Below are 115,343 nucleotides of genomic sequence, written 5' to 3'. Positions count from 1 at the left end.
CCGCCGTGTACAGATGGCGCGACAGCGTCTCTTCCGTCAGCGGACCGGGCGTGCGGCCCTCGCGCAGCGCGGCATGGGCATCGTCCATGTAGGACTGCATGGCGTCGAGCAGCTCTTGCCTGCCCCCGTAGTTCACGGCCACGATCAACGTCATGCCGTCGTTGTCCTTGGTTTTATCCCATGCCTTCGCGAACGCATCGCGCGTTTTCTTGGGAAGCGCATCGGTCTGGCCGATGGTCATGACCCGCACATGCTCCTCATGCAGGCCATCCACCTCGGCCAGCATGGTGGTTGCGAACAGGTTCATCAACCCGATGACCTCGTCTTGGGGCCGGCGCCAGTTCTCGGACGAGAACGAGTAGATGGTCAGATAGCGAACGCCCACGTCAGACGCACAGCGAATAGTCTCGCGCACGGCCTCGATGCCGGCCTTATGGCCGAACAGGCGGTTCTTGCCGCGCTCTTTCGCCCACCGGCCGTTGCCGTCCATGATGACGGCCACATGCTGAGGGACCGACGCAGGATCAAGCTGCGTCGGATCCAGATCCGTCGGCGGATGGGGAAATATGTAGTCCAAAGGCTTGTTCACGCTACCACCTCACAAAAGACGAGAAAGCCGACGATCGTGCGATCGTCGGCTTCGGAGATTTATCCCAGCTTGCGCCGAGCTAAATCTCCATCACCTCGGCTTCTTTCTTCTTGAAGGCCTCGTCCACCTCGGCAACGTACTTGTCGGTAAGCTTCTGGACCTCGGCCTGGGCACGACGCTCGTCGTCTTCGGGGAGATTGTCCTCTTTGACGGAACGCTCGATGGCGGCATTGGCATCCTGGCGCGCCTTGCGCACGCCAACGCGAGCCTCTTCGGCGTAGCCCTTGCACTGCTTCACCAGGTCACGACGACGCTCCTCGGTAAGCGTAGGGAACGGCAAGCGGATGACCGAACCGTCGTTGGAAGGGGTCACGCCCAGATCGCTGGCCAAAATGGCCTGCTCGATGGCGCCCAGCACGCCCTTGTCCCACGGCTCGATGACCAGCATGTGCGCGTCGGGAGCCTTGACGCCCGCCATCTGGTTCACCGGCGTGGGCACGCCGTAATAGTCAACTCGAATGCGGTCGAGCACCATAGCGTTCGCGCGTCCCGTACGAACGGAGGAGAAGTTGTTGCCCAACGAATTGAGCACGCCCTGCATACGCTCCTCAGCCTGCAGCATGATATCGTCGATCATCACTGGTTCCTTTCACCTTGCTTCTTGCAATGCGCCCATCGCAAGAGCGCAGCATTCGTTCGATGGCCTTATTCTACCGTGGTTCCAACGTTTTCGCCCTTCAAAGCCCGTGAAATGTTCCCGTTCACGGTCAGGTCGAACACGATCATGGGCACGTTGTTGTCCATGCACAGCGACGTGGCCGTGGAGTCCATGACGTTGAGCCCCTGCGACAGCACGTCCATGTAGCTGATGCTGTCGTAGCGCTTGGCGTCCGGGTTCTTCTTGGGGTCGCTGTCGTACACGCCATCGACCTTCGTGGCCTTCATGAGCACGTCGACGTCCAGCTCGCACGCGCGCAGGGCGGCCGTGGTGTCGGTGGTGAAGTACGGGTTGCCCGTGCCGGCTGCCAGGATGACCACGCGGCCCTTCTCCATGTGGCGGATGGCGCGGCGGCGAATATAGGGTTCGGAAACTTCTTGCATGTTGATGGCGCTCTGCACGCGCGAGAAAATGCCATGGCGCTCGAACGCGTCCTGCAAAGCCAGCGAGTTCATGACCGTGGCCAGCATGCCGATGTAGTCGGCCTGCGCGCGGTCCATGCCCTCGGCCGATCCGGCCAAGCCGCGGAAGATGTTGCCGCCGCCCACCACCACGGCGAGCTGCACGCCGTCTCGCACGATGTCGGCGATCTGGTCGGCCAGGTCGTCGACCACCTTGGGATCGATACCGTAGCCAACATCCCCCGCCAGCGCTTCGCCGGACAGTTTGAGCAGCACGCGCTTGTACCGATACTCTTCAGACATAGACTCTATCCTCTCGGTGGTCGTTCATTGTTTTGCTTTTAGCCCATCTATAGTACCCGAAAAAGAAACGGCCGCGAAGGCGGTACGATCGTTTTCGGGCATTTCACGCAAAGGACAGACGACGCACCGGCCCTCGCGCGGACGCCTCGCCTCCGATTCGGCCCCGTTCGAGAGGGGAAGCCGCCGCGCATGCGCCCGCAACACACGACGGCCCCCGCATGTGCAGGGGCCGTCGAGAAAGAAGGGCGTCCAGGTTGTTTACGCGGCGTTCTGCTGCGACTCGCCGCTACCGCCGCCGAACAGACGCTCGAGCATGGACTCCTTGGAAGGAGCGCTGTTCTGCTGCGTGGTGGCAGCCTGCGAAGCCTCGTCCGAGCCCAGCGTGACCTCGATCTGCTTGGTCTCGCCTCCGCGGTTCACCTCAAGGGAGATCTTGTCGCCGGGGTTCTTGGCACGAATCCCCAGCATGAGGTCGCTTGCCGAGGCAACGTTCTTGCCGTCAAGCTTGGTGACGATATCGCCAACTTGCAAGCCCGCCTCGGCCGCGCCGGAGCCGGGGTTCACCGCAGCCACGTACGCGCCGCTGTCAACCGCAAGGCCGTAGCGCTGGGCGTTCTGAGCGTTGACCGTGGACAGGGACACGCCAAGCTGTGCATGGGTCGGGGTCTTGCCGTCGATGATCTGCTGGGCGATGTTGACCGCGTAGTTCACCGGGATGGCGAACCCGACGCCGGAGTAGTTGCCGGAGTTCGACGTGATCAGGGTGTTGATGCCGATCAGCTTGCCCTCGGCGTCAACAAGCGCGCCACCCGAGTTGCCGGGGTTGATGGCCGCGTCGGTCTGGATCATGTTCGGATAGATGGTCACTTCGCCCGACCCGCCCTGCTGGGCGTTGCTGTCCATGATCTGAGAGCGGCTGGTGGCCGACACGATGCCCGTGGCGACGGACTGCTCCAAACCGAAGGGGCTGCCGATGGTCATGACCCATTCGCCAATGGTCAGGTTATCGGAGTCGCCAACCTCGACAGGCGTCAGGTTGTTGGCATCCTGGGCCTTGACGACGGCCAGGTCGGAACTGGGGTCGCTTCCCACGACCTTGGCGTCGTAGGTGTCGCCGCCGACGGTCACCTTAAGCGCGTCGGCGCCTTGGACCACATGATAGTTCGTCACGATGTAGCCGTCTTTGGTTAGGACCACGCCGCTGCCCAGCGACGACTGCGTCAAGGTGGACCCGCTTGCGCCGGAGCCGTACATGCCCATGCCGGACTGGTTCGTGTACACGTCGATGGCGGCCACGGAAGGCAGAGCCTTGCTTGCCACGGCCTCGGGCAGCGTCACGCTCTCGCCCTGGGCGTTGATGACGGTGCCGCCCGAGGATCCCAATTGCGCCGGAGCCGACCCGCCGGAAGACGAGCCTGCGCTCGCGGCTTGCCAGATGCCGAACCCGCCCAGCCCGATGACGCAGGCAAGGGCCGCGCCGGCGAATGCCAAGCCGAACGTCCGGCCGCCGTGAGACTTGGCCTGAGGCGTCGACGGCACGGCGGTGTGCTGCGCCGTGGCGTACCCATGACCCGGCTGCTGGTAGTAAGGTTGCTGTCCCGCAGGAGCAACGTGCTGGGCGCGCTCGTCGCCCGGCTTCGGCGGCAAGGGGCTGCCGCTCGGGGTGGTTCCATTGGTTTCGCTCATATGCTTCACGCTCCTTTATTTCGTATCGCGATCACTCGTCTTACGTACTGCTTGTAACGCGGTCACCTTAGCACGCCAAGCTTCTGATCTGGATCGCTTGCACTCAATCGTCATCTTCGCGTCATGGAATTACACCGTTTGGTGTACGTACCGAAACCAAGCCGTACACTGGCAGGTGCAAAGACGCCAACGAAGCGCGAGCCGACCGCACCGCGCCCGCAGCGCAATCGGCAACCGCCCGATCGCACGGTGCGGCGCACCGCGAAAAGCACTCTTCCCTCCGCATCCGGCAACGGCGCGGTATGATACGAGCAACGTAGGCAAACCCCTATCGAAGGAGCGCGTATGGATCAACCCGCCCGCCCGCATCGCACCCTGGCCCAGCGCGCGCAAGAGCTGTATATCCGCATCCTGCTGCGCCTGCTCCCCTTGCTGCTGTCGCTGTTTCGCCATGCATCCAAGCGCATCCAGGCGGAAATAGACTACCTTGAACCTGGCTGCACCTTCATGCTGACGGTCGGCGGGACCGGCCTGTCGTGCGCATGCCGCCGCACCCCCGGCGCATCGTTCAAGCGCGTGCCGCCCGATGCCGTCGCGCAAGACGTGGAGCCGGGAAGCGGCCTTCCCAGCGCCGACGCAAGCGCCGCGACGGTGGATTACGTGATCGCGTTTCGATCGCCCGCCTATGCGTTCGCCTGCTTCTCCGGCGCCATGACGCTGCAGGACGCGCTTGCGCAGCGCGCGTTCTCGACCCGCGGGCCCAACAGCACGGGCGTGGCCCTTACCTACCTGTTCACCGCGCTGCTGAAGATGTTCTTCGGCTGGCGGGCCGCCTATCGCGCGCCGAAGCGCGCAGCCGAAGCGCTCCCCCGCCCGACAGAGCAACGGAAAGGATAGCCCCATGCAAGGTTTCGAATTCAGCTGCCCCACCAAAATAGTCTGCGGCCAGCACGCCCTGGACAAGCTTCCGGTAGAGATCGCCGACCAAGGCATGACGCACCCGCTGGTCATGACCGACGCCGGACTGGTGAAACTGGGCGTTGCCGCGAAGCTCACCGACGTGCTGGATGCCGCCGGCATACCCTACGAGTTGTTCGACCAGGTGCCGCCCGACTCGTCGATGGACGTGGTGAATCAGGTGGCGCAGCTGTACGCGCAGCGCGGATGCGACGGGTTCGTGGCAATCGGCGGCGGATCGGTCATCGACACCACGAAAGGCGCCGCGGCCTCGCTTGCCTGCGAAGGCGTCGACTTCGCCACGCTGCAGGGCGCGGAGATCCTGCAAAACGACATGCCGCCGTTCATAGCCGTGCCCACCACGGCGGGAACCGGCAGCGAGGTTACGCTGGTGGCCGTGGTGGCCGACACGGAAAAGCATGCGAAACTGTCGTTCACGTCCTACAAGCTGGTGCCGCACGTGGCCGTGCTGGATCCCGCGCTGACCGCATCGCTGCCACCGAAACTGACCGCCACCACGGGCATGGACGCGCTCACGCACGCCATCGAGGCGTACACGTCCATTCAGAAAAATCCCGTGTCCGATGCCTTTGCCGTGAAGGCGATCGAGCTGATCGCGCAAAACCTTCCCATAGCGTGCCGCGACGGTCAAAACGAGGAGGCGCGCACCAACCTTGCGCTCGGATCGCTCATGGCCGGCGCCGCGTTCAGCAACGCCATGGTGGGCATCGTGCATGCCATCGGGCATTCGCTGGGCGGGCTGTGCCACATCCCCCACGGGCAAGCCATGATGATGCTGCTTCCCCACTGCGTTGCGTACAACCTGGACACGGGCACGCACGCCGGCCTGTACGGGGAGCTGCTGCCGCACCTAGCGCCGGCCCGCGCCGCGTCTTTAGGCGCAAACGCGTCGGCCGACGCCCGCGACGGGGCTTTCTGCGAGCACCTGTTCGCGCTCAACGACCTGTACCACGACTCCTACGGCGTGCCGCTCAAGCTCTCCGAAATGGGCGTGGAGCACGACCAGCTTGAGGCCGTCGCGCGTCAAGCGCGCTACGACGGCGCCGCGCTGTACAACAAGACCGAGATCACCGTGGATGTTGCGCTGCGCATCCTGGAAGCCGCCTACTGATCGAACCGCGAAGGAGCACCCATGACCACCGCACCCACCTTCGAGAGCATCGCCGACGTCGAGGCGCAGGCGCAGCGCATGCGCGACTTCTTCCAAACAGGCGCCACGTTGCAGGTGGAGTACCGCCGCGAAGCGCTCGTCAAGCTGAAAAGCCACCTCAAGGCGAATGAAGAACGCATTCTGGACGCGCTCCATGCCGACCTGGGAAAAGCCCCGTTCGAGGGCTACGCAACCGAATTGGGCCTGGTCTACGACGAGATCAACACCTGCCTGAAGCACCTGAACTCGTGGGCGCGGCCGCGCCGGGTGCGTACGCCCATCGCGCACTTCCACTCCACGTCGAAGGTGTACCCCAGCCCCCTGGGCACGGTGCTGGTGCTGTCGCCGTGGAACTACCCCGTACAACTGGCGCTTGTGCCGCTGGTGGACGCCATCGCAGCCGGCAACTGCGTAGCGCTCAAGCCTTCCCGCACGTCAAAAGCCACGAGCGAGCTTTTGATCGACCTGTTGGCATGCGTGTTCCCACCCGAGTTCGTGTGCGGGTTCCCCGGTTCGGGTGCTATGAACGACTGGCTTCTGGAAGTGCGCTGGGACCAGATCTTCTTCACCGGCAGCCCCAACGTGGGCCGCACCATCATGGAGGCGGCGGCCAAGCACCTGACGCCCGTGGTGCTGGAGCTGGGCGGCAAGAGCCCCTGCATCGTGGACGAAACGGCCAACGTGAAGCGGGCGGCGCAGCGCATCGCCTGGGGCAAAGGGATCAACAGCGGGCAGACCTGCGTGGCGCCCGACTACTTCCTGGTGCACGAGAACGTGGTGGACGACTTCGTGGCGCAGCTGGACGCAAGCTTTCACCAATACTACGGCAAGAACATCCTCGCATGCGACGAATGGCCGCACATGATATCGCAGCGCCACTTCGAACGCGTCATGGGGCTCATCGAGAATCGCAACCCGGACGCGACGGTGGCGTTCGGCGGCCACGGCGACCCCGAAACGCTGCGCATCGAGCCCACGTGCCTGCGCGGGGTGACGCTCGACGACCCCGTCATGAACGAGGAGATCTTCGGACCCGTGCTGCCCATCCTTACGTACCGCTCGCTCGACCAGGCCTTCGACATCGTGCGCACGTTCGAGAAGCCGCTGGCCTGCTACGTGTTCTCCGACGACCGCGCCGTGCAGGAGCGCGTGGTGCGCGAACTGCCCTTCGGAGGCGCCACCATCAACGACGTGGTCATCCATCTGGCGAACAACCACATGGGCTTCGGCGGCGTGGGAAACTCCGGCATGGGCGCGTATCACGGCAAGACGGGCTTCGACTGCTTCACCCATTACAAGTCGACGCTCAAGAAGGGCACGTGGCTCGAGCTTCCCATCCGCAACCCCCCGTTCGACAGCACGAAGATGAAGCTGCTGAGAATGCTGATGAGGTAAGCCCTCCAAGGCTCCAAGAGGGTACGTCGAAAAACGCGACGGGAGATCAGGAGGCGAGCGCGCCCGGCGGGCGCACGGCATGACGCGAACGGGCGCGGCATGACACGCCCGTTCGCGTCATGCCGTGCGCCCGATCTTTAGGATCGCGCCGTACGCCCGTGCCTTCTGCCAAAAAAGATGAGTTTTACTGGTCCTCAAACAAGGATAATGGCAAGCGACAAGCCTCTGACCAGGCATGATAAAAACCGCCCCTAATCGCATTGCCTCGACAAGGCGAAAAATCGCCGCAAAACTCGATCGTTTTGGCAGAAGGCGCCGATCCTGCGAAGGCGCCGCCGACACGTGACATTGCCGCCGTTAACTTGCCGGCCTTTCCACCAAACAAGCGCAGCGTGCGACCATGCGGCCGATGAGGCCCTACGACGCCCGACACAAACATTCAATGCAAAATCGAAGAGGTTTTGCCGCGGGCGAAACGATTCGGCATCGTGCGACGTGTTCGATATGAAGAGGCCCTGCGAACGCCTGCCGGGCTGCTTTCAACATCGACCGACAAGCTGGCAGCACGCCCAGCTCGAGAGAAAGATGCCGCATGACCGTCGAACAGCCTCGCAGGCGCACATTGCGCGCCCGTTGCGCCCCGCGCCGCCGTCGACCGCTCGTCCGGCAGGCCCTCCCTCGCGCACGATGTGAACGTCCGATATTCAATCGGCAGCGCAACCGCCGGACAGCCGTGCGCCTATGCGCTTTTGCGACGGCGCTGCTGATCGCGGGCGCGGTATCGTTTTCCCTGCTGACCTCTTCGCGCGCAGCCGCCGACGTCCACTCCGAAGAGCGGGCCACGCAGGACGTGGCCGCCTTGCAAGCAGACTCCTCTTCCATGACGAGAGCCGTATCGTTCGACGTGCCCGCGCTCCAGCAGAACCCCGAGCTTCCCACTGGCTGCGAATCGATCGCGCTGACCAACGCGCTGCTGTCGCTTGGGTTCGAACTCGACAAAACCGAGATCGCCGATGCATGGCTGCCCCGTAGCGACAGCGACTTCGTAACCGCGTTCATGGGCGATCCGCATGCAACCGACGGTCACAGCTGCATGGCGCCGGCCATCGTCCGGACCGCCAACGCGTACCTTTCCGCGCAGGGATCCCCTTTGGGGGCATTCGACCTTACCGGATCGACGATCGAAGAGGTGCTTGACGAGGTTGCCGCCGGAAATCCCGTCATCGTCTGGTGCACGATAGGGCTTGAAAGCCCGGGCGACGCCTATCGGGTCGAACAGGCGAACGGCCGCGTCTATCGACTCTATCCGAACAGCCACTGCGTTGTAGCGAGCGGCTACGATCTGCATAAGGGCACGGCGCTGATCAGCGACTCGCTCGTCGGGCAAACGAAGTGCAGCTTGCAGCAGCTGACCGCACGCTACTACGAGCTAGGCGCCCAAGCCGTAGTCATCAAGTAGCAGAATCGCGCCGCCTTGCCCTCCCCTTCGCACGCCGCGAACGGCGTTCGACGCTACAAGCGAGCTGCATCCTCCTTGCGCCTCGCGCGCAGCTTGGCGATCTCTTCGGCGTAGCCCGCCAGATCAGGGTTGGGCGTTTCCAGGTAGAACGGCAGGTCGCGCAGCTTCGGATGGTTCGTCACCGCGGCAAGGGCCTCGAAGCCAATCTGCCCCTCGCCGATGCGCGCATGACGGTCCTTATGCGAACCGCACGGGTTCAAGCTGTCGTTCAGATGGATAGCGCGCAAACGGTCGAGACCGATCACGCGGTCGAACTCCGCCAGCACGCCATCCAGATCTCCCGCAATGTCGTAGCCCGCATCCCATACATGGCACGTGTCAAGACACACGCCCACATGATCTTGCAGTTCGATCTGCGCGATGATGGCGGCCAGCTCCTCGAACGTACCGCCGACCTCGCTTCCCTTGCCCGCCATCGTTTCAAGCAGAAGCGTGGTGGTCTGATGAGGCAGCAACGAGCGGTTGAGCGCGTCGGCTATCTTGCCGACGGCAACCTCAACGGGCTGCCCCACCGCGCTGCCCGGATGCATGTTGTACAGCTGATGCGGCGTCTCTTCCATGCGCACCAGGTCTTCGGCCAAAACCATGAGCGCGAAATCGCGCGTCTGCTGCTTGTCGGATGCCGGGTTCAAAGTGTAGGACGCATGGGCCAGTATGCGCACGATGCCGTGCTCTTCCGCATATGCGGCATAGGCCGCAACGTCCTTCGGGTTGATCTCCTTGGCCTTCCCGCCGCGCGGATTGCGCGTGAAGAACTGGAACGTGTTGGCGTCGATGGATATGGCGGATTCGGCCATTTTGAGATAGCCTTTGGCGCTCGATAGATGGCATCCGATGGTGAACATATATGATTCCTTCCAAGCAGCAATTTCAAATGCCATGGTACCAGAATCCGGAGATCATGCGGGACGCTCCGCAAGATCGCAACGAAACGGAAGCCTTGCCGGGTGCGGCGCTCCCGGATGCATCCCAACCGAACGCATCCGAGAGCGCCGAGCACGCTTGCAAATCGGGCCGGGAGCGCGTCGGTCGAGTCGGCGCATCGGTCGAGCCCATCGAGGGCGCACAGCCCTCACCCTGCACGATTTTCACCGCAATGTTGCGCGCCGATCAGCCCAATTCGACGCTCTGCTCTCACGAACTGGGGAAACGAAACGCCAGCATGACGAAGAGCCGACGAAGAAGCCCATGCAGGCCGAAATACGCAACATTCCTGTAAGAATTGCACAGGAAAGCACGAGCCGACCCACCGCCACCGTTCGAATCCTCCGGTTGCGCAGCGAAAGCCTCCAAAGGCCGCCGATGCCCCGCGATCAGGCTACTGGACGGCTCCCAAGACAAGCGCCGCCGCCACCAGAAGAAGGCATGCGGCAAACGCGACCGCGTCCCGCGCTGCAAAGGGGTACTCCTTGTAGCCGCTGGCCACAGTGCGCAGGTTGAAGCCGCGAACCTCGGCCGCAATGGCCGAGCTGTTCGTCTTGCGCACCGACGACACCAGCAAAGGCACGCACAGCGGCACCATGAGGCGCACCTTGCGCACGATGCCGCCCGCGTCGAACTCCACGCCGCGGGCCGTCTGCGCTTCCATGATGCCCTTCATGTCGTTCATGAACACGGGAATGAAATGAACGGTCGACGTGAACGTGAACGCATAGCGATACGGCACGCGCAGCACCTTGACCACGGCATTCGACAAATCGGTGAGCTTCGTCACGTACAGAACCAGGAACAAGGGAACCGCCGCCGCGATGAGGCGCACGATGGTGGTCAACGCCGCCATCAACCCGCCGGTCCCAACGTAGCCCCACGGCAAAGGCAGCAAGACCGCGCCCGTCGGCGTGGTGAGCACTTGGATGACAGCCAGGATAAGCGAGAAAAAGAACACCGCCTTCGCCAAGCCGAGAGCCTGGCGAACCATGCCGCATGCGGCAGCCAACGCGAAATCGAACGCGAGCACCGCAGCCAAAAACACCAGGTTCCCCGTGCAGAAGCAGGCTACCGACAACAGCAGCGCGCACGCCAGCTTTGCCACGGGATTCATGCGATGCAGGAAGCTGTCGCCCGGCACGTACTCCAAAAAGCCGCCCATCATCGGTCCCCTTTCCGGGTTTCGACGCGGTCCGAAGCGCCTGCCAGCGCCGCCACCGCAGCCTCCATTTCGTCCAACGTATCAGCATGGCCAACGCCTGCGGCGGCCAAGTCCGCACGGCAAGCAGCCAACCCAAGGGACACCGCCGTCACCTGGGGCGGCACAAGCGAAGCCCGCTCAAGCGTAGCCCGATTGCGCAGCACGTCGAACGTACGGCCGTCATCGACCACCCGTCCGTCGTCCATCACGATCACGCGCTCGGCGTAGTCGGCCACCACTTCCATGTCATGGCACACCATGATCACCGTGGCGCCCTGCTCGTGCAGGTCCCGCACGGCCTCCATCACCTTCACGCACTCGCGATAATCCAGCCCCGTCGTGGGCTCGTCCAAAACCAAGACGCGCGGCCCGAGCACGATGACCGACGCAAGCGCCAGCAATTGGCGCGCCCCGCGATTCAGCAAAAACGGGTCGTCGTCAGCGCGAAACCCGAACGAGCGAACCGCCTCGTCCACGCGAGCCTGCGCATCGGGACCGTCTTCGCCGAGCGCCTTGAAGCCGAACAGCAGCTCGTCGCGCACCGTTCCCGAGCAGATCTGCCGATCGGGATTCTGGAACAGGAAGCCCACCGTGCGCGCAAGCTGGCTGGTTTTGAGATCGGTCGTGGGGGCGCCGTCGACCAGAACCTTGCCCGCATCGGGCTTCAACAAGCCGTTCATCAGGCGCATCGTGGTCGATTTCCCCGCACCGTTCGTTCCGGCAAACGCTACGAACTCCCCTTCTCGGATAGAAAAGCTCACCCCTTTGAGGATGGGCAGCGTCTCGTCGTAGGACGCATGCACGTCGCGAAACTCTATCATGCCGTCGCCTCCTTTCCGGCAACCGTTCCCGAATCCGCCTTCGGCAGCAATTCGGCCAACGCCGTCGTCGCTTGTTCCACGTTGCGGCAAAGCGCGCCGCGATACAGGCCGCGCTTGCGCAGCCTGTTCATGAGCGATGTCGAACGCGGGCAGTTGACGCCTATGTCCAACAGCTCGTCGCTGTGCTCGAGCACCTCTGCGGGCGGCGCGGCGAACCGCACCGAACCCTCGTCCATGATGACCAGCAGGTCGGCGTATTCGGACAAAAGGGCGATCTTCTGCTCGACCACCACCACGGTGGTACCGTGCTCGGACGCGTAACGCGCCAGCAAGTCGAACACGGCGAGCGAGCTGGCCGGGTCCAGCTCGGCCGTAGGCTCGTCCAAAACCAGCACGCGCGGACGAAGCGCCAGGATGGACGCGATGGCCACCTTCTGCTTCTGGCCGCCGGAAAGCGTGGCTATCACGCGGTCGCGCAGGTGGGAAATGCCCATCGCATCCAAAGCCTCCGCCATGCGCGGCTCGATCCGATCACGGGGAACGCCGAAGTTCTCCAGCCCGTACAGCATCTCGTCTTCCACCACCGACGACACCATCTGGCTGTCGATGTCCTGGCACACGCTCCCCACCAGGCGCGACAGATCGGTTAGATCGGTGTCCACGGTATCCAGCCCGTCGATGAGCACCTCCCCGTAGAAATCGCCGGGATAGCAGTGCGGGATGATGCCGTTCAGCGCGTACGTAAGCGTGGACTTGCCCGAGCCCGCTGCGCCCGTAATGCCCACGAACGCGCCATCCGGTATGGTCAGATTCACATCCAGCACGGTGGGGGCAACTCCCTCGCGATAACGGAAACTGAAATCTCGTATCTCTATCATGATGGTATTCCTTCATGCTCTCTGCCCGAATCGGGCTACTTCTTCAACACTTTCTGCAAGGGAAGAACCAGTATCTGCACGAGCGCCGCGTTGAACGCCGCCGTTCCGAACACCATGATCGCGTAGCTGACCACGGCCACCACCAGGTCTATGCCGTTCATGGCGGCCAGCAACAGCACGAACGTATAGCCCGACACCACCGTGGACACGAACGCCGCAACGGCGGTGCCCACGTTGAGGCGGCCCACCTTCATGGGGATCAGCACCAGCAAGCCCATGGTCAGAGCGCCGAGCGCCTCGGAGGGGATGTTCAGCCAAGGCGTAGCGCTCAGCAAGGGGATCTGGCAGATCAGGCCAGCCAGCAGACCCACCACCAACGCCTGCGAAGGCTTCGGCCGCGTAAGCGCAATGGCCAGGCAGTACATGGCTATGATGAAGTTGGGCTTCATGCCTGCGAACGTGAGCACGCTGCCCACCGTCAGCTTGAGTACCGCGCCCGCTGCCAGCAGCACGGCTATCAGGATGAGATCCTGGGTGGTGAGGCCCGCCTTCTTCTTTGGGACGGGCATCTCGCGCAGCCGGCCTTTCGGCACCGGTATGGCGGATGCCGCTCCGCTTTCCTGACAACGATCCATGTTCGCTTCCTTCCTCTACGCGTCCGCGCACAAAAAAAAGACCTGTCCTTTACGTATAAAGGACAGGTCTTCAACCTGCGGTGCCACCTTTATTGGCCTCGATTTCGAGGCCCTCTCATGAGCATGCCATCACATGCTCCGCCTTTAACGCAGGCTCACGGTCCGGATACTCGGTCGGCTTGATCGCTTGCGCGCCGCGCCTCCCTTTCCCCTTTCCCTCAGCGATCCATATACCATCCAGCTTACTGCGGGAATCTCAGCTGCGCCCGCTCTCTGTGAGTGCTCATGATGGCTTGTCTTTCGCCTCATCGGTTTCAAGGTATTCAGTTGTGGCGCATACTTTAGCATAACGTTGGGAAAAAATGGCAAGGGATTTTTCGAAATCGGGAACGGGGCAAAACGGGGCAAAACGGGGCGAAACGCGCGAGGGTGCGCGAGGACGGGACGGGACGCCACCTACCTCGGCAGCGTCCCGAAAAAAGCGCCCCGCATCAACAAGCGCCCCGCATCAACCGCCTCCGCCTTTAGCGCCCGACACGGCGTCGTCGCGCGGCAAGCGCCAGAGCGCAGATCAGCCCCGCCGCCGAAAGCGCGACGACCGCCACCGCAGCAAGCGCCCCGTCACCGGTGGACGCGAGCGGCTTCGGGTCGGGCTGCGCCTGCGGCGCCATCGGCGGCGTCGGCTCGGATCCGCCGCCTGGCGCAGGGCCGGGGCCGGGCCCGACGGCGGCGAACCGAGCGGTCAACGTCACATCGGCCGTCACGGGCTGCCGATGAACGGCCTCTTCGTCAACGAGCGAGCCGTCTTGAGCGTACCATCCCTCAAACGAATAACCCTTGTCAGGCGTTGCGGCCCACGTGACCGTATCGCCCAAAACCACGTGCTCTACCTGCGACGACGCGCCCGTCAAGCCATCTTCCGCACGCGTCTTGGGCCCCGCTATCGCATCATAGCTCACCTGCGCCGCGCCGCCTTCCGCAGCCCGCGCAGCGGCCACATGATCGTTCGGCGTCAACTCCACTTGATCGGGCAAACGATACAGCGACGTAGTCGGCCAGCCGCCCTCGTCCTCGCTCGCAGCCAGCACGTAGTAGGACCCTCGGCAGAAACACGCCGAGGAAACGGCGGCTCGCCCCTTGCCGGGAGCCTTCGCGCCCAGTCCGCGCCACTGCCCCGTTCGGGCATCTACGGCGTACACCTCGCCCAAGCCCTTTGCCGACTCGCCCGCAAGCACCAACGAGTCGCCCGTAGCCGCCACGGCCTGCATGGTATAGGCTTGGAATACGTCGAACTCATCGGCGGTGCAACGCGGCGCGTTCTCAGTGGGCTCCAGCAGGCTGAACCGTTCCCCATCGTAGGTGCCGAGCGTCAAGGCATATTCCGCAGCTTGACCATCAGGCCCTGCTTCGGCGATGACGAATCCCGCGAAGCAAACAAGGGGGCCCGCTGCAGCCATAGCCGACGTCTGACCGGTCAGCAACGTAGAGAAAGGATCGTCGGCGGGGCTTTGGCCGGCAGACCACAGCATCGCCACTTCATCCAGCACAGGATCATAGCTCAGAACGGTGCGCCCCTCCCCGCGGCCTTGCGACATCAAAACCGATCCATTGCAGCTGGCAACTCCCACTCTAGGGATATAAGCGCCCAAACCGGACGAAGGCATATACAGACACCCGATGGGCGCATCAGACCACGTATCGGCGGCAATGTCGTAAGAAATCAAACCGACGCATAAGTCATAGGGGAAATCAGGATCTTCGGACGCCGTTTCGTATTGCACCGCGCACCAGATTTTTCCATTCGCGTACGTAGCCGATGTCTCCACTCGGAAATACGGAAGGCCGAACCCCGCCGAACGAGGAGAAGCGCATGCTTCCCATTCGCCCCCGCCATCCGGATCGAACGAATACAGGTACTGCCCCTTCGCATCCAAGCAGAACAAGCGGTCCGCTGCGGCAATCAAGACTCCCGCGTTGGATCCAGCTTCGTCGGGAAGCGCGAAGTCAGGCAAGCTGGAAACGCGCTCGAATGAAATTCGCTGGTCAACCAGGGGAAAGGCATACTTCGCATAATGGGTGGCCTTGCCGTCCGACACCTCCACCATATGGTGCGCGCCGTCGAGCAAGGCTGGCTCACGCACCACCACGCGCGAACCGTCGGCGTCCGCTTGCCACAGAGCATCGTCGACCGCGACGCCGTCGATGAGCAGCGCTGTCGCCCGCTGCAATCCATAGCCTTCCAACACAAGCGTTTTCGCGCCGCCGGCATCCGCGCCTTCGCCTTCGCCGCCGGCTCCCGCGCCTTCGCCGCTACCGTCTTCGACCGCTCGGGCGGCCCAGGTATTGGGATGCACGGCATCTCCTGCGGCGACGGACAGATCGAGCGTCCCGTTCGATGCGGTTCGCTTCGGCCGGCCCGCCGTATCGTAATTGCCCGCATAGGCGGGGAAATCTCCCGATGCCGCATCGTGCAGGCTTTTCGTCCCCCCTACGATGCGCCCGCGTATATCAAGCGCGGAATCGTTCGGGTGCACCGAAGCAAGCAATCCCACAGCGCCAGCCACCAACGGACACGCCATAGACGTGCCGCCTATGTAACCGTACGCCTGGTCGTTGCTGGGAAATCCAATGCCGAAATCGGTTACCGTGACAGAAGCGGTCCGATTGGATTGATCGCTCGGCCATGCCAAAACCGTCACGCCAACTGCAATGCTATCCTGATCGACAATAAGCTCAAACGATTCCTCGTCCCAAAAACCCGCCGACGAAAGACCAGCCCCGTCGATTCCGCCATACGATCCACCCAGGCCCAGTACTTGAGTATGCTCCGGATCGTCCGCATATATGGAAGCGAAGGCAGAGACTTCGCCCGTGCCGTTTTCATACGATTCGCTCAACGAAACGCCGGGCATCACCGCAACGCGAGCCGTACGAGCCCGCTCCCACGACATTCCCTTGAACGGATTGTCAATGCGCCAAGAGACTGAAACGCCCTCGTCCGGAGCCATGCCGTTTTCCACATCGAAGCGCAGCGCATCGCGTCCGTCAAGGCCAATTCCCCGCGATACCTGCAGCCTATCTTGGTCGGCAGGGCTTCCATTGACTCCAAGCAAAACAACTTCCGCATTGGCGGCATCCTGCGCAAAGTCCGCCATGTTGTGATAATACAGCGAGCGCTCGTTCGGCGTCGGGCCTGCGTCATCAAGAAGCTTGGCCGCCGCCGGCAAATACGCTTGAGCGCCCGTGGCAACCGTGGAGAGAATCGCCGATCCCGGCACGGCGATATCGACAATAGCCTTGCCATGATTGCTGTAGGTGGCATACGCGCCATACGGCGAAGTTGCCGCCACGTTCACTATATAGGGGCTATCCGACAGTCCGTACGACACGCTGCCAACCGCATCCGTGCCCGCATCGACGCTATCGTTGCCAGCGCAAAACACCGTCAACACTCCCGCACGGCCAGCCTGATTCATAGCATATTCGATCACCGGCGAGTATAGGCCGATCCAAGAATTGCTGGCCGCAACCACGTTTTCACCCGCCAACTTGGCATGCAGAATATATGCGTACGCGGCTAAAGCAGTGCTGTCGCTGGAATTACCACCGGTTGATTTACCAGCCAGGCGGAATGCCATGATCTTGGTATTCGGCGAAACGCCCGAAATTCCCGTTGCGTTATCGCTGGACGCAGCCACGATGCCCGCACAGTGGGTTCCATGGGAATCATCGAACGTATTGCTATCGGGAAGCGGCTGATCATCGCCGTCGACGAAGTCGAACCCGTGCGTGCCCGCACCACCCGGCGCACCGGGGATGTCGCCGGGGTTCTCCCACATGGCATCTTGCAGGTCGACGTTGCTGCAATCCACGCCGGTATCGAGCACGGCCACGATGTTGGGCTTCCCCGCGGCCGCTGCAGCGCGCACGCCGGCAAGATCCACATCCGAATTCGCAGGCGTGCCGCCGTCCGTGACGATGGCATTGTTAAGCGACCACTGCATGGCAAGCAAAGGATCGTTTGCGACGGGGCTGCCCTGCCCGTAAACCGGGAGCACATCGGTGCCTTCCACAACGGAAGTCGGCCGCGTCGGGACGCCGCTTCGGGCTGGCTGCTGCGCTTGCGCGGCGGCATCGGCGGCGGATGTCGAAGCTGCGGATGCCGAACCGGCTGCGGGCGCGGGTGCGGGTTCGGCCGGGATCGTCGGAGCCGCCGCCGAAGCCATCGCGTCTGCAAGCCCCTGCGGCACCTGAAGCTTAATCGGCTCGGCGACTTTGCGCACATAGTTGGGGGCAACCGCCAACACGCCCCTTGCCGCCTGGAGCTCTTCCAAAAGCTCGGCCGTGCTGGCATTGGACTTGGTTACGCGCGCCACGCGCGCATCCATCTTCGCGTCAAGCGCTGCATTGTCGCCGGAAGAGCCGGATTCGAGCTCGTTTCCAAAACCAAAGGCGCTTCTCGCCATGCCGCCATGCGCCGCCGCAGAGTCTTCCTCCTTTGGCGCAACGGCGTCAACGCCTGAAAAGTCCCACGACTCCTCTACCGAAAACCCCGCAGACGCCAACGGGTCGACCGGCTCGAACCATCGCGAGCGCGGCTGGGAGACGCTGTCGCGGTACACGACAAGAGCCTCGCCTTCCACATACGGTCCCGCGTTGAGCATCTCCTCGACGGTGGGAGCTTCTGCGCCCGCAGGCCCATCGCCGTCCTCGCCGTATGCTGCAACAGGAGCTATGGGCACAAGCCCAACCACCAGAAGAAACGCGCACAGCACCGCGATCAAGCGAGCGAGCGGCCGGGAGCACGTCGGGGCAAAGCGCCACGAAGCGAATGGGGGATTCGAGCGAGACGGCATACGCGGTCCCTTCTTCTCGCAAGCGAACACGCAAGCTTCGGATTCGACGCAGCACGGCAGCGGCGAACCGATTGCAGTCTCCCAGTATACGCGCTCCCGCGCGCACTCCGCCCGGCAAAGCCCAACGCCAAAACCAGCGTCGTCCGCAAACGGCCGAACGCCAGGCCTTGAACGCCGGGCCTTTCAGCTTTTCAAATCCCTTGAGCCCTGGTTGTGCATGAGCCGGCATCGGAGCCTGCCAGCTCATCCCCCGCTAGCAGGTACTCCGCAATCATGCGGCGCGTGTCGGCGGCGGAGAAAGCACTGTCGCCACGCACGTGCAGCATGGCGCGCGTGCGAGCAAGCCCGATTGCGGTTGACGAGGCGACCAGCGCCTCCTCTTCAACCGACCGGCCTGCAAGCATGCGCCGGCCGGGGCACTCCGCCAACAGCAAGCGCAACGCCTGCGCAATGGAATGCTGCACGGCCAGCAGGTCGCGCTGCCCCTGGAAGAACAGCTGCGGCATCGAACGCAAAGCCTCGCGGCGCAGCTCGACGACGCCCTCGTCCACGCCCGAGGACAACCGGGCTCCCACCACGTCGATCAACACATCAAGATAACACGCGTCTGCATGCTCTTTAAGAAGCTCTACCAGGCGATTCTCATCTGGAAACACGTCCATCCGACCCATCACGGCCGATGCCTTGGACGAGAAGTAATTGAAAAACGTCTTCTTGGAAATCTCCGCACGTTCGCAAATATCCTCGACCGTCACTCCGTCGAAGCCGTGTTCGATAACCAATTCAAGCGCAGCACGCTCCACGTTCAAACGAGCTTTTAATTTTTTACGATACCGCAATCCCTCGGATGCAACCTCCGCCACAGTAAACGCAACCTCCCGACGCTGTTGATATGCCGTTTACGTGCAGGGTACCACAACTTTCGCTTTACGGTCTTTCCTTCTATTTGGTAGATATTTATACTAAGTGTAAGTTAATGGATTGCCCAGACGTAGCGCCTCCCAACATGGTTGCTTTGTAACCTGGCCGGAGGCGCTACGTCCTTTGAAACGCCCTCGTATTCGAAAGGAACGGCTCTATGGGCTTGTCGCATAAACAGATCGTCACCTTGGCCCTTCTCATGCTTGGATCGTTCGTCGCCATTTTGAACCAGACCGTCGTCGCCCCCGTTCTGCCCTCCATCATGTCCGAAATGGGCGTCAATGCCGCCGATGCCCAGTGGCTTACCTCGGGCTTCACTCTTATGAACGCCATCATGATTCCCATTACGGCATTTTTGACCGACAGGTTTCCCACGCGCTGCTTGTTCGTTGCGGCAATGGGCATCTTCGCCGTAGGCAGCCTTCTTGCCGGGTGGGGCCCTTCGTTTGCCGTTCTTTTAGGTGGGCGCCTCGTGCAGGCGGCAGGCGCAGGCATTTTGCTGCCGCTGGTAATGACCGTGCTTTTGCGCACCTTCCCCTTTGAAAAACGCGGCTCAGCCATGGGCATATACGCTATCGTGATAGCGTTTGCGCCTGCAATCGGCCCAACGGTTGCGGGCATCATCATCGACCACGCCACGTGGCACGACATCTTCTTCGGCATCGCCGCGCTCTCGAGCGCCGTGGCGATTGCGGCGGCCGTCGTGCTCAAATCAACCGATCACGTGAACAAGGACGTCAAGCTGGACGTGCTGTCCGTAGCGCTTTCCACCTTGGGCTTTGGCGGGCTTTTGTACGGGCTTTCCACCTTGGGGTCGTCGGGGCCCACCCTAAGCGCAGTGGTCGGGACGATGCTGGGCATGGGCTCGTTGGTGCTGTTCTTCCGCCGGCAACTGCGCATGGAGCACCCCATGCTTCAGGTGCGCGTGCTGCAAAACCGTCGTTTTTTGGTAGCCGTGATCATCGTCATGCTGGTGCAAGGAGCGTTGCTGGCCGCCATTATCTTGGTTCCCATTTATCTACAGTCGCTTATGGGCTATTCCGCCACGGTGTCCGGCCTGGTGCTGCTGCCCGGCGCTCTCATCATGGCCGTGATGGGGCCGATTGCGGGGCGCCTGTTCGACAGGCATGGCCCGCGCATGCTGGCGCTCGTGGGCATGGGCATGTTGACGATCACCACCTTCTGCTTTTCGCTTCTAGGGCCGCATTCGGGCATCATCATGGTTGCGGCCCTGTATACTGTAAGGCTGTTCGGCCTATCGCTTGTGAACATGCCCATCACCACCTGGGGGTTGAATGCCCTTCCGACTGAAATCGTGAACCACGGAACCTCGGTCAACAACACCCTGCGCCAAGTTGCCGGATCCCTGGGAACCGCGCTGATCATCTCCGCCTCGACCACCGTGACCAACGCAAGCGCGCCCAGCATGGGCCAAGCTGCCGCAAGCTTCTTTGGGGTGGATGTGTCGTTCGGCCTGTCGGCGACGCTTTGCTTGACGGGTTTCGTGCTGGTAGCCGTTCTGGTGAAAAACAAGCCCGGCACAAGCGTTGGACGCCGCAAGCACCACGCGCATAAGCGCGTTGTCGAAGTTTCCGGTTGACGATGCGCGGCGAAGCGGCGCCGGACGACAGGCGACCCCGCAAATTGACGCCGCATGCCCAGGGAGACAGCCTGACCGAGCGCCCGGCAGGGGCGATCTGGCATAGAGACGATCCTCGACCGCACGATTTTTACAGCAATGTTGCACGCCGCCCGACCCCCTCGAAAGTCGCGCTTCTGCGAACTGGGCTTATAGAGTTGCGCGCATAAAGGAAGGACGGGGAAGGGTTCTGCGGGCTCGAAAAACGCAACATTGAGGGCAAAATCGAGCAGAATCGCTTTGGCGAACGAAGGAGCCGGCTCTTCCCGCAATGCGAACCCGACTCGCCCGCTCTCCCCGACCAGCAGAGCGAACCATGCGCTTTGCGGTTATGATGGGTGCAAAGTTCAAAAAGAAGAAGGATGAGGAGCATCCGTCATGCAAACCATGTATTTCGCCGGCGGCTGCCTATGGGGCGTTCAGGCCTATATGAAAACCCTGCCGGGCGTCGTCGAAACCGAAGCGGGCCGCGCCAACGGCAGCACCGACGCGCTTGACGGGCCCTACGACGGTTATGCGGAATGCGTCAGAACCGTCTTCGACGAACATGCTGTGTCCGTCGCTCAACTTGCGGAGTACTTCTTCGAAATCATCGACCCCTACAGCTTGAACAAACAGGGAATCGACGTTGGGGAGAAATACCGTACCGGCATGTACAGCGAAGACCCCCGTCATCTTGATGAAGCAAGGGCCTTCATCGAAGCGCGCAACGATGCGAAGAGGATCGTCGTCGAAGTGAAGCCCTTGTCAAGATACGTCAGGAGCGCTGACGAGCACCAGGACAGGCTCGATAGATGTCCGGGCGATTACTGCCACGTTCCCGCCGAGCTGCTGGCCAAACACAAGCGAACCGTCTTCTAAGGTTCGCGGGCGCCCCGATCGTACCCTTCCCCGCTTTCCCAATGTGCCGTTTCCGTGCAGAGGCCGATCGCTTCGCCCCAGCCGCTTTCCATTCCTCAATCAAATATTTATACTTAGTGTAACATTTCACCAATGCGTGAAGGCGCCTTCGGATCCGGATCAAAAGTCCCCGCCCCGAAGGCGCCTTCGTTCGCGTTGGAGCATAGGACGCAAACGAAAAGCACATCGGAAGGAACGGCTCTATGGGTTTATCGCGCAAGCAGATCGTTATGTTGGCAGTGTTGGTGTTCGGCACCTTCGTCACCGTTTTGAACCAGACCGTCGTGGCTCCGGCCCTACCCTCGGTCATGGTCGAAATGAACGTGGACGCTGCCACCGCACAATGGCTGACCACGGGTTTCACCCTGGTCAACGCCATCATGATTCCCATTACGGCGTTTTTGACCGACCGCTTCACCACCCGGCGCTTGTTTTTGATATCCATGGTCATCTTCACTGCCGGCAGCGCCTTGGCAGGCTGGGGCCCCAGCTTTTTCGTACTGCTGCTCGGCCGCCTGGTGCAAGCCGCGGGCGCCGGCATCCTCATGCCGCTTGTGATGACCGTGCTCATGTGGACCTTCCCCCTTGAGAAGCGCGGCACGGCCATGGGGCTGTTCGGCATCGTCATCGCCTTCGGCCCGGCCATCGGCCCCACGGCAGCCGGCATCATCATCGACCGCTACACCTGGCACGACATGTTCTACATCATCGCGGTGCTGTCGGCGTTGGTCGTCGTCATCGCGGCATTCGTCCTGCAAAAAGGCGGCAGCACGAAGAAGGACGTCACGCTGGACGTGCCTTCGGTAGTGTTGTCGAGCGTGGGATTCGGCGGATTGCTCTACGGCTTGTCGACCATCGGGTCGTACGGCGTGAGCGTGGGCGCCGCCGTGGGAACGCTGGCCGGCGCGGTTGCGCTCGTGCTGTTCTTCCGCCGGCAGCTGAGCATGGAGCATCCCATGCTGGAAGTGCGCGTGCTGGCCAACCGCAAGTTCTTGGTCGCCACCGTCATCGGCATGTTGGTGCAAGGAGCGCTGCTGGCCGCGGGCATCCTGGTGCCCATCTACCTGCAATCGCTCATGGGCTATTCGGCCACCGTATCCGGCTTGGTGCTGCTGCCCGGCGCCATCATCATGGGAGCCATGGGTCCCATCGCCGGCCGCCTGTTCGACAAGCACGGCCCGCGCGCGCTCAGCCTGGTGGGCATGGGGATCCTTACGGCAACCTCGTTCTGCTTCGTGTTTCTGGGCCCCGACATGGGCATCATCACGCTCACGCTCATATACACCGTGCGCATGTTCTCGCTTGCGCTTGTGAACATGCCCATCACCACGTGGGGCATGAACGCGCTCGACAACAGCCTGGTGAACCACGGCACGTCGGTGAACAACACGCTGCGCCAAGTGGCGGGCTCGCTGGGAACGGCCATCATCGTGTCCGCCTCCACCATCGCAACGAATGCGAGCGCGCCCGCCATGGGAGAGCCCGCCGCCAGCTTCTTCGGCATCAACGTGGCGTTCGGCGTGGCCACGCTCATGTGCCTGGCCGGCTTCATCATGGTGGTGGGCCTGGTGAAGAACAAGCCCGGCGAAGCCGCCGCGAAAGACAAGGGAAACGTGCGCCGAACCGTGCTCGAGTCCATCATGAAGCGCGAAGTCTACACGCTTCCCGAAACCGCGACCGTCGCCGAGGCGATGCAGCTGCTGGTGGACAAGCATATCAGCGCGGTGCCGCTGGTGGACGAACGCGGGAAGGCCGTCGGGTTCGTCTCCGACGGCGACATCATGCGCTTTCTGGCCAAGCGCTCGCAAATGCTCATGGATCCCGTGGTCATGATCATTCAGACCATCCGTTCGGATTCGGACGATTTCAAGCAGAAGCTCGACGACCTCATGGCCATGCCCGCTCGCAGCATCGGGGCGAAGGGCATCATCGGAGTGGATGCGCACGACGATCTGACCGAAGTGTGCCGCGTGCTGGGCGAAAACCACCTCAAGAAAGTGCCCGTGCTGGACGATGGCCAGGTGGTGGGCGTTATCAACCGTTCCGACATCACGCAGCACACCATGAGCATGTACTTGGCCGAACGCGGGGAAGAAGCCGCCAAGCAAGAGCAGACCGACAAGACAGCCTGATTGCTTTGAGCAGCGGGAGCCGTTGTCGATCCAAAAACACGTTTTTTGGCGCTGAAACGTGTTTTTGGATCGACAACGGCTCCCTGCAGGCGCAATGACGGCGATGCCGTTCGCTCCGTAGCGTTACGCAAGCGCCATAGAGCACCGCAAGATAGCGCAAATGCCCCCGGCACCGTCATAGTTCCAACTCCTTCGTGCTACCATGAAACGATCAGCGCATCCGAAAGGGGTCCTTATGAGAAAACGCCTGCTCGCTATGATGGCCACCATAGCCTTGATTTGCTCGATGATACCCGGCGCAGCCTCGGCGATCGAAAGCAACTACGGCGCTATTCCCGTGGTTATCGAGATTGGATCCAATGGTACGCCGATCGAATCGTCAGGAGAGGGCTGGACGTACGCGCCCAATGAGGACGGCAGGCTTATACTCACTCTAAACGAAGGGCGCGCGTTCACACTGACAGGCAACCCGCTTGACATCCCTCACGAACGAGCTCTTGTTGTAAACCACGGCACCATTGTAGATGGCGAATTCAACACGGGCGTAAACAACTTCGGCAATATTGAAGGCGGCACGTTCCGATATTTTGTAGGGAATTGGCAGATGATTTCCGGCGGCACATTCAATCGCTACGTAACCAACGACACTAACGCTGTAATTGCAGGTGGAGTGTTCAACGTCGGCACCCATAACAACAGGGTAGACAACTATGGAATAATCCGCAGCGGCACTTTCAACTGCCCCATCAACAATTCTGGAACCATTGAAGGCAATGGCATCTTCAACTCCTATATACAAAACGGATATTATCGGTTTGACGCAGACAGAAACAAGGCCTGCTCCATCCTGGGCGGCACATTCAATTCGGAAACGATTGAAAACTTCGGAACCATCGCGGGAGGAACGTTCGACGGCGAAGTCCTTAGCGGGGGCATTATTGCCGGAGGCACGTTTTCTTCTGCCAGCTCCGTTTCGAACAACGACGAAGGGATTACCACCGATGGTGGCACCATATCTGGTGGCACATTCGCCGGCTCCGTTGTCAACGGCAGTCCCGATCCTAACGAAAACGCAGCTATCGTCACTGGCGGAACGTTCGAGAACGTGGTAGAAAACCACGACGCCATTTCGGGCGGCTCGTTCATCCGTTCGAGCATCGTACAGAACTACGGCACCATCGCTGCCGGCACGTTCGACGGCACGGTGCGCAACAAGCAAACCGGAACCGTCAAGGACGGCCAAGCAAGCAGCCCGACCTTCAACAACAAGGTGGAAAACGATGGCATCATCGAAGGCGGCTTCTTCGCTCACTCCATCATTACCGGCGGAAAAGGGACGCTGAACTCGTGCACCTTCCCCGCGAACATGAACCTGGCCCGGCTCTCCCTTGCGGGAACCGGCACCGAGCAGCCGGTCGCAACGTACGAGAAGAACAGCTCCGAGAACAACCGGTACACGCTTGCAGCGGACGCCGGCTACATGCTGCCCGCCTCAGTGAGCGTGCGCCTGGGGAGCGAGAGCGGCCAAGAGCTGGCCGCAGGCGCGGACTACGCTTACGACGCGGCAACCGGCATCGTGACCGTCAAGAAGAGCGCCGTCGTCGGCCCGCTCTACCTTGCGGCAAGCGGCGTTCCCGCACCCACGCCTCCAACGCCCGCACCCGCGCCCACGACTCCCGAAACCCCGACAACCCCCACCCCGTTGCCCGAACCGCCGTCGAGCGCGAAGGCGCTGGCATCAACCGGCGACAGCCCGCTTCCCATCATCGCGCTGAGCGTCGCCCTTGTCGCCGGGGCAACAGCGGCGGCATGCGCAGCGGCTCGCCGCAGGAAGCGCTTGGACCAGCGCTAGCGCTTCGAAACAAGGGGCCCGGAAGCAGACGGATACTCCATGCCGTCTTCGTACCGGGCCCCGCAGTTCTTGCCGTGCGTCTTTGCCCAGTACAGCGCTATATCGGCCCGGCGGTACACTTCCTCGAACGAGGGAACGTCGCGCACCACCACTTCGCCCACGCTCAAGCTAACCCCCGACGGAGCGCCGCGACCGCGGGCGAACTCGCCAAAACGCTCGATGAGCGCAGCGGATTTCTCGTCCACAATAGCCGGATCGTAAACATCGGGCATGAACACCATGAACTCGTCACCGCCCAATCGAGCGACAACGTCGGACTCGCGAAAGAGCGAGCGCGCCAAGCGAACAAGCCCCCTCAGCAGCTCATCGCCCATAAGATGCCCCAGCTGGTCATTGACGGCCTTGAAGCAGTCGACGTCTACCAAAAGGAACGCGAAGAGCACGTCCGGCTGCTTCGCGCGCGCCAAGTCGGCAAGTCGCAACGACAGGTACGTTCTATTGTAAGCCCCGGTCAATGCATCGGTCTGCGACTGCTGCACCAACTGAACCTCTTCGGTGACGTCCACGATCTTGCCAACATACCGCACGGGATTGCGCTCCGCATCGCATAGCCGGCGGCCGATTATCCGACGATGCACGTACGAATCGGTCCGCCCGAAAAAATCGGCGCAGCCGCCGCGAAAGCGCAAGCGGTATTCAAGCAAGTACGGGCGCTCTTCCCAGCCGGGCGCATCGCCCTGCAGTTCGAGCGCGCGCCGATCGGCCCGATAGCGTTCCAGGTCAGCGGGGTGCACGAAATCTCTTTCCTCAAACGTTCGACGGTACTGCTCGATGACGAAGCACTCGCGCACCATACCGCGCTCTTCGCTGAAGCGAGCGATCGTCAACGTGACCTTGTCGGCCAGGATATCGTGGTCGAACACCACGTCGTCGGCAAGCTCAGCCACTATTTTGTAGCGCTCCCATTCGGAAACCCTGTCCGACCCGGGAAAAGCGGTATGCGATTGCAGGAAAGCCAACCCCGCCGCGGGACCTTGCATCCCTTCGCACATCGAAACATGAGCGTGCTCTATGAGCCACGAATCATCAATCAGGGAAAACACTAAGGAGAGCCTGCATTCGCTCTCTTGAAAGCGCCCGTCGGGACGAGCGCGTCCGCGCATGCTCAAACGGATCCGAGAAACCGTAACCGCACGGGCATCGCGCCGTTGGGCAACGTGGCACTCATGATGAACCATATGGATGCCGAACGCGTCAACCTGCCGGCACAGGGCCTCCAGAACGGGTCGGGCTTGCCCGTCACCCAGCGAGAACAACCCCTCGCAACCGCACATCGAAAAGGCGCTCTGATCCACGAACGCGCACATGGCCGCCCCGTCGCGACGTTCGAAACAGGCCTCTACGAATCCCTTCGCCCCCGCAAGCAGATCAATCGCCCGATCAACCATTGCATCAACCCTCGAATCACCAGCCTGGAAAATCACAGCGCGCCGGACAGGCGCAAGAAGGCGCGGCTGGCTCGCCCTCGTCGATTACGTCAGCCCTGCCCTGAGCAAGCCTCTTCGGCATCGTATCACAGAGAAAAGAGGTAATACCCCCCCCCCCCCGAAAAATTCCATGATCGGAGCCGGGTTTTCCCAGGAAAGGCACGCCGCAAAAGGGGACGGCGCGCCGTCCCCTTCAAAAAGCAATAGGTGAATCGCAGCGGGTCGAGCCGGTTTTCAAGATCGTTCTTGAACGGCCTCGATCATCTCGCGCGCATGGGCAAGCGACGCTTCCGTAGCATCGCCCGACAGCATGCGGGCCACTTCGGCAGGACGCTCGTCGTCAGCCAGACGGCGCAGGTCGGTTTCCGGCATGCCGTCCGCTCCTTCGACCTTGCGAACCACGTAGTGGACCCGGCCGCGCACGGCAACCTGGGCAAGATGGGTCACCACGATCACTTGGTGCGTACGCGCCAGATCAGCCAGCACGTCAGCCAACGCGACGGCGGTCGAACCGCCTACGCCGGCGTCCACTTCGTCGAACACGAGCGTGTCCACTTCGTCGGATTCTCCCAGCACCACCTTGATCGCCAGCATCACACGGCTCACTTCGCCGCCCGAGGCAATGCGCGCGAGCGGTCGCGCCTGCATGCCCGCACCGGGGCGAAACAGAAACTCGACGGCCGAAGGACCCGTTTTCGTCCACGCCGAGCGATCGAGCGCCTGAATCGAGCAAACCAGCTGCGCTCCGCCCATCTCCAAGCGCCCCATCTGCTGCGTCACGGCATCCGCAAAGCAAGGCGCCGCAGCGGCCCGAGCGGCATCAAGGGCGGACGAAGCTTCCTTAAGAGCGCATTCTGCCTGATCAGCGGCTTTCTGCGCCGCTCGTTCGCGTTCGACGGCATCATCCACAAGCGACACCAGATCGGCAGCTTCTTCACGATGCTGCAGCACATCCTCCATACGCGGCCCGTACGCGCGCAGCAAACCCTGCAACGCGGCCATGCGCTCTTGCTGCTGAGCGAGCGTCTCGGGATCGAACTCCACGCTGTCGCGATAGTCGCGCGCCTCTCGGGCGATGTCTTCCAGGACGTAGCCCGCCTCCCGCAAGGCATCGGCGTACTCGCCCAGCTTGGCATCGTGGCGAGCCGCGCCGTCGAGGGCGCTCGCGGCAGCGCCCAACGCGTCAAGCGCCCCGTCCTCCCCCGCAAGCGCCGCATGCGCCGCGTTGGCCGCAGTGGCCAGAGACTCCGCATGCTCCACTTTGGCCAGATCAGCCGCCAGGCGATCGTACTCGCCCTCCTGAGGATCCACAGCATCTATGCGCTGCAAAACGAAACGAGCCTCGTCGAGCTTCGCAGACGACGACGCACCCGCCTCTCGAACGTGCGCAAGCGCAGCCTGCGCCGCAACCGCCTGCGCGAACGCCTGCTCGTATTCGGCAAGCGCCTTCGCCACGGCTTCGCCCGCCCACGCATCGAGCATGCGCACGTGTGCAGCCGGCTTCATGAGCCGCTGGTGCTCATGCTGCCCGCACAGGTCGATGGTGGGCGCCACGGCGCGCGCAAGCTCCCCGACGCTGGCCATGCGGCCATCGATGCCCACGCGCGAGCGACCGTCGGACGCAACGCGACGCGTGACGACCAGCTCGTCGGCGATCACGTCATCTTGAACGCCGGCCGAAACGGGCGCTCCGAAGAACCGACCCGACACGACCAGCGCACCCTCTCCGTCGCGCACGGCCTCTTTGTCGGCGCGCGCGCCCATGAGCAGCTTCAACGCAGAAAGCAAGGCCGTTTTCCCCGCGCCCGTCTCGCCCGTGAGCACGGTCAGCCCGCGCGACGGCTCAAGCGTGGCTTCGCGTATCAACGCAAGGTTCTCAACCTGTATCTCATCGATCATCGCGCACCTCTTGCAGCGTCGGCTCTAGGTTCCATTCAGCCCCCCAGTATACCAGTGAGACAAAGGGACGGGGTCAATGTCTCATTTCGAATCCGGAGCGTCAAACGCTGTTCAAGGTGGACGAAATGAGACATTGACCCCGTCCCTTTGTCTCATTTACAGCGCGAATCGATCCTGCAGGGAGGAGGGTGCGGCGCATTGCCCGCGATGCCATTCCATCAGATACGCCACGCAGTCGGTACGGTTGCACGAACGCAAAAGCTCGATCTGCCGATCGAACGAGGCCTCGTCGATGAACCCGGCTTCCACCAACGCCTCGACCATGTCCCGATCGCCCTCGCGCGCCACGCGCTCCTGAGCCTCTTTACCGTATCCTCGCAGATGAGAGACGAGAACGGATCGCGTCTCTTCAGACAGGCGAAACGGCGTGGCAAGCCGGTGAAGCAGCGCGCCCAAACGATCCGGCAGATTCTTCCCCGATCTCAGCAGCTCGTCGTAGCGCGCGAAATCGAACGGGATGCCATCGGGCGCATCCGTCAAAAAGCAGCTGAGCAGCTGGTCGGCCGACACATGCACGATAGCCCCCGTATGCGACAGGCGGCATACCGAGTACTCGAAGCTGCCCTCGCCCACCGAGCGGCAGCTTGCCGGCAGGGGGACGGGTCCTTCCAGCTTGCGCGACCAAAAACAATGCGCGCCGATAGCCTGCAGGCCCTCGGGCAAAACCAGCCGCTTCGTTCCGCGGCACGCATTGTCCCGCTCGACGACGCGCACGGTGTCGGGAACCACCACCGAAGCCGGAGCGAACGGCAGCGCCCTCACGCCGATGCGCACAAGAGGCCGCCCGTCAACCTGCCGCGGAAGCGCAAGGATGTCGCTCGCGCTCGCGGAGACGTAGTCCACGGTCGAGCCGGCCTCCCCCGATGCCGCGAACTCCGTAGCCGCCTCGGCCGCCGCGGCCGATGGCGAAAGCCCGCACGCAGCAGCCGCAGCGGCCTCGTCCTTGCCCCGCACGGCCACGGCGCGCACGGCGGCCTGTTCCGCAAAGCGGCGCGACACCGAGACCGGCTTCGGCGGACCCGCCACCAGCACGGCCCCTTCGTCGTCGAAATCGTACCAGCATCCGTCAAGCTCAACGGCCGAGGGGCCTGCCAAGCGGACGCCGCGTTTGCGAAGCGCACGGTACGCGGGCGCTTTCGCCGGGCACCGCCACACAGCGTCGTCCCAGCCGCGCGCGTCCACGCGTGCGAGCGCGGGCGAAGAGTCCACCACGGCAGGCGGCTCGCACCCGTCCGCGAACGCCGCGGCGACCACGCGCTCGACGCCATCGGGCAGGCTCACGCGCTCGCCGTAGGGAGATGCAAGAAACACCAGCTCCTTGCCATCATGGGAAAACAAGCTCCCCTCGCGCGCGCAATAACGGGCATTGGCGGCATCGACCGAGTACTCCCGTCGTGCCAGGCGCGGGGAAACCCCCGCAAGATCGCACCGCTGCTCGCCCAGCTGGCTCACGTTGCGTCCGATGTGGATCCGCTGGGCAGACATCGCCGCGAACGCATTCGCCGCGACATGCTTCACCGTATCGGGCACCACGAGCAACCGCACGCCCACCCCCTGGACGAAACGCCGCGCGAAAGCCTCCACGGCTACGCGCACCACGGGGACCCCGTCCACGAATGCGGGCAGCATGACCACCAGGTCTTCGCTTTCCCCAACCGCGGCAGCGAAGCGGTGCAGGTCGAACGCGGTCAAAGCATAACCGCCTGGAACCTGCCGCACGCCAACGGCCCCGCGAAGCCCCTCGTCCATGCGAGCGCGCAGCGATGCCGAAGCGCAGCCAGCGTCCTGTCCGGCATCCGCCGCTTGGGCCAGCAGCTCGTCGAATTCGCCCATCCACAGCGCACCCGCCGAGAACAGATCCCCTTCGCGGCCCGAACCCGAGGGCACATCGTCGGGCTCGGGCCCCGCCACCCATGCACGATACGCCGGAAGCTGAGGCGACCACACTTCGCCCTCCGCCGCCCGAGCGGCCTCGATCACGTCCACATCGCGCACATCAAGTTGCGCTGGATTTTTGATCGCTTGATCAAGAAGATCATCAATCGGCGCATCTGCACCATGATAGACCAGGGTGTTCTCCATCATAGTATTGTGCTACCTCCCAAAACTTCTTGACAACAGGTCTGTTTACCCTTTGCTTTCCCCATGCTACACTGCGGGAAGCGACGAAGGCAAGAGCCGCCGCGAAGCAAGCACGCGCTTCGCGCACGCACATCCGTTCAAAGGAGCATCATGGCCGTCGAAGCCGCTGGTCCGCTTGCCCGACAAGCCCTCGACCTCGCGAGAACCGAGCTGCTCGTGAACTTGAGGTTCATGAACGCCGCATTCGCGCGTCTCGCGTATCTCCCCGTACCCGGATCCACGCTCGCCACCGACGGCAGCCACATCCGGTACAGCCCCGCCGCCATCGCGCGCGCCTACGCAAGCGAACCGGCCTCGGTGGCTCGCGCCTACCTGCACATCGTGCTGCATAACGTGTTCCTGCACCCTTATCCGTCAGCCCAAGTGAACGCGGCATGCTGGGACGCCGCATGCGACATCGTAGTGGAGCGCGCCATCAACGAGCTCGATCTGCCGGCAACGCGCACCGCGCGCGCGGACCGACAGCGAGCGACCCTCGCACGCATCGACGCCGACGTCCCCCTGGCAACCGCCGAAACCGTCTATCGCTACCTGATCGAGCAGCAGCTCCAAGACGACGATCTTGAGGCCCTGCGCGCGCCCTTTCATGTGGACGACCACGAACCTTGGCATCGCATGGCCGCCCAAGAAGCCGTGCGCAAGACGGATGCGGAAGAGGGCCGGCGCGACGAAGACCAAAGCGCGCAGAACGGCGCAGCCTCCTCGCAAGCCGCTAAAAACGGCACGGACATGGAGATGCCGGCCGATGCTGACCAGGCGAAACACAACCACAAGTCCCACCAGGCCGTCAGCCAGAACGACATCGTCCAAAAAGAAGCGCCCGAACAAGCGGGGCGGTCCATCGACGACCGATTCGCCGACACGGTGAACCTGGATCGATCGAAAGAGCAATGGAAGAGCGCGGCATACGAAATGGGCGTGCAGCTGGACGCGTACGCGAAACTCTGGGGCATCGAGGGCGCGAACCTCGCCATGAACCTGAAAGCGGTTACGCGCGAACGCCAGGACTACCGCGAGTTCCTGCGCAAGTTCGCGCGCATGGGCGAGCAGATTCGCGTGAACGACGACGAATTCGATTACGTGTACTATTGCTACGGGCTGGAGCGCTACGGAAACCTGCCCCTGATCGAGCCGCTCGAGTATGTGGAAGAACGCCGCATCCGGGACTTCGTCATAGCCATCGACACCTCGGCCTCCACGAAAGACGGCCTGGTGCGGCGCTTCATCGAGAAAACCTACGCCATCCTGTCGAACGAAACCAGCTTCTTCGCCGACATGAACGTGCTTATTGTGCAATGCGACGCAGCCGTCACCAGCGCCGTGCGCATCGGATCGCTGCCGGAGCTGGACGATTATCTGGCGAACCTGGAGATCAAAGGGCTGGGAGGCACCGACTTCAGGCCCGTGTTCGCCCTCGTGGACAGCGAAACGGAACGCGGCGACCTTGCCAACTTGGGCGGGCTCATCTACTTCACCGACGGGCAGGGCACCTATCCTGCCCGCAAGCCCGATTACGACGTCGCCTTCGTGTTCGCAGACGACATATCCGCCGCAGCCGCCCCGCCCGTTCCCGCATGGGCCATGAAAGTAGTACTGGACGAAACCTTCGTTTTGGAAGATGGAGAGGAAGCCCGATGAACATCCGGCAAGCAAAAGACCAGATCAAAAACGCAATGATAGCCTACTTCGCAAAGGACGCGTTCGGCAACTACCGACTGCCCACCGAACGTCAGCGCCCGGTGTTCTTGCTAGGCGCGCCCGGCATCGGCAAGACGGCCATCATGGAGCAGATAGCGCAGGAGCTCGACGTAGGCTTCGTGTCCTACTCGATGACGCACCACACGCGCCAAAGCGCGCTCGGCCTGCCGTTCATCACGAAAAAGACCTACGACGGCGTTGAGTACGACGTGTCCGAGTACACGATGAGCGAGATCATCGCCGCCGTGTACGATGCCATGGAAGCGACCGGGCGGCGCGAAGGCATCCTGTTCCTCGACGAGATCAACTGCGTGTCCGAAACGCTGACGCCCGCCATGCTGCAATTCTTGCAGTACAAGGTGTTCGGCCGGCATCGCGTGCCCGACGGCTGGATCGTGGTCACGGCCGGAAACCCGACCGAATACAACCGCACCGCGCACGATTTCGACATTGCCACCTGGGACCGCCTCAAGCGCATCGACGTGGACCCCGATTTCGCGGTTTGGCGCGACTACGCCGTCGAACAGGGAGTTCACCCTGCCGTATTGACGTATCTGGACATCGAGCGCAACCATTTCTACCACATGGAAACCACGGTGGACGGCAAGTCGTTCGTCACCGCGCGCGGATGGGACGACCTCTCTTCCATGATGAAGCTTTACGAGGAGCAGGGCATTCCCGTGGACGAACTGCTGGTAAGCCAGTACGTGCAGAACGCCGAAATATCGAAACGCTTCTCCGTGTACTATGACTTGTTCACCAAATACCGCGCCGACTACCAGATCGACCGCATTTTGACGGGCGACGAGGACGAAACCGTGCTCGAACGCGCGCGGGAGGCTGCTTTCGACGAGCGCGTTTCCCTCATGGGGCTGATCACCGACGCATTGGGCGGACGCGTGCGCGATGCCGTTCTGGAGGAACGCGCAGTTGCGTTCGCGCATCGCGAACTTGCGGCCATCCGCGACGCGGCGGGCGCGAATGAGGGAGATGCGGACGCATGCGACGTGCTGCCGTTGCTACGCGACCGATCTGCGGCCTTGCAGCGCCAGCTGGAAACGGAGCGCAAGAACGGCTTGCTGTCGGACGAGAAGTACGTGGCCTACGAGCGCACGCTGGCACTGTTCGACCGAGCCATGCGCCACACGGGCGGGTCGGTACCGTTCTCCCAGGTGAAGCAGTTGTTCGGCGAATCAGTCAGCGCGCTTGACCAGCATGTGGGCGCCGCCGGGCAAGCGCTCGACAACGCGTTTGCGTTCGTAGAGCGCGCATTCGGGGAAAGCCAGGAGATGTTGCTGCTGGTCACCGACCTATCGGTCAACCGCTACAGCATGGCCTTCATTAACGACCACGGCTGCGAGCAGTACTTCGAACACAACAAGAGCCTGCTGTTCTACGAGCGCGGAGCCGACCTGGCCGACCGCATCAACCGGCTTGATTTGACGGAAGAAAACGCTTGATACACGAACTTTTGTTCTATATAATGAACCACGTAATATACGTTGGTTGGGTGCTACCCTAACTTTCTTGCAAAGGACAGCCGCCTTCTTGAAAGGGGGCTGTCCATGGAACAGCTTTACGATTCCGCCTCGGATGAAACGGTTTACCAATCCGTTCGCTCCACGCTCGCGTCAGCGCGCATGAAAGCCGCTGCCGCCGTGAACGACGCGATGGTTTCCGCCTATTGAGAAATCGGGCGACAAATCGCCGAGGCGCAGGGAGACCGTGCCGAATACGGAAAGCGCCTCATGAAATACCTGTCCGAGCGGCTGACCGCCGAGTTCGGCAAGGGGTTCACGGAACGAAACCTCCGCGCCATGCGCCAGCTGTATCTTGCGTACCCAATTCGGCACACAGTGTGTGCCGAATTGAGCTGGTCGCACTATCGCCTGATCATCCGTGTAGAAGACCCCGTTCGGCGCGACTTCTACGTCCGCTCCGCCATCGAGGAGCGTTGGACGGTGCGACAGCTTGATCGACAAATCCACTCGTTCTACTACGAACGCCTGCTGGCCACCCGTGCGGAGGGAAAAGACAAGGTCCGGCAAGAGATCCAGCAGCTTGAGCCTCCGACCAAGGCGGACGACGTCCTCAAAGACCCGTACGTTCTTGACTTCCTCGATCTGAACGGAAATTCAGACTTCCTGGAAACGGATTTGGAGCAAGCGCTCCTGAACAAGCTTCAGCAATTCCTGCTGGAACTGGGAAAGGGATTCTCGTTTGTCGCTCGTCAACAACGCATCAGTGCCGACGGCGACCATTACTACATCGATCTTGTGTTTTACCATTACATCCTCAAGTGCTTCGTATTGATCGATTTGAAAACAGGGAAGCTCACGCCGCAGGACATCGGCCAGATGGACTTCTGCGTTCGCCTGTTCGACGATCAATGCACCCGAGCCGACGATAACCCCACGATCGGGATCGTCCTCTGCGCCAATCGTAGCAAAACGGTGGCCAAGTACTCCGCACTCGCCGATGGGAGGGGAATATTCGCCTCGCAGTACGTGCTCTGCCTGCCGACCGAAGAAGAGTTGTCGCAAGCCCTCGAAACAACCTGCCTGCTCGCGAGCGAAGAGAACGATCACCCCAGCCCCACGGCAAAAGAGCGATAACCGAGGAGCATGCCAACCGTGCGCGAGTTTCGGCTGGACGCCGCTCCCATAGCGTCCAGCCGAAGCGGCCACCCGTTCCCGACGCAACTACGAGCAGTACGCCTTGATGGAGTCGCGCAGAAACGCAGTCGCACCGGGGGCCCATGCTTCGTAATACGCCTTGAAGCGTTCGTCGGCTACATAGCCCTCGGCCAAGCAAGCATGCGCCTTCTTCGAGTACGTGCCGTCCTTCCAGAATGCGCACAGCCATTGCCGGTGCAGGTCGGCTGCGCGACGGGCATCCTCGCCCGCCGGATCGCCCGTAGCCATGCCGGCCAGCAGCGAGTCCTTGATCTGGGCTTCAAGCGCCTGCACGGCAAGGTAGCGCTCCTCGCTCATGCCCATAAGCTTCGCATTGCTGGCGTCGGCGGCTTCATCGCCCCAACGTTCGCGCACCTCCGCGCCGTACTTCTTCTCGTTTTCCTCGACGAGGCCCTTCTTGAACGCCTCGAACTTCTCCTTATCCTTCATGGTTTCTTGTCCTTCCAAGCTGGCGAGCGTTCTCTGAACGCTCGCGATCAATCCATCAATGCGAGCACGACGAGACCGCAACTCGCGCAAATGCCCGGCCAAAGCCTCCCGCGCATCGAACGCCGGATCGTCGAGCAGCCGCTTTATGTCGCCAAGCGACATGTCGGCTTCGCGATACAGCAGAACCTGCTGCAGCCGATCCACCTCCGCAGGGCCGTACAGCCGATATCCGTTCGCAGCGCGCTGCGCCCGGACCAGCCCCGTTTCGTCGTAATGATGCAGCGCGCGCACGGTCACGCCCGACAAGTCGGCAAGTTGGTGAACCGTATAGGTTTTCTCATGCGGCATGCTGGCCTCCTTCACCTCGGGCACTCGTCGATCGCCCGAGCACCGGAATACAGCATAAGCCCTCCCGTAACGAGAGGGTCAAGCAAGAATATCCGAATATCCCGTCTTCTTTCATATGCTTTATTTCAGATAGCATTGTGTACTTGATAAAGCACATTGAAAGGAGTGCTATGCCCTCCCCGATTGCACCGCTTCCCATCATCAGGCCTATAGCCGATCTGCGCACGCCGCTCAACGACGTATGCACGCAAGCAGCCGCACGGCGCAACCGGGTATACCCGGCTCTACGCGAAGCGGAAATCGAGGAGCATACCACCCCGAAACCCTGTCCGCCGAAGAGTCCGCCGCGAGGTTGCGCGAGATATTCGCACCCCGGAAGCTCGACTACGCGCCGGAATGAATCCTCCCACAGCGCGGGCGCCGCATCGGCAGCCCCGGCTACTCCGCGCGCAGCAGATCACGCGGCTTCAGGCCGTTCTTTTTCGCCTGCTCGTTCCAAGAGCGATGCCCCGCCATCCGGTAGAACAGGCGGGGGAAGTTAGGTTCCACGAACATCGTCTCGCCCGATCGCCCCTGCCCGATATCGTTCGCCAGCTCGTCCAAAGCGCGTCCCAGGTTCTTAAGCGGACCGGCGCCCATCTTCGCAACCTGCGACATCTCGCCCGCTCCGACCGCCAAAGCCCGACCGCGGCGCATGCCGCAAGCAGCGCACCAGTTCCACAACATCTCGATGGCCAATTCGTTCTGACGCGCCTCGTAGAATCCGCTGTTGACGATCAGGTAGAGCATCGGCGCCGTCTGCGCCCTTGAAACATGCTCGCGGATTCGATCGAGCGCCTCGTACAAAGCGGAAGGTATCGCATCCGCGCACAACGGCAAGGCGATCACCAAAACATCGCTTGCAGCCACCGATTCGGCAAGGCGCTCGTTCGCGTCCGAGATCGCGGCTGCAGCTTGGCGCACCTCCGCAAGCGCATCCTTTTCCATGCGATCCCTCAACTGCTCAAGCAAGTACGCCGAATTGCTTTTCTTGGCTCGCGGGCTTCCGCACAACAGCACTGCATTCATAGCGCAGCCTCCTTCGCTTGCTCCACGCCCTCGTGAAAATGCACATCGACCTCTGAAACGTTGAAGTTGACCGCGTTCGCCCGAACGAAGCGACGCGCCAGATCACGTTCCTCGTGCGTGCTGGGCCCATAGAAATGAACCTCCTGGCGATACGCATGATCGTAGCGCATGGCATGATGCATCTGACCATCGACCATGCGGAAGTACGGCAGCAGGTACCCGATAGACCGATCGAACACAGCCTTGACGGAGCAGGAATAGCCCCCGTACACCAAGGGGCTCACAACCACCACCGCATCGCTTTGCCGCAAAAGCTGCGGCATCTGCTGACACCGGTCGCGCAGCACGCACGTACCCGGGGTTTTGACCCAGCATCCGAAGCATCCGATGCACATCCGCACTTCGGGCGTTGCCGAGAACATCGTGTCTTGATCGGAAAATCCTCGTTCGAACGCCTCTTCCCCCAGATCACCCGCGTCGTATATCACCAATCGCCCGCTCATACCGCACGCTCCTTTCCATCGACTGCCGCACCAGAGCCGTCGCCATGCTCCGCCAAAGCCAGAAAACTCCTGAAGGCCTCGTCCATCCGCGCATGCAGTTCTTCATCGGTGAAACGCGCGCCCGAAGCGAGCATGGTCGCCATACCGTGGGTGTACACGATCATGTGCAGGTACAGCGCATGCGCCGCCGATGGCCGCAAGCCGCTCGATTCCACCACGCACCGCTCCACGTTCGGCAGGGCCACGCTTCGGTACACGTCTTCGAAACTGGCCGCATCCATATGAGCCGACAAGTACAAGAACCGGAACAAGTTGCCCTCCGTGCGGGCAAGGCGCAGATGAGAGAACCCGTTCGCCTCGAAAACGTTCGAAGCTCTGTGCTCATGCTCGCGATTGTATGCCGCAACCCAAGCTCGCGCATGGTCGTACAGGGCCTTCACCAAGCTTTTCATGTCGCCGAACAGACTGTAAATAGGCTGCACTGAGCAACCCGCCCGCTCGGCTATCGCCCGAGCGCTCAAAGCGCTCTCGCCGCGCTCCCTCACAAGGGAAAGAGCCGCGTCCAGCACCGCCTCGCGAACAACCTTCTGCTCGGGCATTTCGCACCTCCAAATTACAAGCGTTATATAACAGTTGTAATATATAGGTGGGCCGCCTTCTCCGTCAAACAAAAGCCTCTCATGCAAGGGAAAACCCCTACGAATGAGACAAAGGGACGGGGTCAATGACTCATTTTCGGCCGCAGGCTAGAAAATGAGTCATTGACCTCGTCCCTTTGTCTCATTCAACGCTTCGTTATCGGTGGGGGCACGGCTCGGTCGCATCTTCTCGCCGCCCGGGACGCGAAAACCGGGCCGTCCTACAATCTGCGCGAATCGTATCCGCAACGAAAGGACCCTCATGAAGAACATCGAAGAGCGCCGCAACCGCACCATCGCCCGCACCCCCGACCTCCACGCAACCATGCGTGCACCGCACATCGACAAGACCGCCATCAGCCCGTACGACGACTACTGCGACGGCTACGGCATGCCGGGCGCGTACGGCAACGGATACGTATCGGTGCTCAAGGTGTCCGCCGGCACGGTCGAGAAAACCAACGACATGCTGATCGACGGCATCGTCACCTACGACAAAGCCGAGACGGCCGATGCCTACGTCGGCCAGATCAACATGCTGACCGCCTCGTCGTTCTGCGGCATGGCCGGACAGGTTTGGGGCTACGACCTGGCCCGACATGACGACATCGCATCAGGTGCAAGCACGCCTTTGTTCACCGAGAAGCAGTTCGACGGCAGCGAGCTCAAGGTGTTCGACGCGCAGCCTTTGCTCAACGCCGGCATCGAACTGTTCGGAACGGCCGAGAACCGCCGCTACCACCCCATCCCCGGCGCGCACACCATCTGCGCCAACAAGGGGATCACGGCGTACCGCCCCAAGGAAGACCGCCCGCTCAAGGAAGGCGAAGCGTACGGCGTGTGGTCGTTCATCGCTATCTCGCTTTCCGCCGACCGCGATTTCGCAGCCGACCTCTTCATCGAAGACGCCGGCGTCTGGACCGAAAACGACAACGAGCAGGACATGCTGGCTTACCTGGAGCAGCATCGCAAAGAGATCGTCTGGTCCGTGGTCGAATGCGGGCGCGACTCAAGCGTGCTGTTCGACCGCACGTACGTGAGCTTCGCCTACCGCATGATGAAGCCCAACGAGATCGGCAACGCCATCACCGTAGGACCCTACGTCACGCTCGCGCGCAACGCCGTGCCCGCAACCGGCTTCGCATCCCTCAACAGCCTGCACCTGTCCGACTGGCTCAAGCAGATGGACTTCGAACCGCTTACGGACCTGGCAAACTAGCGCCTCGCGCACCCCATTCGCACCCCGGCGCGTCCGCCCTGGCGGGCGCGCCCTCATTCGACAAGGATTGGAATCATGGCAGACAACACCGCACCCGGTTCCAACGGAAGCGGCGCACCGGCGCAGGACAGCTCCAAAAAAGTTGGCCTGATCGGCCTGGTGGGCATCGTCATCAGCGCGATGATCGGCGGAGGCATCTACAACCTCCCCCAGAACATGGCGCAGGACGCTTCCGCCGGAGCCATCATCATCGCCTGGGTGGTCACGGGCATCGGCATCTGGTTCATCGCGAACACGTTCCGCATCCTGTCGGCCGCGCGCCCCGAGTTGACGAACGGCCTGTACACGTACGCCGAAAAGGGCTTCGGCAAGCTCATCGGCTTTTTCGTGGCGTACGGATACTGGATATGCAACTGCTTCGCGTTGGTGGCCTACTCCGTTTTGGTCATGGCCACGCTCAACTACTTCGTGCCCGACTTCGCCGGCGGCAACAACATCCCGTCCATCATCGGCGGCTCCGTCATCACCTGGGCAATGTATTTGCTTGCGCTGCAGGGCGCGAAGCAAACCAGCTTCCTGAACATCATCGGCACGATCGGCAAGCTGCTGCCGGTTGCCATCTTCATTTTGGCCGTTGCCACCGTGTTCAAGTTCTCGGTGTTCATGGAGGGCTTCTGGGGCATGAAAGGCGGCATCGACCTTAGTTTCACCTGGGACAACGTCATGCCGCAGGTGCAGGCGACCATGCTGGTGACCCTTTGGCTGTTCCTGGGAATCGAAGGCGCCGTGGTCGTGTCGGGCAAGGCCAAATCGCAAACGGCAGTGCGCAAGGCCACGACCATCGGCTTTTTGGTCACCCTGCTGCTCTACATCATCGTGTCGCTTCTGCCCTTGGGCGTATATTCCCAGGCCGACATCGGCAACATGGCCGACCCGTCCATGGCCGCCATCATGTTGGACAAGTTCGGCAAATGGGGCGAGATCCTCATCAACGCCGGCGTTATCATATCGGTCCTCAGCTCTTGGCTGGTATGGATGCTCATGCTGGGCGAGATGCCGCTGGCCGCCTCCAAAAGCGGCATTTTCCCGAAGGCGTTCGTCAAGGAAAACAAGAAGGGATCGCTTTCGACTTCGCTTTTGTGGACCACCATCGTCGTGCAGATCGTGCTGATCATCTCCTACTTCATAGGGAACAACGCCTGGACCACCATGATCAGCATCACCAGCGTCATGGCGCTGCCATGCTACCTGTTCTGCACGCTGTTCCTGTTCAAGATCGCGCTCGACAAAAGCTATCCGAAAGGGATCTTCGCAAGCCGCGGAATGGCCCTGTTCACGGGCGCGGCGGGATCGCTGTACGGGCTATGGCTCATCTACGCAGCCGGCTTGAACTACCTCATGGTCGCGTGCATCGTGTACGCCATCGGCCTGCCGCTCTACATCGTGGGCATCCGGCAGCACGACCCGAAGGCGAAGATATTCGAGAAAGCCTCGGACAAGGTCATCGTCGCCGTGGTGATAGCCTTAGGGATAGCGGGGCTGGTCTACTCCATCATCACGTTCGGGCACGTAACGCTGTAAGCGCAGAGTGCGCGTTGCGCAAACGCGGGCAAGCACCCATCCGCCGCATCCCGAAACGCCCGGAACCGCACTCGCAGGTCCGGGCGTTCCCGCTTCACCGAACGCCGATGCGCCCGATCAAGAATCTGTATATCTTGCAGGAACAACGGGAAACGCTGGACGTTTGCAAGATCGTGAGCCATGCTATACGTTCTGACGATGCGCGCCGAAGAGGGTCGGCTGCGCACAAGCGATGCGGGAGGTTCCCCTACTATGTCCATTGCCGGCATTATCATCAACTTCGTGCGCGGATTCTGCATGGCCCTTGCCGACAGCGTCCCCGGCGTTTCAGGCGGCACCATCGCCTTTCTGCTGGGATTCTACGACCGGTTCATCGGCTCGCTCGACGACTTGTTCCACGGTCCGAAAGCCGCCAAGATCGATGCCGTCAAGTTTTTGCTCAAGCTGGGATTCGGCTGGATAGTTGGATTCGGGCTTTCGGCGCTCGTGCTGACCAGCTTCTTCGATTCGCATATCTACCAGGTCAGTTCGCTGTTCATGGGATTCATCGTATTCGCCATCCCCATCGTGGCATGGGAAGAGCGGAGCACGCTGAAAGGGCATGCGAGCAGCCTGGCGTTCGTCGCGGCAGGCGCCGTCGCCGTTGTTGCGGTGACCCTGCTCAGCCCGGCTTCGGGCGAAGGCGTGAACGTAGCGGCCGGCAACTTGAACTTCGGCCTGGTCGCCTACGTGTTCTTCGCCGCCATGGTGGCCATTTCCGCCATGGTGCTGCCCGGCATCTCCGGCTCCACCCTGCTGCTGATCTTCGGCCTGTACGTGCCCATCATGGGAGCCGTGCGCGCGGTCATGGGGCTGGACTTGGCCTATCTACCCATCTTGCTGGTGTTCATCGCGGGCATCGCCTGCGGCGTTCTGTTGTTCGTACGCCTGATCAGAATGTGCCTGAAGAAGTTCAGGCCCCAAACCATCTACGCCATCGTGGGCATGATGCTGGGGTCGCTGTTCTCCATCACGCAAGGGCCGCTCACGCTGACCGATCCCTTGCCCGCCATGAGCCTGGATACGTTCAGCCTGCTGTTCTTCGTGATCGGCGGCGTCGTGGTCGGCGGCTTGCAGCTGCTGAAAACGCGCCTGGAAGACCCTGCGGAAGCGCAGAAGGACAAGGAAGCCTAGCAACCTGCAGGCATGCGGACGACGTTGCGGGGACCCGACGTCGTCCGCCCCCCCCCCGCAAAACCGCTAGGCCTTTTTCACGGCCGCTTGCAAGTGTGCAACGTCGACATCGTCCGGATGCCCCACCGCCGCGTCGAAGTTCTCGATAAGCTGCTGCATGCGCGCGGCCTGAGCGGGTTGCGCCTGCGCCGTTCGCTCGTAACGGGTGCGCACGCTTTCCGGCATTTGCCCTTGGCACATGAACGACCCCACCAGCTGCGCGGATTCGGGAACATGTCGCGCAACGCGCGCCATAACGCCCGCAAAGTACGTCTGATCAGCACCGAAACCCGCGGTCCCGAACAGGAACACCTCTTTGCCCTCCAATTGGGACAGAACTTCGGCCATCTGGTCGGTGCAGTCGCCCCGGTTCGTCCAGAACCCCGCGTACACGCGATCCGCCGCGACCAATGCAGCCGGGTCAACGTCCCCCACGCGCCCGAACGCCACCACCTCTTCCGCAGGCAACGCCTCTTTCACCGCGCAAGCCAATCGTTGCGTGTTCCCCGTGCTGCTGTCGTACACGATTGCGTAGCTCATGGAAGTCCTTTCGCCAACGCGCGATTGCGCTTCAACATCCGATCGTCTTATGCCCGATACGTTATAACGCCCGATAGCGTTTTTCAAACGCGCGGCCGGCAGCCCCACGAAAGCCACGCATAAACCTCTCGCGCGCATCCTTGCCCCCGAAGCCCTTCTTGCCGTAGGATTCTCGCAACAAGCAAATCTTGCAAACAAAGGAGCCTCCATGAGGGCAGTCGTTCAACGCGTAAGCCGTGCGCAGGTGGAAATCGACGGCAACACGGTAGGATCCATCGGAAAAGGCCTGGTCATCCTTTTGGGCGTAGGCCACGAAGACACCGAAGAGCAAGCGGAGCGCCTCTGGAGCAAAATCAGCCGCCTGCGCATATTCGAGGACGAGGACGGCAAAACGAACCTGTCGCTTGCCGACGTGCACGGAGATGTTCTGGTCGTTTCGCAGTTCACGCTGTTCGCGAACTGCAAGAAGGGCAACCGCCCCTCTTTCACGCAAGCGGGCGCGCCCGACGAAGCGAACCGCCTCTACGAATGGTTCGTCGAACGGGCGCGCCGCGACGTGCCGCGGGTGGAAACGGGACGCTTCGGGGCCTACATGGACGTGAGCCTGACGAACGACGGCCCGTTCACCCTCTGGCTCGACACCGACGCGCTCTAAATCGTTACAGAAGAGCCCGCTCCCACTCGGCCTCCCTGAAGCCCACCAGCACGAAATCCTCGCCCACCACAAGCGGGCGCTTCACCAGCATGCCGTTCTCGGCGAGCAAAGCGTAGGCGTCCGCATCGCTCAATCCCGCATCAAGAAGAGCCTTGATGTTGCGCTCGCGATAGACCATGCCGCTCGTATTGAAGAAGCGGCGCAGGGGCAGTCCGCTTCTTTCATGCCAGGTGGCAAGCTCCGCAGCCGTCGGGTTGTCTTCTACGATATGGCGGTCGTCATAGCTTATACCGTGCTCGTCAAGCCAGGCCTTCGCCCTTTTGCACGTGGTGCACTTCGGGTATTCCAAAAACAACACGTTTGCCATGGTTGCTCCCATCATCGAAACGCTCTATCGGCTACTTGTTGCGCTCATGATACCAAAGGCCCCCCATGAGGATGAGCCTTCCTTGCTATACTGAAATCAAGCACGCGACCTCATGACAGGGCAAACCGAAAGGCGGCTGCTATGATCTTCTATTTCACCGGAACCGGCAACTCTCTTGCAGCCGCGAAGATCATAGCCGAAGCAACCGACGATCTGCTGGTCGACATGGGCAAAGCCTACAAGTACAAGGATTTCGATTTCACGCTTGAGCAGGGAGAGCCGCTCGGCTTCGTCTTCCCCACCTATGCCTGGACCACGCCTCCCCTCGTGGACGAGTTCATTCGCCGAGCAAACTTCCGCACGGGAAACAAGGACGTGTTCGACCCATGCTACTGCTACGCCGTCGTCAGCTGCGGAGCATTCGTGGGAAACACTGCGCGCATCTTCGCAAGCAGGCTGCTGCGCAAGCAGGGAATCAACCTGGACGCTTCGTTCAGCGTGAAATCGGTGGGCAACTGCACCTACCTGTACGCGCCCGCCCAAGGAGAGAAGCGCGAGCGGATCCTGGCTCACGCCGACGAGGATGCGCATCGCGTTGCCCTGCGCATCAAGGCGCGCGAATGCGTGCACGCCGAACAGCGAAACCCTTTGGGCATCTTGCTTTCCCAGGTCACCGAACAAGACCAGAAACCGCGCTCGACCAAAGAGTTCCACACGCTTCCCACCTGCATCAGCTGCGGCCGCTGCGCCGATATATGCCCGACGAACACCATCACGCTTATCGACGGCACGCCACGCTGGGCCGAACTGGGCTGCACACAATGCTTGGCCTGCCTGCATCGATGCCCCGTCAACGCCATCCAATACGGCAGCAGAACCGAAGCGCGAGGACGCTACGTCAACCCGATACTCGGCCCCATCAAGCGCGCCTGACGCCCCGCGGCCCAAGCCGGCCGCCGCAAACAAGCAAAGCCGACCAACGGGAAGAAGAACAACTCGAATCAAAACGAAAGATACCGTTTCCGCATCTTGACGCGTCTTCGTCGACTGATTATAGTGTGCATATCGGGTATATACACACTGTACAGTTTGACACGCATGACATCGACCGCACAGGAGCAAAGCCCGTCGGAGCCAGCAAGGAACGTGCTTGCGAACTCCCGGCGCGCAGCAGGACGCTGCGACGCGCCACCCGGATGCTCGGGGACGCCCGCGCATCCGCGCACCACTTCGCCGTAGGCAAACCCCACGGCGAATACGAACTGGAACAGGAGCGATGTTGGACATCATCATCTCAAACGCAAGCGATAAGCCCATCTACGAGCAGATCACCAGCCAGCTGAAAAACCTCATCCTGGCAGGCGAGCTCGCGGAGGGCCAGCAGCTTCCCTCCATTCGCGCGCTGGCGAACGACCTGCACATCAGCGTCATCACCACGAAGCGCGCCTATGCCGACCTCGAATCGCAAGGGTTCGTCGAAACGGTGCAGGGCAAGGGCAGTTTCGTAGCCGGCGGCAACATGGAGCTGCTGCGCGAAGAGCGTCTTCGCCATATCGAAGATCTGCTGGCAAAGGCTGCAAGCGAGGCGCAGGCCTCGGGCGTGACCCTTGCGGAACTGCACGACATGCTTGACCTGGTGGCAAGCGACAACATCTAGACGCACCTGAAACGAGAAAACATCGCACGCAACCGAAAGTGACGACTGATGAACGATCTTTTGAACATACGAAACCTCTCGAAGCATTACGACGGCTTCAACCTGCAGGACGTGGCGTTGCGCGTGCCTTCGGGCAGCGTAGTGGGATTCGTTGGCAGCAACGGAGCCGGCAAAACCACCACTATCAAATCCATCCTTGGCTTGAACAGGCCCGACAGCGGGCAGATTGCCCTGTTCGGCGAAGAGATCATCGGAGCGCCCTCCAAACGCCTTGCAGAGCTGAAGCAGCGCATCGGCGTGGTGTTCGACACCTGCTCCTTCCCCGAGGAACTGACGGTCGAAGCCGTGGGCAAGCTTATGTCCGTAAGCTACCGCGCATGGGATGCCGCGGGCTTTCGCGAGCGCATCGAGCAGTTCGCGCTCCCCTCGAACAAGACGGTGAAGGACCTCTCGCGCGGCATGAGCATGAAGCTGTCTTTGGCATGCGCGCTCTCCCACGACGCCGACCTGCTCATCCTGGACGAAGCAACCGCCGGCCTGGACCCGATGGCGCGCGACGAAGCGCTCGACACCCTGCGCGCCTTCATGACCGATGAGCGCCACGGCATCCTGATGTCCAGCCATATCACCAGCGACCTGGAGAAAATCGCCGATTACATCGTGTGCATCGACGAAGGACGCATCGTGTTCTCCATCGAGAAGGACGCCATCGTCCATCAGGCGGGTATCGCCCAGTGCCGCGCGTCCGAGTTCGCCGCCATTGCGGACAGCGGACTGTACGCACCGGGATGCCTGCGCTACATCCGCAACGCGTACGGCACCTCGGTGCTGGTGCCCGATCGGTTCGTTTTCGCCGAGAATTTCCGCGGCATTGCGATGGAGCGCGCCGACATCGACGCGTACATGAGCCTTATGCTGAAAGGAGAAGCGCTGTGAACGCCATGTTCCTGTCCGATCTTCTGATCGCGAAGAAATACTTGATGCCGCAGGTGGGGCTTGGCATCGTCGTGGGCATATTCATGTGCATCATGATGGAGAACATCTACGTGATCGCGCCCGCCATCGCGGCAATGACCCCGTTTTCCGTAGCGTTCACCATACTGGCCTTCGACGAGCGCGGGGGCTGGGAGCAGTTTAGGCTGGCGCTGCCGCTATCCCGCAAGCACGTCATCACCGGGCGCTACACGAGCTTCGCGGTGATCGCGATAGTCGGATTCATGACGGGAATCGTCGCCACGGGCCTGGTCATTATTGCAGCAACGCTGCTCCCGAACGTGCCGCAGCTAGCCGCGCTCATGGTGAACTTCTCGTGGCAGGCTATCGTCTTGGCAAGCATCGCGGGCGTTGCGGTCATCGTGGTCATGCTGTCCGTCGTGCTGCCGATGGTCGCGCGTTTCGGCATGACGAAAGCGGTCCGCTTCGCGCCCCTGATCATTTTCTTCGGCCTGTTCTTCCTGTTCACGGCAGGCGGCAACAGCGAGACTCCCCAATTCCTCGCCAACCTTGCAAGCTGGGTGCAAACGCCCGAAGGAACGCTGGGGATGGCCGGCATCGCGCTCGCCGCCGCAGCAGCCCTCTATGCGGCATCGTGCGCGCTGTCCATCAAGCTGTACGAACGACGCGAATGGTAAAAGCGAGCAAGAACACCGCACGGAAAACGTTTCGCAGCATCTGATCGGAACTGCAAAAGTGCGCCGCCTTCAACAGGCGGCGCACAACCACGCAAGAGCAGCGCAACCTCTGACGACCGTGCAGGTTTACGGACGTTTCACCAGGTCGGAAAGCTTCACGCTGTCAGCGTACGACTCGATGGCCTTATCGAGCCCAACCCAGAATTCACGCGCCGAGCAGCCTTCGCTGCGCTGGCACTTTTCCGCATCTTCAACGCACGCCACCGGAGCCGAACTCCCTTCCGTAGCGCGCAGAATGTCCCCGACCGTGATCTCGTCCGCCGGTCGAGCAAGCAGATAGCCGCCGCTCACGCCGCGAATGCTCTTGAGCACCTCCGCCTTCACCAACGCGCCGCCCAATTGCTCCAAGTACTTGACGGACAGATCCTCTCGCTCGGCAGCCTGCCTCATAGTGACAAGCGAGCCGGCCTCCCCTTGCTTGGCAATGTCGATCATAAGACGCAGAGCGTAGCGTCCCTTCGTCGAAACCATCATGTTCGCTCCACCGTCCTTTACTCGAGCCCCCCGATGCACCGTCGCCAAGGACCAGCCGGCGCATCGCCTCCATAAATACACGCAATAAGGTAAGTATAGCCTATGGCTTCATGTTTCGAGCGGGCCTCCCCTTGCAGGAATGTAAGGGAGGGGCAAGCGGTCGGTAAGAAAACCTTAAGAGTTGGCTGGTATAAAGAATAGAGCCCCAGCCAACGCATCGAAAGGAGCCGGGCATGACCGCTGGAACGCTTTTCAAACGACTGCTCGCCCTCATGCTCATCCTGGGCATGCTCGCAACCGCATTCTTCGTCGCACGAGGGTTCAACCTGTACCGAAACGCGCTCGAATCCCAAAGCCTCGACGACATGGCGGCAGCCATTGAGAGCGAGCAGGGATTCACCTCCCTCGATAAACTGCCCGATCTGTATCTGCAGGCCGTTGTTGCAGTAGAGGATCATCGTTTTTACGCGCATCCCGGCTTCGACGCCATAGCCACCGGACGGGCACTGGTCAACAACATCAAGGCGCGATCCGTAGTGGAAGGCGGCAGCACCATCACGCAGCAACTGGCTAAAAACCAGTACTTCACGCAGGAGCAAACGCTCGAGCGCAAGCTGGCCGAAGCGCTCATGGCCTTCACCATGGAAAACCACTTCTCCAAGCGCCAGATCCTGGAGCTGTACGTGAACTCGATTTACTTCGGCAACGGCTACGAGGGAATCGGCAACGCAAGCATCGGCTACTTCGGCAAGCAACCCGCCCAGCTGACCGAAGACGAATGCGCCATGCTGGCAGGCGTTCCGAACGCCCCCTCCGTCTACTCCCCCGCCGTAAATCCCGATCTTGCGCGCCAGCGCCAGCAAGAAGTGCTGCGCAAGCTGGTCAGGTACGACTATCTGGACCGAACGCGCGCCCAGCATCTGTCCACGCGCCCCACGTTGACGGCCGTCACGTCGAAAACGGTGACGATACCCGCATAACCAGGCACGCCGCCGCAGCAGCGATCGCGCGAGTTTTGTAGTCGTCGCGCGATCGCTGCCGTGCGCGCGACGCCCGGAGCAACCTCTGGTAGGATACCCGCATGAAATCTCAAACCAACAAGCGCCGCAGCCACGGCAAGCCTCGTCACGCCGCAGCGTACGCGCCTGCACCCCGCAGCTCTTCTCAACATGCAAGAAAAAGCCCTCTGGTCGGCGTCCTGCTCGTCATGCTTGCTGGGCTTCTGTTCGTAGGGATGCTCGTGGGCCTAGGACAATGCGCGGCTCCAGAAAGCGCCCCGAAAAACGCGGAGTACGTGAGTCCCTACGACTGGAGCAGCCTGGAACGAACCGGCGACCGACTGGCCTACCGGCCGGGAGGAATCCTGAAATCCCAGGTTGGCGTGGATGTTTCCGACCATCAAGGCTTCATAGATTGGAATGCGGTAGCCGCAGACGGCATCGACTTCGCGTTCGTGCGCGTAGGCAATCGCGGATACACCGAAGGAGGCTTGTCCGTCGATGCCCGGTTCGACGACAACATCAGCGGCGCGCAAGCGGCGGGCTTGCAAGCGGGCGCGTATTTCTTCTCGCAGGCAACGAACGTCCAGGAGGCCGTCGAGGAAGCGGAATTCGTGATCTCCCACCTGGGCGGGCGCGCTTTGGAGCTGCCCGTGGCGTTCGATCACGAACCCGTAGCCGACCCCAACGGCCGCGCGAACAACGTGGATCGCGACACGCTCACCGCATGCGCTCTCGCATTTTGCGAGCGCCTTGAAAAAGCCGGCTATGCAACCATGGTCTACGGCAACAACGGCGACATGGCCCGCTACGACCGATCGGCGCTCGGAAACCGTCCGATATGGTTCGCGGAATACGATGCCCCCACGCCGCGCGCCCGGTTCGATTTCGCCATCTGGCAGTACACGAACGGCGGCACCGTCACGGGAATCAACACGTCGGTCGACCTCAACCTGCGCATGACCGAAGCGCTGTAGCCTCGGGCGCGCCAGCTGGGCGCGGGCAAACCGGGAAAGGCGGGCCTGTTCGCCGCCCCTTGCCCGCAAACGCCCCTCTTGGCCGATCGCGCCCGGCATGCTACACTGAGCGCCGCGATTCTGATCGAACCTTGAGGAGCTCTGTTTTGATGGCGGGACAAATCTACTAGCAAATCGCCTTGCGATTTCTGCATCTTCTTCACGATGCGCACGAGCGCAACTCGTTGTTGCGCTATTTTAGTCTCGATTCCATGCAAACTTGGTAGCGCAACCACGCGCGCTACCGCATCATCAACTCAGCACACCGCTATCAAGGAGCATCCCTATGACCGAACCAACCGCGCTCATGAGCGCAGGCGGGCAGCCGCTTCCCAAACGATGGCTTGCCATCATCGCCACCATCTGGGCCGGACAAGCCGCCTCGATGATCACCAGCTACGCCGCAGGATACGCGGTGATCTGGTACATTACCGAAACCACCGGCAGCGCCATCATGCTGTCCGCCGCAGCCATCTGCGCCTACCTGCCGCAAGGGCTTCTTTCGCCTTTCGGCGGAGTGATCGCGGACAAGTACAACCGAAAAACCATCATGATCGCAGCCGATCTGGGCATCGGCGTCATATCGCTTGGCCTGGGTTTCGCCATCCTGTTCGGCCAGGTTTCGTTCGGCCTGCTCATGGTGCTGGTCATCGCGCGCAGCGTGGGACAAGCGTTCCATGGCCCGGCCATGATGGCAGCCATGCCGCTGCTCGTGCCGGAGAAGCACCTGCTGCGCATCAACACGCTCGACCAGCTGCTCATTTCAGTAGCGTCCATCGGCGCGCCCGCATTCGGCATCTTCCTGTACACCACGTTCGGGTTCCACTCGGTCATGTTCCTGGACTTCCTGGGAGCGCTTTTGGCCGTTGCCGGATTAGCCCTGGTGAAGATACCCACGATTGTCGACGAATCCGCGAAAGACCAGCATGTGCTGGCGAACATGCGCGACGGATGGAAGGCTTTGTCGGCCAACCGAGGCCTGGTCATCTTGATTGCCGGCGTCACGATCGGCATGGTCGCCTTCGCCCCGCTCGGCGCCATTTTCCCGCTTATGACGTTCGACCATTTCGGGGGCGACGGCTACGCGGCGTCCATCGTAGAGGCATCGTTCGGCGTGGGCATGATCATAGGATCGGCCATCCTCATGATCTGGGGCGGCGGCAAGCGGCTTGCCCTCTTGATCGGCATTGCGGCCTTCATCGTGGGCGCGACCACCATGGCATGCGGGTTCCTTGCACCCACCATGTTCTGGGCGTTCGTCGTGCTGTGCGCCGCAATGGCGGTGGCCTGCGCCTGGTTCAACGGCCCACTCATCACGCTCATCCAGCGCAACACCCCTGAAGAGAAAACCGGCCGCGTGCTGGGGTTGGCCATGGCGGCCATGGGCCTGGCCTCTCCTGTGGGAATCGCGTTCGGCGGCGTGTTGGCCGAATCCATCGGCGTTGCACCGTTCTTCGTCGTGGACGGCCTGATCTGCCTGGTTCTGGGTCTGGCGATCTACCTGCCCAAAAGCGTGCGAGCGCTCGATGACGGCAAGCCTGCCATCGTGCGCGACAGCAGCGCCGCGCAGAACGCGGAAGCCGCCGAGTAACGCGTTGCCTCGACCGCAGGCGAAGGCAATCCCTCGCCTGCGGTCGACAACCCGCGCCGAATGCGCGGCCCGCTACGACCTTCGGCTTGAACCGTAGGCCGCATTCTTTCGGTTGCCGAATGCGCTTCCCTTGCGCGCGCTTTTCTTGAGGTCCTTGAGCACGTCCTCCTCGCTCGACCCCTCAACCTGCGCGCGCAGCTTCACCACCTGGTCGCGCAAGCGAGCGGCCTCTTCGAAGTCCATGCTCTTGGACGCCGCCGCCATGTCGTCTTCCATGGACGATATGATGCGCAGCACCTCCTCGCGCGACAGCTCGGCCAGCTCCTTGTTGACCTGCTCCGCCGTGGTGTTGCCCATCTCGTCGGTCACGTAGCTCATGATGTCGTTGATGGCCTTGCGGATGGTCTGCGGCTCGATGCCGTGATCCTCGTTGTACTGCATCTGGATGGCCCGGCGGCGCTTGGTTTCGTCGATGGCGCGCGCCATGGAGTCGGTGATCTTGTCGGCGTACATGATCACCTGGCCCGACACGTTGCGAGCAGCGCGTCCGATGGTCTGGATCAGGGAGCGATGGTTGCGCAAGAACCCTTCCTTGTCGGCATCCAGGATGGCGACAAGCGACACTTCCGGCAGGTCCAAGCCCTCGCGCAGCAAGTTGATGCCCACCAGCACGTCGAACTCGCCGCGCCGCAGGTCGCGCAGGATTTCCACGCGCTCGAGCGTAGCGATGTCCGAATGCATGTACCGCGTGTTCACGCCCTGGTCAAGCAAGTGATCGGTCAGGTCTTCCGCCATCTTCTTCGTGAGCGTGGTAATGAGCACGCGCTCGTCGCGGGCGGCGCGCTCCTTCGCCTCGTCGATGATGTCGTCGATCTGCGAAGCCGATCCGCGCACGATGATCTCGGGATCGAGCAGCCCCGTCGGCCGGATGATCTGCTCGACCTGCTGCTGCGTGACTTTCTCCTCGTAGTCGCCCGGCGTGGCCGACACGTACACGAACTGGGGAACGCGATCCTCGAACTCGTCGAATCGCAAAGGACGGTTGTCCAGGCAGCTGGGCAGACGGAACCCGTGCTCGGTCAAGGTGATCTTGCGCGAGCGGTCGCCTTCGTGCATGCCGCGAATCTGAGGCACGGTCACATGGCTCTCGTCGATGATGCAGAGGAAGTCTTTGGGAAAGTAGTCGATCAGGGTGTACGGCGGCTCGCCCGGCTGACGGCCGTCCATATGCCGCGAGTAGTTCTCGATGCCCGAGCAGAACCCCATGGTTTCAAGCATCTCCAAATCGTATGCCACGCGCATCTCCAAGCGCTGGGCCTCCAGCAGCTTGCCCTCCTCCTTGAACTGCTGCAAGCGCTCGCGAAGCTCGTCGCGGATCGTGCCCAATGCGCGATCCATCTTCGGACGCGCGGTCACGTAATGGGACGCCGGCCAGATGGGCAGCGCCTCGAATTCGTTGACCACCTCGCCCGTCACGTTGTCGATTTCGGCAATGGCCTCGATCTCGTCGCCCCAGAATTCGATGCGGACGGGATTGTCCGCATACGGCGGGAACACGTCGAGGGCGTCGCCGCGCACGCGGAACGTGCCGCGCTTCAGGTCGTAATCGTTGCGATCGTACTGGATGTCGATCAGCTCGTGGATCATCTGGTCGCGGTCCATGTCCTTCTGTTTGTCCACGAACACGGCCATTCCCGCATAATCCATCGGGCTGCCGATGCCGTAGATGCACGACACCGAAGCCACCACGATGCAATCGCGGCGCGACAGCAGCGCCGACGTAGCCGCATGCCGCAGCTTCTCCACCTCTTCGTTGATGGAGGCGTCTTTTTCGATGAACGTGTCGGACGAGGGAACGTACGCCTCCGGCTGGTAGTAATCGTAGTAGCTGACGAAGTACACCACAGAGTTGTTGGGGAAGAACTCCTTGAGCTCGCTTGCCAGCTGGGCGGCCAGCGTCTTGTTCGGAGCCATGACCAACGTGGGCTTCTGCACGGCCTCGATGGTCTTGGCCATGGTGAACGTCTTGCCCGATCCGGTTACGCCCAGAAGCGTTTGATAGCGCAGCCCGCGCTCTATGCCTTCGGCCAGCTTCTCGATGGCCTGGGGCTGATCGCCCGACGGCTCGAACGGGGACACCACCTCGAACGGAGTGGTCGACAGCCGAACCTCCGGCAGCTTGCCTTCCATTTCGATGCCTTCGATATTCGTAAGATGCGCCATCTAAGATCCCTTCGAACAAACAGGTGGGGTGGAAAGCCGGTGAGCCATCAACCTCGCTGCCTCACCGTCTTTCCACCCCACCCTCCGATCCGCTTCAGCCAAAAGCTTACAGCCCCTTGGAGTACTCCCCCCACCATGCAAGCACCTTGTTGCGCATTTCCTCGGGGGTGCCGTCGTTGTTGAACACCACGTCGGCGGCCTCGATGCGATCCGCATCGGTGATCTGCTGCGCGATGCGACGACGCACGTCGGCCTCGTCCCAGCCGCTCTTCACCGCGCGCTCGATGCGCAGATCGATGGGAGCCAGCACGGCCATCACCACGTCGGCGTCGTACGCAAGCGAAGTCTGACGGTTCTTGAACACGGAGTATTCGACCACGACCGCTTTGTGGCCTTCTTTCTCCAGCTCGGCAACGCGATCGGTGAACGCCTCTTCGATGCGCGGCAGCGTGATGCGGTTGAGCTTGCGCGTCTCGGCCGGGCTGACGAACGCCTTGGCCGCCAAAGCAGGGCGATCCACTTCCCCTGCGGCATCCAGGATATCGGCGCCGAACGTTTCCACCAATTCGGCCTTCACCGTATCCCACAAAAGGACGTCATGCCCAACCTGGTCAAGATCGATGTTCGGAAGACCCTGCTCGACAAGCGCTTTGCGCGCCGTCGACTTCCCCGCGCCCATTCCTCCGATAATGAACAGCTTCTTCATGCTTGCTCTACCTCCTCGATCATGCCGCCTCCCAGCACGGTATCGCCTTCGTAGAGAACGGCGTACTGCCCCGGCGCCGTGGTCGGTTGCGGGCTTCGCAGCTCGATCCGAACGCCTCCGCTGCCTTCGGGTTCCATGATACACGGTACGGCACGGCTTCGATAGCGCAGTTTGACCATCGCGCCGCACGGCTCGTCGAGGGATTCGAAAGCCTGCCAGTTCATCGCGCGAACGCGAACGGCGCGTATGAGCGTGTCTTCCGCGAACCCCACCACCAGCTGGCCGGTTCCGGCGCGCTTCTCCACCACGTAGTACGGCTCCTCCGCCGCAATGCCGATGCCCTTGCGCTGCCCAACCGTGTAGTTCGCCAGCCCCCCATGACGGCCCAGCACCGCTCCCGTTCGGTCGACGATGTCGCCCGGTTCGTCCCGAACGCCGCGTTCGCGCAAAAAATCCCGGTAATCGCCCTCCACGAAGCAGTTGTCCTGGCTTTCGGGCTTTTCCGCCACGTGAAGGCCCAGATCGGCCGCAATCAGCCGCACGTCGGTCTTCGTCATGGCCCCCAACGGAAGCACGAGGCGCGAAAGCTGCTCCTGGGAGAGCAGCGAGAGCATGTAGCTTTGATCCTTGCGCGCGTCGAGCGCCGTCTTCACCACGAAGCGGCCGTTGCGCGTCAAGCGCGCGATGCGGGCGTAATGCCCGGTGGCGACGTTGTCGCATCCATGTTCGCTCGCAGCCTCCAAAAGCGAGGGCATCTTGCAGCATGCGTTGCAGCTCACGCACGGACTGGGCGTGAGGCCCTGCGCATACGCATCCACGAACGGCTGCACCACGCAGCGCTCGAACGACGCAGCGCTCTCGCACACAACATGGGGGATGCCCAGCAGCGCGCACACCGCAGCCGCATCGGCCTCGGCCTGCACGCTGGCCTCGTCATCGTGGAACCGGCACGTCACGCCCAACACCCGGCATCCCGCCCTTAGCAGCAACGCCGCCGAAACCGCGCTGTCCACGCCGCCGCTCATTCCCAGCGCAACGCTCGCACCTGCCTGCATGAAACCGCCCTTCGAACCAACGGTACGCATAGGTAACCGTATTCTGGAACCTTCTAGTCCAGCCATTATAGGACAAGCTCGCTGCTATACTAAGAAGTCACGCTGCACACCAAGAAAGACCAGGAGGGTGCCGGACATGCCGGCTGAAAAATCTACCACTAAATCGCGCTACATTCCTGCTCTCGACGGCTTGCGGGCCTTCGCCGTCCTCGCGGTTATCGCCTACCACATGGGCATGTTCTGGGCACCGGGCGGCCTTCTGGGCGTCACGGTGTTCTTCGTGCTTTCAGGCTACCTCATCACCAGCCTGCTGCTTATCGAATGGGACAACACCCATCGCATCGACCTCCCGCAATTCTGGCTCCGGCGCGTACGCCGCCTTATGCCGGCTATCGTGTTCGTCATCCTTTGCTCGGCAGTGCTTTTCACTGCATTCGACCACAGCCTGCTCACCAAACTACGAGACGACATGTGGGCGGCGCTGCTTTGGGTGACGAACTGGTGGTACATCTTCCACGACGTGTCGTATTTCGATGCGCTCGGCGCGCCGTCGCCCCTGACCCACTTCTGGTCGCTGGCCATCGAAGAACAGTTCTACCTTATATGGCCGCTCCTTCTGTTCGGCGCCCATAAAGCAGGCCTCAAGCGCACCGCCATGCGCAACGTCACGCTGGCGCTGGCGCTGCTCTCCGCTGCCGAGATGGCCCTGCTCTACAGCCCCGACGTCGACCCCAGCCGCGTGTACTACGGAACGGATACGCGGGCGTTCTCGCTGCTCATAGGCGCCTGGCTTGCATTCGTATGGCCTTCGCACCTGCTCGGCGCGCACGGAGAGGTGCATTTGACCAAACAGGTGCGCAACGTTCTTGACGGCGTGGGCATCGCCGCGTTCGTCGGGCTGCTGGCCATGGCCGTGTTCGTGAACGGGTTCTCGCCTTTCTGGTATTACGGAGGCACGCTGCTGGCATCGGTGCTCACGGCCATCCTTATCGCCGTCATGGTGCATCCCGCCAGCCTGCTGGGACGAGCCGCGAGCGCGAAACCACTTGTATGGGTGGGTTTGCGCTCGTACGGCATCTATTTGTGGCATTACCCGCTGTTGCTGCTCATGAACCCGCGCAACTTCACCGGGGAAACGCCATGGTGGATGTACCTGGTTCAACTGGCCGTCGTCTTCGCGTGCGCCGCGTTCTCGTACCGGTTCGTGGAAAACCCCATCCGCCGAGGCGCCATCGGCTCGTTCGTCAAGAGCGTCCGCTCGAAACAGCTCGACACGCCCGCCTGGCTGCGCACGCACGCCGTGCCGACCATAGCCGCCCTGGGCGTGACCACCGTGGCCATAGGCGGCCTGATCTTCGTACCGCCCACGTCGGCGCTCGAAGGCGCGAACCTGCTCAAGGACGAAAGCGCGCAGACTTCCGGCATTCCTCAGGCCCTTCCCGAGGGCGAGGCCGCCGCTGCCGAGCAGCCGAAGCTCGACATCATGATGATAGGCGACTCCGTTTCCGTGCGCGCCATCCCCTACTTCAAGGAGAAGTTCCCCTACGGAGCCATCGATGCCGCCGTGAACCGCCAGCTTCCCATCGGTCGCGACGTGTACCTGGCATACGACCAACAAGGCATCATCGGCAAGGTGGTGGTGTTCGCGCTCGGCACCAACGGCGTGGCCACCGACGAGCAGCTTGACCAGCTTGTCAACGCCGTCGAACCCGACAAGCAGGTGTTCTTCGTGAACACGCGCAGTCCGCAATCGTGGGTCGGCGACACCAACGCCGCGCTCGCCCGGGCCGCCGAACGCTACGGCAACGTGCACGTGATCGATTGGCACGGCGCGAGCGCCGGGCAAGACGGCTACTTCGACGGCGACGGAACGCACCTTTCCGAGGAAGGCGTCCGAGCCTACATCGACCTTGTCTACGACGCCGTCGCCTCGCTTCTGCCCGCGCACGAGGAAGGGGCTGAGGCGGCAAAGGTCGAAACGCCGCTCGAAGCAGCCACCGAAAAGGCGAAGGCAACCGTATCCGACACCGTGCATGGCTTGGCGCACGCGATGACGCAAGGCATGGCGCAGCAGAAGTAACCGCTCGATGCTTTTCGAGCGGTCGGAGCGCAAGGGACAGCCGCGCCTCCGACCGCCCCTTGCGAAAGCCCGCCCGCATCGAATCAGCCGACCCCCCCTCCCCCCGCCTTCCCACTGCCGGGCGCGCTAGGGACTTTCACCCATGAGAAACGTGCGTATGCTCGGCACACCAAAAAAAGGACCCCATCGCTGGGGTCCTTTCGCAAACTATGTGCTGAGAAGTTACTCGGCAGCTTCGGGAGCAGCAGCTTCCTCGGCAGGAGCGTCCTTCTTCTCGGCCTTCTTCTTGGCCGGCTTCTCCTCGACGACGATGGACTCGTCCACTTCGATCTCGAAGCCCAGGTCGGCCGCAGCGGCCTTCATGGACAGGGAGATGCGACGACGCTCGGGGTTGATCTCCATGACCTTGACCTTGACCTCGTCGCCGGCCTTGACGACCTGCGCCGGGGTGTCGATGTGACGCTGAGCCATCTCGGAGATGTGCACCAGGCCCTCGATGGACTGGCCAAGCTCGATGAACGCGCCGAACGGCACGATCTTCGTCACCTTGCCGTCGACGATGGAACCGACCGGATAGCTCTCGACGAGCTTGATCCAGGGATCCTCCGTCGTCTGCTTGAGGCCGAGCGAGATGCGCTCGCGCTGCAGATCGACGTCCAGAACCTCGACCTCGACCTCGTCGCCAACCTTGACGACCTCGGACGGATGGTTGACGTGGTTCCAAGAAAGCTCGGAGATGTGCACCAGACCGTCGATGCCGCCCAGGTCGACGAACGCGCCGAAGTCGACGATCGAGGAAACGGTGCCCTTGAGGCGCATGCCCTTGCTGAGCTTCGCGAGGATCTCGGCACGCTCGTTCTTGCGGCCTTCCTCAAGCAGCACGCGGCGGGACAGCACGACGTTGTTGCGGTTGCGATCCATCTCGATGACGCGGGCTTCGATCTCGGTGCCCAGGTACATGTCCAGATCCTTGACGCGACGAAGGTCGACCAGCGACGCCGGCAGGAAGCCGCGCAGGCCGATATCCAGGATGAGGCCGCCCTTGACCACTTCGATGACCTCGCCCGTGACCACTTCGCCGGCCTTGAACTTCTCTTCGACGCGGATCCAAGCACGCTCGTACTCGGCACGCTTCTTGGACAGGATCAGACGGCCGTCCTTGTCCTCCTTCTGGAGAACCAGAGCCTCGATCTTCTCGCCCAGCTCCACGATGTCGGACGGATCGGCGTCCTTGCGGATGGAGAGCTCGCGGGACGGGATGACGCCCTCGCTCTTGAAGCCGATGTCGACGAGCACTTCGTCGTGCTCGATCTTGACGACCGTGCCGTCGACCAGGTCGCCCTCGTCGAACTCGGTCAGCGTGCCGTCGATCATCTCGTTCATGAGTTCGTCGGAGATGTCTTCGAAGTCGATGACGGACGTGTTCTTGATGTCGGTCAAAACGGACCCCTTTCAATTCTTCTAATCGGGGACCCTTCGTCATGATTGATTGCTACGTGCACCATGTCCGCTCTGCACGAAAACGCATGTGCCGAGCTGTGTAACAAAACATGTCTCGGGGGCCTACATTGCTGTGCGCTTACAGGACTGCCCTATAAGCTGAATTAGTATAGCATAGGGCCATGAACGCTATGGGTTCTTTTTAGCGTCTTGTGCGATTTTTCCGAGTAAAATGCGCTTCTTGGACGCGTACGGCATGCTCAGTTCCCTTGCGCCGCCTGACAGGTTGCGCACACGCCGTCGAAGATGATCTCGTGGCCCTCGATGGCGAAGCCGTGCGCATCCTCCACCTGAGCGACCAGATCGTCAAGGTGCGGCATCTCGATGTCGAACACGCCGCCGCACACGCGGCACTTCGCATGGTAGTGGGGCCTGTTGCGAAAATCATAGCGGTCGGCCCCGTTGGGGACCTCCACCCGCAGCACTTCGCCCCGATTCGCCAGAACGCCCAGATTGCGGTACACCGTGGCGCGCGAGATGTTGGGGTGCTTCTCGCGCACGACTTCGTACACATCGGCGGACGTGGGGTGATCGCACAGCGATTGCACCGCTTCCAAAACAAGCGCTCGTTGAATGGTGTTGCGCGTGGTTGCGCGCTCCTGCTTTTCCACAGAGGAGGAGGTCATGATATGCACCTGCCGTTCATGATAACTATACGTTTGATTAAATAGGATTATATATCGTTAGCATGAAAAGGCAAGCGTCCAGCCGGAATGGCGCGCTCCCTCCGGCGAACGTCCATATCTTCATCAACGAGGCCACGCGATAAGCAACGCCGCCAAAGCCGCAATGGAGCCCAGCGTCACCGCAGCGCTCACCGCCATCCCCTTCCTTGCCGACTTGATCGAGAACGTCTGCAGCCTCTCGAAATCGACCGAACGCGCCGCGCGAACCAACTCCTCTTCGGTTGCGTGGCCGCTTGCATGCCCGGGGCTGTCGGAAAGAACATGCTGCGCGAAGGGGAAGCACGCCAGGCGAACGGGCTGCGCGGCCAGCAGGTCCGCATGCCACGCAGCGCATTCCATAGCCAGGTTCCCCAAAGGAACGTCCAGCGCTTCGGTCATCTCCTCGGGAAAGAAGGTCAGGGAAAACGTATCCGCAGATCCGTCCGACAGTTGCCGACCGTACCCTACCGACAAGTTTCCCTCGATCCACAATCGCCAATCAAGCTTGGCCATGCGCGCGCCGGCGAGCGATGCCGAAAACGCCATCCGCCGCCCATCGTCGGCAGCCTGCATGTCAACCAGGACGCGACCATCGCTTGATGTAGTGACCACCGAGTGCGGCGCAGACGGCGCGCGCAGGCCATGCGCGCCGTCGTAGCTGATAGTGTCGCTCATGTAATCGACGATAATCCAGCTGAGCAGACCCGTTCGCTCATCCTCGGCAATCAGGTAAAGCTCGGCCCGCGCGCCCCAGAACGCGCTCGTATGAACGCGAAAGAAACTCGCTATAGCACAGCAAACAGGCTCGTCGCCCTCGAAAACGGCCGTTCTCGCCAATTTGAAACCGGAAGGAAGCAGAGCGCTTGCCCGCACCTCGTCGGTCACCTCGTAGAACAGGAAGAACGCATACGGCTCCACCACGAACCCCATGTACGGCGTGGTTTCCGATGCACTTGCGAGCATCTTGCGCTGCACCGCAGATGGCAGCATGCCGTAAAACTGCTGGAAGAAATGGATGGAGCCCACGGTAACGGGATCCACCATGCGCTCGACGCCTTTCGCGAACTCTTCGTTTCTCACAGCGACTCCTTTTCCGGGGGCCTCGACGCAAACGACTATAGGCCGAAGGCCGCCATCGCACGAAGCGAACCCGAAATCGGCACGCGGCCGTCATCGACTTGATGAGGATTCGAAGGCAAGGGGAAGCATCAGCGTTACAATGCAGAAACAACCTGCAGGAGCATCGCGGGGATCCGCGTGCAGAAAGGAGCATCATGGGAACAGCGAACGTCGCATTCGCTCCGGTGTCGTCAGACGAGGACCGTGCTCGGCTTGCGGACTTGGCCGATGAAATCTGGCACGAGTATTGGCCCGCCCTCATCGGTCCCGAGCAGACCGACTATATGGTGGAGAACTTCCAAAGCCTTGAGGCCATCGAACGGGACATGGCAGAGCATGCCTACGAGTACTGGTTTCTGCGCGCCGAAGACGACGGTCGCATCGTGGGATACACGGGCGGTCATGCGGAACCCGAAACGAACCGCTACTTCATATCGAAGATATACCTGCGCGCCGAGGAGCGCGGCAAGGGCTTCGCATCGCAAGCAATCGCGTTCTACGATCAGCTGGCGCGCGAACGCGGATTGGACGCATTGTACTTGACGGTCAACAAGCATAACGAGTTAGGCGTCCGCGCCTACCTGGGCAAAGGCTTCGAAATTATCGACGCCGTGGAAACCGACATCGGCAACGGCTTTGTCATGGACGACTACATCATGGAGCTGGCAGTACCCTCGGCCTAGCATCGTTTCGGACTGGGATGAGACAAAGGGACGGGGTCAATGACTCATTTTCGGCCGCAGGCCAGAAAATGAGTCATTGACCCCGTCCCTTTGTCTCACCTTTGTCTCATCCCCTCGTCTTACCTGCTGCTTAGAAGAACATCAGGAACAGATGGGTGAACCCGAAGGCGAGCAGGCCGCAGCCGGGGAACGTGAGCACCCAGGTGAGCACCATCTTGCCGGCAAGGCCCCACTTCACCGTACGCAGGCTTTTCTCGGCGCCGACGCCCATGATGGCCGTGGTCTTGGTGTGCGTGGTGGATACGGGCAAACCGGTGAACGTAGCCAGCCCAATGCAGAAACAGGCGGACAGGCAAGCCGAAAAGCCCTGGTACTGTTCCATCTTCACCATGTTCATGCCAACCGACTTGATGATCTTCTTGCCCCCTACGGCCGTTCCGAGAGCCATGGTCATGGAAACAAGAAGAATGAGCCACATGGGGAATTCCACATTGGAGTACGCCACGCCGTCCATCGCCAGCATGATGCCGAGCATGCACAGCGACAAGAACTTCTGCCCGTCCTGAGCGCCATGCAAAACAGCCACGCCCGCGCCAGAAACAATCTGGGCCCACTTAAAGAACGAATTCGCCTTGGTACGTTCGGCACCCCTGCAAGCCACTTTTATCAAGCGCGTGAACAGCCAACCGGTTCCAAAACCCAAAACGGTGGATATGACCAGGCCGTACACCACCTTCATCCACTCGTCGCCGTTCACGCCCGCCAAACCGCCCTGCAAGGCGATGGCGGCACCGGTAATGCCGGCGATAAGCGAATGGCTCTGCGACGTAGGTATGCCGAAGTACCACGCAGCTACGCCCCAGACGATAATGGCCACCATGGCGGCCGCAAGCGCAACGAGCGCCGCATGGTTGTTGCCTCCGAAGTCGACCATTTTGAAGATGGTCATGGCAACCGCAGAGGAAATCATCGTGATGGCGGCCAAGCCGATGAAGTTGCATACGGCGGCCATCGCGATAGCCGGAGTCGGCTTCATCGCCTTCGTTCCCACGACCGTGGCGATGGCGTTCGGCGCGTCGGTCGCACCGTTGACCACCGTGGCACCCAACGTCAGAAGCACGATGAGCGCAAGGACGGGATCGCTGCAAAACGCGGCGACGAACGCCCCGAAATCGTAGTTCATGAAAAGCCCTTTCACCTGAAAACGCCATGCAGAAACGCCACAAGAACGATATCAGGACTTTGCAAAGAAAAGATCAAATGCAGGTAAAGTTTCCCTACCCCTGCAAACGCTTCTCGATAGAGTCCGCGATACCTTCGGGGTCCAAGCCCAAATCGTGCAGGAGAGCATTGGATCCGCCTTGCTGGATATAGCGATCGGGGATGCCCAGGTTAAGGGTGGGGGCGATGCAGCCCATGCGCGCCATCTCGCCCAGCACGCCTTCGCCGACGCCGCCCGCGAGCACGCCGCCCTCAACCGTGACCACGAGCTTCGTGTCTGCAGCGCGCGCGATCTCGTCGGCATCGAGCGGCTTGGCCCAGCGCATGTCCACTACGCGCGCATCGATGCCGCGCTCCGCCAGCAGATCGGCGGCGCCGAGAGCGCGGGACACCATGCGCCCGAACGCAAGGATGGCCACGTCGCTGCCTTCGCGAATAACGCGGGCCTTGCCCTCTTCGAGCATCAGAGGCTCTTCGGGAAGCTCGACGCCCTCGGCTGCGCCGCGAGGATAGCGAATGGCGAAGGGACCGCCCATCGCCAGCGCCGTATGGAGCGCATGGACCAACTCGGCCTCGTCCGAAGGCGCAAGCACCCTCATGTTGGGGACCATGCGGGTATATACCAGATCGAACATGCCGTGGTGCGTGGGGCCATCCTCCCCCACCACGCCGGCGCGGTCGATGGCGAACACCACATCGAGGTTCGGCAGGGCGTTGTTGATGATCATCTGGTCGATTGCACGCTGCAGAAAAGTCGAGTACACGGCGATAACGGGCTTCTGGCCGCCAAGCGCCAAACCGCTGGCCAAACCAACCGCATGCTCTTCGGCTATGCCGGCGTCCACGAAACGATCGGGGAACTCCTTGGCGAAGGCATCAAGTCCGGTGCCGCCCTGCATGGCCGCCGTGATGGCCACGATGCGCTCGTCATGACGGGCTTCCTCCAGAAGGGCCTTGCCGAACACGCTCGTGTACGACGGCGAAGCCGCCGAGGGCTTCTTCTTCACTTCGCCCGTGGCAATGTCGAACGGCGCGATGCCGTGGAACTTCTCAGGGTTGCGAACCGCAGGCTCGTAGCCCGCGCCCTTGCGCGTGACCACGTGAATGAGCGCCGGACCGTCGGTGGCGAGCACCGCGGCCAGCGTTTCCTTGAGCAGCCCGATGTCGTGCCCGTCGATGGGAGCGGTGCACAAGATGCCCAGCTGCTCGAACATCATCGAACGAGGGATGATGAACTGTTTCATGGACTCTTTCATGTTGCGGCCGAACTTGGCCAAGGCGTTGCTGAACGGGCCGCCGCTTTCCAGCACTTCCTGCACGCTGTCGCGCGTCTGACGATACTGCGTCGATGCACGCATGTACCCCAGATGCTTCATAAGCGCGCCAACGTTGCGAGAAATGGACATCTCGTTGTCGTTCAAGATGATGACCAGGGGCGTTTGCGCCTGACCGATGTTGTTGAGTGCCTCGAAGGCCATGCCGCCGGCAAGCGCTGCATCGCCGATGACCGCCACGATCTTCTCGGTGCCGCCCGCCAGATCGCGTGCCTCGGCCAAGCCCAACGCTACGGAAAGCGAGTCGGAAGCATGACCGGACGGATGCACGTCGTACGGGCTTTCACCCGGCTTCGGGAAGCCGGACAGGCCCCCGTACGTACGCAGGGTACCGAATTCCTCAAGACGGCCCGTCACCAATTTGTGCGCATACGCCTGATGTCCCACATCGAAAATCAGCTTGTCACGAGGGCAGTCCAACATGCTGTGCGCCGCCAAAATGATCTCCACCGCGCCCAACGATGAAGCCACGTGACCGCCGGTATCCGACGTCACCGTGATGATCTCCTCGCGGATTTCCTGCGCAAGAATAGAAAGCTCCTCGTTACTCAGGAGCTTCAAATCTGCAGGAGACGATACTATGTCCAGAATACGCTTCTCGTTCATGCAGCGTGCCTTTCAAGCATCAAGCCGTAGCAGGATCGCTCGGACTTGCGTCAGAGGGATCGGCGACAGGTTCGGCGGGAGCGGCTGCTCCCGCCGTTTCGGCTGCATCGCCTTCGGCCTGGTCGGCCGCGCGCTGCGCCTCTATATTCTCTTCAAGCAAGTCGCTTGCGCGCAAGCCCAAGCCCACTGCTTCTTCGTACAGGGCCAGAGCTTCGTCAAGCGGCAGCGACTCATCGCTCACCGCATCGACGATCTGATCAAGGCGAGATTTCACGTCCTCGAACGTCTGGTAGCCTTCGTTAGGCATTCGAAGCCTCCGAAGCAACGCACGGTGCCGCCGCCTCTTCGACAGGAGCTTCGAAAACGGGGGCCGGCGCGGCTTCCGCATCAGCGGGGGCCGCTACGGAAGCCTCCGAGGCCGGCTCATCCTCAGCAGACTCGTCTGCGGAATCGTCCACCGCATCCTCCACGCCGTCAAGACGCTTTGCAATGCGGCCGAGCACACCGTTGACGAAACGCGGAGATTCGTCTTCGCCGCCGAAGTCTTTAGCCAGCTCAACGGCTTCGTTGATGCTGACCGAAGTCGGCACGTCTTCCACGTACATCATTTCGTACGTCGCAAGACGCAGAATGGAGCGGTCGACGATGGGCATGCGATTGAGCGACCAGTTCTCGGACGTTGCCACCAGATGGTCGTCGATTGCACAACGATGCGCTTCCACCCCCCTGATAAGGGACAGCGCATAATCGGGCAAGAACCCGTCGTCGGACAAGCGCGCATCACCTTCGGCGATAGCCGCCGGCGACTCGTCGGTAATTTCGCTTGTGTAGAGCACCTGCAGCGCAACGCGACGCGCGTGCGTTCGTTCATGTCGTTTGGCAGCCATAAATGTACCTAAAACCTCCGCTGCTTAGCGAGCGAACTGAATGCCGTCGATGTACACGTCAACGGAAGCCACGCTTGCCCCCACCTGGCTGGACACCGCATCAGCAATGGCCTTGCGCAAGTTGGCGGCAAGATCGGGCAGCACGTAGCCGTAGTACACGTCGACACGCACGGAAACCTGCAGTTTGTCGTCTTCGTCGATCGCGACCTCGATGCCTTGCGTCGAGGGCTTGCCCGCGAACACCGAGCGAAGGCTGCTCGTTGCCGAAGGGCCGACCGAGGCAACGCCGTCAACCTCGTTGGCGGCTATGGACACGATGGTCTCGACGACGCCCGGCGCAAGCGCCATGCCATCAAGATTCAATTCCGTCATAGCACATCTCCCATCTGGGTTTCGATAAAATCGGTTGTCGCATCGCCCGCGCAGAACACAGCGTTCTCCAAAACGCGGCGATGGAACGGAATGGTGGTCTGGATGCCCTCGATGACGAACTCGTCAAGGGCACGACGCCCGCGGGCGAGCGCCTCTTCGCGATCCTGCCCATGCACGATGAGCTTGGCCACAAGCGAATCGTAATACGGGGAGATGCGAGAGCCCGTGCGCACGTAGCTTTCCACGCGCACGCCAGGGCCCGACGGAGCCTCGAACTTCGTCACGTTGCCCGGGCACGGACGGAAGCCGTGCTCAGGATCCTCGGCGTTGATGCGGAACTCGATGGCATGCCCCTGCGGCGTGAACGGCGCGCGGGAGGCGCAGCTCATAGGCTCGCCGGCGGCAATGCGCAGCTGTTCCTTGATGATATCGGTGCCGGTGATCTCCTCCGTGACGGGGTGCTCCACCTGCACGCGGGTGTTCATCTCCATGAAGTAGAAGCGGCCATCGGTGTCCAGCAAAAACTCGATGGTTCCGGCGTTGCGGTAGTCCACGGCACGCACGGCCTTGATGGCCGCGACGCCCATGGCGCGACGCAGGTCCTCGGTCAGCGCCGGAGAGGGCGCTTCCTCGATGAGCTTCTGATGGCGACGCTGCACGGAGCAGTCGCGCTCGCACAGCGCGATATGGTTGCCGAAATCGTCAGCGAGCACCTGCACCTCGACATGGCGCGGACGCAGCACGAGCTTCTCCAAGTACACGCCGTCGTTGCCGAAGGCGGCTCCCGCCTCGGTGCGAGCCGCCTGGTACTGGGATTCCAGCTCGGCAGGGTCGTGCACCTCGCGCATGCCCTTGCCGCCGCCGCCGGCCGTCGCCTTGATGAGCACGGGATAGCCTACGGAATCGGCGAACGCCTTGGCCTCGGCCGCCGTGTCGATGCAGCCGTCCGAACCGGGAACGGTGGGCACGCCGCACGACTTCATGGTCTCGCGCGCAGAGCTCTTGTCGCCCATGCGCTCGATGCAATCGGCTGCGGGGCCGATGAACACCAGGTCGTTGTCCGCGCAAGCGCGCGCGAAATCGGCGTTCTCGGCCAGGAAGCCATAGCCCGGATGGATGGCTTCGGCACCGGTGTTTTTGGCAGCGGCGATGATGCTGGGCATCACCAGGTAGCTCTTGTTCGCCTGAGCAGGGCCGATGCATACGGCTTCGTCAGCGTACTGCACGGGGTAGGTGTCGGCGTCCTCGGTCGAGTAGACCGCGACCGTCTTCACCCCCAGCTCCTTGCAGGCGCGCATGACGCGCAGCGCCACCTCGCCGCGATTGGCTATGAGGATCTTCTTGAACATTACACGGTCTCCGGAATCTTGGACTGCTCGCTGACGGGCTCGACGTAGAACAGCACCGTGCCGAACTCGACCGGCGAGGCATCTTCAAGGCAAATCTCGCGAACGGTGCCCATTTCCTCGGCCGTGATCTCGTTCATGAGCTTCATGGCCTCGACGATGCACAGCGTCTGGTTGGCGGTCACCTCGTCGCCTACCTGGACGAAGGGCGGCTCGCCCGGAGCCGGAGACGTGTAGAACGTGCCCACCATGGGAGCCGTGACGGCATACCAATCGGCCGGGCGGCTGTTCTCGGCAGGAGCCTCGGCCGGAGCGGCTGCGGGCGCGGCCGGAGCGGCGGCAACCTGCGGCACGGCCTGGGGCTGCGCGGCCACGGCGGACATGGCGCTGGGCATGCGCACGGCAATGCGGGCGCCCTCTTCTTCCACTATGATCTCGCCGACGCCGCTTTCCTCGGCAACGCGAACCAGCTCGCGAATCTGATTGATATCCACGTAATCGTCCTCCTTGGTCTGGCTCGACTCCTGCTCCATGAGGAAATCGACCTTCTCCGATGTGCGGTGCTTGCTCAGGAACGTGCGCGCCTCGTTCGGGAACAGGGCGTACATGAGCACGTCCTCCTCCGTCTTCGCAAGGTCGCCGATCTCGGCGGCAACCTCGTCGAACGTGGTGGTCACCAGAGAGCCGGGCGCCACGTCGGGCGGCAACATCTCGGAGTTGCCGACGACCTTCGCCACGATGTCCTTGTCCATGCGACCCGGCGCCTTGCCGTAATAACCGCAGATGTAATCCTTCATCTCCTTGGAAACCACGCCCCAGCGCTTGCCGGTCAGCACGTTGAACACGGCTTGCGTGCCCACGATCTGCGACATCGGGGTAACCAGCGGCGGATAGCCCACCTCGGCGCGAACCTTCGGGATCTCGCGCATGACTTCCGGCAGGCGGTCGCTGGCGTTTTGCACCTCAAGCTGCGAGAGCAGGTTCGACATCATGCCGCCGGGCACCTGGTGCGAGTACACCTGCATGTGGATGAGCGAGGAGACGCCGCGCTTGTAGTGACCGCGCTTGCGCACCTCTTCCCAGTATTCGGCGATCTCGAACAGCAGGTCAAGATCAAGACCCGTGTCGTAGCGGCTCTCCTGCAACGCGGCGGCGATCATCTCGACCGCCGGGTGGCTGTTGCCGAACGCAAGCGGCGCATGCGCGGTGTCCGCGATGGCGGCGCCGGCTTCGGCGGCCTTGAGGATGTTGGCGGGAGCCATGCCGCCGACGTAATGGCAGTGAATATGCACCGGCAAACCGATTTCAGCGTTGAACGCCTTGACCATGCGCTCGGTGCGATACGGCGTGAGCATGCCCGCCATGTCCTTGATGCAGATGGAATCCGCGCCCAGGTCCTTGAGCTGCTGGCCGTAGTCAAGGAAGCTGTCAAGGGTGTGGACCGGCGACATCGTATAGGAGATGGCTCCCTCGAAATGCGCGCCGCATTCCTTGATGGCCTCGGCATTGTCGATCACGTTGCGAATGTCATTCAGGGCGTCGAACACACGGAACACATGGATGCCGTTGCGATTGGCGGCCTTGATGAAACGGTTGACGATCTCACGCGAGTAATGCTTGTAGCCCACCAGGTTCTGACCACGGGAAAGCATCGCGAGCGGCGTGTTCGGCGTGTTGGCCTTGATGGAGCGCAGGCGATCCCATGGGTTCTCGTCGAGGAAGCGCAGGCACGTATCGAACGTCGCACCGCCCCAGGACTCGATAGCCCAGTATCCGACACGGTCCATTTTAGGCAGAATCGGCAGCATGTCGCCAATCTGCATACGCGTGGCCCACAGGCTTTGCTGGCCGTCACGGATGGTGGTATCCATGATTTGAAGCCTTGGCATGAACTCACACCCCCTTCGGTTTGCAGTTAGTCAAAGATCGAATTAAGCATTATAGAAGAAGGTTACACCCTCCGGGCTGCCGGGAGGAAAATTCACCGGTAAGCAACAGAATACCAAGGCAGGAGGAGACGCGCGAGGGTTCGAAGGACGAAACGAGCGCGTCAATCGAGCCTTTTTCACAATGCCGTTGTTTCGAAGGGAAATAGCAAAATGTAATCAACCGATTACAACACTATGTAATTGCGTGATTACGCTGTGCCCATGAGCCGCCTGGAGAAACACGAGCACCTGAGGAGCAAGGACCCCCTTGCCTGTTGCCACGCCTGCGAATTGGGAGAGAACGTGCGCAGCCTGCGCAAAGCGCAGCGGCTCTCGCAGGATCGCCTGGCGCAGATGATAGGAACGAAGCATCCGCGCATCAGCGACATCGAGTACGGCTTGGCCGATCTGCGCATTTCGGAAATCGACCAGATCGCCCGCGCCCTCGACGTACGTCCGAGCGAGCTTCTGGATCTTGAGGCGCACCACCCTCGCGACTTCCCACTGCCCCCTGACGGACACGCGCCGCTCTAGCACGCACCACGCTTCGACAGTCGCCGGTGAGACGAAGGGACGCCCATGCAGGCGCCCCCTCGGAGTTTCCAATCAAGAACAAGCTTAGGTTAGACGCGCTTAATGAAGCGGCCGTCGCGCGTGTCGATCTGCAGGATGTCGCCAGGCTCGACGAACATGGGAACCTGCACCGTAGCGCCGGTTTCGAGCGTAGCGGGCTTAGAGCCGCCCTGCACGGTGTCGCCCTTGAAGCCGGGATCGGTTTCGGCCACTTCAAGCTCCACGAACATCTGCGGCTCAATGCTGATCAGCTCGTCGCCGGCATACAGCAGGCTAGCCTCGTCGTTTTCCTTGAGCCACTGCGCCGCATCGCCCACGGTCTCGGCCGGGATGGCCAATTGCTCGAACGTGTCGTTGTCCATGAAGTTGAAGTCTGCACCATCGTTGTACAGGTACTGCAGCTTCTTCGTCTCCAGGCGCACGGACTCAACCTTGACGCCGGCGTTGAAGGTGTTGTCGATAACGCGTCCGGTCTTGATGTCGCGCAGCTTCGTGCGGACGAAGGCGCCGCCCTTGCCGGGCTTCACGTGCTGGAATTCAACGATCGTGCACAGCTTGCCGTTGTACTCGATGCACATGCCGTTCTTGAAGTCGGCGGTAGAGATAGCCATTCTGGGTATTCCTTTCGTTCACGGGTCTCCGCTGCGTGCCGCGGGGCCCGATCAGCGTTCAAACTGGTTCATTATACTCATAGCATGCGTTCTTGACATGGCGCGCATCGCTCCCGTCAGAAAAAAATCAGGAGTTGCGCTGCAACGAGACCGGCATGAGCATCGGAACGTTGCACGGCCTTCGCACGGCGCCTCCCCTGTCAAAACGAGCGAGTTTTACTGGTCCTTAACCAAGGATAAAGCGAACCTCCAGGCTTGTGACCTGGGATTTTAAAAAATGCCTCGAGGGAAGTTCGCCTCAAAAGGCCTTTTACACCCGCAAAACTCGTTCGTTTTGGCAAGTTGGCGCCCGGCCCGCCAAAACAGGAGGCTGCGTCGACGCCCAAGCGCACGCTCGTACCCGACTCCAACAATCCGGCTAGAGCACCACCGGATCGTGCGGAGAGCACGTGAACACCTCGAACCCGGATTCGGTGATCACGCCGAAATCCTCCAAACGCATGCCGAACTCGCCCGGCAGGTACACGCCCGGCTCCACCGTGACCACGTTGCCCGCCGCGAGCGGACGATCGTTGCGGGGAGACAGCACGGGCTCTTCATGCACGTCGATGCCCACGCCATGGCCCAAGCCGTGACCCATCTTGCCAGCGAAGCCAGCTTCCGCCAAAACGCGCTCGGCAAGCTCGTGCGCCTCCTTGCCGGTAACGCCCGGCCCGAGAAGCGCCTCCACCTGCTCGTTCGCAGCGCGAATAGCCTCGTAAGCGCTGCGCATGCGGGCATCCGGCTGCCCCAGGAACACCGTGCGCGTCATGTCGGAGCAGTACCCGTAAGCCCGGGCACCGAAGTCGAGCACCACGCACTGGCCCGCCTCGAGGCGCGTTGCTCCCGGTATCGCGTGGGGGCTGGCGCCGTTCGGGCCCGCGGCGACGATCGACGAGAACGCCAAGCCGTCGGCACCGCGGCGGCGCATGAAATCCTCCAGCTCGATTTGAACCTCTCGCTCGGTCATGCCCACGCGCATGAACCCGACGATATGCGCAAACGCCGCATCGGTGACGGCCTGCGCGGCCTTCATGCGGGCAATCTCGGAAGCGTCCTTCACGGCGCGCAAGCCCAACACGAAGTTGGACGTTTCGCGCAGCTTGACCGCGCTTCCCGCGAACGCCGACTCGAGTGCGCGGTAATTCGAGAGAGCCAGGGAATCTTCGATGCCCAGATGGAAACGAGGCGCTTGCTCGCACGCGCCTTCCTGCGATGCCCGGCCGCAACCCTGCTCTTGCAAAGCAGCTACGGATTTCACCGCGAACTCGGCATGCGTCGCACGCTGGGCGTCCACGACAATCGAGCCCTCGGGCGAAGCGGCGGCACGGGCAGCTTCACTGTAGCGCGAATCGGTATGAAGAACCGCGGCCTGCGGATCGACCAGCAGCGCATGGGCGCTCTCGTCGTCGAAAACGCCGTCGAACGCCGTCAACCACGCGATATTGGACGTGTCGCGAACCAGAAACGCCCCCATGCACTCGTCGGCACAGGCGGCGCGCAGGCGGTCGAGGCGGCGCGCAGCGGCCCCTGGCTGCATCGGCGCGGCCGCGTCGGAAGCAGCCTGATCAGCCGCAGCCCGCTCCATCCGGCCGCCTACGATCACCTGCCCGGCACCGCAGCGATCCTGATACCCTTCGCCCAGACGCTCGCACGCGCCTTCAAGCAGCACGTCGATGGCGTCGCAGTACCCTTTGAAGCCGCGACCCTTCACCTGAGCAACGCAAACGGGAGCGATCACCGACACGCGGCGAAACGGCTCGCGCGCATCCACGTCCGAGATATGCACCTCGACGCATGGAACGTCGATGCCGCCAACGGCATCGCGCAGCGCGTAGGAATAATGGGTATGCGCACCGGGGTTGTACACGATGCCGTCGTACACGTCACGGGCCGCGTGAATCTTGCGAATGAGCTTGCCTTCGCTGTTCGACTGGAAGCAAGCAACCTCCACGTTGCGCTTCTTGCCGTACGCTTTCACTTCGCGCTCCAGGTCGTTGAGGGTATCGCGCCCGTACACCGACGGCTCGCGCACCCCCAGCATATCCAGGTTCGGCCCGTTAACCACCAGTATCTTCTTCATGGTCTACCCCTTGCTTTTCGCCCAGGCGCTCAAATGCTCCAAGATCACGTTATCGGAAACGTCCATCAGCTCCCACGAGCCCACGTCACGAGGAAGCACGAAGCGAACCTGTCCATGGCGCGCTTTCTTGTCCCGTTTCATAGCGGCCAGCATATCGCCGGGTTCGGCCGACCACGCAAGAGCCGGCAATCCCAACGCGTCAAGCAGATCGTCTTGAGCTTGCACGAATTCCAAAGAAGCGCCCGCTAGATCCACCGCCAGGCGCGCGGCGAACCGCATGCCCTCCGCCACGGCCGCACCGTGCGAATACGTGCCGTACCCGGCTAAAGCCTCCACGGCATGACCCAACGTGTGCCCGTAGTTCAAGCACTCGCGCACGCCCTTGCTCTCCTGCTTGTCCGCAGCCACCACGTTGGCCTTGAACACCACCGATCGAGCGATAGCCTCTTCAACCGCGGCTTGATCGCGTGCAGCCAGCGCCTGCGCCGATTCGACCAGCCAGAAAAAGAACTCGTCGGACTCGATGACGGCCGATTTTGCGATCTCGGCGCATCCGCACGCCCATTCGCGATCGTCGAGCGTGGACAGCACGGCGGTGTCCGCGCACACGTACGCAGGCTGGTTGAACGTGCCGACCAGATTCTTGCCCGCCGCAAGGTTGACGCCGGTCTTGCCGCCCACAGAAGAATCCACCATGGAGAGCAACGTCGTGGGAACCTGCACCACCGACACGCCGCGCATGTAGGTCGAGCCGACGAAGCCGGCCAGATCGCCCACCACGCCGCCGCCAAGGGCAACCACCAGGCAATCGCGCCCCAAGGACAGCTGAGCCATGGCTTCCCAGATTTCAGCGGCCACCTCGACGGACTTCGAACCCTCGCCCGCCGCAACCGTCACGTCGCTCACGCGAAAACCCGCTTGGGCGAGAGCAGCCTTCGCATCGACAAGGTAGAGCGGAGCCACGTTGTCGTCGGTGACGACGAGCACGCGCTCCACGCGCTCAAGCGCCGGATGCTTCCGTACATGGGCGCCCAGCTTGGCAAGCACCCCCGCACCGATGCGAACGTCGTACGGGTTTTCATCCGCAAGGTTGACCACTACTTTCGTTGCAGGCACAAGACGCCCTCCTTCTCGAGCGCAGCCTGCACCTCGCGGGCGATAGCTGCAACGCTTTTTCCAGCAGTGTCGATGGTAATGTCGGCAACTTCAGCGTACAGGGGCACGCGCTCCTCCGCCGTTTGGCGAGCGGACTCGATGTTTTGAAACAGCGGGCGGGTGGACGTGTCGCTAATGCGCGATTTCGCCTCGTCGGCCGTCACCTTGAGGTACACGACAAACCCTGCGTCGTGCAAGATGGCACGATTCTCCGAGCGCTTCACCACCCCGCCGCCGCATGAAACCAGCAGGGGGTCTTTGGCAGCAAGCTCGCGAAGCACATCGGTCTCGATGTCGCGGAAGCCGTCCTCGCCCGATTCGGCGAAGATCTCCTTGACGCGCTTTCCTTCCCGACGCTCGAGGTACGTGTCCATATCCACCGACGCGACGCCGCAGGTTCGCGCAAGGCGCCGTGCCACCGACGTTTTGCCCGCGCCCATGAACCCCACGAAAAACACCGGGCGGTCAAGCTGCCCCGCAACCCGGGGCCGCGAAGCAGCCGGACGCGAGCAGCTGGACGCGACGCGGGCATGCTCCCTATTGGTGCTCGATCCCCCGCCGGTCATCGGGACATCGTCCTCAGTCGCTGCCGATACGCCTTCACGGCAGCCTTGATGTCGGCCATGTTGTCGCAGCCGAACTTTTGCAGGTAGGCGTCGGCCAGCACGAACGACACCTCGCTTTCAGCCACCACCGCGCAAGCGGGAACGGCACAGGTATCGCTGCGCTCTTTCGACGCCTCCTCAACCTCGAGCGTGTCCAGGTTCACCGTTTCAAGCGGGGTCATGAGCGTAGGGATGGGCTTCATGGCGGCCGTCACGATAAGCGGCATTCCCGTGGTCATGCCGCCTTCCAAACCGCCTGCGTTGTTCGAGGTTCGCACGAATCCCGCTTTGCCGTCCAGAGCGATAGGATCGTGCACCTGCGATCCAACGCGGCGCGCCGCCTCGAAGCCCAAGCCGAATTCGACGCCCTTGATGGCGGGGATCGAGAACAGCGAAGCGCCCAAGCGCGAGGTCAGGCGATCCCCCGCCGTAGCGTAGCCCCCTACGCCGGGGAGCAACCCGCGAACCACCACGCGAAACGTTCCGCCCAGGCTTTCGCCCGCGCCTTTCGCGCGATCTATTTCGGCTTTCATGGCCTGGGTGGCCGCCTCGTCAGGGCAGCGAACCTCGCTGGTCTCGATGGAGAGCGGCTTGTAGTCCGCTGCGCTCATGAGCGGGTCCTGCTCTTCGAAAACAGCGGATCCAATAGAGGTGACGTACGAGAACACCTCCACGCCCAAATCGGCCAAGAACTCGCGTGCAATGCCGGCGGCGGCCACGCGAGCCGCCGTCTCGCGCGCACTTGCACGCTCCAAGATATTGCGACAGTCGTCGGTGTTGGTTTTGAGAGCGCCCACCAAATCCGCATGTCCGGGGCGTGGGCACACTTCGCGCACCAGGTCAGATGGGGTATCGCCGAACGCAGCCATGCGGTCGGTCCAATTTTGCCAGTCGCGGTTGCGCACCACGAGCGCAATGGGGGTTCCCAGCGTGCGCCCGAAGCGCACGCCCGACGTCACCTCGACGGTGTCGGTTTCGATCTTCTGACGCCCGCCGCGGCCGTAGCCCGCCTGGCGCCGCGCCAAGTCGATGTTGATCTGCTTCTCGGAAATCTTAAGGCCGGCCGGCACGCCCTCCACGATAGCCGTGAGGCACGGCCCGTGGCTTTCGCCTGCTGTGAGGTATCTCATGGTGGTTCGCTTTCCGCGTTATTCTAAGTACGTTCATAGAATATTGTAGCGCACCAGTTCAGCAAGGCCGACGAAAAGCGGGCGCACGTCGAGAAACGCCACGGCAAGGGAGCGAGCCTTTTACGAAAGCCACCTTCTCAGCCAAACGCTCGCTAGCAGTCAAACCCCGCAGCCTGCGCCATGGTGTCGAACAGCTCGGCTTCTTCCAGCTTCACCTCGACGTCTGCAAGATCGCACACGGTCAGCACCGTAGCCACCGCCTGGGCCACCAGCATGCCCGACCCGTCGAACACCGTGCATCCCGCTTCGCGCGCCGCAGCTACGAGCGCGGTTTCACCGTGTCCGTACACGGCGTCGAACACGGTTTGGGAAGGGCGCAGCAATGCGGTGTCGAGCGGTGCCGCATCGCCCGCTTTCATACCCAAGGGCGTGGCGTTCACTATCAAATCAGCCGACGCAAGCGCCTTTTCCGACGTAGCGTAGCTACCGAACTTGAACGTAGTTCGCTCGTACGCGGTGCGAAAACTACGATGATGCGGACGCGCGGGCGGCAGGTCGATCGTTGCCGTGGCCATAAGGCCGAACCGCTCGACGTACGCTTCGAGAGCCCGGCGCGTGCGCTCTTTGTCGCGACCGACCAGCAGCGCCACGTCCGCACCGGCCAACGAACTTGCATGCAGGATCGACAATGCCGTAGGACCGGTGCCGCACACGGCCACGCGTTTGCCCGCAAAGCTGAAACCCGTGCGCTCCAGATAGGACACGCAGCCTTGACCATCGGTGTTGAAGCCGATCAGGGCGTCGCCTTTGCGCACCAGCACGTTGGCGCCCAGCGCCAGCTTGGCCGTTGCCGCCTGAGCCGTTGCCGCCTGGAACGCAAGGGGCTTGTAGGGCGTGGTGATATTGACGGAAAGAAAATCGCGCGCATCCAGGAACGACCGCGCTTCGTCGTCGGTTGCGCAGTCTTTCGGGGAGTACGTCCACGGCAAACCCAGCCGTTCGTAGACGGCGTTGTACATGACCGGCGATTTCGAATGCGCGATAGGATGTCCCAACAGGTACAAGCTTTGCGGTTTCGTGGCCTCGGTCATGGCTATCCTTCCTTGTTCGCCGATTCTATGTTCGTTTGAACGTGCGACCCGTTCGTCTTTCCGGCGGGATGCGCAGTTGAAGCCGAGGGGGTAACGGCACCCTCGGGCTTGCGATCCCCCATAACCAGACGCTCGAAATTGCGCAGCATAAGCGTGTGCGGCAGATCTTGCTCCACCAAAGGAGCCAGCAAATACGCTTTCATGCCCATGAAGTGAGCCCCCAGCACGTCGGTGACCAGCTGATCTCCGATCACCACGGTTTCCGCGCGCTTGGCTCCCAGCTTCGAGAGGGCGATCATGAACGCCGGTGGCAAAGGCTTGACCGCCTTCGCCACGATGGGCAGCGACAACCGCTGTGCCAGGTGGTACACGCCCTCATGCCAATTGTTCGAAACCAGGCAAAACGAGATGCCCGCGTCGCGCGCCTGGCCAAGCCACAGCCCCACATCGCGCGGAACCTCGTGCGTATCGCGCGTGAGGATGGTGTTGTCGACGTCCAAAAAGACGTTGCGGTATCCCAACGCCAAAAGATCGCGATCGATATCGACCTTCGAAAGGCGCGAGAAGTATCTGTCAGGTTTCAAAAACGGCATGGCGGCGAATTCGTTTCAGCGGGCCGCAGCCTACGAGAACGTCTTTATGTGCTCGTCGTAGGTTTTGCTGAAGAAGTAGTTGCCGTCCTTGTCGAAGTAGAAGAAGAAATAGGTGCCCAACGCCTCCTTGTCAGGAGCCGTCACTGCCGTAAGGCAATCAAGGCCCGGAGAGCAGATGGGCGTAGGCGGCAAGCCCTTGTTGGCGTACGTGCTATACGGCGTTTGGGCATGCACTTCTTCGCCCGTGGGATCGTGGCCCACCTCGTACGCGGTAGTGGCATCGGACTGAAGGAAGCCGTAGCTGGGGTCCCCCTGCGTGGCCAGGCGGTTGTAGAACACGGCGGCAACCTGGGCGCGCACATGCTCGTCTCCGCTGGATTCCTTCTCTACGATAGAGGCCAGCTTGACCGCATCGTAGATGGACAAGCCCTGCGACTGAGGATAGGACCAGTCGAGGTTGGCCGTTTCGGTTTGGAATTGGGTGAGCATCGTACGAACGATAGAATCGGCCGTAGCATCATCTCCCAAGCTGTACGTCTTGGGGAACAAGAAGCCCTCCAAGCTGTTCGTTCCCGCATCGGCCAAGAAACTGTAATCGGCAGCGTAAACGCTTGCGTTGGATGCAGCCGCCGTGAAGTCTTCCGCCGAAACGCGGCCTTCGGTTGCCGTCGCAACAGCGTTGGCGATGTCGGCAAGCTTAAAGCCTTCGGGAATGGTCAAGCCGCCGGTCATGACGGGTCCGGTTTCCAGGGCCTTGATGATGCTGTCAAGCGATGCGCCTCCCGCGAACGTGTACGTGCCCGGCTTAAGCTGGGACGCCGCGTTCAACTCGTTCACGCGCTTGGTGAACTCGCTCGCACTCGACACCAAGCGAGCCTCAACCAGCTGGTCGGCAATAGCGGAAGCGCCGGATCCGTCGGCAACGGTGATCGTAGCTTCTTCGCCTTCGGCCAGCAGCTCGACCTGCGGACCCGAGCAGCTGTTGAACAGGGTGAGCACGCCCCATCCCAAACCGCCGAGCACGATGATAGCGAGAATGATCGCAAAGACAATGGGCGCTTTGCTTTTCTTCGGTCGGATATAACTGGTATCGTACGTTCTAAATTGACGTTCGCCGCGAGCATGCGCAGAGCGAGCTGCATGGTTCGGTCGCTGCGAATACGTGACTTGCCTTTTCCGTGAGGGCATGGGCTGTCCTTCACCTTTCCCCGTTGCGGCGAGCATCGAGCCACGCCTGCAAGAACAAACTCGCGGCTATCATATCTATTTTGCCGCGCATGTCGCGTTCGCTCAAGCCCTTTTCACGCAAACTCCGTTTGGCTTCCTGGGAGCTAAGACGTTCGTCGGCGAACTCAACGGGAATATCGCACGCCCTTCCGATACGACCGGCCGTCTCGCGAATACGCGCCGCCTGCGGCCCCTCTGCCCCCGCCATCGTGTAGGGAAGCCCGCACAGCAACAGCTCCGGCTCCCAGTCCTCAAGCACGCGTTTGAACGACTTCGCTCCGCCAAGCACCTCGCTTGCCGGAAGCACGCACACCGGCGACGCAACCCGCTCCCCCGGATCGCACACGGCAATCCCGATACGCGTCTCGCCAATATCCAAGCCCATGATGCGCACAAGCGCTCCTATCCGTCGTTGAAAAGCCTTCGACTACGCGCCTGCGGCGCCCGCCTACGAGGGCGCCCCAAGCCGCAGCTCGCACGCAAGATGAAAAGGGCTTCTCCGGCTTGGAAAGCGCCCCGCCGCCGCGTCCCTCGCTCCGAGCTGCAGACAAGACGCCTCGGACATAGGCGGAAAGAACCGAGGCGAGTTCCGCACGAGCACGGGCGCCCCTGCAAGAGCGCCCGTGCGAGCCAGGACTGTCTGAGCATCGGGCCCTTCCGCCCGCGCCCAGACAGAAAACGTCTTACAGCAGCATTTCGCGCGCGGCATCGAGGGCCGCGTCGATACCGGAAGCGTCCTTGCCGCCGGCCTGAGCCATGGCGGCCTTTCCGCCGCCGCCACCCTTGATGTTCGATGAGATGGCCTTGATCACGGCCCCGGCGTCGAACCCGGCCTCCACGGCTTCGGGCGCACCGGCAGCCAGCAAAATGGGAGAGCCGTCTTTTTCGCCCGCAAGCACAACCGCGCCCGGCGCGCTCATGCGGGCGCGCATGACGTCCCACATGTTGCGCATCTGACCGGCATCGGCTTCGCCCAAACGACCGATGACAACCGGGAAGCCTCCCTTGGCCTGGACGGCGGACTCCAGCAAGGACGAGTAAGCGTCATCGGCCAAGCCCTGGCGATTGCGCTTCATTTTGGCCTGAAGCTCCTTCACCTGTTTGGCATTCGCGGCAACGCGTTCGCTCACATCGAAGATGGGCACGCGCAGCTCCTCGGCCGTTTCCTTGAGCTCGGCTTCTACGCGATTCATGTAAGCAAGGGCATCGAAGCTGGTTACCGCTTCGATGCGGCGCAGGTTCGCACCCACGCTCGATTCGCTGGTCACCTTGACGAAGCCGATCTCGCTGGTAGCAGACACATGCGTGCCGCCGCACAGCTCCTGGGAGAAGCCCTCGATATCGAGCACGCGCACGAATTCACCGTACTTCTCGCCGAACAGCGCCATAACGCCCGCTTCGCGAGCCGAAGCCAGCGACGTCTCGTACGCGCGTACAGCGTGGTTCTCCATGATCTTCTGGTTAGCCAGACGCTCGACTTCGGCAATCTGCTCGGCCGTCATGGCCTCGAAGTGCGTGAAGTCGAAGCGCAGACGGTTTTCGGCCACCAGGCTGCCGGCCTGCTTGACGTGATCGCCCAGCACCTCGCGCAACGCCCAGTGCAGGATATGCGTAGCCGTATGGTTACGACGGATGCGCTCGCGGCGCGGCGCGTCGATAGCGGCGCGAACGGTGTCGCCCACCTGGATGCGACCCTCCGGCATATCCTCCATCATTTTCACCGCATGCGCGATCAAGCCCTTTTCGGGTTCCTTCGTATCGAGGACCGCAGCCACGGCGTCGTCTTTCGCCAACGCGCCCACGTCGCCGATCTGACCGCCCTTTTCAGCGTAGAACGGCGTCACGTCCAGCACCACGCGGCCTTCTTCACCTGCGGCGAGCGCGTCAACCTGCTGCCCGTCCTTCACGATGGCCAAAACGCGCGCATCGCTCTCGTTCTTGGCGTAGCCCACGAATTCCGTGGGGCCGACGGCCTCCAGGATCTCGGCCATCACGCCGCCGTACGTGGACCATGCGGCCTCGGCGTCTTTCGTGTTGGCGGCACGAGCGCGGTTGCGCTGCTCTTCCATGCACACGCCGAACCCGTCCATGTCAACCTGAATGCCGCGCTCTTCGCACAGCTCGCGCGTGACCTCCACCGGGAAGCCGTACGTGTCATGCAGCGTAAATGCCTGATCGCCCGGCAAAACCGTGCCCTCAAGCTCAGCAAGGGCGTCATCAAGGAAGGCGCGGCCTTGGCGCAGGTTCGCGCCGAAGCGCTCCTCTTCGGAAAGAATGATACGACCCATGAGCTGGCGGTTCTCGACGATTTCCGGATACACGTGACCCATGAGGCTCACGATCTCGTCCACGTACTCGTTGAGGAACGGCTTGTCCAGGCCCAGCAGGTGGCCCTTCATGACGGCGCGGCGCAGCAAACGGCGCAAAACGTAGCCGCGGCCCTCGTTGGAAGGCAGGATGCCATCGGCGATCATGAACGCCACGGCGCGGCTATGGTCGGCCATGATGCGCAAAGACAGATCCGCCGCCGGATCGTCGCCGTACACGGTTCCGGTCAGCTTCTCGCCCACGCCCACCAGGCTGCGCAGCACATCGGTTTCGTAGTTGGACTGGACGCCCTGCATGATGGCGGCCATGCGCTCAAGGCCCATGCCGGTATCGATGTTCTTCTTGGGCAGCGGCTTGAGCGTGCCGTCTTCCTGACCGTCGTACTGGGTGAACACGCAGTTCCAGTACTCAAGGAAGCGATCGCAATCGCAACCCGGCGCACAATCGGGGCTGCCGCAGCCGAACTCCTCGCCCTGGTCGAAGTAAATCTCCGAGCACGGACCGCACGGGCCGGTAGGCCCGGCGCGCCAGAAGTTGTCGTCTTCGCCCAAGCGCGAGATATGATCGTCGGGAACGCCCAGCTTCTTCCAGATTTCGATGGTCTCGTCATCGTCCAGGAACACGGTGAAGTACAGGCGCTCGGCGGGAAGGCCCAGAACCTCGGTCGAGAACTCGTAGGCCCAGGCGCACATCTCTTCTTTGAAGTACTCGCCGAAGCTGAAGTTGCCCAGCATCTCGAAGAAGCTCTGATGGCGGCCCGTGGTGCCGATGATCTCGATGTCGTTGGTGCGGACGCACTTCTGCACCGTAGTGGTGCCGATGTAAGGCGCCTCCAGATGCTTCTGCTGCAGGAAGTAGGGCTTGAACTGCACCATACCGGCGCTCGTCAGCAAAAGCGACGGGTCGTCCGGGATAAGGGACGACGAGGGCCAGCGCTTGCAGCCCTTTTCCTCGAAAAAGCTCAGGTACTTCTCGCGAATCTCCGCGCTGGTCATGTACTTCATATGGTTGTCTGTCTTTCTATCTCTGCCTGTCTTAAAAGCTCGGCGTCGCCTACGGACGACGCTCAGCGTTTCTTACGATGGCGAGCCCGCTTGGCCTCTGCCTTGCGCTGTTCGACGCGGTCGAACGCCGCCGACACGTCGGGATGCGGCGAAATCGCATCGGCCATGGGATCCAGCTTGCCGTCCGACGCCGGCGTTCCCTGGAAGAACACCCCGTCTTCGCTCACCAACTGGCGTCCCGTGCGCTTCTCGAAATAATACACGAAAACGGACTTCGCAACAGCCACGGCGGGGATGGAAGCCAGCATGCCCACGAGAGATCCCATGAATCCGCTCATCGCGCCGCCGATGGCGGAACCGGCCATCAAGGCGATCAGGGTGAGGGCCGGGTGCACGTCCACGGAGTTCGCCATGATCTTCGGGGATATGAACGTGTACACGACCTGCTGGATGACGATGGTGGCCAGCAGGGCGAACAGCGCGATCCACGGGCTCACGAACACTCCGACGATGGCGGCAAGAGCGCCGCCCAGCCACGGGCCCACGATGGGAATGATGTTGAGCAGGCCGGTGATGCCGCCCAGAGCCGCGTAGTTGGGAATGCCCAGCATGCCGAACACCACGCCGCAGCCCACGCCGATGATGGCGCACTGCAAAAGGGTTCCTTTGATGTAGCCGCCCATGACGCGCGTGAACGTGACATGCAGCATCTCGATGGTTTCGGCATGCTTCGGGCCCGCCAAGCGCATGCTCTCGCGTCCGATGGCCGGCAGCTCCATGAGGATCCAAAACGCGACCACCAGCGAAAAGCCCACGGCCACCAAGCTGTTGACCACGCCCGCGCCGATAGCCACGACGCCCGTGGCGCTGGTTTTCGCAAAGTCGGACGCCCATGCGCCGAAGGCCTCGAGCGCATCGTTGAGGTACTTCTGGACATCAGCGTTCGCAAGGATGTCGGAATACTGGGAGTACACGGCATTGCCCCAAACGATGATGTCGTTAACATACGTGGGGATGCTCTCGATAAGGTTCACGAACTGGTCGCCCACGCCGAAAACGGGCGAGAACATGAGCAGGCACACCACGGCAAGAACGGCGAACATGAGGACGTAGGCTATCGCGGTTCCCCACATGCGCGGCACGCCCAGCTTCTCCAGCTTGGACACCGGCCCGCGCAGGCAGAACACGATGATGACGGACCAGAGAACGATTCCGACCGGTACGCTTAGGATATTGAACAGGTATACGGCCACGCCGGTTAGCAGGATGGCGCCGACCGCCGTCCACACCATGAGAAAGCTTCGTTTCGCCTTCTCGGTTTTCACGGCGGAATCAGCCGATTCCAGCTCGATCTTGGGTATATCCACAGGGCATGCTCCTTCGCGCGTCGGGCGATCCTAGCGATCCTGGGCGGACGCACCTCGGGAATCCGCAGACTGAGGGGCGCCGTCATAAGTGAAGTACTTGGGAGCAGTTGCAGCGTCCTCGTCAACGGAAGCGGTCACCGCATCGGCCATGGTGGCGGCGGTTTCGGCCGTCTTCTCGGCAACAGCCCTCTTGGCAGCCGCCTTCTCCTCACGCTGGACGCGCTGTTCAGCCCGCTGTTCGCGCTGCTCGGCAACCGCTTCCTGCGTGGCTTTAGCAGCCGTGACGGCCGCTTCCTTGACCACCTGGGTTGCAGCGGCGGCAGTTTGCGTCACGGACGCATTCGACGCCTGCTCGAACCGCGCCTCTTGCTCAGCCTTCGCCTGACCGAGCGCAACGGATTCGTCGCTGGCGCGGCGCGGCTTGAAGGCGCTGCGCACGCGATTGGTAACGGAGCTCACCAGTTCCATAGGGGCGTTCGTCACCGTATCGACGGCCTCGACGGCAGAGGACACGGTGTCGGTGATCTCGTTTACGTCTTCGAGAATCTGATCGACCCGCATAAGCTCAAGGTTTGCGGCGTCCACCGTCAGCGACACGCGGTCAACCAGCGGATCGACCTTCGCCGCCACCGGCTCCAAAGACGCGGTTATGCGCTCGACGCTTGCAAGGGTGGGCTCGACCTGCTTGTGCAGGTCCTCGACCGTCTGGCGCGCTTTGCGCACCGTCATGATCAACTCGACGGCCAGCCATACGAGAACCGCTCCGACGATCACGTAGACAACCGGCAACGCCACGCTGATAAGTTCGCTGAATTCCACGAGAAGCCTCCTGTTTCCGAAGCCTACACTATAGCACGATCGGTTTTGATTCTAACGAGATCGCTCCGCCTTTCCACCCCTCGTTCACAGGAGTTGGAAATCGGTTACCTTTCGCGCGACGTGGGGTTTTCTCCTGAAGAAAGGCGATCCCGAGCAGCGGCTTCGCTGCGATACGCCTCCCATCCACGGTCGCTAGAGCGATAGAAGCACCCCCGCTCCAAGCCGTCGGGCAGGTAGCGCTGGGCAACCCACCCGCTTGGATAGCTGTGCGGGTACTTGTACACGCCGTACTGCTCCGATCCCGGACGGTGCCGGTCGCGCAAGTGGTCCGGTACGTTGCGCAAAGGACCGTTGCGCACTTCGGCCAACGCGGCATCGATGCCGGCCTCGGCCGCATTGCTTTTCGGGGCAAGGGCCAAGTAGATTGCCGCCTGAGCCAGGTTGATGCGGCATTCGGGATAGCCGATCACCTCGGCCGATTTGAACGCTGCCTCGGCAATAAGCAGCGCTTGAGGATCGGCGTTTCCAATGTCTTCGGAAGCGGCGATGAACATGCGACGCGCAATGAACTTGGGGTCTTCTCCTCCGTCGATCATGCGAGCAAGCCAATACAGGGCGGCATCGGGGTCGCTTCCTCGCATGGATTTGATGAACGCGGAAATAACGTCGTAGTGCATGTCCTTGTTCTTATCGTAAGGAAGAGCACGATGCGGCGTGGCGGCGCGCACGGCTTCCTCCGAAACGGTGGCCGGATCCTTCGAGGTTCCCGGCTCCACCATGCCCGCCGCAAGCTCGAGCGTGGTGAGCGCGGTACGCCCATCCCCTCCCGCCAGGAGCACGATGGCCTGCAGCGCCTTGGCATCGAGCTGGTAAAGACCCGCCAGGCCCCGTTCGTCCACAACGGCGCGATTCACCAGGCGAACGATCTCCTCGTCGGACAGACCGTGCAGCTCGACCACCCGGGAGCGGCTGATCAGCGCCGAGTTCACCTCGAAAAACGGGTTTTCCGTGGTAGCGCCCACCAGCACCACCACACGATCTTCCACCGCGTGCAGCAAGGTGTCTTGCTGGCTGCGGTTGAAACGATGGATCTCGTCGACGAAGAGAATAGTGCGCAAACCGCTCATGGACAGGCGCTTTTCAGCCGCGTCGATCTCGCGCCTGAGGTCCGAAACGGTGCCCCCGATGGCCGACACCTCCACAAACGTTGCCTTCGTGGTTTCCGCGATGACGTGAGCCAAGGACGTTTTGCCCGTTCCGGCGGGGCCGAACAGTATGACCGAGCTCAGGCGGTCCTGCTCGATCGCGTTGCGCAGCCAGCTTCCCGGACCGACGGCCTCTTCTTGCCCGACGACTTCTTCGAGCGTGCGCGGACGCATGCGCACCGCCAGAGGCGCCACTTGAGACTTCCGTTCGTTCTCCATTGCTGTAAATAAGGTATCCATGGGTCGTATGGTACCATGCGAACGCTTGTTTGCCTAGAAGCTGCTTTTCGAATCAGGCTTTGCTGTTTTCGAGATCCTTTTCATGAAAATATATGTCAAGACTTTATTTTGCCTTCGATGCCCATATACTCAAATACAGGTCCTGCCCTCGAAGCCATACTTTGCGATGGACCGATGCTAATACACGAGGGAGCTCAAGATAGTGCGTGGAATGGAGATTCGCATCTGTTGATACGAAAGCCAGGAAGCGAACTGCGAGCACCCACCTTTTGAGGTGGGTTCATCCTTCTGGCCGGGGGCAGGGCTTTCTTCTTGCAAGATCGCTGACTCAGCAATCTTTTCGAGCGCAGAACTACGCTGCATCCTCATGCGCCCCGCACGAGGATGCAGTTCGGCTTCCCCGCCCCGATGCCAACCCCTTCAGCGCCGACGCCGGCCGCCCTCAGCGCTATTCCGCCGGGAACCGAAGCACGAAGGTGGTTCCCTTGCCTTCGGCGCTTTCCACCGTGATCGTTCCGCCGTGATGGATGACCGCGTGCTTGACGATGGCAAGGCCCAGGCCCGTGCCGCCCGTCTCCTTCGAACGGCTTTTATCAACCCGGAAGAAGCGCTCGAATATCTTGTCGTGCATCTCCTCGGGAATGCCCGGCCCCGTATCGCTCACGCGCACCACGGCCTGCTTCTGCACCGACGGCTGCCCCTCCCCCGCCGCGCAACGCTGCGAAGGGCTCTCGGCACGCGAAGCCCGCTCCGCACAACGGGAGGCCTTCGTCATCTCCAGCCCAACCGACATGGTCACCTTTCCGCCGTCGTGATTGTAGCGGATTCCGTTCTCGATCAGGTTGTAGAGCATCTCTTCCGCAAGGGTCTCGCTGCCGGCAATGCAGGCGCGACCGCCTTCGACGCGTACGCTCACGTTCTGATCGGCGGCGAAGCTGGACAAGCGTCCCGCCACGCGCTGGGCCACGCCGTGCAGATCGATCACGGACGCGCCCTCTTTGCCGAACGCCGATTCGTCAAGCTTCGACAAGGTCAGCACGTCGTTGATGAGCGAGCGCATAGCCTGGGCCTCGTCGTAGATGAGCGCGGCGAACTTCTGGCGATCAGCCGGCTGCACCATGTCGTTCTTCATGAGCTCGGCGTAGCCGGAGATAACCTGCAAGGGAGTTTTCATCTCATGGCTCACGTTACTTGAAAAGTCGCGGCGCATGTTCTCCGCTTCGGCAAGCTCGCGGTTCTGCTGCTTGAGCTGGCGCTGCTGCTCGTCGATGCGAATGAGCAGCGGATCCATCTCTTCGTAGATCTCGTTTTCAAGCGGACTGGAAAAATCGAGCGCATCGATGGGCTTCATGATGCGCTTCGTAAGCTCCTTGGACAGCAAGAACACCAAGGCCACGGCGATGACGAGCGCCACCAGAACCGGCATGAGCATGTCGCCCAGAAACGACAGCAGCGAATGGCGCGTTTCGGACAGGCGCACGAACGTACCGTCGTCAAGCTTCACGGCCGCGTACACGGTGTCGGTTCCAAGCGTTTCTGAATAGCGCATGGTCACGGCCTCGCCCGACTTCGCAGCCTCCTGCACCTCGGGACGGTCGGCATGGTTGTCCATGTGCGCCGTGTCGGCGGCGCTGTCGAAGAGCACCGTTCCATCCGCGCCGATCAGCGTGTAACGGGTCAGACCCGAGAACTGCTCCTTGAGCGCGGGCAAGTTGGCCGACGTGGGCGTAGCGTTCAGGTACGTGGCGGCATTCTGCGCGTTCGCGGCGATCTCCGCTTCGGCATCGTGCTCGTAGGACAGGTAGTAGATGGTGGTCATGACCACGGCCAGCACCAAGATAATGCCCAACGTGAACGCAAGGACGCTCGAGAAGATTTTTCCCGAAAGGCTCTTCACCGTAAAATGCGTGGGACTCATAGTTTAAGAAGGCTGCTTGATGCAATAGCCAACGCCACGCACCGTTTTAATGCAGGAATCGGCGCCTTCGCGAACCGCCGAGAGCTTCTGACGCAGCGTTTGGATATGGACGTCCACCGTGCGCGTCTCGCCCACGTACGTCATGCCCCACACATCCTCAAGCAGCTGCCGACGCGACAGCACGTGCCCTGCGTTCTTCATGAGCGTATGCAGCAAGTCGAACTCCTTGAGCGTAAGCGTGACCGGCTGACCGTCCACCGACACCGTATGGGCTGAAACGCACAGCTCGATCGGACCGCACGCCATGTCGTCATCGGGAATGACCGCCGGCGCGGAGGCGCGGCGCATGAGCGCGTTCACACGCGACACCAGCTCCATCATGCCGAAGGGCTTCGCCAGGTAATCGTCGGCGCCGGCATCGAGACCGCACACGGTGTCGAACTCCGTTCCCTTGGCAGTAAGCATCATAACGGGCAGGTGCTTCGTGCTGGCGTCCTCGCGCAGCATGTGCAGGATTTCCAACCCGTCGATTTCGGGCAGCATGATGTCCAAAAGGACCAGCTCCGGCACGCGCTCTCGGCAGGCCGCGAAGAACTCGCCAGCCGCAGCGAACCCCTCGGCCTCGAATCCCGCCTGCTTGAGCGCGTACACCGTAAGGTCGCGGATATTGGTATCGTCTTCTACGTAGTAAATCATTGATGGCTCCCGGGTGGCAGCTTCGGTCGTTTCGGCCCATTGTAAAGCAGCGCGCTTGCCAACGGGACAACGAGCGAGTCAAATTTGCGTAAAGTGGTGCGGAGGTCATGCCCTCGGCAGCCGGCCGAACCCCAAGGGCGCCCCGCAGCGTCCGTGCAGCCGACCGGAACGAGGCCTGCGAACGGACAGGAGGATTTTCTGGCGGCGAAAATCTCCGAACTTGGCACGGGATTGCGGGTCTGCGCTCTTGAACAAACGCCTCCAGCAACCGCCGAATCCGTCAAGCTTCAATGACCTGGCCTGTTGATGCAAGCGCTCAAAACAACCGCAAGTAATGGGCTGATCAAGGAGCGCAGGCCCGTGATTCTGTACCAAGCTTTGCGGCATCCGCTGTCGAAACGACCGAACAGCCTGAAGGTCCCGGCGCAAAAAGCTCGCGCGCGTCCACGGCAGAGCCCACGCCGGGACCCACGCAGGCGAGACGGTCCTTGCGATCGAAAGCGTGGTAGCCGCACGGGGCGCCCCGCAAGGGCAGCCCCTCCGCACGGGGCGCCCCGCCCTCGCGCGGGCGTCTCGCCCCCACGCGAAAGGCGGCCGGAACGCCCCACCGCCAGCAGCCTCGCGTGCCGCTCGGACTAGCCGAACCGTCCGGCGACGTAGTCGGCGGTGCGAGGATCGTTCGGATTGGTGAAGATGTCGTCGGTATCGCCAGCCTCCACCATCTCGCCCAACAGGAAGAACGCCGTTTTGTCGGACACGCGCAACGCTTGCAGCATATTGTGCGTAACCATGATGACGGTGTACTTGCTTTTGAGCTCGCCCACCAAGTCCTCGATCTTGGCCGTGGAGATGGGGTCGAGCGCACTGGTGGACTCGTCCATGAGCAGCACCTCGGGACGAACGGCAAGCGCACGGGCGATGCACAGACGCTGCTGCTGTCCGCCGGACAAGCCCAGCGCGTTCTTCTTCAGGCGATCTTTGAGCTCGTCCCAAATGGCAGCGTCGCGCAGGCTCTGCTCGACGATCTCGTCCAAATCGGCGCGGTTTTTGACGCCGTGCGTACGCGGGCCGAACGCCACGTTGTCGTACACGCTCATGGGAAACGGATTGGGCTGCTGGAACACCATGCCCACGCGGCGGCGCAGGTTGTTCACGTCCAGGGAGCGATAGGCATCCTCTCCGTCGAGGGCGATCTCACCTTCAACGCGGCAGCCCTCCACCAGATCGTTCATGCGATTGAGCGACTTGAGCAGCGTGGACTTACCGCAGCCAGACGGTCCGATGAGGGCTGTCACCTGGTTCTTGGGAAAATCAAGGTTGATGTTTTTCAGCGCATGGAAATCCTTGTAGTACAGGTCAAGGTCGCGCACGCTCATTTTGGCGGGAGCGTTGGACGGCGCCTTGGCCTTCGCGCGGCGATCCGCGGCCTGGCCCTGAGCGGTGGGCATGTAGGTAGGGCTGACGATCACCTGATCGGCAGCCTTCTCGAGCGTGGCATTAGTCATCTTTGCCTCCCTTGTTCATCTTTTTCGCGGCGAAGGTGGCCATCAAGTTGAGCAACACCACCATGATCAGCAAGACCACCGCCGTAGCGTACGTCTCGTTCACGTGCAGGCCCTCGCTGGCAAGCACGTACATATGCACGGCCAGCGTGCGCGCTGAATCGAACACGGCCATGGCGCCCGCATCCAAGAAATTGGGAATCTGAGCGATGGAACCCGCGGTGAAGATAAGGGCTGCCACCTCGCCGACGCACCGACCGAGCGCCAGAATAACGCCGCCCAGAATACCCGGAACGGCCGTGGGCAGCACGCAGCGAAACACCGTGCGCAAGCGACCGGCCCCCAAGCCGAAACCGCCTTCGCGATAGGCATCGGGAACGGCCAGCAGCGCCTCTTCGGTGGTGCGCATGACCACGGGAAGCACCATGATGGCCAGCGTGCATGCGCCCGCCATAAGGGACAGCCCCCATTGCAGGGCCGTCACGAAGAACAGCATGCCGAACAGGCCGTATATAATGGAGGGAATGCCCTGCAGCGTTTCGGTGGTCGTGCGCACGATCTGCACGAACTTGCTGCCGCGCTTCGCGTATTCAACCAGATAGATCGCGGAGCCAACGCCCACAGGCACCGCCATGATCAGGGAAAGGCCCGCCATGACCAGGGTGTTCACCAGCGCAGGCATAAGCGACACGTTGTCGGACGTGTACTCCCAGGCGAACAGGCTGGGCGTGAGGTACGGCACGCCGTTCACCAGGATGTATCCCACTATGAACAAGAGCACCGCAGCCGTGACCAAGGCGCCCAGGTACACGACCCAGCGCAGAAGGGCGGATACGATGCGGCGGGTTTTGCCGTGACGGGCTTCCGCGGCTGCGAACAAGGCGTCGATGCGGTCGCTTGGATTGGACGGCGCAACGGGGCCCGCGTCGGCGGATTCGTAGGCAATAGTCAGTTTCGGCGCCATTATTTCATCTCACCCCGTTTCTTGATGACGTTGAACAACATGGTGATGAGCAAGACGAACACGAACAGCACCACGCCGGTTGCCACCAGCGCACCGCGGTGCAGGTCGGCGGCGTAGCCCATCTCCAGCACGATGTTCGCCGTCATGGTGCGCACGCCGCTGAATATGCTCTCGGGAATGAGCGTTTGGTTGCCGGCGACCATGATGACGGCCATGGTCTCGCCGATGGCGCGCCCCACTCCCAGCACCACCGCGGCCATGATGCCGGACACGGCGGCAGGCACGATAACGCGAAACACCGTACGTTCGTGATCCGCGCCTAGGGCAAGCGCCCCTTCGTAGTACTTCTTGGGAACGGCGTCAAGCGCGCTTTGCGCGACGGTGATAATGGTGGGCAGGATCATGATGCCCAGAAGCACGGCAGCCGCCAGCAAGGACAAGCCGTTGCCCGGAGCGTCGGCCGGGGCGTTGGCGCGAATGAACGGCACGATGATCACCAGGCCGAAGAAACCGTACACGACCGACGGAATGCCCGCCAAAAGCTCCACGCCCGGCTTGAGCACCGCCGCGATCTTGCCGCTGGCGAACCGGGACAGGAAGATAGCGCACAGAAGCCCCGTGGGAACGCCCACCACCATAGCGCCCGCCGTTACGTATACGCTGCCCACGATCATGGGGAAGATACCGTAGATATCGTTGGCCGGACGCCACGTTGTACCGAAGAGAAATTCCGGAAGGCCGATCTGCGCGATAGCCGGTACGCCGTTCGCGAAAAGGAAGACGCAGATAAGGGCCACCGCGAGGATCGAGATCCCCGCGGCAGCTACGAACAGCGCCTTCGCAATGCCTTCTTTGATGTGTACGCGAGACATGCGAGTCCTACTCGATTACGTCGCTCGCCCTTAGGCCAGCGCGTCTTCCCACGTGGTCAGCTGGCCGGTGTATATGCCCTTCACCTGATCGGACGTAAGGCCGTCCACCGCAGAGCCGTTGTTCACGATGATGGCGATGCCGTCCTGCGCGATAACCGTCGCCTTGACGCCGGTCTCGGAGTCTTTCAGCTCGCGGGAAACCATGCCGATGTCGCAGGTGCCTTCCGTAGCCATGTTGACGCCCGTGGTGGAATCGGACTGGTTCACCTCGATGGTCACGCCGGAGTTGAGCGCTTTGTAAGCCTCGGCCAGCTTCTCCATAACCGGAGTCACCGAAGAGGAACCCGCGATGACGATCTTGCCGGACTTGCCGGAAGCCTTGTAGGCAGAAGCACCGTCGGCAACCGAGATAAAGCCGTTCTCTTCGACAACCTTCTGGCCGTCAGCGCTCATGATGTAAGCCACGAAATCCTGAGCCACGTCGGACAGGCCGTCCTTCGTCACGATGTTGAAGGGACGAGCAACCTTGTACTCGCCGCTCTTCACGTTTTCGGCCGTCGGCTGAGCGCCATCGATGGCAAGGGCCTTCACCGTGTCGTTCAGAGAGCCCAGGGAAATGTATCCGATGCCGTTCTTGTCGCCGGACACGGACGTCATCATGACGGACGTGGAGTTCGTGATGGCCGCCGAAGGCGTGGTCATGTCGACTTTCTTGCCGTTGGCGTCCTTCTCCTCGATGCCGAGCAGCTCGACGAACGCGCCGCGCGTGCCAGAGCCGTCTTCGCGCGAATACACGGAAACCGCGCCCGACGGCGACGAGGACGCGCCCTCGTCGCCAGCCGACCCGCCGTTGCCTGACGCGCACCCGAACAGCCCGAACAGACCCAGCGCCAGCGCTGCCGCGCTCACCGCCATAACCAAACGCTTCTTCATGCTCTTCCTTCCTTCGATGCGCCCCCGTTGGCGCAATACTGGCTGCAGTAGTACGGGCCTTCCGGCCCGTTGCAAAGAACATGATGAAGTTGAAGCATCAAAGGAATGTCGGATACGGGTTAAAACTCTGTAAAGTTTACCGTTTTCCCAGTTCAGAATTACAATTACTTAATTACGAACCAAAGTTGGCACCTGGAAGGACCGGCACGCTCACCCGTCAGCCAGAAGGCCGACGAGCACGGCGCGCACCCGGATACGCTGGCAACGCCGCGTACCAAAACAAGCTAACGACGCACGATACGCAAGATTCTGGGCTGCGTCTCGATCAGGCGAAGCATGCAATCGACCACGGAAGGATCGAACTGGGTGCCCGCGCCGTCGCGCAGCTGTTGCACTGCGTCTTCGAACGAAAGATGCGCCCGGTACTGGCGATCCGAGGTCATGGCATCGAACGCGTCCGCCACCGCGATAATGCGCGCATTCAGCTCGATGTCTTGACCGGCGATGCCGTCAGGGTAGCCCCGTCCGTCGTAACGCTCGTGGTGATGCCTGATCACGGGCACAATGCTCTCGAACATCGACACCGCCGACAAGATCATGGCTCCCTTCATGGGATGACGCTTGATCTCTTCGTATTCGACATCGTCGAGCGTGTCGGTTTTGAGCAGAATGTCATCGGCGGTCCCAATCTTGCCGATGTCGTGGAACAGACCGGCCACCCGCAGTTCTTCGAGCGCATCGGCATCGAACCCGTACGCTCGACCGATCTCCACCGCCAAGGCCGCCACGCGATCGGAGTGGCCGCGCGTGTACTCGTCTTTCGCGTCGACCGCCAGGCGCAGCACCTCGACCGTATCCATGTATCGCTGCTTGAGCTGCGCGTACGTGTCATGCAGTTCCTCGTTTTTGATATTGACGAGCGAATGCAGAAACGCGTTGCTGATAGACGACGCAGCTTGATGGGCGTAAATCTCCAAAAGCTTGATGCCGTACTCGCTCGACACGTTGCGCGCGTAAATCACCCCGAGCGAACGCTTCTGTTCGTCGCACAGCGGCAGCACCACGCCCTCGGGGGCATGTAAGAGCGCACAATCCGTGCGCGCGCGACCGACGGCCTCCATGAGGTCGTGATCCAAAAGGTTGGTGAACGAGTCCACTGAGCCGCGGTATGCGCCGATGCCGCAGAAGATGCTCTTGCGCTCTTGAGAGCCCGCGCCTGCCGCAGGATCGAACGATTCAGGCAGCTCGTCTATGAGAATGAACGCGTCCTCGCCGTTTACCAGGGGCAGAATCTGACGAAGAATCTCCTCGAGTATGTTGCCGATGGGCTGAAGCTGGTAGATTTTGGGGACGGCGCCCAAAATGCTGTTGAGTCCTTCCTGGAACTGCTTTATGGTGCGCATCTGGCTGATGGACTTGACGCCGGATTCCACCAGCAACTGCAGCTGATCGGTACGGTCGCTTTTCTCGCAATACGCCTGAATAGCCAAAGACTTGAGCGTGCTCACCGGCGGCGCAAGCTCTTTATGCCCGGTCAGAAGAAGTATGTACAGCTCGTAATCGGTCTTGCGAATGCGCTCGACCACCTCGTCGCCGTGAATGGATTGCATAAAATAGTCAAGGATGAGCAGGTCGTAGTGCTCGCGCTCAAGCTCCTCGAGCGCTTCAAGCGGATTGGTGAACCCCTTGCACCAGTATCCGCTGCGATTCACCATGGCAACAACGGTGTCGATGATCCCCTCTTCGTCATCAACGACCATAATACGGTATTCCTCGGAAACCTCCCGACTACGCCGCTTGCGCATACAATGCTACCCTCGCTTTCCTGCCAAAGGAATTTGAATGAAGAACGTGGTGCCCGCGCCCGGCTGCGTTTCGAACCACATGCTGCCGCGGAACATGCCTTTTACCGTGCTGTAGGACATGTACAGGCCAAGTCCGGTCCCGTGCTTGCCCCTTGTTGTCGTCATCTCTTTGAACAGGAGCTTTTGAACATCGGGTGCAATGCCCGCCCCTTGATCGGAAACGGAGAAACGCACGCTGTCCTCGACCGGCTCCACGTTCAGCTTGATCGTGCCACCGTCCCCATTATACGCATGGATGGCATTGTCGATGACGTTATCTAGAATCTGAACAAGACTATTCACATCGCCGAACACCACCTGCTCACGACTGATGTTCACCTCGGTTTCCAGCGTGCATCCGCCCTTCACGAGCGAATGCTGCATGAGTATCTGCGTTCGCTTCAGCACCTCGCCAACGGTGAACGGATGGGATGAGTCCTCGCTGAACTGGGCTGCCTGTCCCTTGACGGTGGATATGATGTCGGACATGTACGAAAGCTGGATCTTCATCTTCGCAAGCCACTCATCCATATCGCGGGCGATCTCGCGATGATCGTCATCGGTAACCTCTTGGTCCCCTACCGAGTCGCGATACTCCGACACCAGCCATTGCACCTGGTCGATGCCTCCCGAAATAGCCAAGATGGGACTTTTGAGATTGTGCGCGATCCCGCCGATCATCTGCCCGAGCGAAGCCAAGCGCTCCCGCTCAAGCAGAATGTCTTGATTGTCGCGCAACGCCTGCAGGTCAAGCACGTGTTGCGTGACGTCCTTGAACAACAGCACGAGCGCCGGATACGACAAGCTCTCCGACAAAGGCGTGTACTCGACCGTGTAGAACAGAGGACCTTCGCCCGCCTCGACGGCAAGGTCAGCCGTTTGCAAACGGCCGGACTCGAAGGCGACCGCAATGTTCCAGCGAATGGAAGCAACCTGGTCGGCAGACAATCCCATACCGACCAGCAGATCGTCGAGCTTCGTTTTTTTCTGGGCGTTCGATCGATCATAGAACCGACGGGTGAACGATTCGTTGCAATCGAGCATGCGAAGCTCGCGATCGATAACCACGAAACAATCCGAAATGCGATTGATGACGGTTTGCGTGGCAATGGGAACGGTTTTAAGGAAGCCGAATCGAAACAGCGACACAATGTAGAGCAGTACGGTAATGGTGAACGCAACCGGCGTAGTGTACACGTAGAAGCCGGGAACGTGCAGCGTGTAGCAGATGTTCGTGACCGTGGGAATAAGCGCGGCCGCAACGTTGAGCAGCGCCTGCAGCGAAAGCACGCCCGAGGTTTTGATGGCGGTATAGCATAGCAGCCCCATGCCGGTGAACAGGCACGCATACGAATACAAGGCGTAGAACACAAAGTACGGCCCCTGTACGTACCCTACGCCCGGCGTATACGAAAGGTAGAAAAGATGATGGAAGTCGTTCGTGAATATCACAACCATCGTGATAATGGGGAACGCGAACAGCAGCCCGTATGCCTTCGAAAAGCCTTTGAAGCTTTTCTGGTACGCCAAACCCAGCAACAGCATAGTGACCGGCACAAATGCGGCCCCAAAGTAGGCGAAGTTGTCAACGAACACGGAAAGCTCCGGATCGGCGGCAACGTACTTGCCGCCGAGCACCGCCGTGTTCCACACGATCAGCTCGACGATGATGGTGATGAACAGGTAGTGAAGCGTTTTCTTCTCTTTGGCAAACGCCACGTAGCACAGCATGGCGACCAACGCGATGAGAACCACCGTCAACACGATTACGGAAGCAGCGTCCACGTTAACTCCTTTCTCGAACGGGGCCCGAAGCCTCGACGGCAGCTTGGATCTGAGCGAAGTAGGGGGCAAAGTACGCCGCATCGGGGTCCGGCCAGGAAAAGCCCTTCTCCTGCAGCGCGGCGCACGTAGCCGCCGCCGACGCCTCGGTAGGCTGGGCGGCGGGGCGCTCGACAACATCCCGAACAATGCCGAACAAACTTTTGAACTCGTTGTTCAGGCGCCCGGAAACGCACCGGGCAAACGCCTCGTCCGACACCGGCTCAACAGGATGGCCGCAACGCCGCAAAAGCGCCGCAAGCGCCTTGACGTCGATCCGCCGATCGCTGCACACGTGCGCGACGCAATGCGAATCATGCGTTGCCAACAGCACGATGGAACGCGCGCATGAGTCGACGGGCGTCATCTCGAACCGTTCGACCAGGCTTTCAGGATAGCATCCCAAGCGGGCGTAAGCGGCAAGGCGCATCGCGAAGGCGTTGCGATGGACATCGCGCTGAAACACCCCGTCACGAGCGCGGCCCGTCAGATTCCCCACGCGAAACACGCGGCCCGCAACGCCCTTCGCGAAAGCGTCGAGCACGACGGCCTCAGCCCGGTACTTGCTTCGAGCGTACTCGTTGAAATCAACGTCTTGCCCGACGTCGAACGATCGCTCGTCGAACAGCGCACCGCCCCTGCCGGCCACGCTCATCGTGGACACATGCATGAACTGCGCTTCCAGCATAGCGGCCAGTTCCAGCATGCGACGCGTGCCCTCGACGTTGACGCGCTCGTACTCCTCGCGCCGGCCAACGTGGTCGGTGATGGCCGCGCAGTGGAACACCGCGTCGATCGAACCAAGCGACGCGGCCAAACCGCGAGCGTCATGGGACACGTCGCCGCGCACGGCGCGAACCGCGGGGGCAAAGTCCATCCCGTAAGCTGCCAGCGCATGATCGAGGCGCACCTGCGCCTCGACGTCGTCGGCGGCGCGCACCAGGCAAAGCACCTCCCCCGCGCCCGCAGCCAAAAGCTCCGCCACCACATGGGCGCCCAGAAATCCCGTTGCTCCCGTTACGAGCACACGGTCAAGGGAGCATGCGGCAACGGGCTTTTCGCAAGCCGCTGCCGCATTGCGCGCAACCGATGCCGCCGCTTCGCTTCGATCGGCCAAACGACGATCCGATGCGCTTCCGCCCGTTTTCTGCTGGCGCTTGGAAACACCCTTCGCGCCGGGCATGTGCGCACGTGCGAGCAGATCCCCGATGGTCGCGGCATCGTAGAAATCCTGCGTGCGCAGCGTCCACCCGTGCGGGGCGAGCCGCGCTTGGATGGAGATGACCGCCAAGGAGTCGCCTCCCAAATCGAACACGTTGTCGGCCAGGCCGATGCCCCGCACTCCCAAGACGTGCTCGATCGCGCGCAGAAGCCGTCGCTCCTCGGCCGAGCATGCCCGCTTCGCAGGCGTGCCGGAAGGCGCGGACGTCGTCGCGCAGCCGCTGGCATCTGGATCGGGAAGGCGCCCGCGGTCCACCTTGCCGTTTGCCGTTTCGGGGAGCGCCTCAAGGCAAACGAAGCGCGCGGGCACCAAAAACGAAGGGAGCTGCGCCGCAAGCGCAGACCGCAGCTGCGAAACCTCATGCGGCTCGGACGCCGTGTAGTACGCAACCAGCTGCTTGCGCTCGCCCGCCCCGCGCGCCACCACCACCGCTTCGGCAATGCCGTCAAGAGCGCAGAGAGCCGCCTCGATCTCACCGGGTTCGATGCGCAAACCGCGCACCTTCACCTGGTGATCGACGCGACCCGCAATGAACAGCTCGCCGTGCTCGTCGAACCGGCACACGTCTCCCGACCGGTACATAACGCCTCCCTCGTGAAACGGATCGGGAAGAAAGCGCGACTCGTTCAGATCGGGACGGCCGATGTAGCCCGGCGACACCCCTGCTCCGGCAATGTAGGCTTCCCCGTACGTTCCCACGGGAACGGGGCGCAGCGCCTCGTCGAGCACGTAGACGCGCGTGTTCGCGATAGGTCGCCCGATGCTCACGTACGAGCAGTCGGTCATATCCTGAAACGAGGTGTACACGGTCACCTCGGTCGGGCCGTACCCGTTCTTGAGACGCGCGCCGGGCATGATGCGCTTGCACGTTCGAACCAACGGAAGCGGCGGCTTCTCTCCCGCCAGAACCACGGTCGAAAGCCGTGAAGCGGCTTGGACGAATGCTTGGTCACGCACCATGATTTGCATGCGCGAGGGCGTCGCCTGCAGAAAATCGACCCGTTCGCGCTCGATGAGGCCGGCAAGCAGCCGAGGCTGCCGAAGCTCCTCTTCGTCGGCGAGCACGGTACGGCAGCCGTACGTCAAGGGAAGCAGCGCATCCGCAACGAAAATGTCGAACGACATCGTAGTCACCGAAACTGCGGTCCATGCAGGACGGTAGCCGATGCACGAAGCCATAGCGTCCCGCAGGTTCGCCACGCCCGCGCGCGTGAGGAGGCTCCCCTTCGGCACGCCGGTCGAACCGCTTGTGTAGATGACGTACGCAGGATCGTCCGGCTTCGCCCCGGAGCACCTGCGCATACGCTCGCCGCGAGCCCGCGCCGAGTCCAGCGATGCCCGCGCAAGAAGCGCGTCCTCGACGATTACCGTTGCAACGCCGGTCGGGATTTCCGGGCAGTCGTCACGCGTCTGGCCATCGACCAGCACAAGGCGCGCCCCGCTATCGGCCAGCATGAGCGCCTTGCGGTCGGCCGGATACGTCGGGTCGACGGGAACGTAAGCAGCGCCCGCCTTCATGACGCCGAACAGAGCCGGGAGCAACGCCGCGCTGCGCCGCATCATGACGGCCACCAAGGATCCGGGTCCCGCTCCTGCTTCGGCAAGAGCGCATGCGATGCAATCGGCCTGCCGATCCAGCTCGGAAAACGTCAACCGACCGTCCACGGCCACAACGGCTTCGTCGCACGGCCGCCGATCGGCAAGGTCTTCCACCCACGCGCAGAGCGGCCGGTTGCGAACAGGCATCTCGTCTCCCGCAAACCCGCTTGTCACCAGCTGATACTCTTCCACGGGCAGCACGCTTGCGCGCGCGATGCCCTCGTCGGGAGCTTCGAACAGCGTTGCTGCGGTATGAGTGAAGCGATCGAGCATGCGCCGCGCTGCCGCAGCGGAAAACAGATTTCGATCGTACTCCAATCTGCATGTCAGGCCGTCCGCTGCTTCGTAGACGAACAGCGTCACATCGAGCTTCGCCGTTGCAACGTCCACGAACCGAGGCGTTGCGGATACGCCTTCAAGCGTCAAGCTCACCTGGTCTTTCCCGAACACGAGCATCGCGTCGAACAAGGGGTTGCGACCGCGCTGGCGCGCAGCGCCCACGTCGGCCACGATGCGCTCGAACGGATAATCCTGATGGGAAAGGGCTTCGCTCAAAGCGCGATGCACCGCGTCGAAGCATGCACGGACGGTCTGTCCGTCCGAAAACGCGCACCGCACCGGAACCGTGTTGATGAAAGCGCCCGCCGTATGCTGCATCGCAGGTTGCATCCTGTTTTCTACGGGCATGCCGATCACCACCTCGTCTTGCAAGGCAGTACGGGAAAGCACCAGCCCGAACACGGTCATGAGCGCCGTGGCCACCGTAGCCTTCCGAGACCGCACAAGGGCGTGCAGCGGCGCGAGCGCGCTCGCGGCAATGCGCGCCTCGCATGCTGCGCCCTTCCGTTCGTTCGTCCGAGGGCGCTCGGTGGGCAGCGACAGTACGGGGAGGTTGCCGGAAAGCCGTTCGCGCCAATACGCCGCATGCCGCTCCGAAGCGTCCGAAGCAAGGCGCCCCTCCAACCAAACGGCGCAGTCCTTGTAATCGACGGCAAGCGGAGGCAATGCGTCTTCATGGTACAAAGCGGCGAAGTCGTCGAGCACGATTCGAAGCCCCGCCTGGTCGCAAACGGCATGATGGAAGTCGAACAGCAGCGCATGCCGCCGAGGCGTTCGAATGGAGACAAGCCGCATGAGCGGAGCGCTTGAGACGTCGAAGGGCCGAACGCGCCGCTTCGCGCATGCCGCGATGCGGGAATCGGCGCACGCAACCGACTCGTACGGCACCTCGACCGAACGGTGAACCCGCTGCACGATCGCGCCGTCGCGCACATGCAGCGACGTGCGCAGAACAGCATGCCGAGCGAGCAGCCTCTCCAAGGCAACCTTGAGCCGGTCCTCATCGAGCAAGCCTTCGAACACGAACAGCGCCGGCACGTTGTAAGCAACGGAGTCAGGAGCCTCGTTCGCCGCCAAAACCATGCGCTGCTGCGTTGACGTGGCCGGATAGTAACGGCGCGCCGCCACGGGCTTCACCGGCTTGCAGTAGCTGGCCTCCGCCCGGTCAACAAGCGCAGCGCAGGCGGCAAGCGTCGGGTCGCGGTACACGTCCGCCAAATCGATGTTCGCATCGAAGACCTCGGCCACTTCGGCTATCATGCGCACGATGGACAGCGAGTCCCCGCCGATTTCGAAAAAGTGATCGTCGGGGCGAACGCAACGCACCCCCAAGACGCTCTCCCACAACTCCGCGAGCTTGCGCTGGGTGTCGGTTTCAAACGAGCACGTACCCACCGTTTCCCGATGAGGCTCGGGGAGGCGACGTACGTCAAGCTTTTCGCTTGCCGTAAGAGGAAGCTCGTCAAGCTCCATGAAGCATGAAGGAACCATGTAAAACGGCAGCGATTCGGACAGGTGCGCCTTCATCCGTGCAGCAGGCGGCACGCAATCCCCCGCCACGTACGCGCACAGCGACTTGCGCCCGTCCGGCTCATCGTGCGCCACCACCGCCGCCGAGCGGATCCCCTCCAACTGCAACAACCTGTTCTGGATCTCTCCCAGCTCAACGCGGTATCCGCGAATCTTCACCTGACGGTCGATGCGTCCGAGAAACTGAATTTCGCCAAGCGGATACCAGCGGCCCACGTCGCCCGTGCGGTAAAGACGCTCCCCCTTCACGAAGGGAGACGGCACGAAGCGCTCGGCCGTCAACTCGGCACGCGCAACGTATCCCCTGCTCACGCCAGCGCCTCCAACGTACAGCTCGCCTGGAACGCCAATCGGAACCGGATTGAGGTGCGGGTCCAGAATGTAAACGCGCACGCCGTTCATGGGGCGGCCGATGTTGACGTCGGCACGGCCGGTCACGTCGCAGCACGTGGCCGCGATGGTCACCTCGGTAGGACCGTAGAAGTTCGTGATGCACGACGACGTAACCTGCTGGATGCGCCGCAGCAGCTCGGGCGGGAGCACGTCGGCCCCCAATCCGATTTCCCGGACCCCTCGCAGCGCATGAGCGCCCGCTTGGGCCGAAAGAATCATCTCCATGCGCCCCGGCGTGACCATCATAAGGTCCACGCGCTCCTTTCCCATCAGCGCGCACAGATCGTCGGGGTAATCGGCCTGTCGGTCGTCGGCAACCACAAGCGTACGGTTCGAGAACAGGCCGATAGCCGCTTCCATGATGTTGATGTCGAACGACACCGGGCCCACGCACAGCATCCTGCCGCCGGGAGTGCGACCCCACACCGCGCGCATCGACAACACGAAATGGGCTATCTGCGCATGCTCGACCACCACGCCCTTCGGCGTGCCGGTCGAACCCGACGTGTAGATAAGGTAGGCTGCCTGGCCGGGATCGGGAAAGCGCCGTGCAGCGCAGATCCCCTCTGCGGCAGCGCTTTCCGAACAACGGTCCTTCCCCGCAGCCGCCTCCGATCGCACGCAGGAAACGCGCCGCACAAGCTCCTCGGCGCGCAACGAGGCGACCGGGACCGACAGGAGCGCCCCCTTCTGCCGCTCCTCCAAATCCCCTGGTCCGACCAGCGCAAACCGCGCGCCCGACTCGTTCAGCATGTAACGGACGCGCTCCTCGGGAAGCGAGGGGTCGATGGGCATGAACGCCGCACCCGCCTTGAGGGCGCCCAGCATGGCCGCATAGTAGACGTCGCTTCGCGGCAAGGCAAGCGCAACCACATCGCCCGGCGCAACCCCCGCATTCGCCAGCACGTCGCCAACCTCGTCGGAGGCCCGATCCAGCTCGGCCGCCGTCCAGCTTCGGTCGCGATAGGTCAACGCCGATTCGCAAGGACCCTCGGCAACGCGGCGCTTCCACAAGCTGACCAGGTCGGTTCGCTCGAAGCCGTCATCGGTGTCGTTGAACCGGTACAGCACCTTGTCTCGCTCTTCTGCAGAAACCATGGCAAGTTCGAAGAGCCGCTTTTCGGGATGAGCAACGGCATCGGCTACGATGTTGCACAAATGCTCGTGGATGAAATCAACTTCCTTTGCCGCGAACAGGGGCGAGAGGTAATCGTAATCCAGCACGAAACGCCCGTTGTTCTCGCGATCGTTCCAGTGAACGTTGAGCGAGGACGCCTGATGCCCGCTGAAATGCCAACGGCCTTCGTAGGAGAAGCGGCGCTTCTTCGTTTCGAACGTCCCCACCTGGTACGACAAAGAGATATCGTACAGCTGATCGACGTCGGGGCGGTTTTCGCGGATCTTCTCAATGAGCACGTCGTACGGATACCGCTGATGCTTGAGAACGGAGAACCATTCGTTGGACACTCCTTCGGCGAAATTAAGAAACGTCCGTTCGTTGTCGACCGCCACCCGCACGGGCACCGTGCTCACGTACATGCCGAAGCGCTCGCTGGACCCCGCAAAGGTGCGATTCGATACGGGAGCGCTTATGACCAGGTCTTCTTTCCCCAACACGCGATTCAAGTACACGGAAAACGCAGACAGCAGCAACGCGAACACCGACACGCGATGCTCTTTGCAAAAGTCCCGCACCGCCGTGGAAAGCTCGGCCGAAAGCACGCACGCCTTGCGCTTCGCTTTCGTTGCGAAGCAGTCCGACGTTCGCGGCTTGAGCAACGTGGCATCTGGAAAGTCCGAAAACCGTCTGAGCCAGTACGCCTCGTCGTAAGCGAATCGCTTGGACTCCCGATAGAGACGCTCCTCCTCGACGTAATCGAGGTACGAGATTGCGGGCCGAGGCACGGGGTCCTCCCCGCACAAAAGCATGTCGTACCAATCCATGACCTCGTTTGCGAACACCACGAACGACACGCCGTCGGAAATGATGTGGTGCATTTTCGCGTACAGGTACCCCTCGTCAGGAGCGGTTTTCGCCAAAGCGAAGTAATAGAGGGGGCTGTCGATCAGCGACATGGGAGCCTGCGTTTGACGAACATCCCACTCGTACAGCCCCTTCACGCCCGCAGAGCTGAAATCAAGTCGGTCGACATGCACGGGCCGATACGCGGCCACGTACTGCATGGGCTGGCCGTCGACAAGGCAAATGCGCAGGCGAAGAGACTCGTTCGCCTCCAGAAACAGCTGAATGGCCTTATCCAGCAAATCGAAATCAAGGTGCCCGCGAATCTTGAGCGTACCGGCGTTGTTCCACATGCTGGTTCCCGGATGCGATTGCTCGACATGCCAAATGCGGCTTTGCGGATGAGTCAACGGATACCGACCTGCCATAAGGGACGCTCCTTCGTTTTCGCTTGCGCGCACCGTCGCATCGGGCGACGGCAATGCACTCTGGGTATCCTCGTTTTGCTTCACGATTGCAGCCCTTCCCTTTCGGCAAAAGCAAGCAGCTCCTCGATCTGCACGATTCGGGGAAACGCCCGCACCGGGGCGGGCTTGGGCAGCGCAGCGCACACGGAAGCCGAATACCCTGCAGGAACATCGACCGCGCAGGCCGACACGCCCTCCGGAAGAACAAGGTCGGCCCTTCCAAGACCCGCAATCCCAACCCCCCACCACTTCAACTCGCTTTCCATGCGAGCCCAGTAATCGCAGAACAGCGTTGTTCCGTCGGAAGACCCCAACCACGTTTCGAACGAGGCCGCGTCCATGACCTTGCGCGCAAGCCGCTCGTCCGCCTGACGCTGCTGCTGGATATCCACGCCGATGGGAGCATCATCGATCCCAACCAGGGCGTATGATCCGGAATGGCTCACGCTGAATTCGACCGAGCCGCCAACGTAACGTACGAAGGGCTTGCCGTTGTCGTCCTCGAAACGGTCGACGGCGCGCAAGTCTACACCGCGCTTTTCGCACAGCGCCCATGCGAGCAGAACCTCGACGAGCGCCATGCCCGCGCGCTGCTGCGCAACGCGGCAGCGCTCCATGCGGACGCGCTTCGCTGGCGTCGCGAAGGGAAGCGCCGCTTCGACGAGCGATCGCTCGTCAGCGGCGGGCACGGATGCAAGGTACAGGTCCACGGCGCTTCGGCCTACGCCTCGATCGCTTCCAGATAGCGCACGATGTCCTCGACCGTCACGAACTGGCGAATGTCTTTTTCCGGTATCTCCCGATCGAATTCCATCTCGAACGCGCACACCAGCTCCACCAACTCAAGCGAGTTGATGCCCAGGTCGCTCAGCACATCGGTATCAAGCGTGATCTCCAGGTCATCGCGCTGGATGTAGCCTTGGATAATGCTTCGAACACGATCAAACATGCGTCATTCCCTTCGTATCGTCAACAAGCAGAAACCGCTTGACCTTGCGCGTTGTCGTTTTCTCGAACGGTTCGGTGCGCACCGCGAACGTTGCTATGCGCTTGTAAAACGCCAGTCCCCTGTTGACGCGCCTGATATCGGCGCGCACCCGATCCCGGGCAGCCGCCGCAGCTTCCGGAGATTTCGCATCCAGCCCGATAGCTTCGAAGTCCGGGTAGACGTGCGCCGCCAAGTACTCGGAACCGTTGCCCCTTCCAGGCGCGCCGACGACCACCGCTTCGGCTACGGAATCGCACGCCGTCAAAGCGCGTTCGATCTCCTGGGGCATAACGTTCTTGCCGTTGTTCAGCACGATAACGTCTTTGCACCGCCCTGTAATATGCAGAAACCCATCCGCATCCAAATGACCCAGATCGCCCGTTGGGAACCAGCCATCGACCAGCGTTTCAGCTTCTTCATCCAAGTACCCTGCCATAACCGACGGCCCGTTGACCCAAATTTGCCCGTCCTCGTCGAACCGCACGCGCGCGCACGAGACCACGCGGCCAACGGAATCGTCTTTGAACTCGTTGTTGCGGTTGACCGAAACAATGGGGGAACATTCGGAAATGCCGTACCCTTGAATGAGGTTGATGCCAAGAGAGCGGTAAAACGGCGCATAAGCCGGATCGAGCGGCGCGCCTCCGCAGATAACGAGCCGCAGGCGGCCGCCGAACGCCCCCCGGGGCTGCGCGAGCAGCTTGTCCGAAACATCGACGCCAACACGCCGAAGCAGCGAGCTTGCTTTGCAGGCGAAGGCAAGCTGCCGTTCGCGGCCTCCCTCTTTTGCAGCACGAAGGATCTTGCTCCTGAACGTTTCGACGTACAGGGGAACCAGGCACAAAATGGTGGGCTTGAACGCATCGAGGCATTTCGGCAACATTTTCAAACCGGAGCAGAACCCCACGGTGCACCCATAGTACAACGGGCAGAAGATGCCCGCCATGTCCTCGTAAGCGTGATGGACGGGAAGAACGGAGACCAGCGTATCCTGCGGGCCGAAAAGCACCAGCTCGCATGCTCCTTTTATATTGGATGCAAAGTTTCGATGACTCAGCAAAACGCCCTTGCTCACGCCGGTGGTCCCCGACGTGAACAGAATGGAGCACACGGCATCCGGGTCCAGCTCGACCCGCGCGTACCGATCGTTGCCGAGCGCGATCTGCTCTCGCCCGCAAGAAAGCAGTTCGCACGCCAATTCGCCCGCAGCCAGCGACCCCATGTCAAAAAGCTCCACCTCAAGCCCGCAGCGCTCCTTCAACGCATCGGCCGCGCGGCGCGCCTCGGGTGCGTACGATGCGGTATGGCACAGCGCATCAACGTTCGCCCTTGCCATTTGATCGACGACCTCGGAACAGGACAGTTCTTTGTCGAAAGGAACCACCGTCATCCCGCTATTGACCACGGCGAAGTACGCCAAAACCCATGCGTAAGAGTTTTCCCCGATGAGCGCGATGCGCTTGCCGGCGTACCCCCGTTCCAAAAACGCGGTTCCCAGAACGCGCACATCTTCCAAAAGGCGAGCATAGCTCACTTCGTGCAGTTCCGAAGAACGCGACAACTCGGCACATGCGGTTTTATCCGAAAAGAGCCGCGCGCTGCGTTCGAGCAGATGACGCAGATCGGAAAGTTCCTCGATGTCGTTAAGCCGATAGCTCCTCATGCGCGAATCACAACCATTCTACTTGCAATTAAACATTCAAAAGCCTGCCAGGCCCTGCAAGCAAGAGAGGCGTCGACCCAACTTGCACCGCAGGACTCACGCGGTCGAACCATGATCAAACGACGATGTCGCGTAAGCTAAGAAACAGCCCCTCCAGAAACTTTGCCGGAAGGGCTGTCGATGCGAGCGCGACCAGAAGGGCGGCTTTAAGCCGCAGCTTCGAACGTGGTCAAAATAGCGGCCAATTCTTCGGGCGTTTCAAACGGCTTTTCCTCGCCGGTGGCCGCAACGACCACCTCGCCCGACCATATCCGTTGAACAGACGCGGAGGAGCCCGGTGAAGTCTGAGCAGATTCCGTCGGTTGGTCCTTTACGGCCTCGGGGCTTTCTTCCGTCTTGAAATCCTTCGTACGGACGAAGTACTTTGCTTGGAACTTGTCCTGGTCGGGAAAATCCTCCCGCGTGAAGTCGTATTTCAGGTTCTCGACGATGGAGGCGATCGCATCCTGCATGGATGCGCCCTCCATGAAGCTCATGAGCCCTTTTTCGCTGTTGAACGTAGAGCCGTCGCCCACGTACACCGTGCGAATGCGCTGGCGACGAACCTGCTCCATCTTCACGATAACGAGGATAGCCGCTGCGATAACCACCCACCACACGATGGAAAGCACCAGGTCGAGCGGATCGTCGACCCTGTTGAAGCCTAAGAAATACCACAGCCACAACAAGAACGCCGAGATTGCCGCAAGCAGGGCGAAGATGATGACGTTGCTCTTTTTCATGCTGATCCTTCCTTCCCTATTCGCTCAGTCCGGCGGCCATGGCGGCACCCGCAGGGGCGCCCTTGGGGATGTTCACCTGCGCGGCGCCGTCGTCGGAATTCGAAGGGGCGCCGGGAGCGGGGTTGCCGCCCCCGGTCAGGTTGTCTTCGTACTGCTTGAGCTTGCGCGAGAACAAGCCGCGGCGCAGCGCCACGCAAGCGGAGTAGATAGCCGTCACGATGATGCCCAGGATGATGTAGAAATGCACCCAGCACGAAGCGTGATCGTGGTTTGCAAGAGGAGTCTGGTTGTCGGAGATCTCCGCTTCACGTTGGGCAAGGGGCGTCTCGTTGTCGCCGATCACGGCCTCCGCGGCACTTTGCAGCGCATCAACGATGGGCGCGACAATGGGTGCCAGGGGGCTATCCGGCGGAACCGTGCCCGGGTCGGGCAGCGGCGTAGGCGTGGGGGTGGGCTCGACCGGCGTCGGAGGCGTGGGCGGAACCGGCGGTGCGGTGATGGTGAAGGTGCCGTTGACCACGGAAACCGCGTAGTTCGGATTCTGCGTGAACAGAGCGGTCAGAGCGCCTTGGTACACGCCCACAGCCTCTTCGCCACCGGGGCGGACGTAGGTCACGTCGCCCAGGTCGCCCTCGGCCACCAAACCCGCGACCGTGCCGGTGAAGGTCGGGTCGGCGGCACCCGCAACCTTGGAAGCGTCGGCAACCGTGATGGTAACGGGCGCGGGGGTGATGACAACGGTCGCGCTCACCGGAGCCGTTTCCTGGTACCCCGGATGCGTGGCCTTCACGTACACCGTGTACGTTCCAGCATCCGTGAACGACGGGTTGCTCTCGGACCAGGTTGCCCCGTTGTCCACCGAATACAGCAGCGTAGAGCCTTCGACGTCAGCCGCGGCCGCAACGGACACGGGCTGCGCGTCGTAGACCTTCGTCAAGCCCTCGGCATCGGAGGTAATGCGAACGATGTTGCCCTCTGCAGGCTCGATGGAGAAGTTGCCCGGCTCCACCGTATAGGTGTAGTTGCCGTTGAGGTTATCGACCGTAGCGGTAAGGACGCCCGCATAGGATCCGACGGCTTCGTCGTTGTTGGTACGGCTGTAGACCACATCGCCCAGCGAATCGGAACCGATCAGCCCTTCAACCGCGCCCGTGAAGGCGGGATCGAGCTCCCCGTACTTCTTGGACGAGTCGTTGACCTTGATAGTGGCGGGTGCGGGGGCGATCCTGGCGGTCACGGGATCGCTGGTCCACGCCTGGGTCCCGCGGATCACCTTCACGGTAACTTCAGCGGAATCCGCCACATTGACGAACTCGTTGGCGGCAAGCTGCGTGTCGCCAACCCAGTATTCGATTGCGTCCCCAGGCAAGACAACACCATGCAGCAACACCTTATGCGGAACTCCGTCGTAGGTGACGTCGAAACCGCTTGCACTGAGGGACGAGAAGTCAGGGACGTAGTTGACGGTATAAATCGACCCGGACTCAACTCGCACGCCGGCCTCAGGATAGACAGGGTTGGCCTCGTCGAGCTTGTAGCCCTTGTACTTGTCGGCCGGGGCGGGGATGCCGCCTTCAGCGACGACGATCATCGCCGGGTCGTCGTTGACCCATGCGGTGCCGTCGATTTTGATGGTATCGCTGCTTTGCAGCTGGCCCTCAATGGTGTACTGAACGGTGTAGGAGGTGGGCTGGGTCTGGGCGTCGTCCTTGACGTACTTGACCTGGATGACGGTGCCCGAGTTCACCTTGTCCCCCGCCTGGGGCAGCGCCTCGGGGCTCGTGGAGGCGAGCCTGTAGCCCCGGTACTTGTCGCCCGCGGCGTCGATGGTCGCCTTGATCGCGATCTGCGCCGGGTCGTCGTTGACCCATGCGGTCGCGTGCTCGGTGTACGAGTCGGCCTCCACCTTCACGCCGTCCTTGAAGTACTCGACCGTGTAGAGGGTGTCCTGGGTCTGCCCGTCGTCCTTGACGTAGGCGAGCGTGATGGTGGTGCCGCTCGCGACGGAGGCCCCGCCCTCGATGGCGGGCGTGATCGAGGCGAACTTGTAGCCCTCGTAGGTCTTGGGCGCGATGGTGTCCCCCGCCACCACGATGCTGGGATGCTCGTCGTTGACCCAGGCGGTCCCCGCGTAGGTGGCGCTATCCTGGGCCTGCTCCACGCCCTCGACGACGTGCTTGACGGTGTAGGAGGTGGGCTGGGTCTGGGCGTCGTCCTTGACGTACTTGACCTGGATGACGGTGCCCGAGTTCACCTTGTCCCCCGCCTGGGGCAGCGCCTCGGGGCTCGTGGAGGCGAGCCTGTAGCCCCGGTACTTGTCGCCCGCGGCGTCGATGGTCGCCTTGATCGCGATCTGCGCCGGGTCGTCGTTGACCCATGCGGTCGCGTGCTCGGTGTACGAGTCGGCCTCCACCTTCACGCCGTCCTTGAAGTACTCGACCGTGTAGAGGGTGTCCTGGGTCTGCCCGTCGTCCTTGACGTAGGCGAGCGTGATGGTGGTGCCGCTCGCGACGGAGGCCCCGCCCTCGATGGCGGGCGTGATCGAGGCGAACTTGTAGCCCTCGTAGGTCTTGGGCGCGATGGTGTCCCCCGCCACCACGATGCTGGGATGCTCGTCGTTGACCCAGGCGGTCCCCGCGTAGGTGGCGCTATCCTGGGCCTGCTCCACGCCCTCGACGACGTGCTTGACGGTGTAGGAGGTGGGCTGGGTCTGGGCGTCGTCCTTGACGCATACAGCCGTGAAGGTCACATTTTCCTGGCCCATCGTGTATTCATCGCCAGCCTGGTATGTTTTACCGTCGGAAAGTTTCCAATGATCGAAACGATAACCGATATCGGGAGTCACGGAAACATCCTGAACCTGCTTCACGGTAAAGCCGTCTCCGTTGTAATACAGCTGACTGTCAGTCCAGCCGGAGCCCGTGCTGTGCGCGCCCGCCTGGTAGGTAACCTTATGGGCTGCTTCGGCGCTCACGTGGTAGCGAATTTCGTCCCCAGCTTGAATGACGTAGGACGCCCAGCTGTTCTCGTTATCAAACGAGATCCAGCCGCCTTGCCCATCTTTGTGCGAGAGCCAAACTTCAAAACCTGCATACCGATCGGTCCCGCCATCCTGACGCATGAGCTCGTAAGCTCTTTCGGCGTACTCCTTGATCTGTTCGGCAGTATAGCCCTTTTCGTCAGACAAGGTTATTTCCTTTTCGTGCACGTTCTTGCCAGTTTGCGCCAAGCCCTCATCGGTCATCATGTAAGGGTTGGTATCGCCCTCGGCTTTGTAGAACCAAACAGAAACCTTGGCAGCGGCAACGAACTTGGCAACAAAGGTTGTGTCACCATAGATGTTATCGGCGTTCTTCTTTATATTGGCGGCAGCAACTTCAGAAGCAAGTCCGGCTTCGGCGCCATCTATCTTCCTATCGCCCTCATCATCGCGAACGTACCAGCCGTCGAACTTGTAACCAGACTCAGCCGTAGCCGTCGAGCCGGTCACGCCGGAGGTGCCGAGCACCTGAATGCCCTGGTTGCCAGCGGGATCGACCACGCCGTTCTCGGCAACGTAGCTCACCGTGTACGTCTGGGCTTCATCAACAGCGAAGCGAGCCCAGTAGCTTCCTCCGACATAAACGCCGTCCACTTTAGAGGGAACGAACTGCGCGTCGCGAGAAATCGGATTCCCCGACGCCTCCGCGTTGTCGTACCAGCCGTCGAACTTATACCCGGGATCAGGCGAAGCCGTCGAGCCAGAAGCAGCACCCGTCGCAGGAGCAATCGTTTCGGAAGCATTGCTTACCGACCCGCCCGTCAAAGCGGTATACGTGTAAGTTACCGGCTTGCTTTCCTTCCATTGAGCGTACAGCGTGGTGTTGCCCGTCAGCGAAAGAACTTCGCTGACGGAGTAAGACCTGCCCGAACCATCAGGTTTCGTGTTCCAAACCGCGAAAGAATACCCTGCCCTGTCAAACATACTGTCAGGCAGCGTTACATAATCGTTCTTTTCAGCCGTCCATGTTTCCGTAGCAGGGTTGCTCCCGTAGTTAGCATTGAAGACAAGGCTCACCGCCAAACTAGGATTCACGTAACGAGCAACGAGCTTTGTATCGCCGTTCATCTTGATAGTGTTCCCCGGATAGTACGTGCGACCAGATCCGTCAACCTGCCAACCGACGAATGTCTTGCCGGACGCAGAAAGCAGAGCGTCTTTTACAGGAGCCTTTACGCCAAGCGCGTAGCTGTTAGTATCGACAGGCACGCTTCCGAAACCGATCCCCTTGTCGTACGTCAAAGAAAACCCATCGGTTTTCCAGCGCCCGTACAAGGTCACATCACCGGATACAGGCGTCTCCCAGCTATAGGCAACCAGGCGATCGGTTCCCGGAAGATACCAGTACCATCCAAGAAACTCGCCCAGACCCTCATAGCCCTGACCCACAATGTACACCCCAGGATCTTTGATGTACTCGCCCTGAGCAATACCCTGCGTCTTTACCGGGGTCCCATCTCCCTCGTGCGTGTAGAACTTGGCGGAGTATTGGGAAGACTCCCATTTCGCATATAATTGGACGTTGCTGCCCGGCATAGTGGCTGTACCGAAATCGTAGGGCAGCATATAGTCGCTATCCAGATACCATCCCTTGAATACGTAATGTTCGCGAGTGGGGCCGTCAGGTTCGTGCTGAGCCATAGGAGCTTCGTACAAGACCGTTTCAGGGGAAACAAAGCTTCCGCCCATGGAGTTGAAAGACAAGGTGTATGCGTTGCGATCGTAATAGAAGTTATAAGTGTATATTGCTTGGGATCCAGAACCAACCCAACCGGATTGATCATAGCTCGAATGCTTGGAAAACCCGCCGATGGTCTTCGCGCTTAGGCTTCCGCTGTGAAGCAGCTCTTGCGTATATTCGTTAAGAGCGCTGTAGTATTTGCCGTTCGGCATTTGTTTCGCATCCGCAGGAAGATTAGAGGGATCCGCCACCTCAAGCCAGTAGTTTACCTGGCTTCGCGACACCGTGTTCCACGACGCTGTCGCCGTTATCACCTTATCGTTGTTGGCGCTCGCTATGATATCTTCGGTCATAGTAAAACGATGGCTCACGAACGTGCTGTAGCCGAAGCCGGTCCACCCGGCAAAGCCCTGATTCCGGTTGCTCCAAAACGTCGCATTCTTAGATGACACCCAAAGGCTTCCGATAGACTGCTCGTATTTTGCTGCAAACGAATACTTGCTGGAGTTCCAGCCTCCACTGTACAGAACACCGTCAAAGCTCATCCAACGAGAACTGCTACTGCCCAGATCGAATTGCACCGTATACAGCGTACGCTTGTAATACACGTTTATTACCGTGGAGCCCGTGCCGGAAATCTGGGTCGTATCGCCGAACGCGTAGTATCCGTACTTAGCCAGGTCGCTGTATTGATTGGGATTCAAAAGACCTGAAGCCCGCAAGCTATCGCCCGACACCGTGCTCCCCGCTTGAGCGCGCATGGTAACTTGCTGGCTAAACGAGTAATTGCTCGTATTCGTGCCGGCATCGCCGGCAATATTCGCATGCTCGAAGTTGTACACAAGCGTGTAATCGACGGTCGCGCCCTTCCATACGCCGTACAAGACCGTATCGGCCTTGATCTGCGTATCGAAGTTGAACGCCCCCGAGCTTCCATCCTCGCTCGTCGACCAATACTGGAAGTCGTACCCCTCGCGAGTCGGATCGTTGGGCTTGGGGACGGTGCCGCCATCGCGCACGATCGCAGAAGGCACAGCCGACCCCTTGGAAACGAAGTGCACATAGTGCGTATCGGCGAAGTGCGGAACGAGCGTGATATTGCCCGTCACCGGGGTATTGAAGTTGTAAGGCTTCCCGTCAAGATACCAGGCATCGAACTCCTGCCCAGAAGGGGCAACGGGAGTATGCTCGGGCTGCTTTGCCTTTTGATTGTTCGAGACCTCTTGCGTCTCGACAACCTTGCCCGCAGCATCCTGGAACAGAACGACCCATTTGTCGCTGAATTTGGCAACAAGCTCGATATCGGTCACAACGGGCGAGGCGAAATCAAAGCGATTGGAAGACAGCGAACCGTCCTCCATCTTTTGATACCAACCGAGAAACGCAACGTAACCTGCAGGAATGACAGGCGTCGCAGGCTCGGGGCACATTTCGCCCTCTACCACGTTTTTCGAAATGGGATCGTTTCCTTCAGCAGTGAACGTGACCGTATGCAACGCAGCGCTCACCGCATCGACGGCAAGAACGGGCGACAAATGGCTCAACGTCGCCCGAGTTCCATCGGAAACCTTCTCAACGTCTACTTTTTCAGACCCGAAATCCTACCGTTGAACTTAAATATATCTTCACCGAGTGGCGTCGTGCTCGCGCGTCCATTTGAAAAACGTGCTCCGAGCAACTCCAAGCCGACTCGCCGCCTCTTTGCTTCCAATCGCGCCCTCCCTCCACATCGAGTACACGTACCCGAAATCGCAAGGCAGCTGCTTCGGCGGCCTGCCGAAGCGCACGCCGCGAGCTCGAGCTGACGCTATCCCTTCCGCTTGGCGCTGCCTGATATTCTCGCGTTCGACTTGCGCCACGTACGAAAGGATCTGCAAAACGATGTCCGCGATAAACGTGCCCGTGACGTTTCGCTCGCTCGTTCGCGTATCGAGCAGCGGCATATCCATCACCACAACGTCCACATTCAGCTGCTTGGTCAAGAATCGCCATTGCTCGATGATCTCGTCATAGTTGCGACCCAAGCGATCGATGCTTTTGATCACCAGCGTATCGCCCGGCGCAAGAACGCCCGTCAAAGCCTGATAACCAGGCCGGTCGAAGTTCTTGCCGCTCATGCGGTCGGTGTACACGTTGGCGATAGGAACGGAGAAATCCGCCAACGCGTCAAGCTGCCTATCCAAATTCTGATCCTTGCTGGAAACTCTTGCATACCCATACATCACCACAACTGGTCTCCTTTCCGTTCGGAGAACGGCCGGCCCCTTCACCATGGCACAAAGCCACGCGTGACGCCCGCTCTCAGTTAAGCGATTGGCACTTGTTGCGCATTCGTCGGGAGCTCGTAGAGAAACCAAGGGAAACACGCCGGAGGAGCTCTTCGAACCTCAAAAAACGCAAAAGAGGTTGCAGGGCCTGTTCATCCCCGCAACCTCTTGTTCTCCGGCATACCCGAATCCGGTAGCGCACGCAGCCCTTGCTGCGGCCGCAATTGCAGTTGCAGCCGTCAAAGCCGCCGCGCAAAAGAGCCGATCACATGCAAGCAACCACCAGATCGCCCATCGCAACCGTGCCGACAACCTTGTTGGCAGGCGTGTCAAGTTGCCTGATATCGCCTGTGCGCCACCCCTCGTCAAGAACGCATGTCACACCACGATGGATGTCGTCGGCTGCTTCCTGCATGCCGAAGCTGTAGCGCAGCATCATCTCCACCGAAAGGATCTGCGCAAGCGGGTTCGCAACACCCTGACCTGCGATATCCGGCGCACTGCCGTGGCTGGGCTCGTAGAGCGCCGTGCCGTCGCCAAGGCTTGCACTGGCAAGCATCCCCAAAGAACCCGTAATCTGCGCCGCCTCGTCGGACAGGATGTCGCCGAACATGTTCTCGGTCACCACTACGTCGAAATCAGCCGGGCGGCTGATCAGCTGCATGGCCGCATTGTCTACCAGCAGGTCCTCAAGCTCCACGTCCGGATACTCGTCGGCGCCGATGCGATGCACGATTTCGCGCCACATGCGGCTCGTTTCCAGCACGTTCGCCTTGTCGACGCTCGTCACTTTGCCGCGGCGCCTTCGCGCGGCTTCGAACGCCTGGCGGGCGATGCGCTCCACTTCGTACTCGCGGTACTCCAGCGTATCGTAGGCGCGCTGGCCGAGAGCGCCCTGCGCTCCGCAGCCTTCCTCGTTGTAGAATCGCTCGCGCTTGCCAAAATACAAACCGCCCGTCAATTCGCGCACGATCATCATGTCCACGCCCTCCACGATTTCCGGTTTGAGCGTGGACGCCTCAGAAAGCGCGTCGAAAATCTGCACGGGACGCAGATTCGTATACAGGCCAAGCGCCTTGCGAATGCCTAAAAGACCCTGTTCGGGACGTGGTTTCTCAGGATCGGTCGTATCCCACTTCGGGCCGCCGACAGCCGCCAGCAACACGGCGTCGGAAGCTTCGGCTGCGCGCAGCGTCTCGTCGGGAAGCGCCGTTCCGCACGCATCGATAGCGCAGCCTCCGATAAGCGCCTCGGTATAGGAGAACGTCGTGCCGTACTTCGCGCCCACGGCATCGAGCACCTTGACGCCCTCGGCGATGATCTCCGGACCGATGCCGTCGCCCGGAAGCAGGCAGATGTTGTAGGTTTTGGTCATGGGTTTCCTTACGTTACAGGTCCGATAAAGTCAACGAGGCTTTTTGCGGCAGCGTCGAATTGTTCCGCCGTTCGCAAAACGGCGGAACGGCTTACTTGCCCAGTTTCGACTTAGTCCGGTTGATCAGGCCACCAGCTTCGATGATCTCGCGAATGAACGGCGGAAACGGCTGAGCCTGGAACACGTCGCCCGTGGTCTCGTTCGTGACAACGCCCGCAT

At 61.5% G+C, this 115,343-nt stretch carries 90 protein-coding genes and 1 pseudogene (2 of these 91 cut by a window edge); 26 read left to right on the top strand and 65 right to left on the bottom strand.

Annotated features, from left to right (window positions below):
- The 4 genes from DMP08_RS01230 to DMP08_RS01215 form a co-directional block, all read right to left on the bottom strand.
- A protein-coding gene (locus tag DMP08_RS01230) for an isoprenyl transferase (RefSeq protein WP_123191176.1) crosses the window boundary here: on the bottom strand, nucleotides 1-589 show its 5' portion. It extends 191 nt beyond the left edge of the window; only the first 589 of its 780 coding nucleotides appear in the window; the start codon lies at nucleotides 587-589; its stop codon lies beyond the left edge, outside the window.
- A gap of 79 nt (nucleotides 590-668) precedes the next feature.
- Nucleotides 669-1,226: a ribosome recycling factor gene (gene frr, locus DMP08_RS01225; RefSeq protein ID WP_123191175.1), complete on the bottom strand. Its 558-nt coding sequence runs from the start codon at nucleotides 1,224-1,226 to the stop codon at nucleotides 669-671.
- Between the two features lie 68 nt (nucleotides 1,227-1,294).
- Entirely contained in the window at nucleotides 1,295-2,011 is a 717-nt protein-coding gene (pyrH, locus tag DMP08_RS01220; RefSeq protein ID WP_123191174.1) for a UMP kinase, read from the bottom strand.
- Nucleotides 2,012-2,269: 258 nt separating this feature from the next.
- Nucleotides 2,270-3,697, bottom strand: coding sequence for a S1C family serine protease (locus DMP08_RS01215; protein ID WP_123191173.1), 1,428 nt, complete (start codon nucleotides 3,695-3,697; stop codon nucleotides 2,270-2,272).
- Between the two features lie 345 nt (nucleotides 3,698-4,042).
- On the opposite strand from DMP08_RS01215, the gene DMP08_RS01210 reads away from it, so the two are divergent.
- The 4 genes from DMP08_RS01210 to DMP08_RS01195 all read left to right on the top strand — a co-directional run bounded on the left by DMP08_RS01210 (nucleotide 4,043) and on the right by DMP08_RS01195 (nucleotide 8,679).
- Nucleotides 4,043-4,594, top strand: coding sequence for a D-alanyl-D-alanine carboxypeptidase (locus DMP08_RS01210; protein ID WP_123191172.1), 552 nt, complete (start codon nucleotides 4,043-4,045; stop codon nucleotides 4,592-4,594).
- 4 nt (nucleotides 4,595-4,598) lie between these two features.
- Nucleotides 4,599-5,786, top strand: coding sequence for an iron-containing alcohol dehydrogenase (locus DMP08_RS01205; protein ID WP_123191171.1), 1,188 nt, complete (start codon nucleotides 4,599-4,601; stop codon nucleotides 5,784-5,786).
- 21 nt (nucleotides 5,787-5,807) lie between these two features.
- The gene (locus tag DMP08_RS01200) at nucleotides 5,808-7,220 is read left to right on the top strand and encodes an aldehyde dehydrogenase (protein WP_123191170.1); all 1,413 of its coding nucleotides are present in this window, start codon (nucleotides 5,808-5,810) and stop codon (nucleotides 7,218-7,220) included.
- Between the two features lie 733 nt (nucleotides 7,221-7,953).
- Complete coding sequence (locus tag DMP08_RS01195) at nucleotides 7,954-8,679, top strand: C39 family peptidase (protein WP_244596721.1); 726 nt, start codon at nucleotides 7,954-7,956, stop codon at nucleotides 8,677-8,679.
- Nucleotides 8,680-8,732: 53 nt separating this feature from the next.
- Here DMP08_RS01195 and DMP08_RS01190 read toward each other — a convergent pair whose 3' ends face one another.
- From DMP08_RS01190 to DMP08_RS01160, 7 genes are all read right to left on the bottom strand, one after another.
- Nucleotides 8,733-9,584, bottom strand: coding sequence for a deoxyribonuclease IV (locus DMP08_RS01190; RefSeq protein WP_123191168.1), 852 nt, complete (start codon nucleotides 9,582-9,584; stop codon nucleotides 8,733-8,735).
- 473 nt (nucleotides 9,585-10,057) lie between these two features.
- Nucleotides 10,058-10,828: an energy-coupling factor transporter transmembrane component T family protein gene (locus tag DMP08_RS01185; protein WP_123191167.1), complete on the bottom strand. Its 771-nt coding sequence runs from the start codon at nucleotides 10,826-10,828 to the stop codon at nucleotides 10,058-10,060.
- Nucleotides 10,828-11,688: an energy-coupling factor ABC transporter ATP-binding protein gene (locus DMP08_RS01180; protein WP_123191166.1), complete on the bottom strand. Its 861-nt coding sequence runs from the start codon at nucleotides 11,686-11,688 to the stop codon at nucleotides 10,828-10,830. Before DMP08_RS01180 ends, DMP08_RS01185 begins: the two co-directional genes overlap by 1 nt.
- On the bottom strand, nucleotides 11,685-12,566 hold the full coding sequence (locus tag DMP08_RS01175) for an energy-coupling factor ABC transporter ATP-binding protein (protein WP_123191165.1): 882 nt from the start codon (nucleotides 12,564-12,566) through the stop codon (nucleotides 11,685-11,687). Before DMP08_RS01175 ends, DMP08_RS01180 begins: the two co-directional genes overlap by 4 nt.
- Before the next feature lie 35 nt (nucleotides 12,567-12,601).
- Nucleotides 12,602-13,201 (bottom strand): hypothetical protein, encoded by a 600-nt coding sequence (locus tag DMP08_RS01170; protein WP_244596719.1) that lies wholly within the window; start codon nucleotides 13,199-13,201, stop codon nucleotides 12,602-12,604.
- Nucleotides 13,202-13,725: 524 nt separating this feature from the next.
- Nucleotides 13,726-18,057, bottom strand: a complete 4,332-nt coding sequence (locus DMP08_RS01165; RefSeq protein ID WP_123191164.1) for a S8 family serine peptidase — start codon at nucleotides 18,055-18,057, stop codon at nucleotides 13,726-13,728.
- Between the two features lie 191 nt (nucleotides 18,058-18,248).
- Complete coding sequence (locus tag DMP08_RS01160) at nucleotides 18,249-18,920, bottom strand: TetR/AcrR family transcriptional regulator (protein WP_123191163.1); 672 nt, start codon at nucleotides 18,918-18,920, stop codon at nucleotides 18,249-18,251.
- 215 nt (nucleotides 18,921-19,135) lie between these two features.
- Between DMP08_RS01160 and DMP08_RS01155 the strand changes: the two genes are divergently transcribed.
- From DMP08_RS01155 to DMP08_RS01140, 4 genes are all read left to right on the top strand, one after another.
- Complete coding sequence (locus tag DMP08_RS01155) at nucleotides 19,136-20,578, top strand: MDR family MFS transporter (RefSeq protein WP_123191162.1); 1,443 nt, start codon at nucleotides 19,136-19,138, stop codon at nucleotides 20,576-20,578.
- A 417-nt stretch (nucleotides 20,579-20,995) separates the two neighbouring features.
- A complete protein-coding gene (locus tag DMP08_RS01150; RefSeq protein WP_123191161.1) occupies nucleotides 20,996-21,478 on the top strand; it encodes a peptide-methionine (S)-S-oxide reductase in 483 nt (160 codons plus the stop codon).
- A 242-nt stretch (nucleotides 21,479-21,720) separates the two neighbouring features.
- Nucleotides 21,721-23,649, top strand: coding sequence for an MDR family MFS transporter (locus DMP08_RS01145; RefSeq protein ID WP_123191160.1), 1,929 nt, complete (start codon nucleotides 21,721-21,723; stop codon nucleotides 23,647-23,649).
- A 235-nt stretch (nucleotides 23,650-23,884) separates the two neighbouring features.
- On the top strand, nucleotides 23,885-25,501 hold the full coding sequence (locus tag DMP08_RS01140) for a hypothetical protein (RefSeq protein ID WP_123191159.1): 1,617 nt from the start codon (nucleotides 23,885-23,887) through the stop codon (nucleotides 25,499-25,501).
- On the opposite strand, the gene DMP08_RS01135 is transcribed toward DMP08_RS01140, so the two are convergent.
- The 3 genes from DMP08_RS01135 to DMP08_RS01125 form a co-directional block, all read right to left on the bottom strand.
- Nucleotides 25,498-26,949 (bottom strand): GGDEF domain-containing protein, encoded by a 1,452-nt coding sequence (locus tag DMP08_RS01135; protein WP_123191158.1) that lies wholly within the window; start codon nucleotides 26,947-26,949, stop codon nucleotides 25,498-25,500. The genes DMP08_RS01140 and DMP08_RS01135 overlap by 4 nt on opposite strands.
- Nucleotides 26,950-27,222: 273 nt before the next feature.
- On the bottom strand, nucleotides 27,223-28,887 hold the full coding sequence (recN, locus tag DMP08_RS01130) for a DNA repair protein RecN (protein WP_123191157.1): 1,665 nt from the start codon (nucleotides 28,885-28,887) through the stop codon (nucleotides 27,223-27,225).
- A gap of 156 nt (nucleotides 28,888-29,043) precedes the next feature.
- A complete protein-coding gene (locus DMP08_RS01125) occupies nucleotides 29,044-31,032 on the bottom strand; it encodes a hypothetical protein (RefSeq protein ID WP_123191156.1) in 1,989 nt (662 codons plus the stop codon).
- Between the two features lie 147 nt (nucleotides 31,033-31,179).
- Between DMP08_RS01125 and DMP08_RS01120 the strand changes: the two genes are divergently transcribed.
- The 4 genes from DMP08_RS01120 to DMP08_RS01110 all read left to right on the top strand — a co-directional run bounded on the left by DMP08_RS01120 (nucleotide 31,180) and on the right by DMP08_RS01110 (nucleotide 35,402).
- A complete protein-coding gene (locus DMP08_RS01120) occupies nucleotides 31,180-32,727 on the top strand; it encodes a vWA domain-containing protein (RefSeq protein ID WP_123191155.1) in 1,548 nt (515 codons plus the stop codon).
- A complete protein-coding gene (locus DMP08_RS01115) occupies nucleotides 32,724-34,247 on the top strand; it encodes an ATP-binding protein (protein WP_123191154.1) in 1,524 nt (507 codons plus the stop codon). The genes DMP08_RS01120 and DMP08_RS01115 overlap by 4 nt, the downstream gene beginning before the upstream one ends.
- Before the next feature lie 105 nt (nucleotides 34,248-34,352).
- Complete coding sequence (locus tag DMP08_RS12710; protein ID WP_280176538.1) at nucleotides 34,353-34,475, top strand: hypothetical protein; 123 nt, start codon at nucleotides 34,353-34,355, stop codon at nucleotides 34,473-34,475.
- Between the two features lie 3 nt (nucleotides 34,476-34,478).
- Nucleotides 34,479-35,402, top strand: coding sequence for a PDDEXK nuclease domain-containing protein (locus tag DMP08_RS01110; protein WP_337959661.1), 924 nt, complete (start codon nucleotides 34,479-34,481; stop codon nucleotides 35,400-35,402).
- Nucleotides 35,403-35,489: 87 nt separating this feature from the next.
- Here the strand turns inward: DMP08_RS01110 and DMP08_RS01105 are convergent, their stop codons facing one another.
- From DMP08_RS01105 to DMP08_RS01085, 4 genes are all read right to left on the bottom strand, one after another.
- Nucleotides 35,490-36,260, bottom strand: coding sequence for a MerR family transcriptional regulator (locus tag DMP08_RS01105; protein ID WP_123191153.1), 771 nt, complete (start codon nucleotides 36,258-36,260; stop codon nucleotides 35,490-35,492).
- Nucleotides 36,261-36,698: 438 nt separating this feature from the next.
- Entirely contained in the window at nucleotides 36,699-37,328 is a 630-nt protein-coding gene (locus DMP08_RS01095) for an NAD(P)H-dependent oxidoreductase (RefSeq protein ID WP_123191152.1), read from the bottom strand.
- The gene (locus DMP08_RS01090) at nucleotides 37,325-37,831 is read right to left on the bottom strand and encodes a flavodoxin family protein (protein WP_123191151.1); all 507 of its coding nucleotides are present in this window, start codon (nucleotides 37,829-37,831) and stop codon (nucleotides 37,325-37,327) included. The genes DMP08_RS01095 and DMP08_RS01090 overlap by 4 nt, the downstream gene beginning before the upstream one ends.
- Complete coding sequence (locus DMP08_RS01085) at nucleotides 37,828-38,430, bottom strand: TetR/AcrR family transcriptional regulator (protein WP_123191150.1); 603 nt, start codon at nucleotides 38,428-38,430, stop codon at nucleotides 37,828-37,830. Before DMP08_RS01085 ends, DMP08_RS01090 begins: the two co-directional genes overlap by 4 nt.
- Nucleotides 38,431-38,731: 301 nt before the next feature.
- Here DMP08_RS01085 and hdcA point away from each other — a divergent pair, with 301 nt between their 5' ends.
- The 3 genes from hdcA (at nucleotide 38,732) to DMP08_RS01070 (ending at nucleotide 42,442) form a co-directional block, all read left to right on the top strand.
- On the top strand, nucleotides 38,732-39,688 hold the full coding sequence (hdcA, locus tag DMP08_RS01080; protein WP_123191149.1) for a histidine decarboxylase, pyruvoyl type: 957 nt from the start codon (nucleotides 38,732-38,734) through the stop codon (nucleotides 39,686-39,688).
- 75 nt (nucleotides 39,689-39,763) lie between these two features.
- Nucleotides 39,764-41,269, top strand: a complete 1,506-nt coding sequence (locus tag DMP08_RS01075; RefSeq protein WP_123191148.1) for a basic amino acid/polyamine antiporter — start codon at nucleotides 39,764-39,766, stop codon at nucleotides 41,267-41,269.
- Between the two features lie 180 nt (nucleotides 41,270-41,449).
- Nucleotides 41,450-42,442, top strand: coding sequence for a DUF368 domain-containing protein (locus tag DMP08_RS01070; protein WP_244596717.1), 993 nt, complete (start codon nucleotides 41,450-41,452; stop codon nucleotides 42,440-42,442).
- A 66-nt stretch (nucleotides 42,443-42,508) separates the two neighbouring features.
- Here the strand turns inward: DMP08_RS01070 and bilS are convergent, their stop codons facing one another.
- Nucleotides 42,509-43,021 carry a flavodoxin family protein BilS gene (bilS, locus tag DMP08_RS01065; protein ID WP_123191216.1) on the bottom strand — a complete coding sequence of 171 codons (513 nt, stop codon included), beginning with the start codon at nucleotides 43,019-43,021 and terminating at the stop codon, nucleotides 42,509-42,511.
- A 208-nt stretch (nucleotides 43,022-43,229) separates the two neighbouring features.
- Here bilS and dtd point away from each other — a divergent pair, with 208 nt between their 5' ends.
- A complete protein-coding gene (gene dtd / locus DMP08_RS01060) occupies nucleotides 43,230-43,676 on the top strand; it encodes a D-aminoacyl-tRNA deacylase (protein WP_123191147.1) in 447 nt (148 codons plus the stop codon).
- Between the two features lie 4 nt (nucleotides 43,677-43,680).
- Here the strand turns inward: dtd and DMP08_RS01055 are convergent, their stop codons facing one another.
- Complete coding sequence (locus tag DMP08_RS01055; RefSeq protein WP_123191215.1) at nucleotides 43,681-44,043, bottom strand: arsenate reductase family protein; 363 nt, start codon at nucleotides 44,041-44,043, stop codon at nucleotides 43,681-43,683.
- 141 nt (nucleotides 44,044-44,184) lie between these two features.
- Here DMP08_RS01055 and DMP08_RS01050 point away from each other — a divergent pair, with 141 nt between their 5' ends.
- The 4 genes from DMP08_RS01050 to DMP08_RS01035 all read left to right on the top strand — a co-directional run bounded on the left by DMP08_RS01050 (nucleotide 44,185) and on the right by DMP08_RS01035 (nucleotide 47,331).
- Nucleotides 44,185-44,976, top strand: a complete 792-nt coding sequence (locus DMP08_RS01050; protein WP_123191146.1) for an EFR1 family ferrodoxin — start codon at nucleotides 44,185-44,187, stop codon at nucleotides 44,974-44,976.
- A gap of 343 nt (nucleotides 44,977-45,319) precedes the next feature.
- Nucleotides 45,320-45,700 (top strand): GntR family transcriptional regulator, encoded by a 381-nt coding sequence (locus DMP08_RS01045; RefSeq protein ID WP_244596716.1) that lies wholly within the window; start codon nucleotides 45,320-45,322, stop codon nucleotides 45,698-45,700.
- A 48-nt stretch (nucleotides 45,701-45,748) separates the two neighbouring features.
- Nucleotides 45,749-46,636 (top strand): ABC transporter ATP-binding protein, encoded by an 888-nt coding sequence (locus tag DMP08_RS01040; protein WP_123191145.1) that lies wholly within the window; start codon nucleotides 45,749-45,751, stop codon nucleotides 46,634-46,636.
- Nucleotides 46,637-46,641: 5 nt separating this feature from the next.
- Nucleotides 46,642-47,331 (top strand): ABC-2 transporter permease, encoded by a 690-nt coding sequence (locus tag DMP08_RS01035; RefSeq protein ID WP_244596732.1) that lies wholly within the window; start codon nucleotides 46,642-46,644, stop codon nucleotides 47,329-47,331.
- Nucleotides 47,332-47,457: 126 nt separating this feature from the next.
- Here DMP08_RS01035 and DMP08_RS01030 read toward each other — a convergent pair whose 3' ends face one another.
- The gene (locus DMP08_RS01030; protein WP_123191143.1) at nucleotides 47,458-47,865 is read right to left on the bottom strand and encodes an RrF2 family transcriptional regulator; all 408 of its coding nucleotides are present in this window, start codon (nucleotides 47,863-47,865) and stop codon (nucleotides 47,458-47,460) included.
- Between the two features lie 233 nt (nucleotides 47,866-48,098).
- Between DMP08_RS01030 and DMP08_RS01025 the strand changes: the two genes are divergently transcribed.
- The 3 genes from DMP08_RS01025 to DMP08_RS01015 all read left to right on the top strand — a co-directional run bounded on the left by DMP08_RS01025 (nucleotide 48,099) and on the right by DMP08_RS01015 (nucleotide 51,470).
- The gene (locus DMP08_RS01025; protein ID WP_123191142.1) at nucleotides 48,099-48,845 is read left to right on the top strand and encodes a transglycosylase domain-containing protein; all 747 of its coding nucleotides are present in this window, start codon (nucleotides 48,099-48,101) and stop codon (nucleotides 48,843-48,845) included.
- 101 nt (nucleotides 48,846-48,946) lie between these two features.
- Nucleotides 48,947-49,840, top strand: coding sequence for a glycoside hydrolase family 25 protein (locus DMP08_RS01020; RefSeq protein ID WP_244596715.1), 894 nt, complete (start codon nucleotides 48,947-48,949; stop codon nucleotides 49,838-49,840).
- Nucleotides 49,841-50,165: 325 nt separating this feature from the next.
- A complete protein-coding gene (locus DMP08_RS01015; RefSeq protein ID WP_123191140.1) occupies nucleotides 50,166-51,470 on the top strand; it encodes an MFS transporter in 1,305 nt (434 codons plus the stop codon).
- A gap of 72 nt (nucleotides 51,471-51,542) precedes the next feature.
- Here DMP08_RS01015 and uvrB read toward each other — a convergent pair whose 3' ends face one another.
- The 3 genes from uvrB to mnmA form a co-directional block, all read right to left on the bottom strand.
- The gene (uvrB, locus tag DMP08_RS01010; protein WP_123191139.1) at nucleotides 51,543-53,693 is read right to left on the bottom strand and encodes an excinuclease ABC subunit UvrB; all 2,151 of its coding nucleotides are present in this window, start codon (nucleotides 53,691-53,693) and stop codon (nucleotides 51,543-51,545) included.
- A gap of 106 nt (nucleotides 53,694-53,799) precedes the next feature.
- Nucleotides 53,800-54,399, bottom strand: a complete 600-nt coding sequence (gene coaE, locus DMP08_RS01005; protein ID WP_123191138.1) for a dephospho-CoA kinase — start codon at nucleotides 54,397-54,399, stop codon at nucleotides 53,800-53,802.
- Nucleotides 54,396-55,454, bottom strand: a complete 1,059-nt coding sequence (gene mnmA, locus DMP08_RS01000) for a tRNA 2-thiouridine(34) synthase MnmA (protein WP_123191213.1) — start codon at nucleotides 55,452-55,454, stop codon at nucleotides 54,396-54,398. Before mnmA ends, coaE begins: the two co-directional genes overlap by 4 nt.
- Nucleotides 55,455-55,590: 136 nt before the next feature.
- On the opposite strand from mnmA, the gene DMP08_RS00995 reads away from it, so the two are divergent.
- Nucleotides 55,591-57,534 carry an acyltransferase family protein gene (locus DMP08_RS00995; protein WP_123191137.1) on the top strand — a complete coding sequence of 648 codons (1,944 nt, stop codon included), beginning with the start codon at nucleotides 55,591-55,593 and terminating at the stop codon, nucleotides 57,532-57,534.
- A gap of 222 nt (nucleotides 57,535-57,756) precedes the next feature.
- Here the strand turns inward: DMP08_RS00995 and rpsA are convergent, their stop codons facing one another.
- The 3 genes from rpsA to DMP08_RS00980 all read right to left on the bottom strand — a co-directional run bounded on the left by rpsA (nucleotide 57,757) and on the right by DMP08_RS00980 (nucleotide 60,779).
- Entirely contained in the window at nucleotides 57,757-58,974 is a 1,218-nt protein-coding gene (rpsA, locus tag DMP08_RS00990; protein WP_114566556.1) for a 30S ribosomal protein S1, read from the bottom strand.
- 260 nt (nucleotides 58,975-59,234) lie between these two features.
- Nucleotides 59,235-59,660 carry a Fur family transcriptional regulator gene (locus tag DMP08_RS00985; RefSeq protein ID WP_123191136.1) on the bottom strand — a complete coding sequence of 142 codons (426 nt, stop codon included), beginning with the start codon at nucleotides 59,658-59,660 and terminating at the stop codon, nucleotides 59,235-59,237.
- 123 nt (nucleotides 59,661-59,783) lie between these two features.
- A complete protein-coding gene (locus DMP08_RS00980) occupies nucleotides 59,784-60,779 on the bottom strand; it encodes a hypothetical protein (protein ID WP_123191135.1) in 996 nt (331 codons plus the stop codon).
- A gap of 194 nt (nucleotides 60,780-60,973) precedes the next feature.
- Here DMP08_RS00980 and DMP08_RS00975 point away from each other — a divergent pair, with 194 nt between their 5' ends.
- Complete coding sequence (locus tag DMP08_RS00975) at nucleotides 60,974-61,501, top strand: GNAT family N-acetyltransferase (protein WP_123191134.1); 528 nt, start codon at nucleotides 60,974-60,976, stop codon at nucleotides 61,499-61,501.
- Between the two features lie 130 nt (nucleotides 61,502-61,631).
- Here DMP08_RS00975 and DMP08_RS00970 read toward each other — a convergent pair whose 3' ends face one another.
- The 7 genes from DMP08_RS00970 to accB form a co-directional block, all read right to left on the bottom strand.
- Nucleotides 61,632-62,684, bottom strand: a complete 1,053-nt coding sequence (locus DMP08_RS00970; RefSeq protein WP_123191133.1) for an inorganic phosphate transporter — start codon at nucleotides 62,682-62,684, stop codon at nucleotides 61,632-61,634.
- A gap of 94 nt (nucleotides 62,685-62,778) precedes the next feature.
- Nucleotides 62,779-64,662 (bottom strand): 1-deoxy-D-xylulose-5-phosphate synthase, encoded by a 1,884-nt coding sequence (dxs, locus tag DMP08_RS00965; protein WP_123191132.1) that lies wholly within the window; start codon nucleotides 64,660-64,662, stop codon nucleotides 62,779-62,781.
- 19 nt (nucleotides 64,663-64,681) lie between these two features.
- On the bottom strand, nucleotides 64,682-64,969 hold the full coding sequence (locus DMP08_RS00960) for an exodeoxyribonuclease VII small subunit (RefSeq protein ID WP_114566552.1): 288 nt from the start codon (nucleotides 64,967-64,969) through the stop codon (nucleotides 64,682-64,684).
- On the bottom strand, nucleotides 64,962-65,549 hold the full coding sequence (gene nusB, locus DMP08_RS00955) for a transcription antitermination factor NusB (protein WP_123191131.1): 588 nt from the start codon (nucleotides 65,547-65,549) through the stop codon (nucleotides 64,962-64,964). The genes DMP08_RS00960 and nusB overlap by 8 nt, the downstream gene beginning before the upstream one ends.
- A 24-nt stretch (nucleotides 65,550-65,573) precedes the next feature.
- Nucleotides 65,574-65,921, bottom strand: a complete 348-nt coding sequence (locus DMP08_RS00950) for an Asp23/Gls24 family envelope stress response protein (protein WP_114566550.1) — start codon at nucleotides 65,919-65,921, stop codon at nucleotides 65,574-65,576.
- The gene (gene accC / locus DMP08_RS00945; protein ID WP_123191130.1) at nucleotides 65,918-67,270 is read right to left on the bottom strand and encodes an acetyl-CoA carboxylase biotin carboxylase subunit; all 1,353 of its coding nucleotides are present in this window, start codon (nucleotides 67,268-67,270) and stop codon (nucleotides 65,918-65,920) included. The genes DMP08_RS00950 and accC overlap by 4 nt, the downstream gene beginning before the upstream one ends.
- Entirely contained in the window at nucleotides 67,270-69,156 is a 1,887-nt protein-coding gene (accB, locus tag DMP08_RS00940) for an acetyl-CoA carboxylase biotin carboxyl carrier protein (RefSeq protein ID WP_123191129.1), read from the bottom strand. The genes accC and accB overlap by 1 nt, the downstream gene beginning before the upstream one ends.
- Nucleotides 69,157-69,417: 261 nt before the next feature.
- Here accB and DMP08_RS00935 point away from each other — a divergent pair, with 261 nt between their 5' ends.
- On the top strand, nucleotides 69,418-69,729 hold the full coding sequence (locus tag DMP08_RS00935) for a helix-turn-helix domain-containing protein (RefSeq protein WP_123191128.1): 312 nt from the start codon (nucleotides 69,418-69,420) through the stop codon (nucleotides 69,727-69,729).
- A gap of 89 nt (nucleotides 69,730-69,818) precedes the next feature.
- On the opposite strand, the gene efp is transcribed toward DMP08_RS00935, so the two are convergent.
- The 31 genes and pseudogenes from efp to DMP08_RS00780 form a co-directional block, all read right to left on the bottom strand.
- Nucleotides 69,819-70,379: an elongation factor P gene (gene efp, locus DMP08_RS00930; protein ID WP_123191127.1), complete on the bottom strand. Its 561-nt coding sequence runs from the start codon at nucleotides 70,377-70,379 to the stop codon at nucleotides 69,819-69,821.
- Between the two features lie 418 nt (nucleotides 70,380-70,797).
- Nucleotides 70,798-71,958 (bottom strand): M24 family metallopeptidase, encoded by a 1,161-nt coding sequence (locus DMP08_RS00925; RefSeq protein WP_123191212.1) that lies wholly within the window; start codon nucleotides 71,956-71,958, stop codon nucleotides 70,798-70,800.
- Between the two features lie 132 nt (nucleotides 71,959-72,090).
- A pseudogene (gene aroQ / locus DMP08_RS00920) lies at nucleotides 72,091-72,501 on the bottom strand (type II 3-dehydroquinate dehydratase); the annotation flags it as partial.
- A 3-nt stretch (nucleotides 72,502-72,504) separates the two neighbouring features.
- Nucleotides 72,505-73,617 carry a 3-dehydroquinate synthase gene (gene aroB, locus DMP08_RS00915; RefSeq protein WP_123191126.1) on the bottom strand — a complete coding sequence of 371 codons (1,113 nt, stop codon included), beginning with the start codon at nucleotides 73,615-73,617 and terminating at the stop codon, nucleotides 72,505-72,507.
- Nucleotides 73,599-74,222 carry a shikimate kinase gene (locus DMP08_RS00910; RefSeq protein ID WP_123191125.1) on the bottom strand — a complete coding sequence of 208 codons (624 nt, stop codon included), beginning with the start codon at nucleotides 74,220-74,222 and terminating at the stop codon, nucleotides 73,599-73,601. Before DMP08_RS00910 ends, aroB begins: the two co-directional genes overlap by 19 nt.
- Nucleotides 74,219-75,391 carry a chorismate synthase gene (gene aroC / locus DMP08_RS00905; RefSeq protein WP_123191124.1) on the bottom strand — a complete coding sequence of 391 codons (1,173 nt, stop codon included), beginning with the start codon at nucleotides 75,389-75,391 and terminating at the stop codon, nucleotides 74,219-74,221. The genes DMP08_RS00910 and aroC overlap by 4 nt, the downstream gene beginning before the upstream one ends.
- Nucleotides 75,392-75,543: 152 nt before the next feature.
- A complete protein-coding gene (locus tag DMP08_RS00900; protein WP_244596714.1) occupies nucleotides 75,544-76,482 on the bottom strand; it encodes a shikimate dehydrogenase family protein in 939 nt (312 codons plus the stop codon).
- A 2-nt stretch (nucleotides 76,483-76,484) separates the two neighbouring features.
- Entirely contained in the window at nucleotides 76,485-77,075 is a 591-nt protein-coding gene (locus tag DMP08_RS00895) for a YqeG family HAD IIIA-type phosphatase (RefSeq protein ID WP_123191122.1), read from the bottom strand.
- A gap of 30 nt (nucleotides 77,076-77,105) precedes the next feature.
- Nucleotides 77,106-78,263 (bottom strand): endolytic transglycosylase MltG, encoded by a 1,158-nt coding sequence (mltG, locus tag DMP08_RS00890; protein WP_123191121.1) that lies wholly within the window; start codon nucleotides 78,261-78,263, stop codon nucleotides 77,106-77,108.
- Nucleotides 78,264-78,273: 10 nt separating this feature from the next.
- Nucleotides 78,274-78,696: a Holliday junction resolvase RuvX gene (gene ruvX, locus DMP08_RS00885; protein ID WP_123191120.1), complete on the bottom strand. Its 423-nt coding sequence runs from the start codon at nucleotides 78,694-78,696 to the stop codon at nucleotides 78,274-78,276.
- A gap of 289 nt (nucleotides 78,697-78,985) precedes the next feature.
- On the bottom strand, nucleotides 78,986-81,634 hold the full coding sequence (gene alaS / locus DMP08_RS00880; RefSeq protein WP_123191119.1) for an alanine--tRNA ligase: 2,649 nt from the start codon (nucleotides 81,632-81,634) through the stop codon (nucleotides 78,986-78,988).
- 62 nt (nucleotides 81,635-81,696) lie between these two features.
- Entirely contained in the window at nucleotides 81,697-83,001 is a 1,305-nt protein-coding gene (locus DMP08_RS00875) for an AI-2E family transporter (RefSeq protein WP_244596713.1), read from the bottom strand.
- Nucleotides 83,002-83,031: 30 nt separating this feature from the next.
- The gene (locus tag DMP08_RS00870; protein WP_123191118.1) at nucleotides 83,032-83,820 is read right to left on the bottom strand and encodes a ribonuclease E domain-containing protein; all 789 of its coding nucleotides are present in this window, start codon (nucleotides 83,818-83,820) and stop codon (nucleotides 83,032-83,034) included.
- Nucleotides 83,821-83,924: 104 nt separating this feature from the next.
- Entirely contained in the window at nucleotides 83,925-85,265 is a 1,341-nt protein-coding gene (locus DMP08_RS00865; protein WP_123191117.1) for a replication-associated recombination protein A, read from the bottom strand.
- 448 nt (nucleotides 85,266-85,713) lie between these two features.
- Nucleotides 85,714-87,183: a sensor histidine kinase gene (locus DMP08_RS00860; protein ID WP_123191116.1), complete on the bottom strand. Its 1,470-nt coding sequence runs from the start codon at nucleotides 87,181-87,183 to the stop codon at nucleotides 85,714-85,716.
- A 3-nt stretch (nucleotides 87,184-87,186) separates the two neighbouring features.
- Nucleotides 87,187-87,879 carry a winged helix-turn-helix domain-containing protein gene (locus tag DMP08_RS00855; protein ID WP_114566536.1) on the bottom strand — a complete coding sequence of 231 codons (693 nt, stop codon included), beginning with the start codon at nucleotides 87,877-87,879 and terminating at the stop codon, nucleotides 87,187-87,189.
- 635 nt (nucleotides 87,880-88,514) lie between these two features.
- The gene (pstB, locus tag DMP08_RS00850) at nucleotides 88,515-89,384 is read right to left on the bottom strand and encodes a phosphate ABC transporter ATP-binding protein PstB (protein ID WP_123191115.1); all 870 of its coding nucleotides are present in this window, start codon (nucleotides 89,382-89,384) and stop codon (nucleotides 88,515-88,517) included.
- Nucleotides 89,377-90,345, bottom strand: a complete 969-nt coding sequence (gene pstA / locus DMP08_RS00845) for a phosphate ABC transporter permease PstA (protein WP_123191114.1) — start codon at nucleotides 90,343-90,345, stop codon at nucleotides 89,377-89,379. The genes pstB and pstA overlap by 8 nt, the downstream gene beginning before the upstream one ends.
- Nucleotides 90,345-91,217 carry a phosphate ABC transporter permease subunit PstC gene (pstC, locus tag DMP08_RS00840; RefSeq protein WP_123191113.1) on the bottom strand — a complete coding sequence of 291 codons (873 nt, stop codon included), beginning with the start codon at nucleotides 91,215-91,217 and terminating at the stop codon, nucleotides 90,345-90,347. Before pstC ends, pstA begins: the two co-directional genes overlap by 1 nt.
- Nucleotides 91,218-91,247: 30 nt before the next feature.
- Nucleotides 91,248-92,150: a substrate-binding domain-containing protein gene (locus DMP08_RS00835; RefSeq protein ID WP_123191112.1), complete on the bottom strand. Its 903-nt coding sequence runs from the start codon at nucleotides 92,148-92,150 to the stop codon at nucleotides 91,248-91,250.
- 284 nt (nucleotides 92,151-92,434) lie between these two features.
- Nucleotides 92,435-93,910, bottom strand: coding sequence for an HD domain-containing response regulator (locus tag DMP08_RS00830; RefSeq protein WP_211328360.1), 1,476 nt, complete (start codon nucleotides 93,908-93,910; stop codon nucleotides 92,435-92,437).
- Between the two features lie 51 nt (nucleotides 93,911-93,961).
- Nucleotides 93,962-95,779 (bottom strand): sensor histidine kinase, encoded by a 1,818-nt coding sequence (locus tag DMP08_RS00825; RefSeq protein ID WP_161555395.1) that lies wholly within the window; start codon nucleotides 95,777-95,779, stop codon nucleotides 93,962-93,964.
- A gap of 1 nt (nucleotide 95,780) precedes the next feature.
- A complete protein-coding gene (locus DMP08_RS00820) occupies nucleotides 95,781-103,289 on the bottom strand; it encodes a non-ribosomal peptide synthetase (protein ID WP_148042312.1) in 7,509 nt (2,502 codons plus the stop codon).
- Between the two features lie 80 nt (nucleotides 103,290-103,369).
- On the bottom strand, nucleotides 103,370-104,038 hold the full coding sequence (locus tag DMP08_RS00815; protein ID WP_123191108.1) for a 4'-phosphopantetheinyl transferase family protein: 669 nt from the start codon (nucleotides 104,036-104,038) through the stop codon (nucleotides 103,370-103,372).
- A gap of 11 nt (nucleotides 104,039-104,049) precedes the next feature.
- Nucleotides 104,050-104,277 (bottom strand): acyl carrier protein, encoded by a 228-nt coding sequence (locus DMP08_RS00810; RefSeq protein WP_114566527.1) that lies wholly within the window; start codon nucleotides 104,275-104,277, stop codon nucleotides 104,050-104,052.
- Nucleotides 104,270-105,979: an AMP-dependent synthetase/ligase gene (locus DMP08_RS00805; protein ID WP_123191107.1), complete on the bottom strand. Its 1,710-nt coding sequence runs from the start codon at nucleotides 105,977-105,979 to the stop codon at nucleotides 104,270-104,272. Before DMP08_RS00805 ends, DMP08_RS00810 begins: the two co-directional genes overlap by 8 nt.
- Nucleotides 105,980-106,185: 206 nt before the next feature.
- Nucleotides 106,186-106,761, bottom strand: a complete 576-nt coding sequence (locus DMP08_RS00800) for a hypothetical protein (RefSeq protein WP_123191106.1) — start codon at nucleotides 106,759-106,761, stop codon at nucleotides 106,186-106,188.
- 16 nt (nucleotides 106,762-106,777) lie between these two features.
- A complete protein-coding gene (locus tag DMP08_RS00795; protein ID WP_123191105.1) occupies nucleotides 106,778-113,026 on the bottom strand; it encodes an InlB B-repeat-containing protein in 6,249 nt (2,082 codons plus the stop codon).
- A gap of 81 nt (nucleotides 113,027-113,107) precedes the next feature.
- A complete protein-coding gene (locus tag DMP08_RS00790; RefSeq protein ID WP_123191210.1) occupies nucleotides 113,108-113,704 on the bottom strand; it encodes a recombinase family protein in 597 nt (198 codons plus the stop codon).
- A 310-nt stretch (nucleotides 113,705-114,014) separates the two neighbouring features.
- Complete coding sequence (gene leuB, locus DMP08_RS00785; protein ID WP_123191104.1) at nucleotides 114,015-115,124, bottom strand: 3-isopropylmalate dehydrogenase; 1,110 nt, start codon at nucleotides 115,122-115,124, stop codon at nucleotides 114,015-114,017.
- A 91-nt stretch (nucleotides 115,125-115,215) separates the two neighbouring features.
- Nucleotides 115,216-115,343, bottom strand: partial view of a 3-isopropylmalate dehydratase small subunit gene (locus DMP08_RS00780; RefSeq protein ID WP_123191103.1) — the 3' portion only. 367 nt of this gene lie beyond the right edge of the window; 128 of the gene's 495 nt are visible here — the last part of the coding sequence; its start codon lies beyond the right edge, outside the window — the gene reads right to left on this strand; it ends in the stop codon at nucleotides 115,216-115,218.

The organism is Paraeggerthella hongkongensis (assembly GCF_003726035.1).
In the GTDB taxonomy this organism is placed as follows: Bacteria; Actinomycetota; Coriobacteriia; order Coriobacteriales; family Eggerthellaceae; genus Paraeggerthella; species Paraeggerthella hongkongensis.
Note: the sequence above shows the minus strand (reverse complement) of the source record. Positions and strands in the feature narration are given on the sequence as shown.

Coding starts and splice junctions, on each gene's coding strand:
- frr (WP_123191175.1), bottom strand. CDS start 1,226: ATGATCGACGATATCATGCTGCAGGCTGAGGAGCGTATGCAGGGCGTG.
- pyrH (WP_123191174.1), bottom strand. CDS start 2,011: ATGTCTGAAGAGTATCGGTACAAGCGCGTGCTGCTCAAACTGTCCGGC.
- DMP08_RS01215 (WP_123191173.1), bottom strand. CDS start 3,697: ATGAGCGAAACCAATGGAACCACCCCGAGCGGCAGCCCCTTGCCGCCG.
- DMP08_RS01210 (WP_123191172.1), top strand. CDS start 4,043: ATGGATCAACCCGCCCGCCCGCATCGCACCCTGGCCCAGCGCGCGCAA.
- DMP08_RS01205 (WP_123191171.1), top strand. CDS start 4,599: ATGCAAGGTTTCGAATTCAGCTGCCCCACCAAAATAGTCTGCGGCCAG.
- DMP08_RS01200 (WP_123191170.1), top strand. CDS start 5,808: ATGACCACCGCACCCACCTTCGAGAGCATCGCCGACGTCGAGGCGCAG.
- DMP08_RS01190 (WP_123191168.1), bottom strand. CDS start 9,584: ATGTTCACCATCGGATGCCATCTATCGAGCGCCAAAGGCTATCTCAAA.
- DMP08_RS01185 (WP_123191167.1), bottom strand. CDS start 10,828: ATGGGCGGCTTTTTGGAGTACGTGCCGGGCGACAGCTTCCTGCATCGC.
- DMP08_RS01180 (WP_123191166.1), bottom strand. CDS start 11,688: ATGATAGAGTTTCGCGACGTGCATGCGTCCTACGACGAGACGCTGCCC.
- DMP08_RS01175 (WP_123191165.1), bottom strand. CDS start 12,566: ATGATAGAGATACGAGATTTCAGTTTCCGTTATCGCGAGGGAGTTGCC.
- DMP08_RS01170 (WP_244596719.1), bottom strand. CDS start 13,201: ATGGATCGTTGTCAGGAAAGCGGAGCGGCATCCGCCATACCGGTGCCG.
- DMP08_RS01165 (WP_123191164.1), bottom strand. CDS start 18,057: ATGCCGTCTCGCTCGAATCCCCCATTCGCTTCGTGGCGCTTTGCCCCG.
- DMP08_RS01155 (WP_123191162.1), top strand. CDS start 19,136: ATGGGCTTGTCGCATAAACAGATCGTCACCTTGGCCCTTCTCATGCTT.
- DMP08_RS01150 (WP_123191161.1), top strand. CDS start 20,996: ATGCAAACCATGTATTTCGCCGGCGGCTGCCTATGGGGCGTTCAGGCC.
- DMP08_RS01145 (WP_123191160.1), top strand. CDS start 21,721: ATGGGTTTATCGCGCAAGCAGATCGTTATGTTGGCAGTGTTGGTGTTC.
- DMP08_RS01140 (WP_123191159.1), top strand. CDS start 23,885: ATGAGAAAACGCCTGCTCGCTATGATGGCCACCATAGCCTTGATTTGC.
- DMP08_RS01135 (WP_123191158.1), bottom strand. CDS start 26,949: ATGGTTGATCGGGCGATTGATCTGCTTGCGGGGGCGAAGGGATTCGTA.
- recN (WP_123191157.1), bottom strand. CDS start 28,887: ATGATCGATGAGATACAGGTTGAGAACCTTGCGTTGATACGCGAAGCC.
- DMP08_RS01125 (WP_123191156.1), bottom strand. CDS start 31,032: ATGATGGAGAACACCCTGGTCTATCATGGTGCAGATGCGCCGATTGAT.
- DMP08_RS01120 (WP_123191155.1), top strand. CDS start 31,180: ATGGCCGTCGAAGCCGCTGGTCCGCTTGCCCGACAAGCCCTCGACCTC.
- DMP08_RS01115 (WP_123191154.1), top strand. CDS start 32,724: ATGAACATCCGGCAAGCAAAAGACCAGATCAAAAACGCAATGATAGCC.
- DMP08_RS12710 (WP_280176538.1), top strand. CDS start 34,353: ATGGAACAGCTTTACGATTCCGCCTCGGATGAAACGGTTTACCAATCC.
- DMP08_RS01105 (WP_123191153.1), bottom strand. CDS start 36,260: ATGCCGCATGAGAAAACCTATACGGTTCACCAACTTGCCGACTTGTCG.
- DMP08_RS01095 (WP_123191152.1), bottom strand. CDS start 37,328: ATGAATGCAGTGCTGTTGTGCGGAAGCCCGCGAGCCAAGAAAAGCAAT.
- DMP08_RS01090 (WP_123191151.1), bottom strand. CDS start 37,831: ATGAGCGGGCGATTGGTGATATACGACGCGGGTGATCTGGGGGAAGAG.
- DMP08_RS01085 (WP_123191150.1), bottom strand. CDS start 38,430: ATGCCCGAGCAGAAGGTTGTTCGCGAGGCGGTGCTGGACGCGGCTCTT.
- hdcA (WP_123191149.1), top strand. CDS start 38,732: ATGAAGAACATCGAAGAGCGCCGCAACCGCACCATCGCCCGCACCCCC.
- DMP08_RS01075 (WP_123191148.1), top strand. CDS start 39,764: ATGGCAGACAACACCGCACCCGGTTCCAACGGAAGCGGCGCACCGGCG.
- DMP08_RS01070 (WP_244596717.1), top strand. CDS start 41,450: ATGCTATACGTTCTGACGATGCGCGCCGAAGAGGGTCGGCTGCGCACA.
- bilS (WP_123191216.1), bottom strand. CDS start 43,021: ATGAGCTACGCAATCGTGTACGACAGCAGCACGGGGAACACGCAACGA.
- dtd (WP_123191147.1), top strand. CDS start 43,230: ATGAGGGCAGTCGTTCAACGCGTAAGCCGTGCGCAGGTGGAAATCGAC.
- DMP08_RS01055 (WP_123191215.1), bottom strand. CDS start 44,043: ATGGCAAACGTGTTGTTTTTGGAATACCCGAAGTGCACCACGTGCAAA.
- DMP08_RS01050 (WP_123191146.1), top strand. CDS start 44,185: ATGATCTTCTATTTCACCGGAACCGGCAACTCTCTTGCAGCCGCGAAG.
- DMP08_RS01045 (WP_244596716.1), top strand. CDS start 45,320: ATGTTGGACATCATCATCTCAAACGCAAGCGATAAGCCCATCTACGAG.
- DMP08_RS01040 (WP_123191145.1), top strand. CDS start 45,749: ATGAACGATCTTTTGAACATACGAAACCTCTCGAAGCATTACGACGGC.
- DMP08_RS01035 (WP_244596732.1), top strand. CDS start 46,642: ATGTTCCTGTCCGATCTTCTGATCGCGAAGAAATACTTGATGCCGCAG.
- DMP08_RS01030 (WP_123191143.1), bottom strand. CDS start 47,865: ATGATGGTTTCGACGAAGGGACGCTACGCTCTGCGTCTTATGATCGAC.
- DMP08_RS01025 (WP_123191142.1), top strand. CDS start 48,099: ATGACCGCTGGAACGCTTTTCAAACGACTGCTCGCCCTCATGCTCATC.
- DMP08_RS01020 (WP_244596715.1), top strand. CDS start 48,947: ATGAAATCTCAAACCAACAAGCGCCGCAGCCACGGCAAGCCTCGTCAC.
- DMP08_RS01015 (WP_123191140.1), top strand. CDS start 50,166: ATGACCGAACCAACCGCGCTCATGAGCGCAGGCGGGCAGCCGCTTCCC.
- uvrB (WP_123191139.1), bottom strand. CDS start 53,693: ATGGCGCATCTTACGAATATCGAAGGCATCGAAATGGAAGGCAAGCTG.
- coaE (WP_123191138.1), bottom strand. CDS start 54,399: ATGAAGAAGCTGTTCATTATCGGAGGAATGGGCGCGGGGAAGTCGACG.
- mnmA (WP_123191213.1), bottom strand. CDS start 55,454: ATGCAGGCAGGTGCGAGCGTTGCGCTGGGAATGAGCGGCGGCGTGGAC.
- DMP08_RS00995 (WP_123191137.1), top strand. CDS start 55,591: ATGCCGGCTGAAAAATCTACCACTAAATCGCGCTACATTCCTGCTCTC.
- DMP08_RS00985 (WP_123191136.1), bottom strand. CDS start 59,660: ATGACCTCCTCCTCTGTGGAAAAGCAGGAGCGCGCAACCACGCGCAAC.
- DMP08_RS00975 (WP_123191134.1), top strand. CDS start 60,974: ATGGGAACAGCGAACGTCGCATTCGCTCCGGTGTCGTCAGACGAGGAC.
- DMP08_RS00970 (WP_123191133.1), bottom strand. CDS start 62,684: ATGAACTACGATTTCGGGGCGTTCGTCGCCGCGTTTTGCAGCGATCCC.
- dxs (WP_123191132.1), bottom strand. CDS start 64,662: ATGAACGAGAAGCGTATTCTGGACATAGTATCGTCTCCTGCAGATTTG.
- DMP08_RS00960 (WP_114566552.1), bottom strand. CDS start 64,969: ATGCCTAACGAAGGCTACCAGACGTTCGAGGACGTGAAATCTCGCCTT.
- nusB (WP_123191131.1), bottom strand. CDS start 65,549: ATGGCTGCCAAACGACATGAACGAACGCACGCGCGTCGCGTTGCGCTG.
- DMP08_RS00950 (WP_114566550.1), bottom strand. CDS start 65,921: ATGACGGAATTGAATCTTGATGGCATGGCGCTTGCGCCGGGCGTCGTC.
- accC (WP_123191130.1), bottom strand. CDS start 67,270: ATGTTCAAGAAGATCCTCATAGCCAATCGCGGCGAGGTGGCGCTGCGC.
- accB (WP_123191129.1), bottom strand. CDS start 69,156: ATGCCAAGGCTTCAAATCATGGATACCACCATCCGTGACGGCCAGCAA.
- DMP08_RS00935 (WP_123191128.1), top strand. CDS start 69,418: ATGAGCCGCCTGGAGAAACACGAGCACCTGAGGAGCAAGGACCCCCTT.
- efp (WP_123191127.1), bottom strand. CDS start 70,379: ATGGCTATCTCTACCGCCGACTTCAAGAACGGCATGTGCATCGAGTAC.
- DMP08_RS00925 (WP_123191212.1), bottom strand. CDS start 71,958: ATGCAGCCAGGGGCCGCTGCGCGCCGCCTCGACCGCCTGCGCGCCGCC.
- DMP08_RS00910 (WP_123191125.1), bottom strand. CDS start 74,222: ATGACCGGCGGGGGATCGAGCACCAATAGGGAGCATGCCCGCGTCGCG.
- aroC (WP_123191124.1), bottom strand. CDS start 75,391: ATGAGATACCTCACAGCAGGCGAAAGCCACGGGCCGTGCCTCACGGCT.
- DMP08_RS00900 (WP_244596714.1), bottom strand. CDS start 76,482: ATGACCGAGGCCACGAAACCGCAAAGCTTGTACCTGTTGGGACATCCT.
- DMP08_RS00895 (WP_123191122.1), bottom strand. CDS start 77,075: ATGCCGTTTTTGAAACCTGACAGATACTTCTCGCGCCTTTCGAAGGTC.
- mltG (WP_123191121.1), bottom strand. CDS start 78,263: ATGCCCTCACGGAAAAGGCAAGTCACGTATTCGCAGCGACCGAACCAT.
- alaS (WP_123191119.1), bottom strand. CDS start 81,634: ATGAAGTACATGACCAGCGCGGAGATTCGCGAGAAGTACCTGAGCTTT.
- DMP08_RS00865 (WP_123191117.1), bottom strand. CDS start 85,265: ATGGATACCTTATTTACAGCAATGGAGAACGAACGGAAGTCTCAAGTG.
- DMP08_RS00860 (WP_123191116.1), bottom strand. CDS start 87,183: ATGAGTCCCACGCATTTTACGGTGAAGAGCCTTTCGGGAAAAATCTTC.
- DMP08_RS00855 (WP_114566536.1), bottom strand. CDS start 87,879: ATGATTTACTACGTAGAAGACGATACCAATATCCGCGACCTTACGGTG.
- pstB (WP_123191115.1), bottom strand. CDS start 89,384: ATGACTAATGCCACGCTCGAGAAGGCTGCCGATCAGGTGATCGTCAGC.
- pstA (WP_123191114.1), bottom strand. CDS start 90,345: ATGGCGCCGAAACTGACTATTGCCTACGAATCCGCCGACGCGGGCCCC.
- pstC (WP_123191113.1), bottom strand. CDS start 91,217: ATGTCTCGCGTACACATCAAAGAAGGCATTGCGAAGGCGCTGTTCGTA.
- DMP08_RS00835 (WP_123191112.1), bottom strand. CDS start 92,150: ATGAAGAAGCGTTTGGTTATGGCGGTGAGCGCGGCAGCGCTGGCGCTG.
- DMP08_RS00830 (WP_211328360.1), bottom strand. CDS start 93,910: ATGGTCGTTGATGACGAAGAGGGGATCATCGACACCGTTGTTGCCATG.
- DMP08_RS00820 (WP_148042312.1), bottom strand. CDS start 103,289: ATGGCAGGTCGGTATCCGTTGACTCATCCGCAAAGCCGCATTTGGCAT.
- DMP08_RS00810 (WP_114566527.1), bottom strand. CDS start 104,277: ATGTTTGATCGTGTTCGAAGCATTATCCAAGGCTACATCCAGCGCGAT.
- DMP08_RS00805 (WP_123191107.1), bottom strand. CDS start 105,979: ATGAGGAGCTATCGGCTTAACGACATCGAGGAACTTTCCGATCTGCGT.
- DMP08_RS00800 (WP_123191106.1), bottom strand. CDS start 106,761: ATGAAAAAGAGCAACGTCATCATCTTCGCCCTGCTTGCGGCAATCTCG.
- DMP08_RS00790 (WP_123191210.1), bottom strand. CDS start 113,704: ATGTATGGGTATGCAAGAGTTTCCAGCAAGGATCAGAATTTGGATAGG.
- leuB (WP_123191104.1), bottom strand. CDS start 115,124: ATGACCAAAACCTACAACATCTGCCTGCTTCCGGGCGACGGCATCGGT.